The organism is Pseudomonas sp. GL_091 (assembly GCF_057837725.1).
The window spans coordinates 232,627-345,912 of record NZ_CM174451.1 but is presented as its reverse complement, the minus strand read 5'-3'; the positions used below and the strand labels follow the sequence as shown (position 1 = coordinate 345,912).

Here is a 113,286-nt window from a genome sequence, read left to right as displayed (position 1 = left end):
TCAGCGAATTCCGCACCTCGGCGATCATCGCCATGGTGATTGCCGTGGTGATCATCATCGTCCTGCTGGGCATGCTGATCAGCCTGTTGATGCAGCCACTGCTGACCATGGGTCGCGCCATGCACGACATCGCCGAAGGCGAAGGTGACCTGACCAAACGCCTGACCATTCACGGCCACGACGAATTCGGCGCGCTGGGGCTGTCGTTCAACCGCTTCGTCGAGCGCATTCACACCTCGATCATCGAAGTGTCCTCGGCCACCGGCCAGGTCAACGAGGTGGCGCTGCGTGTGGTGGCCGCCTCGAACTCGTCGATGTTCAACTCCGACCAGCAAGCCTCGCGCACCAGCAGCGTGGCGGCGGCGATCAACCAGCTCGGCGCCGCCGCCCAGGAAATCGCCCAGAACGCCGCCCTCGCCTCGCAACATTCCAGTGATGCCCGCAGCCTGGCCGAAGACGGCCAACAGGTGGTGGATAAAACCATCGCGGCGATGCAGCAGCTGTCGGCCAAGATCAGCGATTCGTGCGGCAACATCGAAACCCTCAACAGCAACACGGTCAACATCGGGCAGATTCTGGAAGTGATCACCAGCATCTCCCAGCAAACCAACCTGCTGGCCCTGAACGCCGCCATCGAAGCGGCCCGCGCTGGCGAGGCCGGCCGTGGTTTTGCCGTGGTGGCCGATGAGGTGCGCAACCTCGCTCACCGCACCCAGGACTCGGCGCAGCAAGTGCAGACGATGATCGAAGAGCTGCAAGTCGGCGCCCGGGCAGCGGTGGGCATCATGACCGACAGCCAGCGCCAGAGCGAAAGCAGCGTCGGCATCGCCAACCAGGCAGGCGAACGCTTGGGCAGCGTGACCCAGCGCATCGGCGAGATCGATGGCATGAACCAGTCGGTCGCCACCGCCACTGAAGAGCAAACGGCGGTGGTGGAGTCGATCAACGTCGACATTACCGAGATCAACACGCTGAACCAGGAAGGTGTGGAGAACCTGCAGTCGACCTTGCGTGCGTGTGCCGATCTTGAGCAGCAGGCGGCGCGGTTGAAGCAGTTGGTGGGTAGTTTCAGGATCTAAGGCGCGCTCACCGGCCTCATCGCGAGCCTGCTCGCGATGGCGGTATCAGCTACAACGAATTAGAACCGAGAGCCCGGCTTCGTCAGAAACTCGAGTTCCTCAGCCGTAGACTCCCTTCCCAACACCGCATTGCGATGCGGAAACCGCCCAAACTGCGCAATCACCCTCTGATGCCGCTCGGCATAGTCCAGGTAATCGCTGAACAGCGCCCGATCAGTCTCCGGCTGCTGCGCCACCAGTTCGATATAGCGCGAGACGCCTTCGTTCTGCACCGCGAGGTTCTCGCTGTGCTCGAACACCAGGTAGATGAACACCCGCTGAATCGGCAGCAACTGCCGATCGAAATCCGCAGCAATGCCTTGGGCCACCAGCTTTTGCGCACGAAGATCGCCTGCAAAGGCTTCGGGAGTATCGCGAAAGATCATTCGCGGGATTTGATCGAGCAACAGCACCAGCGCCAGCCAACCTTCGGGACGTTGCATCCACTCGGTCAATCCGCCGGCCAGTGCCTGCTCGGCCTGGTCCCCGAAACGCTCGCGCGCTTCGAGGTCCTGGCTGTCGCGCTTGCCAAACCATAACTTGCCCTTCTGCGCCGCCACTTCCCTCGCTGACCCGGAACTCCCGAACCACCAATCAAGCAACGACTGCCAGGGCGCGGTCATGGTTTATTCCTTGTGGTAAGCCGTGACGCGGGCAACTTCTTCTTTCGAGCCGAGGAACACCGCAACACGCTGGTGCAGGCCTTCCGGCTGGATGTCGAGGATGCGCTGGTGGCCGTTGGTGGACGCGCCGCCCGCTTGCTCCACCAGGAACGACATCGGGTTGGCTTCGTACATCAGGCGCAGTTTGCCCGGCTTCGACGGCTCGCGGCTATCGCGTGGGTACATGAACAGACCGCCGCGGGTCAGGATGCGGTGCACGTCTGCCACCATCGCGGCGACCCAGCGCATGTTGTAGTTCTTTTTCAGCGGGCCTTCATCGCCTGCCAGCAATTCGCCGACGTAGCGCTGTACCGGTGCTTCCCAGTGACGCTGGTTGGACGCGTTGATGGCGAATTCCTGGGTGGTTTCAGGAATGGTGATGTTTTCGTGGGTCAATACGAAGCTGCCCATTTCACGGTCAAGGGTGAAGCCTTTCACGCCGTCGCCCAGGGTCAGGATCAGCATGGTCTGCGGACCGTAGATCGCATAACCGGCGGCCACTTGCTGGGTACCTGGCTGCAGGAAAGCCTTTTCATTCAAGGGCTCGTTCTGGCTCAGGTATTCGTTCGGGCAACGCAGTACCGAGAAGATGGTACCGACCGGGGCATTGATGTCGATGTTCGACGAACCGTCCAGCGGGTCGAATACCAGCAGGTACGCGCCTTTCGGGTATTTGCCCGGGATCTGGTAGGCGTTGTCCATTTCTTCGGACGCCATGCCGGCCAGGTGACCGCCCCATTCGTTGGCTTCGAGCAGGATTTCGTTGGAGATCACGTCGAGCTTCTTCTGTACTTCGCCCTGGACGTTTTCAGTGCCCATGCTGCCCAGAACGCCACCCAGGGCGCCTTTGGACACGGCGTGGTTGATCTCCTTGCAGGCACGCGCCACCACTTCGATCAGGAAGCGCAGATCGGCAGGAGTGTTGTTGCTGCGGGTCTGCTCAATCAAATAGCGACTCAAGGTAACGCGGGACATGGAAGGCTCCGGTGGAATGGGGGGGCTAAAAACCCGCGCAGTTTAACGCGAGTCGGGGCGCATTTCCTCCTATCAGACGTGATCGGCTGAAGAGAGTTCATGCGCGGGGATGAGCGTAGTTGGAAATGGGCTCGATGTGAGCCTGGGAACTGCGGTCATTTCGGTATTTTCAGTGACCGAACGAACGCATTCACGGGCAAGCCCGCTCCCACAAGGACAGCGCAATTCCTGTGGGGCTTGCCCGCGAATGGCGCGCAGCGCTGGCCTTCGTCAGGATTTGGCTGGTGGTTTGCGCAACAAGCTGAACGCCATCGCCGCCAGGAACACCACGCAAAGCAACAACACTGCCCACAAACCGAATTTCTTCCAGTTGGTGTCGATCGGCGCAGACGTGGTGCCTGTCGAGGGCTTCATAGCCACCGCCCCGGCACCCACCATGGCCCGGCCCAAGGTCGCAAGCTTCGCCGGGCTGTAATCCGGAATCAGCGTCGACAGCGGCAAGTTCGCCGCCTTCGCCGTCGCATTGCCCACGACCAGCGTGTAAGGCCCTGGCCCGCGCGCCAGGAACACCAGTTGCGTGGCGCGCACGGCAAACTTCAGCGTCGGCGCCTGATCACCCAGGCCGCCGCCGCGTTCGTCCACGGTCAGCTTCAATTGCTGGACGATTTGCCCTGACAGCTGCAATTGGTTTTGCACCACGTCCTGACCGTTCTGGGTCAGGCGATAGAGCAAACCGCTGCCCAACGACTGCCATGGCAGGCTGCTGTCGCGCCGGCCGGCCAGGCTCACTGGCGCCAGGCTGTTGGGCTGGCTCAACTCGACCTGCACCCGTTCGACATTCAGCCCCATCGGCAACTGCCAGGTGTATTCACCCGCCTTCACGCTGCTGCCGGCCAACCCCTGGGACCAGACCAACGGCAGCGGCAGGCTGCGGGTACTGGCGCTCTGCAGTTGCGCCGAAGTCAGTGTCGGTGCCGAATGCGGGGTGATCCACAGTAACCGCAAGTAGCGCGCCGACTGGCCCGGCAGGTTGATTTCATGCTGTTCGACCCGCTCGTCGGAAAAAATCAGGCGCGCCACCTGCCCTTCGCCCCAGGACTGCCAATGCTGCAAATCATCGCTGGCTTCGACGGTGAAACGCTGGAAGCCGTCGCGCTCGCTGGTCCAGTCGAGAATCAACTGCTGCAACGGCGCCTTGATCGTGGAAGCGTCGAGCAACCAACCGCGCAACTCCTCCTCACCCGCCTCCAGCTGACTGGACGGCTGCACCTCGACCAAGGTGCCGTTGGCGCTCGATTGCACCCGTACGCTCGGCGCGGTTTCAGTAGCGTCCACCGAGTTGTACAACGGAAACCATTTCACCTCGGTCAAGGTGCGCGTTTCATTGCTCTGCGCCGACTCCCGGGCCAAGGCATAAGCCTGAACATCGCCCACGGCGTTGAACACCCGCAGATCGCTCAGGTCAGCCTGGCGTGCATTCAGTTGTACGTTCAGGGGCAGTTCAAGGCGATACCAGGGACCTTCGCCCGTTACCGACAAAGGCACTTGGGTGGTGAAGTCCGCTGGTTTTTCCTGAGCAACCACCGACAACACCACACCCATGGCAACAGCACCCAGCCAACCCAGGTTCAGCTTCTGACTCAAGACGACACTCCTTCGGATTCCGGGACCGGTTTCTCGATATCCGGCTCAGCTTCGGCGCGCTTGGGCGGCAGCGGGGCGAAATAGCCCACCACCAGCAGCAACACGCCGACACCGATAAACGACACGATCCGCGCCAGCCCGCCGCGATTACTCAATTCGACAAAGAACAGCTTGGCCACGACCACACCGATCAAGGCGGCACCGATCAGCCAGACTTCACGGCGGCGACGCAAATGGCCGCCGATCATCAGGCTCAGGGCCATCAAGGTCCAGACGATGGAAAGGCCGGCTTGCACCCGCATCGACTCCAGCAACAGATCCAGCTCATAGGGCACTCCGCTCCAATGGTGTGCCGTGCGCATTACCAATGCAGTAAAGAACACGAACAGCGAGGCACCTGCGACCCCTTGCGTGGCATTGGCGGCGTAATCCTTGCGGACCGCCAGTTGTGTCATGGCGCTGCGGGACCAGACATGGACGCCGAACAACGCGAACAACAGGCCCAGTTCCAACGGGTTGATCAATGGCACGTAAGGCAGTGGCTCGGCGTTGCCGTCACTGGCGACATTCGCCAGCCAGAACCAGCCGAGCATCAACAACGCCAGCGGTGCGGCGGCGTATACACGGTATTCGCGCGGATACGCCGACACCGGCCAAGGCCACGCGCGAGGTGCCGCCATCAGCACCAGATACAGACTGGGCAGAATCGCCCAGCCCAACCAGCGCCAGGCGTTGTATTGCTCGGACAACACCAGCAAGCCGTAACGCAACTCCAGTGCCAGTACACCCATCAACAGCCAACAGCCGAGCACATGGGCGACGCTCGTCACGCGCGCCGGCAGCATGGGCGCCAGGCGTCGCAGGGACATGAAATGCACCACGAACACGGCGGCCCACGCCAGCCAGCCGACGTTGGCCGCCGGGTGATAACGCGAGTGCCAGGCCGCGAGCAGCACCAATGCCGCCGCGGGAATCAACACCGTGCCGAGTACCCCCAGTGACGGCCATTTCAAGCGCAGAGCCAATACCGTCCACAGCGCCACACTCGCGGCAGCGATGCCCAACAACAAAGTCGCCCGCATCGGCAACGGCGCAAAATGCACCACTTCGATGCCCCAGGCCAACGCCCACCAGCCTGCGCCCCACACCAGCAATGCCTGGGACAATCGCAACAGGCTCAGCCCTTCGAATACTCCGAGCGATTGACCAATCTGCAAACGCCAGGCCCCGACCATCGCCGCCAGCCCCAGCACCAGCGGCGCCCAGAATCCAGCATGAGCCAGGGGACTCAGCCCTTCACTGAACAGCGGCCCCGTCGTCAGGAACAACGCGCCACCCAACAGTTGCACAGCGAGCGCGGTGAACACGAAGGTGCGCGATGGCAGGCGCAAGCCAACCAACAAGGTCAGCGCCCCGGCCAGGGCCCAACTGATCACCGTGCCGTGGCTGAAGAAAAACAACGGCGCCAGCAAATAGAGAAACGCCAGCCCGAGGCACGCCAGGACTGGCAGGCCTTTGAGCTCCCAAGGCCTGATCTGCTCCGGCAAGGCTTTACGCAACTGGTAGAAGCTGAACAGCAACGCGACGCCCAGTAACAGCGCACCTAGCGGCTCGCCGCCGAGCAGGCTGCCCTCGCTGTCGTGCAGCTCGCTGAGAAACGCCAGCGCCGAACCCAGTTGCAGGAGCAAGGCAAAAGCCCGACCCAAGGGCCTTTGCTGGCGTAGACCGAGCCAGAAGATCCCCGCGCCCTCCACCGCCCACGCGGCTGTCGTCCAGCGTGCATCGAGCCCCAGCGGAATCGCCAGGCTGGCGAAGATCACGCCCAGGGCCAGGCAGGTTTCCCCCAGCAACAGCGTGCGCCCGGCCATCAGCCAACGGGCAAGCCCCATGTACATCATGCCCAGCGCCAGGGCACTGAACGCCGTAGCGAACTCCAGATGCTGTACCAGTGCGAACTGCAAGCCGAAACCCACCAGCGGCGGGCCGAACAGCAGCGTACCGTCGACGTAGTCACCCTTGCGCGCCGACCACTGCAGCAGCGCTTCGCGACTGCCCTCTGCCGGTGCATCGCTCATTTCCAGCAGCTTGCGCCGGGCAAACAGCAGACCAATGGCCAGGTACATCAGGAAAAACAAAATCAGGAACGGCTCGGTGCTCCACAGCAGTTCCGGCGAGTAGGAGCGCAGGCCCCAGGCGAAACCGATGCCGAAGGTGCCGCTGAGCCCGATGACATTCAACAGCCGCCAGGCCTTGAACCAGGCGATAACGAAGATGCCGGCGTTGAGCAGGGCAAAGTAGCTGAACAGCGCGACGTGGCTGCCGGCACCGGTGGAGGCCAGGATAGGCGCGGCGAAGCCACCCAGTGCGGCAGCGGCGGCAAGCCCCAGGGAGTCCTGGGTAAGGGCGAGAATTGCCGAACAGACCGTCACCGCTACCAACAGGCCAAATGCCGCCGAGGGATCGAGCAGCGGATGCAGGCGCATCGCGGCAAACACCGTCAGGTACAACACGGCGATCCCGGTGCCTTGCAGGATCAACGCGTAACTGTTGTTGCGCGCTCGCAACCACCAACCCAGCCCGAGCAACCCCAAGGCTGCCGCCGCAACGCCTGCGTAACGCAACTCAACCGGCACCACCACGCCTTCGGTGGCATAGCGCAGCAGAAAGGCCAGGCCGAGGAACAGCAGCACCACGCCGACCCGCAGCACTGTATTGCCGCCGAACAACCAGGCGCGGGCGCGGCCGATGGCGCGATCGATGAGGTTCGGGCCACGCGGGGGGGCCGGTGGTTGTGTCTGGCGAGCGATCGGCTCGGCCTTCCAGGCATCGGCGGGCTGTGAACGGTTGGTTTCGGTGGCCGCTGTGGCGAACGGTTCGAGTTCGGGCGGCAGTTCCCAGATCAACTCCTGGGCTGCGGCAGGTGCTTCATCGAGGATGCTTTCAGGTGAGACCAGTGGTTCGCGGGTTTCCGGCGAATTGACGCCCGATGCTTCGAGCAGCGCCAACCGTTGCTCGACCGCTTGCAGCGCTACCTGCGCCTGTTCCAGCAGGCGCTGCTGCTCCACTGCCTTAGACCCTAAACGTGCAATGCCAATAGCCTGGCCGATACCCAGTCCGAGTAACGCGCCCAGCAGTGCATCGCTGAATGACTCGTCGAGTATCCAGCCGAGCACCAGCCCTATCAGCATGAACATCCATTGCATGGTCGATATCCCTAAGCGGCCCCATCATGAGGCAAGTCCGGGTGGTACAGCGTCTGGTTCAGTCTAGTGGCCAGACACCCGGAATCCAGTGTGAGAGCAGATTGCATCTGCACCACAAGCCTGCTCCCACAGGGGATGAAGGTGACGCTTAGTATATCGACCAAGCCCGGCAATACGGGCGTAAAACTACTCCAATGCCTTCCAGATCTCCGTGGCGTATTCGCGAATGGTCCGGTCCGACGAGAACCAGCCCATCCGCGATGTATTCAACACCGCCGAGCGCCACCACTCCTTCGAATCGTGCCAATGGGCTTCGACGCGCATCTGCGCGTGCCAGTAGGAATCGAAGTCGGCGCAGACCAGGAAGCGGTCGTAGTCCACCAGCGAATCGATCAACCCGGTGTAACGGGACGGATCATCCGGTGAGAACACCCCACCACGAATCGCTTGCAGCACATCGTTCAGACGATGGGACGCGGCAATATCCGGCACCGCGCTGAACTCATGGTTCTGCTTGCGCGCCTCCACCTGCTGCGCGCTGAGGCCGAAGATGAACATGTGCTCGGCGCCGATGCGGTCGCGCATTTCCACGTTGGCCCCGTCCAGGGTACCGATGGTCAGCGCGCCGTTCAGGCCGAACTTCATGTTGCTGGTGCCTGACGCTTCGAACCCGGCGGTGGAGATCTGCTCGGACAAATCCGCCGCCGGAATGATGCTCTCCGCCAGGCTGACGTTGTAGTTGGGCAGGAACACCACTTTGAGCAAGCTGCGTACGGTCGGGTCATTGTTCACCACCCGGGCGATGTCGTTGGTCAGCTTGATGATCAGTTTGGCCTGGTGATAACTCGCGGCCGCCTTGCCGGCGAAGATCTTCACCCGTGGCACCCAGTCGATTTCAGGTTCCGCGCGAATCGCCTGGTACAACGCCACGGTGTGCATCAGGTTGAGCAACTGGCGTTTGTATTCGTGGATCCGCTTGACCTGCACGTCGAACATCGCCGCCGGGTTGACCGCCACGCCCAACCGCTCATGAATCAGATACGCCAGGGCTTTCTTGCTATGCAGGCGTTGCTCGGCAAACGCCTTGCGGAATGCATTTTTCTCGGCGAACGGTTCGAGGGCGAGCAAACGCTCTTCCGGGTTATCCAGCACTTGCGGCCCGAGGGCATCGACCAGCATCGAGGTCAACTCGGGGTTGGCCTGATACAACCAGCGGCGGAAGGTGATGCCGTTGGTTTTATTGTTGATCCGCTCCGGGTAGAGCTTGTGCAGTTCGGAGAACACCGTTTGGCGCATCAGCTGCGTGTGCAGCCCGGAAACACCGTTGATGCTGTGGGATCCGAGAAACGCCAGGTTGCCCATGCGCACCCGACGACCGTTGTCTTCCTCGATCAGCGACACCGCGCGCAGCACGTCGAAGTCGTGAATGCCTTTGGCCCGCAAGGAGTCGATATGCTGGGCGTTGATCAGGTAAATGATCTGCATGTGCCGTGGCAGCATGCGTTCCATCAAGCCGACCGGCCAGGTTTCCAGCGCTTCCGGCAGCAACGTGTGGTTGGTGTAGGACAACGTATCGACGGTGACCTGCCACGCCGCGTCCCATGCCACGTCGTAGACGTCCACCAACTGGCGCATCAGTTCGGCGACGGCAATCGACGGGTGAGTGTCATTGAGCTGGATCGCCGCGTGATCGCCCAGGGTCAGTACCGAGGTGTGCATGTTGCGATGGCGGCGCAGCAGATCCTGCAACGAGGCGGCGACGAAGAAATACTCCTGGCGCAGGCGCAATTCCTGGCCGGCCTCGGTGCTGTCCGCCGGGTACAGCACCCGGGAGATACTTTCGGCCCGGGCCACTTCGGCCACGGCACCCAGGTGGTCGCCGGCGTTGAAACGCTCCAGATGCAGATCTTCCATGGCCCGGGCGCGCCACAAACGCAGCGTGTTGACGCTTGCCCCGCGCCAACCGACCACCGGCGTGTCATACGCAATGGCCCGTACGGTTTCCGCCGGGTGCCAGACTTGCCTGGACTTGCCGCTGTCATCGGTCACGGTCTCGACACCGCCGCCGAAGCCAATCGGGTAAACCACCTCAGGGCGCTCGAACTCCCACGGGTTGCCGAAATCCAACCAGTGTTCGGTCTGCTCCTGTTGCCAGCCATCGACGATGGCCTGACGAAACAAACCGTGCTCATAACGAATGCCGTAGCCATGACCGGCGATGCCGAGGGTCGACATGCTTTCCATGAAACACGCCGCCAGACGTCCGAGACCGCCGTTGCCCAGCGCTGCATCGGGTTCCAGCAGGCGGATGCGCTCAAGGTCGACGCCGAGTTCAGTCAGCGCCTCGCGGGCCACGTCGAGCAGGCCGAGGTTGCTCAGGCTGTCGTACAGCAGCCGGCCGATGAGGAATTCCAGGGAGAGGTAATAAACGCGCTTCTGGCCTTTGCGGTAGATCTGCCGCGTGTGGTCCATCCAGTGCTCGACCATGTGGTCCCGCGCGGCCAGGGCAATGGCTTCGAACCAGTCGTGGTCGAAGGCGTGATCCGGGTCTTTACCCACTGCATAAGTGAGTTTGGTCAAGACGGCGTCGCGGAATGCGGCCACCTCTGCTTCGCGAACAAGTGGTTCTTGAGTCATCGATAGGACCTCGAGCGAGCTTGGAATTGTCTGAGCCTAGACGGTCTGACAGGCGGTAGAGGCTCTGGTTCGGCAGTTTTTCCTTTGAATACGAGCTGGATCGACATTGCGTTGTCATGTGCCTGAATCAATGCAGGGCTCGTGCCGATTTTCCGGCTATTTGCAGCGCCTGCGAAAAAATCTGGCGAAAGGTTGTTCAAAAATCCACCAGTCCCGGTATGATCGCGCGCCCTGATGCACACGCTGGTAACAAACGATGATGAAGCCGAACCTGATCGCTGCCGCAGAGATCGACCGCCTCGATACCTGGGCCAAGTACTCTGCCCCGATGTGCGGCTCGTGCATGTCCAGCTGCTGCACCCTGCCCGTCGAGGTCAAGATCAAGGATCTGATCCGCATCGGCGTGGTCGATGAGTTCGAGCTCGGCGATCCGCCGAAGAACATCGCCAAGCGCCTGCAAAAGGAAGGTCTGGTCGAACGTTTCAACCAGAAGTCAGGAATCTTTACCCTCCAGCGCATGAGCAACAACGATTGCCTGTACCTGGATCGTAAGAGCCGTCTGTGCACTATTTATGAAAAGCGCCCGGATACCTGCCGCAACCACCCGAAAATCGGCCCGCGGCCGGGGTATTGCGCATACAAGCCCAAGGAAGTGGAGCGCGAGCGGAGTTCGCGGAGTATCGAGCGGTTCTGATCCGTATTGCATCATCTATGGCGAGGGAGCTTGCTCCCGCTGGGTTACGAAGCGACCCCAAGATTTTACGACTGCTACGCAGCCGAGCGGGACGGTGCGGCGATCCGACAAGCCCCCTCGCCACAGCAATCGAGTAAATCGCAGACAAACAAAAACGCCCCCGGCCTTGCGGTCGGGGGCGTTTTTTTGTCAGCTAACTAAATGACTTAGTTACCGGACTTCTTGGCAGCGCGGGTACGCTCGCTTTCGCCCAGGATCTTCTTGCGAAGACGGATGGACTTAGGCGTGACTTCACACAGCTCGTCTTCTTGTACGAATTCCAGAGCTTGCTCCAGAGTGAAGCGTACAGGCGGAACCAGAGCGATGGTTTCGTCTTTACCCGAAGCACGCATGTTGTCGAGCTTCTTGCCTTTGGTTGGGTTAACACCCAGGTCGTTGTCGCGGCTGTTCAGACCAACGATTTGACCTTCATAGATGTCCTGGCCGTGTTCGATGAACAGCTTGCCACGCGACTGCAGGGTTTCCAGCGAGTAGGTCAGTGCCTTACCGGTAGCAACCGATACCAGCACGCCGTTCTGACGGCCGGACATGTCACCGGACTTCATGGTGTCGTAACGGTCGAAGATCGAGGTCAGGATGCCTGCACCGGAGGTCAGGGTCAGGAACTCGTTACGGAAACCGATCAGACCACGGGCCGGGATGTTGTACTCAAGGCGCACACGGCCCTTGCCATCCGGAACCATGTTGGTCAGGTCGCCTTTACGGATACCGATCTGTTCCATGATCGCGCCCTGGGATTCTTCCGGCAGGTCGATGGTCACGTTTTCGTACGGTTCGTGCTTGACGCCATCAACCATACGGATGATCACTTCCGGACGACCAACACCCATTTCGAAGCCTTCGCGACGCATGGTTTCGATCAGTACCGAGAGATGCAGCTCACCACGGCCGGAGACTTTGAACTTGTCGGCGGTGTCGCCCTCTTCAACGCGCAGAGCAACGTTGAACAGCAGTTCCTTGTCCAGACGTTCCTTGATGTTACGGCTGGTCACGAACTTGCCTTCTTTACCGCAGAAAGGCGAGTCGTTTACCTGGAAGGTCATGGAAACGGTTGGTTCGTCAACGGTCAGCGGCTTCATCGCTTCGACGTTCAGTGGGTCGCACAGGGTGTCGGAGATGAACAGCTGGTCGAAGCCACTGATGCAGACGATGTCGCCAGCCAAAGCTTCTTCAACGTCAATGCGGTGCAGGCCGTGGTGACCCATCAGCTTCAGGATACGACCGTTGCGCTTCTTGCCGTCAGCGTCGATAGCCACGACCGGAGTGTTCGGCTTGACGCGACCGCGAGCGATACGGCCAACGCCGATCACACCCAGGAAGCTGTTGTAGTCCAGTGCGGAGATCTGCATCTGGAACGGACCGTCACGGTCGACTTTCGGCGCTGGTACGTTGTCGACGATCGACTGGTACAGCGGGGTCATGTCTTCAGCCATCTCAGTGTGGTCCAGACCGGCAATACCGTTCAGGGCCGAGGCGTAGACGACTTTGAAGTCCAGCTGTTCTTCGGTAGCACCCAGGTTGTCGAACAGGTCGAAGATCTGGTCCAGAACCCAGTCCGGACGCGCGCCTGGACGGTCAACCTTGTTGATGACCACGATTGGACGCAGGCCGGCTTCGAAAGCCTTCTTGGTCACGAAACGGGTTTGCGGCATAGGGCCGTCTTGAGCGTCAACCAGCAGCAGAACGGAGTCGACCATCGACATTACACGTTCAACTTCGCCGCCGAAGTCGGCGTGGCCCGGGGTGTCCACGATGTTGATGTGGTAGCCGTTCCAGTTGATGGCGGTGTTTTTCGCCAGAATGGTAATACCGCGCTCTTTTTCCTGGTCGTTGGAGTCCATCACGCGCTCGTCGTTGAGCTCGTTGCGCTCCAGGGTGCCGGATTGACGCAGGAGTTTGTCTACCAGGGTGGTCTTACCATGGTCAACGTGGGCAATGATGGCGATGTTGCGTAGATTTTCGATCACTTGTGTATCTCGATCAGAGGATTCGGTGTGCTGACAAGTCTTGGCAGCGATTAACAGTAGCGTCCGTGAAAGCCGTTACAGCTTGACGGTGGCATCGGGGGGCCGGTGACGCAGGCCACAGGCAAACAGCCCCGGGCACTTAGCTCGGTCGATAAACGCGCACATTGGCATGCCCCTCACTGAGCAAATGGTGGGCATGCAGGCGACTCATCACGCCTTTGTCGCAATACAGCAGGTACTGGCGAGTAGGGTCCAGTTCCTTGAAACGAGCGTTCACTGCATAAAACGGCATCGTTTGTACCTCGATGCCAGCAAGTTCCAGCGGGTCATCTTCAGCGGCATCCGGGTGACGGATGTCGATGACGATCTGACCGGCCAGCGCTTCGCTGACTTCTTCAATCTGCAAGTCCTGGCCCAGTTCATCGATCACGCGATCGATCGGCACCAGTTTGGCGTTTTCGAGCGCACGCTCGAGTACCGCCATATCGAATTCTTTCTCTTCATGCTCGACGCGATAGCGCTTGGCCGCGGTCTTCGGATTGACCGAGATGACCCCGCAGTACTCCGGCATGTGCCGGGCGAAATCGGCGGTGCCGATTTCGTTGGCCAGGTCGATGATGTCCTGCTTGTGGCTGGCGATCAGCGGACGCAAGACCAGCTTGTCGGTCACGCAATCGATCACTGACAGGTTCGGCAACGTCTGGCTCGACACCTGGGAGATCGCCTCACCGGTGACCAGCGCCTCGATGTGCAGTCGATCGGCAATTTGGGAGGAAGCGCGCAACATCATACGCTTCAATACTACGCCCATATGACTGTTATCGACTTTGCCGAGAATTTCGCCCAGCACTTCTTCGAATGGCACACTGACAAATAGCACGCGTTGGGAGCTGCCGTACTTCTTCCAGATGAAATGCGCGACTTCCATGACGCCCAGTTCGTGGGCACGTCCGCCCAGATTGAAGAAGCAGAAATGCGCCATCAGGCCGCGGCGCATGATCTGGTAGGCCGCCACGGTGGAGTCGAAACCTCCGGACATCAGCACCAGCGTCTGTTCCAGCGCGCCCAGCGGATATCCGCCGATGCCGTTGTGCTGGCTGTGGATCACGAACAACCGTTGGTCGCGAACTTCGATCCGTACTTCGATTTCAGGCTTTTTCAGGTCGATCCCGGCGGCACCACACTGACGGCGCAACTGGCTGCCGACATATTTTTCGATATCGATCGAGCTGAACGGGTGCTTACCGGCGCGTTTGCAACGCACCGAGAAAATCTTGCCAGCCAGTGCATCACCGTAGTGCTGCTTGCACTTTTCAACGATGTCGTCGAAGTCGCCCAGCGGGTATTCATCGATCTGCAGGAAATGCGCGATGCCCGGCATGCAGCTCAGGCGCTCGCCCATCTCCTTCAAGGCCTTGGGGTCGCTGACGCGGGTTTCCAGCTCGAGGTTGTCCCACACGCCGTTCACCACCACGGCCGGGTCCAGATCGCGGAGCACGGCACGGATGTTCTTGGCCAATTGACGGATGAAACGCATCCGTACCGGGCGGCTCTTGATGGTGATCTCGGGGAAGACTTTTACGATTAATTTCATGGAAACAGCGCGCGCATGGCCTGCCGAAAAAGGGGGGCGCGGATTATAGCGGAAATTGCTCAAGGTTTAACCAGTTAATGTGCAGAAGGTTTCGTGCGCACCAAAACAGGTCATTTATTGAAATGAACGCCACATTGTAGGGCGTGATTTTCCGCTTTAAGGTACTTTTCCGCCTGACAGGCGTGAAATTGGGGCAAAAAACCCATGGTGGGGCACTGGCATGCAATTTGCTCCCTTGTGAGGCAGGTTGCCTTGGCAGAGTATTCGCGCCGGCATCACCCACATTTAAGGGCATCCATTACTAGCCCGAAGCCACCCGGAGGACACTATGTCGAAGTCGGTTCAACTCATCAAAGATCATGACGTCAAGTGGATTGATCTGCGCTTCACGGACACCAAAGGCACTCAGCACCACGTGACCATGCCGGCTCGCGATGCGCTGGATGACGACTTCTTCGAAGTCGGCAAAATGTTCGACGGTTCCTCCATCGCTGGCTGGAAAGGCATCGAAGCCTCCGACATGATCCTGATGCCGGACGACTCCACCGCTGTTCTGGATCCGTTCACCGAAGAACCGACCCTGATCCTGGTCTGCGACATCATCGAGCCTTCGAGCATGCAAGGCTACGATCGCGACCCACGTGCGATCGCCAAGCGCGCCGAAGAGTACCTGAAGGCCACCGCTATCGGTGACACTGTGTACGCCGGTCCAGAGCCAGAGTTCTTCATCTTCGACCAGGTGAAGTTCAAGTCCGACATTTCCGGCTCCATGTTCAAGATCTACTCTGAACAAGGTTCGTGGATGTCCGACCAGGACATCGAAGGCGGCAACAAAGGCCACCGCCCAGGCGTCAAAGGCGGTTACTTCCCGGTTCCACCGTTCGACCACGACCACGAAATCCGTACCTCCATGTGCAACGCGCTGGAAGAAATGGGCCTGACCGTCGAAGTTCACCACCACGAAGTGGCGACTGCCGGCCAGAACGAAATCGGCGTCAAGTTCAACACCCTGGTGAAGAAAGCCGACGAAACCCAAACCCTGAAGTATGTCGTGCACAACGTAGCCGATGCCTACGGCCGCACCGCGACCTTCATGCCTAAGCCTCTGTACGGCGACAACGGCTCGGGTATGCACGTACACATGTCCATCTGGAAAGATGGCAAGAACACCTTCGCAGGCGAAGGCTATGCCGGCCTGTCCGATACCGCCCTGTACTTCATCGGCGGCATCATCAAGCACGGTAAGGCCCTGAACGGCTTCACCAACCCGGCGACCAACTCCTACAAGCGTCTGGTTCCAGGCTTCGAAGCTCCAGTGATGCTGGCCTACTCGGCTCGCAACCGTTCCGCTTCGATCCGTATTCCTTACGTGTCGAGCCCGAAAGCCCGCCGTATCGAAGCACGCTTCCCGGATCCAGCTGCCAACCCGTACCTGTGCTTCGCCGCACTGCTGATGGCTGGCCTGGACGGCATCCAGAACAAGATCCACCCTGGCGACGCAGCTGACAAAAACCTGTACGACCTGCCGCCTGAAGAGGCCAAAGAGATCCCACAAGTTTGCGGCAGCCTGAAAGAAGCCCTGGAAGAGCTGGACAAAGGTCGTGCGTTCCTGACCAAAGGCGGCGTTTTCAGCGACGACTTCATCGACGCTTACATCGCCCTGAAAAGCGAAGAAGAAATCAAGGTACGTACCTTCGTACACCCACTGGAATACGAGCTGTACTACAGCTGCTGATCCGGTAGCGCCGCAACACGCGGCGTGACAAAAAGAGGCCTCCTTCGGGAGGCCTTTTTTGTGGGCAACTTCCGACAATGAAACCCGACATCTCCTCGGGCACACACAGTATCGTCCGGCATCAACCAACTTGAATGACTCGTAGCCTGCTCACTACCTGCAATCAATGGATGGAATGATGAAAACTTTCCCACTCAAGACGCTACTGGCCGCTCTCACCGCCCTCGCCCTTCTAGGCTGCACCACAAAACCCCCATCGGCAGAAATCAAACGGGAAATCCTGCTTCAAAGCAGCAAGTCGTGGGATAGCACACCTTACATTCGCTACCCGGATGCCGCGCCCGAGCTGACAGTGCTCAAACTCACGATCCCCGCCAATAGCAAACTCCCCTGGCACACCCATCCGATTCCCAACGCGGCTTACATCCTCTCCGGCGAGCTAACCGTCGAAGACAGGAACAGCGGCCAGACCCAGCGCATCAAACAAGGCGAAGCGCTGGCCGAAATGGTCAATATCACTCATCGCGGAGTCACCGGCGATGAACCGGTAGAACTTGTTGTGTTCTATGCTGGGAGCGAGGGTATTCCATTGGCGGAGTAGTCTTTGCTTCACACAGGGAGTCCGAATGCGGCCACTGTTATTACTTCTACTGCTGTCCTTCAATTTTCCCGTGATGGCCCAAATCTACAAATACACCGATGCTGCCGGTAATACCGCCTACAGCAATCAACCGCCCGCTGGCGTTGAAGCCCGGGCGGTTGATTTGCCGCCGCTCAACAGCATCGAACGCCAACCGCCCAGCGCCCCTGCACAACCTCTGGCCGGCAATAACCCCGAGCCAATCCACGGTGCCTACGAAAAACTGGAACTCATCGGCCTGCCCACTACAGAAGCGTTACGCGCCAACAATGGCACCTTCACGATAAACGTACTGATCAAGCCGCGCCTGCAAGGCCCCCACTTGCTGCGCCTGCTGCTGGACGGTCGGCCCTACGGCCAGCCAGGCAACGTGCCGACCCTGCAACTGGTGAACATCGATCGCGGCGAACACCGCCTCGCGGTGCAAGTGATCGATGGTGAAAACGTTGTGCAGCAGAGCCCTGCGGTGACACTCACCGTACAGCGAGTGCACAAGCCTTGAAGGCGTGGCTACTGATCACCTGCCTGATCGCCCTGCCCGCCTCGGCAGAGGTCTTCATGTATGTCGACGCCCAGGGCAATCGGGTTTTCACCGACCAGCCCAAATCCGGCGACGCCAAGCGCGTACCGCTGACAACGACCAATCGAACAGCGGCCAACCTCACCAGCGCAGCGCCGTTGCATGCCCAGAGCAGCCCCGAAGTACAAGCGCTGTTCCACTATGAGGTGCTGCGCATCCTGATCCCGGAACCCGACGCAACCATCCGCAGCAATACCGGCGAAGTCATCGTCAGCGCTACCAACGAACCCGCCCTGCAACCCGGTCACCGCTACCGGTTGCTGCTCGACGGCCAGCCCACCGCCGAACCCGGCCTGAGCCCGGTGTTCCCGTTGAGCAACATCGATCGCGGCAGCCATACCCTTTCTGTGGAAATCCTCGACGAACAGGGGCGCATCGTCGAACGCACCGCCAACCAGCCCTTCCACATGCAGCGCACGTCTCTCGCCCAGAAGCGCAGGATCAAACCCTGCACTCTCGAAGACTACGGCCAGCGGCCGGAATGCCCACTCAGCGACAAACCCGGCGAAGAAAAAAATCCTTTCCTGCGACTTTTCTAACCTCGTTCAGCTTTGCGCACTATATTGGTGCAATTGCTTGCACCGTACTCACATTCCAACCCATTTTGGTTCGAAAGTACCCGCAAAAGCTGGCAGAGCGCCACGCAAACGAGCGTCAAACGCCTGTTTCAGGCGCTGAACGCTTCTTTTCGGAGCCTTGGTTTGGTTTTTGCATTTTGCCCATACCAGCGTTTTTTTTGCGCATGCTCTGCCCTAAAAGAGGTCCCGATGACCATTAGCGACGCACTCCACCGTTTGCTACTCGATAACCTCACCACCGCCACCATCCTGCTCGACGCCGAACTGCGCCTCGAGTACATGAACCCGGCGGCGGAGATGCTGCTGGCCATCAGCGGCCAGCGCAGCCATGGGCAGTTCATCAGTGAGTTGTTCACCGAGTCGACCGAGGCACTGAACTCGTTGCGCCAGGCCGTCGAGCAAGCGCATCCGTTTACCAAGCGCGAAGCCATGCTCACCGCCCTCACCGGCCAGACCCTGACCGTCGACTACGCGGTAACGCCGATTCTGAGCAACGGCGACACGATGCTGCTGCTCGAAGTCCACCCTCGTGACCGCCTGCTGCGGATCACCAAAGAAGAAGCACAGCTGTCGAAACAGGAAACCAGCAAGATGCTGGTGCGCGGCCTTGCCCATGAAATCAAGAACCCCTTGGGCGGGATTCGCGGCGCGGCACAATTGCTCGCCCGGGAGCTGCCGGAAGAAAGCCTGCGCGACTACACCAACGTCATCATTGAAGAAGCCGACCGCCTGCGGAACCTGGTCGATCGCATGCTCGGCTCCAATAAGCTGCCGTCGCTGGCCATGTGCAATGTCCATGAAGTGCTGGAGCGTGTCTGCCATCTGGTGGAGGCTGAAAGCCAGGGCTGCATCACCTTGGTGCGCGACTACGATCCAAGCATCCCCGACGTCCTGATCGATCGCGAACAAATGATTCAGGCGGTGCTGAACATCGTGCGCAACGCCATGCAGGCCATCAGCAGCCAGAACGAACTGCGCCTGGGCCGCATCAGCCTGCGCACCCGCGCCATGCGCCAGTTCACCATCGGCCACGTGCGCCATCGCCTGGTGACCAAGATCGAGATCATCGACAACGGTCCGGGCATCCCTGCTGAACTTCAGGAAACCATTTTCTTCCCCATGGTCAGCGGTCGTCCGGACGGTACCGGGCTGGGCCTGGCCATTACCCAGAACATCATCAGCCAGCACCAGGGCCTGATCGAATGTGACAGCCACCCCGGCCACACCACCTTCTCGATCTTTCTGCCACTGGAACAAGGAGCCACATCGACATGAGCCGTAGTGAAACCGTGTGGATCGTCGATGACGACCGTTCTATCCGTTGGGTCCTGGAAAAAGCCTTGCAACAGGAAGGCATGACCACGCAAAGCTTCGACAGCGCCGATGGCGTGATGAGCCGTCTGGCGCGCCAGCAGCCGGACGTGATCATCTCCGACATCCGCATGCCCGGCGCCAGCGGCCTGGAACTTCTGGCGCGGATTCGCGAACAGCACCCACGGCTGCCAGTGATCATCATGACCGCGCACTCCGATCTGGACAGCGCTGTCGCGTCCTATCAGGGCGGCGCCTTCGAGTACCTGCCCAAACCGTTCGATGTCGACGAGGCGGTTTCCCTGGTCAAGCGCGCCAACCAGCACGCTCAGGAACAACAAGGCCTGGAAGTTGCCCCGACCCTGACCCGCACCCCGGAAATCATCGGCGAAGCGCCGGCGATGCAGGAAGTGTTTCGCGCCATCGGGCGCTTGAGCCACTCCAACATCACCGTGCTGATCAATGGTGAATCGGGCACCGGTAAAGAACTGGTGGCCCACGCCTTGCACCGTCACAGTCCGCGGGCGGCTTCACCGTTCATTGCACTGAACATGGCGGCGATCCCCAAAGACCTGATGGAATCCGAACTGTTCGGCCACGAAAAAGGCGCGTTCACCGGCGCGGCCAACCTGCGACGCGGGCGCTTCGAACAGGCGGATGGCGGCACACTGTTCCTCGATGAAATCGGTGACATGCCAGCCGACACCCAGACCCGCTTGCTGCGGGTACTGGCCGATGGCGAGTTCTACCGAGTCGGCGGCCATGTGCCGGTGAAGGTCGATGTGCGCATCATCGCTGCGACTCACCAGAATCTGGAAACCCTGGTGCATGCCGGGAAATTCCGTGAGGACTTGTTCCATCGCCTCAATGTGATCCGCATCCATATCCCGCGCCTGTCGGACCGTCGCGAAGACATCCCGACCCTGGCCAAGCACTTCCTCGGCCGCGCTGCCCAGGAGCTGGCAGTCGAGCCGAAGCTGCTGAAAAGCGAAACCGAGGAATACCTGAAGAACCTGCCGTGGCCCGGCAACGTGCGTCAGCTGGAGAACACTTGCCGCTGGATCACGGTGATGGCTTCGGGTCGCGAAGTGCACATCGGCGACCTGCCGCCGGAGTTGCTGAGTCTGCCGCAGGACTCGGCACCGGTCACCAACTGGGAACAGGCCCTGCGCCAGTGGGCTGATCAGGCGCTGGCCCGCGGTCAGTCGAGCCTGCTCGACAGCGCCGTGCCGGCCTTCGAGCGGATCATGATCGAGACCGCCCTCAAACACACCGCCGGTCGCCGCCGCGATGCCGCCGTTTTGCTGGGCTGGGGGCGCAACACCCTGACCCGCAAGATCAAGGAATTGGGGATGAAGGTTGATGGCGGGGATGATGATGAGGGGGATGAGGGCTAATCAGCCTTTAGTACTTCGCTGATCGTTAGGCCCAATCGCGAGCAAGCTCGCTCCCACAGTGGATTTTCGGTGTCTTCACTATCGTGCAGGCACCATCGAACCCTGTGGGAGCGAGCTTGCTCGCGATGCTTTTTGGGTTATCAGTGCACCGCCGCAATGCACCGTGAACCGCAATCGCGCACAAAAACTGCTTCGAATCCCCGCCTGCTTTCGCAATCGAATTCCTTTCGAAAAAACACGAAAGCCCCGAATTTCGGGGCTTTCAGCGCATCAAAGCGATTTTTTGTTCCAGTCTGTTAAAACCTGGCACGCCCCCTGCAGTAACCCTTTCAAGTGAATCAGTTCACCTACCCGGTTTCGGGGACCTTGGTACAGGCAGGCCGGGGATTCCCCTCTTTACATCGGGCTCACACCGCATCCGCGACGAGCCCAGCAGTTTTGGGGCCCTTGATACAGGCAGGTCAGGGGCTCCCTCTTTACACCGGGCTCACACCGCATTCGCGACGAGCCTCCCGTTTCGGGAACCTTGGTACAGGCAGGCCGGGGATTCCCTCTTTTATTGCTCCCGGAGATGGATCTCCAGCCGCCAGCGGTCATCGACCTCGCTACCGGCCCACTCGCCCTGCAGGGGCCGGGCCGCTACCAGTGTCAGCAACAACCCCCCATCACTCAAACGCACCCGCCAGTTCACGTCCTTGCCGCCGAGCTTGAGCTGACCTTTCTGCGCCTTGCCCTCGGCGCCAAACAGCAGCGCGACACTGCCATCAACCATCTCGCCGTGGGTCTTGGGTTCGTTGTTGAACCACACCACCAGCCCGTCGTTCGTCACTTCAACCTGCTGCAGCTGACTGGGGTCTGGCGTGGTCAGGCGACCGATCATCATCCCGACCATCACCCCGACAATCGCCAGCGAGCCCATTACCCGCAGGAATAGTTTCGAACGCACGCCTTCTGGCGGCGTAGAATGCGCGTCATCTTTGCCTTCGGAGCCGTGCATGTTTCACGTCATCCTTTTCCAACCAGAAATTCCGCCGAATACCGGCAACGTTATCAGGCTGTGCGCCAACAGTGGCTGCCACCTGCATTTGATCGAGCCGCTGGGTTTCGAGATGGACGACAAGCGCCTGCGCCGGGCCGGCCTCGATTACCACGAGTATGCCACCCTGCAACGCCACGCGGACCTCGCCAGCTGCCTGGAGAGCCTCGGCCATCCACGGCTGTTCGCCTTCACCACCAAGGGCTCGCGGCCGTTCCACGATGCCAGCTTCGCCCCGGGCGACGCGTTCCTGTTCGGCCCGGAAAGCCGGGGCTTGCCCGCCGAGGTGCTGGACGCCCTGCCCGGCGAGCAACGCCTGCGCCTGCCGATGCGCGAGGGCTGCCGCAGCCTGAATCTGTCGAATACCGTGGCGGTGGCCGTTTACGAAGCCTGGCGTCAGAACGACTTCAAGTAACCCCCAAAATCATTTTCGCCTGACAGAAACAATCGCGGGCAAGCCCGCTCCCACAGGTTTCACACAATCCTGTGGGAGCGGGCTTGCCCGCGATTTTTTAGCAGCGCAGCTTACTGAACGGTCGGAGTCTCGCCAGCAGCCTGCATGCGTTGCAGCTCTTGCGCGTACAGCGCATCGAAGTTCACCGGAGCCAGCATCAGTGCCGGGAACGAACCGCGGGTCACCAGGCTGTCCAGGGTTTCGCGAGCGTACGGGAACAGGATGTTCGGGCAGAACGCACCCAGGGTGTGGCTCATCGAAGCGTCATCCAGGTTCTTGATCAGGAAGATCCCGGCCTGTTGCACTTCAGCGATGAACGCCACTTCGTCAGCGTTTTTCACGGTAACCGAAAGGGTCAGCACGACTTCGTGGAAGTCAGCTTCCAGCGTCTTCTGACGGGTGTTCAGATCCAGAGCGACACTCGGCTCCCACTGCTGGCGGAAGATCGCCGGGCTTTTCGGAGCTTCGAAGGACAGGTCACGCACATAAATGCGCTGCAAGGAGAATTGCGGTGCAGTTTCTTCTTCGTTCGCAGCAGTGTTCTGTTGGTCAGTCATCGCAGATCCTTCTTGATCCAGTGTTCATTTAGGGTTGCTTGTTTGGGGTATTGCCGTCAGGCCCTGAGCAGCGCGTCGAGCTTGCCGGCGCGGTCCAGGGCGAACAAATCATCACAACCGCCCACGTGAGTGCTGCCGATCCAGATTTGCGGCACGGACGTACGCCCGGCTTTCTGGGCCATCGCAGCACGCACCTGCGGCTTGCCATCGACCTTGATCTCTTCGAAGGCCACGCCTTTGTTCTCGAGCAGGTATTTGGCTCGTGAGCAGTAAGGGCAGTAATCGCTGGAATAGACGACGACGCTACTCATATCACTTCACCAACGGCAGATTGTCGGCTTTCCAGCTGGAGATACCGCCGGACAGCTTGGCGGCGGTGAAGCCGGATTTCATCAATTCGCGGGCGTGGGTGCCCGCGGTCTGGCCCATGGCGTCGACCAGGATGATGGTCTTGGCCTTGTGTTTTTCCAGTTCGCCAACGCGAGTGGCCAGTTTGTCCTGGGGAATGTTCACCGCACCGACAATGTGACCGGCGGCGAAATCCTTGCTCGGACGAATATCAACCACGACGCCGGCGTCCTTGTTGACCAGGCCGGTCAGTTCGCCGGTGCTCAGGCTACGGCCGCCGCCCTGCATTTGATAGGCAATCAGCAACGCCAGCAGTACGACGAAGATACCGACGAGAATGTAGTGGTTAGTGGCGAATTCAATCAGGTGAGCAACCATCGAAGGAGGTTCCAGGGCGTTAAAATGTCGGCCAGTATACACAGCCACTATGGTGGGCCAAACCCCGTCCGGCGGTGACGTGGCCGGAACTTCGCTTTAAACTGCGACTCCCTTTTCCATTACCCCTATTACCTCAGCCACGAGTGGATTCCATGACTACCACGCCTAAACCTTTGGTCCTGATGATTCTCGACGGCTTCGGTCACAGTGACAGCCCCGAATCCAACGCCATCTATGCGGCCAAAAAGCCCGTACTCGACCGTTTGTGGGCCACCGTGCCGAACGGCCTGATCTCGGGCAGCGGCATGGACGTCGGCCTGCCGGATGGCCAGATGGGCAACTCCGAAGTCGGCCACATGAACCTGGGCGCCGGCCGCGTGGTGTATCAGGACTTCACGCGCGTCACCAAATCGATCCGTGACGGCGAGTTCTTCGAGAACCCGACCATCTGCGCTGCCGTGGACAAAGCCGTCGCCGCTGGCAAAGCCGTGCATTTCATGGGCCTGCTGTCCGATGGCGGCGTGCATAGCCACCAGGATCACCTGGTCGCCATGGCCGAACTGGCCTTCAAGCGCGGCGCCCAGAACATCTACCTGCACGCCTTCCTCGACGGCCGCGATACTCCGCCGAAAAGCGCGCAGTCATCGATCGAACTGCTCGACGCGACCTTCCAGGCCCTGGGCAAAGGCCGGATCGCCAGCATCATCGGTCGCTACTACGCCATGGACCGTGACAATCGTTGGGACCGCGTGTCCCAGGCCTACAACCTGATTGTCGATGGCCAGGGCGAATTCAACGCCGCCACCGCCCAGGAAGGCCTGCAAGCGGCCTACGAGCGTGGTGAGAGTGACGAATTCGTCAAAGCCACCTCCATCGGTGAGCCGGTAAAAGTCGAAGACGGCGATGCCGTGGTGTTCATGAACTTCCGCGCCGACCGTGCCCGCGAGCTGACCCGGGTGTTCGTCGAAGACAACTTCAGTGAGTTCGAGCGTGCCCGCCAGCCGAAACTGGCCGGCTTCGTCATGCTGACCCAATACGCCGCCAGCATTCCTGCACCGTCGGCCTTCGCCGCCGGTAGCCTGGAAAACGTGCTGGGCGACTACCTGGCGAAAAACGGCAAGACCCAGCTGCGCATCGCTGAAACCGAAAAATATGCCCACGTGACCTTCTTCTTCTCCGGCGGCCGCGAAGAACCGTTCCCGGGCGAAGAACGCATCCTGATTCCGTCACCGAAAGTCGCCACCTATGACTTGCAACCGGAAATGAGTGCGCCGGAAGTCACCGACCGCATCGTCGATGCGATCGAAAACCAGCGTTACGACGTGATCGTGGTCAACTACGCCAACGGCGACATGGTTGGCCACAGCGGCGTGTTCGAAGCGGCGGTCAAGGCCGTTGAATGCCTGGACCTGTGCGTAGGTCGCATCGTCGATGCCCTGGAAAAAGTCGGCGGCGAAGCCTTGATCACCGCTGACCATGGCAATGTCGAGCAAATGTCCGATGAAACCACCGGCCAGGCGCACACCGCGCACACCACCGAGCCGGTACCGTTCATCTATGTCGGCAAGCGCGACCTGAAGGTCCGCGAAGGCGGCGTACTGGCGGACGTGGCGCCGACCATGCTGAAGCTGCTGGGCCTTGAACAACCGGCGGAAATGACCGGGACTTCGATTCTGGTGTAATCCGGCCGCTCAAGCCCCCCAATACCCTGTGGGAGCGAGCCTGCTCGCGATAGCAATCTGACAGCCAACTAACCCGTTGAATGTCAGGACGCCATCGCGAGCAGGCTCGCTCCCACAGTGGTTTTGGGGTGTTTTCAGGGGTAACTTCATTCCAGTCATCACACAGTCAGAAATGGGCATTTTTTTTGCCGCCCATGGCGGGCATACTAGGCCGTCCCTTTCCCTGGTGCCGCCCGCCCCTATGCTTCGCGTCCTGATAGCCCTAGCTCTGACATGCCTGCTCCAACCGGCCTTTGCTGACGAGCGCGCAGACACCCAACAACAGTTGGACGCCACGCGTCAGGACATTGCCGAGCTGAAGAAGCTGCTGGGCAAGCTGCAGGAAGAAAAGTCCGGTGTGCAAAAAGAGCTCAAGGGCACCGAAACCGAAATGGGCAAGCTCGAGAAGCAGGTCGAAGCCCTGCAAAAAGAGCTGAAGAAAAGCGAAGCCGAGCTGCAGCGCCTCGATGCAGAGAAAAAAAAACTCCAGAGCGCGCGCATTGAACAGCAACGACTGATCGCCATTCAGGCCCGGGCGGCCTACCAGAACGGTCGCCAGGAATACCTCAAGTTGCTGCTCAACCAGCAGAATCCGGAAAGATTCGCCCGTACCCTCACCTATTACGACTACCTGAGCCAGGCTCGCCTGGAGCAGCTGAAGAATTTCAACGAAACCCTGCGCCAACTGTCCAATGTCGAGAAAGACATCGCCATGCAGCAGGCGCAATTGCTGGTGCAGCAAAGCAGCCTCGACACCCAGCGTGACGAGCTCGAGAAAGTCCGCAAGGAGCGCCAGCAAGTCCTGGCCAAGCTCAATGACGACGTAAAGGCTCGCGATCAGAAACTGGCGACGCGCGAGCAGGATCAGGCAGACCTGTCTAAAGTCCTTAAAACCATTGAAGAAACCTTGGCACGCCAGGCTCGTGAGGCAGAAGAAGCGCGGCAAAAAGCGCTGATTGCCCAGCAGGAAGCCGAAAAAAAGCGTTTACGTGAGGCCCAGGCGCAGGCAGATGCCAGCGACGACGCCCCACGCAAACCGGTCAGATCGACACCTGGCGCACTGGTTTCCAGTTCCGGCGAGACCTTTGGCGGTCCGTTTGCGTCAACCCGCGGCAAACTTCCCTGGCCTGTCGATGGTCGACTGCTGGCGCGCTACGGTGAAAGCCGTGGCGACGATGCCCGGACCAAGTGGGATGGCGTGATGATCGGCGCGTCTGCCGGCAGTGCGGTGCGTGCCGTACACGGTGGTCGCGTGGTGTTCGCCGACTGGTTGCGCGGCGCCGGGCTGCTGGTGATTCTCGACCACGGCAATGGTTATTTGAGTCTGTACGGTCACAACCAGACGCTGCTCAAGTCTGCCGGTGACGTTGTAAAAGCCGGTGAGCCTATTTCCACTGTCGGTAACAGTGGCGGGCAGGACACACCAGCGCTGTATTTCGCAATTCGTCAGCAGGGTCACCCGAGTGACCCTGCGCAATGGTGCCACGCGCAAGGATAGGCGTTGAGTCACCAACATTAGGAGTTCGTTCGACATGCTGCATTTGTCCCGCCTTACCTCGCTGGCCCTGACGATCGCCCTGGTGATCGGCGCGCCTCTGGCGTTTGCCGCTCAACCAGCCCCGGCGGTTGCGCCTGCAGGCACTGCTGCGACCACCAAAGCGCCACTGCCGCTGGATGAGTTGCGCACCTTTGCCGAGGTGATGGACCGGATCAAGGCCGCTTATGTCGAACCGGTGGACGACAAGACCCTGCTGGAAAACGCCATCAAGGGCATGCTCAGCAACCTCGACCCGCATTCCGCCTACCTGGGCCCTGAAGATTTCGCCGAGTTGCAGGAAAGCACCAGCGGGGAATTCGGCGGCCTGGGTATCGAAGTCGGTGCCGAAGACGGCTTCATCAAGGTGGTGTCGCCCATTGACGACACTCCGGCCTCCAAGGCCGGTATTCAGGCCGGCGACTTCATCGTCAAGATCAACGGCCAGCCGACTCGCGGCCAGAGCATGACCGAAGCCGTCGACAAGATGCGCGGCAAGATCGGCCAGAAAATCACCCTGACCCTGGTACGCGACGGCGGCACGCCGTTCGACGTGACCCTGTCCCGCGCCGTCATCCAGGTGAAGAGCGTGAAGAGCCAGTTGCTGGAATCGGGCTACGGCTACATCCGTATCACCCAGTTCCAGGTCAAGACCGGCGAAGAAGTCTCCAAGGCCCTGGCCAAGCTGCGCAAGGACAACGGCAAGAAGCTCAAGGGCATCATTCTCGACCTGCGCAACAACCCGGGCGGCGTGCTGCAGGCAGCGGTGGAAGTGGTCGACCACTTCATCACCAAGGGCCTCATCGTTTACACCAAGGGCCGCATCGCCAACTCCGAGTTGCGTTTCTCTGCCACCGGCAAGGACGAAAGCGAAGCCGTGCCAATGGTCGTGCTGATCAACGGCGGCAGCGCCTCGGCTTCGGAAATTGTCGCCGGCGCCCTGCAGGACCAGAAACGCGCCGTGCTGATGGGCACCACCAGTTTCGGCAAGGGCTCGGTACAGACGGTTCTGCCGCTTAACAACGAGCGCGCATTGAAGATCACCACGGCGCTGTATTACACGCCGAACGGCCGTTCCATCCAGGCCCAGGGCATCGTGCCGGATATCGAAGTACGCAAGGCCAAGATCACCAGCGAACAGGACAGCGATTACTTCAAGGAAGCTGACTTGCAGGGTCACCTGGGCAACGGCAACGGCGGCGCCGACAAACCGACCGACTCCAGCGGCAAAGCCAAGCCGATGCCACAGGACGATGATTACCAACTGGCCCAGGCCCTGAGCCTGCTCAAAGGGCTGAGCATCACGTCCGGCCGTTGAGATGTTTCTGCGGTTGCTGATCGGTCTATTGTGTTGTCTGGCGGGTGTTGCTCACGCAGAACCCGCCGGATCGACGCCCCACAAAGCCTACCTGAGCCTGATCATCGATGACCTGGGGCAGAACCTGCCCCGGGATCGCCGCGTGCTCGCCCTGCCCGGCCCGGTGACCACGGCAATCATGCCCGACACGCCCCACGCCACCGAATTCGCCCGCGAAGCCCATCGCGCCGGCAAGATCGTCATCCTGCACATGCCCATGGATCCGGCCACCGGACCGTTCGCCTGGCATCCCGAGTTGCCCGTCGAGGAGCTGGAAAAACGCCTGAACGCCGCGTTCGAAATGGTCCCGTACACCAGCGGCATCAACAACCACATGGGCAGCCGCATGACCGCACAGCCAGCCGCCATGGCGTGGTTGATGGCGGATTTGCAGCGCCGGCATAAATTCTTCGTCGACAGCCGCACCAGCGCCCAGACCGTGGCCGCCGCCCAAGCGCAGAAGATCGGTTTGGCGAGCGTTTCGCGGGATGTGTTTCTCGACGATGAGCGTACTGAAGCGGCGATCCTGACCCAGTTGCAGACCGCGATCAGCCTCGCGCACAAGCAGGGTTCGGCGGTGATGATCGGGCATCCGTATCCGCAGACGCTGGCGGTATTGGAGCGCGAGCTGCCCAAGCTGAAAGCTCAGGGAATCGAGTGGATTGATATCCGGCAGATGATCAGTGTGCGTGGAAACCAAGCGACTGCGGCGCATGGGAAGGATGGGGTGTACCGCTAATCCGCGGGCGCCACCAAACAACTGTGGGAGCGAGCCTGCTCGCGATGGGGTCATCACATTCAACATCCCTGTTGGCTGTCAGACCGTTATCGCGAGCAGGCTCGCTCCCACATTGATATGTGCAGGGTCCTACAGATACTGCGCCATGATCTCGTCCACCCGACCTTCCTTGCGCATCTGGTCCAGCGCCGCCTGGAGCTTGGCGACCGTCTCGTCCGGCACGTCCTTGTTCAGTGCCAGGTACAGTTCGGCACTGTTGAAACGCAGTACTGTTTTCAACCCGTTAACCCCTTCCTGGCGCGCCAGATAGCGCCCGGCCGGGTCACCGGTGGCCCACAGGTCGATCTGACCGTTGACCAGTTTCCTGGCGTTGTCCTGATCGCGCAGCACAACGATCGGGTTGAGGCCTTGCTTGGCCAGCGTCTCGGCAATGGCGTCGCCCTTGTAGGCGCCGATCTTGTATTTGCGCGCGTCATTCAAGGTTTCGAGGGTGATCTTGCTGTCAGCCTTGGCCAGCATGATCCAGTCGTCCGGGCCGATAGGGCCCACCCATTTGAACAGCTTCTCGCGGTCCGGCAACCGCGCCATGACGAATACGCCGTAACCGGGTTTTTCCAGGGTGAGTTTGTAGATTCGCTCCCAAGGGAAACGCAGCGTCAGGCTGTAGGTAATGTCGGCGCGTTTGAACATCTCGCGGACGATATCGGTGGCGATGCCATTGATGTTCTCGTCCTGAGCGAAGTTCTTGCCGTTCTTCGCCATGTTGTACGGCGGGAAGTTCTCCGTCAGCAACACCAGGTCGGTATCGGGGCTTTCGGCAGCGTGCGCCCCGTTGATGAGCAACAGAGAAGCACTGGCGAGAACGAGAAGAAAGCGTTTAAGCATGTCTGGCTACCGAAATCCATGGCGTACCCAAGAGTGCCTTGGGTACGCCATGGTGTCCACTGGCCTGTATCGGTTTGTTTAACGCATCACGATTCCGCGATGGGCCATATAGGCCTTGGCTTCCTGCACCGTGTATTCGCCGAAGTGGAAAATACTCGCTGCCAGTACCGCGCTGGCGTGGCCTTCGATAATGCCGTCGGCCAGGTGTTGCAGGTTGCCGACACCGCCGGAGGCGATCACCGGAATACCCAGCGCATCGCTGATGGCGCGGGTGACGCCCAGGTCGAAACCGTTTTTCATGCCGTCCTGGTCCATGCTGGTCAGCAGAATTTCGCCGGCACCCAGGCCTTCCATTTTCTTCGCCCACTCAACGGCGTCGAGGCCGGTTGGTTTGCGACCGCCATGGGTGAAGATTTCCCAGCGCGGGGTTTCGCCAGGTCCCGAAACCTTCTTCGCGTCGATGGCCACCACGATGCATTGCGAACCGAAATGCTGCGCGGCTTCGCCGACGAACTCCGGGTTAAACACCGCTGCGGTGTTGATCGAAACCTTGTCCGCACCGGCATTGAGCAGATTGCGGATGTCCTGCACGGTGCGCACGCCACCGCCCACGGTCAGCGGGATGAACACCTGGCTGGCCATGCGCTCGACGGTATGCAACGTGGTGTCGCGGCCATCGACGCTGGCGGTGATGTCGAGAAAGGTAATCTCGTCGGCACCCTGCTCGTCGTAACGACGGGCAATTTCCACCGGGTCACCGGCGTCGCGGATGTTTTCGAATTTCACACCCTTGACCACCCGGCCGTTGTCCACGTCCAGGCAAGGGATGATGCGTTTAGCCAGCGCCATGATCAGTCCTCAGCCTTTGTACGAATCGCAGAAAGCTTGCGCTTCAGCGACGTCGAGAGTGCCTTCGTAGATCGCACGGCCTGTGATCGCACCGATGATGCCTGGCGCCTTGGCGTCGAGCAGGGTCTTGATGTCACCCAGGTTGTGGATGCCGCCGGAAGCGATCACCGGGATCTTTGTAGCAGCAGCCAGTGCGGCGGTGAACGGTACGTTGCAGCCCTGCATCATGCCGTCTTTGGCGATGTCGGTATAAACGATCGCGGAAACGCCGTCGGCTTCGAACTGCTTGGCCAGGTCGATCACCTGGATGGTGCTGATTTCCGCCCAGCCGTCGGTAGCGACGAAACCGTCCTTGGCATCCAGGCCAACGATCACCTTGCCCGGGAACGCGCGGCAGGCTTCGGCGACGAAGGCCGGATCTTTCACGGCCTTGGTGCCGATGATCACGTAGCTCACGCCCGCTTTCACGTAGTGTTCGATGGTTTCCAGGGAGCGGATACCGCCGCCGATCTGGATCGGCAGGTTCGGATAACGCTTGGCGATGGCGGTGACCACTTCGCCGTTGACTGGCTGGCCTTCGAAGGCGCCGTTCAGGTCGACCAGATGCAGACGACGGCAACCGCCCTCCACCCACTTGGCAGCCATGCTCACCGGGTCATCGGAGAACACCGTGGAATCTTCCATGCGGCCCTGGCGCAGACGAACACAGGCACCGTCTTTAAGATCGATAGCGGGAATAATCAGCATCTGGCAAACCTTCAAATTTGAATGTTCAGCTTGGCTCGGAAATCAGTTTTTCTCGAGCGCCCACAGGTCGCTTTCGATGCTTTCGAACCTCTCTTTGAGGTGCGCCTGCACATCGAAAATCGCTCTGTTGTAATAGTGCGGAGCAATCTCACGGGTAAACAGCTCAAGAATCTCCGCCGCCTCGAACGAGCCGAGGTCGAGTTCGAAGCGGTCTTCCATGAAACGCTTGATCTTGCGATAGGCCTCGCTCTCCTGCTCGGGAGTGAGGGTCAGAATCGGCGGTTTCTTCTTGATTGCCATTTACCAGCGACCGTCCCACGCAGCGAAGTTCTGCAGCAACTGCAGGCCATGGGTATGGCTTTTCTCCGGGTGGAACTGCACGGCGAAACGCGAGCCTTCGGCCAGCGCCGCGGCGAAATCGACACCGTAGTGACCGCCACCCACTACCTGCCGCGCGTTGGCGGCAGCGATGTAGTAGCTGTGCACGAAGTAGAACCGCGCCAGGTCCGGAATGTCGTGCCACAGCGGGTGACTCACCTTCTGCTTCACTTCGTTCCAGCCCATGTGCGGGACTTTCAGGTGTTCGCCGTCTTCATGCAGGTCTTTGCCGAAGAACTTCACTGCGCCCGGGAACAGGCCGATGCAGTCGACACCGTCATTCTCTTCGCTGGTGTCGAGCAAGGCTTGCATGCCCACGCAGATGCCAAGGAACGGACGGTCCTGGCTGACTTCACGTACCAGCGAATCGAAGCCGAGGCGACGGATCTCCGCCATGCAATCGCGAATCGCGCCAACGCCAGGGAAAACCACCCGGTCGGCTTCGCGAATCACGTTGGCATCGCTGGTGATCAGCACCTTGCCGGCACCGACGTGCTCGAGGGCCTTGGCCACCGAGTGCAGGTTGCCCATGCCGTAATCGATAACCGCGACTGTCTGCATTACAGGACGCCCTTGGTCGATGGCATTTGCCCGGCCATGCGGTCATCGAGCTCGACGGCCATGCGCAGGGCGCGGCCGAAAGCCTTGAACACGGTTTCGATCTGGTGGTGGGTGTTGGTGCCACGCAGGTTGTCGATGTGCAGGCTGACCAGCGCATGGTTGACGAAGCCCTGGAAGAATTCCTGGAACAGGTCAACGTCGAAGCCGCCAACGGTGGCGCGGGTGTACGGCACGTGCATCTGCAGGCCTGGGCGACCGGAGAAGTCGATCACCACGCGCGACAGCGCTTCATCGAGCGGCACGTAGGCGTGGCCGTAGCGACGGATGCCTTTCTTGTCGCCGATAGCTTTGGCAAATGCCTGGCCGAGGGTGATACCGACGTCTTCCACCGTGTGGTGGTCATCGATATGCAGGTCGCCCTTGCTGACAATATCCAGGTCGATCAGCCCGTGACGGGCGATCTGGTCCAGCATGTGCTCAAGAAAAGGAACACCGATATCAAATCGGGCCTTTCCGGTGCCATCGAGGTTGATCGAGGCTTTGATCTGGGTTTCCAGAGTGTCGCGCTCGACAGACGCCTTACGTTCGGCCATCACCAGCTCCGCAAAATCATTGGGCGAAAAAGGCAGCCATTATAGGCGGGCGGGCGCCAAACAGAAACACGCGAGGTGATATCCCTGACGGAGTGAATTCGGGGGTGTCGGCGATAGACATGTCCATACAAGCCATTTGGCACACCACAAAACAAAATGTGGGAGCGGGCTTGCTCGCGAAAGCGGTGTTTCAGGCAACTTTAATGTTGACTGGCATTCCGCCTTCGCGAGCAAGCCCGCTCCCACAAGGGGTTATGCGTTTTACTTAGTGAAACAGTACCGCTGTTTTCTGCAGGGTCACCCACACACCCCACGCCAGCGGAATGCCCACCACCAGCCACGCCGCAATCGCCAGCGGCTTGGTGCCCGGCGCGGCTTTCCACTCCAGCACAGTGCTGCTATCAGCGCCTTTGTCATGGCCCAGCGCCTGTTCGGCGGCCAGTTCGGCGTCGGTCATGAAGTACTTGTCCGCCACCGGACGCACCAGCAGGTTGCACAGGAACCCCAGCACTAGCAGGCCGGCGAGGATGTACAGGGTGATGTCGTAAGCCGCCGCACGCTCGACGCCGATGCTCAGCTGATATTCACGCAGGTAGTTCACCAGCACCGGACCGAGCACACCGGCAGCAGCCCACGCCGTCAGCAGACGACCGTGAATCGCACCGACCATTTGCGTACCGAACAGGTCCGCCAGATACGCCGGAACAGTCGCGAAACCGCCGCCATACATCGACAGAATGATGCAGAACGCCGCCACGAACAGCGCGATGCTGCCCAGGTGGCCAAGGTTCGGAATCAGTCCGTACAGGGCAAAGCCCAGGGCGAAGAACACGAAGTAAGTGTTTTTACGGCCCAGGTAATCCGAAAACGAAGCCCAGAAGAAGCGCCCGCCGATGTTGAACAGGCTCAGTAAACCGGTGAAACCGGCAGCGATGGCGGCGATTGAAGCCAGTTGCGAGGCGTCCAGCTGACCGAAGGTCAGGTCATTGCCCAGCAACTTGCCAGCGAACACTTCCTGCAACAGCGGCGACGCCATGCCGAGGATGCCGATACCAGCCGATACGTTCAGGCACAGCACCAGCCACACCAGACGGAACTGCGGCGTCTTCCAGGCCACATTCACGTGAACATGACGATGAGTGATCATCGCGTTCGAGGCTTTTTTCGCCGGGGCCGTCCAGCCTTCTGGCTTCCAGCCGGTTGGCGGAACACGGTAGGACAGCGCGCCACCGATCATGAACACGAAGTAGATCGCGGCCATCATCAGGAAGCTCTGCCAGACGCCGACGCTGGCTGGCGAAGCGAAATGCCCCATCAGCGCCGCTGCCAGGGGAGCGCCGACCATTGCGCCGCCGCCGAAGCCCATGATCGCCATGCCGGTCGCCATGCCGCGCTTGTCCGGGAACCATTTGATCAGGGTCGACACCGGCGAAATGTAGCCCAGGCCCAGACCAATACCGCCAATGACCCCGGAGCCGATCCACATCAGCCAGATCTGGTGGGTATACACCCCCAACGCCGAAATCAGCAGACCGCCACACCAGCACAGTGCCGATACAACCCCCGCCTTGCGCGGTCCGGCGTGTTCCAGCCAGCCACCCCAGATGGCGGCCGAGCAACCGAGGAAGATGAAGAACAGGGTGTAGATCCAGCCAAGCATCGAGATCGGCCAGTCACACTGGGACGAAAAGACTTGTGCGATAAAACTCATGTCGGGTGCGCAGGCCACTGGAGCGGTGATGCCCAGCGCCTTGGACAGCGGCAACCAGAACACCGAAAAGCCGTAGGCCATGCCGATGCACAAGTGGATGGCCAACGCGGCCGGTGGCACCAGCCAACGGTTGAAACCGGGCTTGGCGATGATCCGCTCCTTGGACAGGAACGCAGGCTGGCCGGCACTGAAGCCGTCCGCCGTGATGCTCGTGGTCATTGTGTATCCCCCAATTATCAGTATGGTTCGCCAGCCACAGTCCGCTCCCGGCCTTTATGCACGCAGGCATGACCGTTTTTTGGTGGAGCACCTTGTTGTGCGACAACAGGTCGCAGAAGGACGGACGAACGGGCAAAGGTTACCATCTGCAAGTGGCAGAAAAACCAAACTGACATCACGTTTTGTACGTCATCTGATCTCCATCGCTTCATGACCTCAAAGGAATCACCATGCCGATCATTGTCGAGCCACTGAACCAAGCCACTGCCCAGGATCGGCAGGATCTGCAGAAGATCTACCGCGACGCCCCGGACTGGTTGTTCGCGCCGTTTTCCGGGGAAGCGCAGTTGATCGAGGACTGTTTGCGCGACGGCACACTGATCGCCGGACGCTTCAATGATCGCCTGCTGGGCGCGGCCCGCTTGCAAAGGCACCAAGACGCCTGGCACTTGTCCCAAATATGTGTGCGAAAAATTACCCGTCGCCGTGGTGTTGCCGAGCGACTGGTTGCCGAAGCCCAGAGAATGGCCGCGCAATCGGGCATGCCCCTGCGCCTGCTGGCGCCTGCCGGGCATCTGGAGGCTCAGGCGCTGGCCGCCAAGCTGAAACTGCCGCTGGATGTATTGCCGGCGTGATCACTGACCGGTCGTCTGTTCGGGGGCGCTATACTCCTCGGCTAAATTTTGAATTCGACTAATTACAAGGACTCGCCCATGAAAGCGTTCGGCAAAATCCTGGGTCTGGTACTTCTCGGGCTGTTGCTGATCATTGTGGCGCTGGGCTTTGCCCTGACCCACCTCTTCGATCCCAACGACTACAAAGACGAGATTCGCCAGATTGCCCGCGACAAGGCCCACATCGAGCTGACGCTCAATGGCGATATCGGCTGGAGCCTGTTCCCGTGGCTGGGCCTGGAGCTGCACGACGCCAGTGTGGCGACCCTGATCAAGCCGACCGAGCCGTTTGCCGATTTGCAGATGCTCGGCCTGTCGGTGCGCGTACTGCCGCTGCTGCGCCGTGAAGTGCAGATGAGCGACGTGCGCGTCGAGGGCCTGAACCTGCGCCTGAATCGTGACAAGGACGGCCACGGCAATTGGCAAGACGTCGGCAAGCTGCCGGCAGTGGCCAGCACCGACGCGACCAGCACCCCGCCGGCCGCTGGCGAACCTGCGCCCGAAGCGAGCGTCGCGGCGGAAAAGCCGCCGCAGCCGATTCGCCTGGACATCGACAGCCTGACCGTGAACAACGCACGGGTTGAATACACCGACGAACGAACCGGCAAGAGCTTCAGCGCCGAAAGCATTCAGTTGAGCACCGGTGCGGTTCACGACTCAGTCAACATTCCGCTCAAGCTCACGGCTTTCCTGTCAGCCAACCAGCCCGCATTGCGGGTGCGTACCGAGCTCAACGGTGAGGTGCGCATCGCACGCGCACTGCAGCGCTATCAGCTCGAAGACATGAGGTTGTCCGGCGAAGTGACCGGCGACCCGCTGCAAGGCAAGACCATGACCTTCTCCGCCCAGGGCCAACTGGTGCTGGACAAGGCCGCCAATGTCGCCGAGTGGACCGGCATCAAGATCTCCGCCAACCAACTGCGGGCACTGGGCGAACTGAAGGTCAACGACCTCGACAAGACCCCACAAGTCAGCGGCGGCATCTCGATTGCCCAGTTCGACCTGGCGAAATTTGTCGACAGCATCGGCCAGAAACTCCCGGCCATGGCCGAAGGCAGCCTGAGCAAGGTCGAACTGGTCAGCCGTCTGGCAGCAACACCCACCAGCCTCGCGCTCGACGACCTCAACCTGAAAGTTGACGACAGCACCTTCAGCGGCCGCATTGCCGTCGAAGACTTCGCAAAACAATCGCTGCGCGCCGTGCTCAAGGCCGACACCTTCAACGTCGACCGTTACCTGGCGCCGAAGTCCGCCGAGGCCAATAGCGCGACACAAGTGCGTCAGGCCGAAGTCGCCAGCACCGAAGCCGATGCCATGGCCGGCGCCGGCAGTACTCCGTTGCCACCCGCGCCGACCAAGGACGCGTGGAGCAGCGAGCGCCTGTTACCCGTGGAACGCTTGAGCAAGCTCGATGTGGACGCCGACCTGACCTTCGGCCAGTTGACCCTGCAAAAACTGCCGATCCATAACGCCGCGCTCAAGGCCACCGGCCAGGGCGGCCTGCTGACGCTGGGCAACCTGCGCGGCGACCTGTACGAGGGCAACTTCGAAACCACCGGCACGCTCGATGTGCGTCAGCCGGTGCCGGCGCTGAACCTGCAGACGAAGATCAGCCGGGTACCGGCAGAAAAAATCCTCGAAAGCCAGGGCAAGAACCCGCCGGTCAAAGGCCTGGTCACGCTCAACAGCAGCCTGACCGGCAGCGGCAACAGCCAGAAAGCGTTGATCGAAACCCTCAACGGCAACACCAGTTTCGTCATCAACAATGGCGTGCTGCTCAACGCCAACCTTGAGCAACAGCTGTGCAAAGGCATCGCCACGCTCAACCGCAAAACCCTCAGCGGCGAACCCCGGGGCAAGGACACACCGTTCCAGGAGCTCAAGGGTAACCTGACTTTCCGTAACGGCGTAGCCAGCAACCCGGACCTGAAAGTGCGCATCCCGGGCATGACCGTCAACGGTGACGGTGACATCGATCTGCGAGTGCTGGGCATGGACTACCGCGTCGGCATCATCGTCGAAGGCGATACCAGTGCCATGCCGGACCCGGCCTGTCAGGTCGGCGACAAGTTTGTCGGCATCGAGTGGCCACTGCGCTGCCGCGGCCCGCTGGAGCTGGGCGCCAAGGCTTGCCGTTTGGATAACGACCGCATGAGCCAGGTCGCGGCCAAACTGGCTGGCGACAGGATCAGCGAAAAAATCGACGAGAAATGGGGCGACAAGGTCAACCCGAAACTCAAAGACGCGCTCAAGGAGCTGTTCAAGCGATGAGAGCCGAGCAGTTTTCAACGGCGGTGCTGGACTGGTTCGACCGCCACGGCCGGCACGATTTGCCCTGGCAGCAGGACATCACCCCGTATCGGGTGTGGGTCTCGGAAATCATGTTGCAGCAGACCCAGGTCAGCACCGTGCTGAACTACTTCGACCGGTTCATGGCCTCGTTGCCAACGGTCGAAGCCCTGGCGGCGGCACCGGAAGACGAAGTGCTGCACCTGTGGACGGGCCTGGGTTACTACACCCGCGCGCGCAATTTGCAGAAAACCGCGAAGATCGTCGTCGAGCAGTACGGCGGCGAGTTTCCCCGGGATGTTGAAAAACTTACTGACTTGCCGGGGATCGGCCTGTCCACCGCTGGCGCCATTGCCAGCATCAGCATGGGCCTGCGCGCGCCGATCCTCGACGGCAACGTCAAACGGGTGCTGGCGCGATTTACCGCACAAGAGGGCTACCCCGGCGAGCCGAAGGTCGCCAAACAGCTCTGGGCCAACGCTGAGCGCTTTACGCCGCAGACCCGAGTCAACGCCTACACCCAGGCGATGATGGACCTGGGCGCCACACTCTGCACCCGCAGCAAACCGAGCTGCCTGCTGTGCCCGCTGGAAAAGGGCTGTGAGGCACACATGCTCGGCCTGGAAACCCGCTACCCGATCCCCAAGCCGCGCAAAGCCATCCCGCAGAAACGCACGCTGATGCCGATGCTCGCCAACGGCGAGGGCGCGATCCTGCTTTACCGTCGCCCGTCCACGGGCCTGTGGGGCGGTTTGTGGAGCCTGCCGGAACTCGACGACCTCGACGACCTGCCGCATCTGGCATCGCAGCACTCGCTGGAGCTGGGCACACAACAGGCATTGCCAAGCCTGGTGCACACCTTCAGCCATTTTCAGTTATCCATCGAACCCTGGCTGGTTCAGGTCCAGGAGTCCGGCCATCACGTGGCCGAGGCTGACTGGCTCTGGTATAACCTCGCCACCCCGCCGCGCCTGGGCCTTGCCGCCCCGGTCAAAACCTTGCTCGAACGCGCGGCCGCCGTATTGAACGCAGGAGAGTCGTCATGACCCGCACCATCATGTGCCGCAAGTACAAAGAAGAATTGCCAGGCCTGGAACGTGCTCCGTTCCCGGGCGCCAAAGGCCAGGACATTTTTGACCACGTCTCGCAAAAGGCCTGGGCCGACTGGCAGAAGCACCAGACCCTGCTGATCAACGAAAAACGCCTGAACATGATGAACGCCGAAGATCGCAAATATCTTCAGGGCGAGATGGACAAGTACTTCTCCGGCGAGGATTACGCCAAGGCCGAAGGCTACGTGCCGCCGTCGGAATAACCCCGATTTATCGGGGGTCGGAACGTAAGCGACGGTAATAATTAAAATTTTTTTGAAAACTTGCTTGACGCCCCCCTGAAAAACCCGTTTAATGCGCCCCGTTGCCCAGATAGCTCAGTCGGTAGAGCAGGGGATTGAAAATCCCCGTGTCGGCGGTTCGATTCCGTCTCTGGGCACCAAATACCGAAAACCCTGAATCGCAAGATTCAGGGTTTTTTTATGCCTGCGGGAAAGTGAAGACACCCAAACGCCCCCCCCCAAGCCCCCTAAACTGCAAGATTCAGGGGTTGATTCCCCGCCTGGATTTGCAGCCTCCCGTTAACTCGCATCATTCCAGTGAAAAACCAGGTTACGGGCTGCACCACTGCCAACATCGGCAACGTCATGCCGTGTTTCTCCGTGATGCGTCGCAATGACGGTGTATTTACCGGCAGGCAGCTTCACGTAAACCAGCGGACCGGCGTCATTGAGCGTCAGCACGGTCTGCCCCGGGGCTTTCTGAATAACTACATTCACGTCAGGAGAGTATTCATTTCCCGTCCCGACAGAGAACGTCATGTGCAGGTTATAGCCGGTGGTCTGCTGGATGGCCTTGGACTCATCCTCGCCGATACCGCCGGACAGGTAGGTGATGCCGTTTTGCTCCTGGCTTTGCACCTGCACCCCCGAGCTGTCGATTGGCTCAAGGCTGGCGGCAGGTGACATCGCTGGAAACATCAGCACGCCTATAGCGGTGAGGGGTAACAGGAGTGTATGGAGGTATTTCATGATGACGACTCCCGGGTTCTGCAGAACCCAATCGTTACACTCTTTGGATTTCCAGTCGGAGGAAGGGGTTTAGATTGATTTGGCTTGAGTACGAAACGTACTACGCCATTTGTTCCTCAGCCCTCGCCCGGATTTAGACCTGTCCTGCCTGAGAACCCGGTATTTCCTGCCTGCTTCTCAGTAACACCCGGCATCTTCGAAGGGGGCTCACTTGTCATTCTCTTTTGCTGTTCAACTTGCTGCGGAAGACCTCATGACGGCCCTCACACCCAACGACACTCACGACCCACATCTGGCATCACTGCTTGGCAACCTTGAAAAATTGATCCATCAGGCACGTCAGAAGGTGCTTCGGGCGGTCGATACTGTTCAAGTGCAGACCTGTTGGCAGATTGGCCGGCACATCGTTGAGTTCGAACAGAACGGCGCGCGACGGGCCAGGTATGGCAAAGAGTTACTGTCGACCTTGGCCAAAGTGCTAACTGCGGAGTTCGGAAAGGGATTTGACGCTTCCAACCTTCGGTATATGCGTCTGTTCTATCAAGCCTTTCCAATTCGTGACGCACTGCGTCACGAATTGAGCTGGACCCACTACCGCCGCTTGCTTCGGGTCGACAACGACAGCGCTCGTCTCTGGTACATGAACGAATCAGTTACCCAAAACTGGTCAAGCCGAGCGCTGGAGCGCCAGATCAATACGTTGTACTACGAACGCCTGCTGGCGAGCCGCGATCGCGGCAGCGTCAAGCAGGAGGCCGCAACCCACATTCAAAACATGAAGGCCAGCCCTCGGGATTTCATCCGTGATCCGGTGGTACTGGAGTTTCTTGGCTTACCCAATGCCGGCAAGCTTCAGGAAACCGAGATCGAACAAGCGCTGATCGAACAACTGCAAGGCTTCTTTCTGGAACTGGGAAAGGGCTTCGCATTCATTGCCCGCCAGCAACGCATCAGTATCGGCAGCAAAGACTTCCGCATCGATCTGGTGTTCTACAACTACTTGCTCAAGTGCTTCGTCATCTTCTCTATCAAGCGCGGTGAACTGACCCATCAGGATCTGGAGCAGATGGACATGTACTTGAGCATGTACGACAACCTCAAACGTGGCGCGCAAGACAGTCCCACCGTCGGCATCATTCTCTGCGCGCAAAAGGATGAATCCGTGGTGCGTTACTCAGTGCTGGAAGGCAACGAGCAACTGCTCGCCAGCAAGTACAAGCTTGTCCTGCCGAGTGAAGAGGAACTGTGTAACGAACTGGATCGGCAACGGGCGGCACTTGAAGAACGATTGCTCGATCAACAACCGCGTTGAGGCGAACGGATTGTTCATCAACGGCATCAAGACTATCGTTGGCAGCTACCCGCAAAGGACTGACGCCGATGAATTTGCAGGACACGCCTCCACCGGCCCCCACTCAAATCGAGTTGCCGCTGCCGATTACCACGCCCGGCAAACCGTTCAAGGAAACCGCCTCGGACGGTTTCATCCTCGGTGGCTTCACCTGGCGACACCCTTCTCGGGACACCGCTCGTCCGGTCGTGATCATCAATGCCGCCACCTCGGTCCGTTGTCGCCATTACTCGCGCTTCGCCGACTACCTGTTCGCTCACGGCTTCGATGTCATCACCTATGACTACCGCGGCATCGGCGAATCGCGGCCGGCATCGCTCAAGGGGCTTCAAGCCTCGTGGACCGATTGGGGAGCGCTGGATTTCGAGGCGATGCTCAAGCGCGCACAGCGTGAGTTCCCTGGGCAGCCTGTCGATGTAGTCGGCCACAGCTTTGGCGGCTGTGCAGCGGGCCTGGGGGCGTCCGGGCACCTGATCCGGCGCCTGGTGACGGTCGGTGCGCAATTCGCCTACTGGCGCGACTATGCGCCGGCCCATCGCTGGCGCATGTTCGCCAAGTGGCATGTGCTGATGCCATTGGTGACGATGATCTACGGCTACTTTCCGGGCAAACGCCTCGGATGGTTGGAAGACACGCCCGCTGGCGTGGTCCGTGACTGGAGCCTCTCCACCGCCCGCTACGAGAAACGCTCCAGCAGCCGCACAATCAGCAAAACCGCCGGGCAGCTGCCCTTTGCCGGTGTCACCGCGCAAACCCTGGCCATCAGCATTAGCGACGATCCCTACGGCACGGTCCAGGCCATCGAGCGCCTGCTCGGCTACTTCACTGGCAGCACAAACTCTCACCTGCGCATCCATCCCGAAGACATCGGCGAAGAAGAAGTCGGACATTTCGCCTTTTTTCGCAGCGCATACCAAGCCACACTATGGCCCATTGCATTGGCCTGGCTGCAAAACGGCGAACTGGCCCCCGATACCCCCGGGCGGCGAGTGCCACGCAGTTAGGGGGCGTTCTCAATTAGTTTTCACGCCGCGCCGGGTCTGCTGTGGTGCAGGGCAAGGCGCGAGAAGCGTGGTTTGGTCATTCCAAATAAGCTTCGAGCAACGCAGCCCTGCACCACAGCAGGCCCGGCCCTTCGGGTTGTGCCTTAAAGCGGGCCAGGCTGCGTTGCGGGCCTTGGAAAGGGAATAACCATTCCCAGCGGCCTGCGCCTTGCCTGGCCCGCTTTAAGGCGACAACGCGACGGGAAAACTAATTGAGAACGCCCCCTAGGCCTTTTGCCCTTTCAACGAACACGGAACGACGCCCATGGCCTCCGCCAACAAGCAGCAAAAACGCGCCTCCCGCGCCAAGGCCAAGGCCAAGCAGAACCGCACCCAGCGGGCTGCCGCGCCGGTGGAACTGGACCCGAACGACGATCGCATTGACTTCGAGTCGGTGGACCTGACCGAACTGTTCAAGAAAATGATCGATGCCGAAAAGATCAGCCAGCAAGCCCTGTGCACGACCTTCCTCGAAGACCCGTTGCTGGAGTTGGTGTATGAGCAGGAAGGCGAAGAAGGCGCGATGGACTTCATCCTTGCCGCGCTGATCGAGTATCGCCAATGGGCGACCGAAACCGACGAAGCCGGCGCCCTGGCGTGGATCGAATCACCGGCCTTCCAGGCCGACTACGTGGCGGCGTCCGACGCCATTGCCGCGCAAACCCAACAGAAACCGAACTGAGTTCCCATGGCCTCCCTGAACAAGCAACAGAAACGCGCCAAGCGCGCAAAAGCCAAAGCCAAGCAGATCAATATCCACGGCCGCAAACCCGCCGCGCTGGACGATGACCTTGGCCACCTTGCCGAGCCGATCCCGGAATACACCCTGGCAATGTTCAGCAAAATGCGCGACGCGGAAGCCGCCAGCCGCAGCGAAATGCTCTCGGTGTTGCTGACGAACCTCGCCTTTATCATCATCGACCATCCAGAACTGCTGGACATGGAAAACGCCGACGACGAAGGCATGGCCGCCACCCACCTGGCCGCCGACATGCTGATCGACTACCGCATGTGGGCCGACGGCATGGATCGCGAGACCGCCCAGGTCTGGCTGAGCGAGCCGCAGTTCATCGCCGATTTCGGCGCTGCACTGGATGTCTACCGCGAGTCGCTGGAAGTACCGGAAGAAAAAGCCGAGTAAGGGTTACACCCAAACAAAAACGGCCGCTTGTCATCACTGACAGCGGCCGTTTTTGCATTACGCGGTATGGATCAGTTCAGCACTACCGCACCACGCTTTTCCAGCTTGCGGCGGCGAGCCACCAGCAAGCCGGCCGCTACCACCAGCGCACTGAGCAAGCCGGTCGCGAGGATTTCCACGCGATGGGCTTCCTGGAACAGCATGATGGTCAGGGCCGCGACGATGAAGACGATCACCGCGTAGGTCAGGCCCGGGAACAGCCACATGCTGAAGGCGATTTTCTCGCCGCGCGCTATACGCTGCTTACGCATACGCAGTTGCGAAATCGCAATTACCAGGTACACCAGCAATGCGATGGCGCCGGAGCTGGCCAGCAGGAACTCGAACACCGCAGCCGGGGCCACGTAGTTGGCGAATGTGGCCAGGAACGCTGCGCCAGTGGACAACATCACTGCCCAGTAAGGCGTGCCACTTTTGTTGGTGCGCGTGGACATCGCTGGCGCATCGCCGCGTTTGCCCAGGGAAAACATCATGCGCGACGACGTGTAGAGCGCCGAGTTCAGGCAGCTGGTCACGGCGACCAACACCACGATGTCGACGATTATCTTGGCATTCGGGATGCCCATGCGTTCAAGCACAGTCTGGTAGGAACCCAGGCTTGCCAGTACCGGGTCGTTCCAAGGCACCAGAGCCACGACGATAAAGATCGATACGAGGTAGAACAAGCCGATCCGCCAGATCACCGAGTTGGTGGCCTTGGAGATTTGCTTGCCCGGATCTTTCGATTCCGCGGCCGCGATGGTCACGATCTCAGTACCCATGAAGGAGAACATGGTGGTCAGGATGGCACCCAACACCGCGCCCATGCCGTTTGGCAGGAAGCCCTGGGTGTCGAACAGATGGGAAACGCCGCTGACCTGGCTGCCCGGCAGGAAGCCGAAGATCGCCATGAGGCCCAGAACAATGAAACCGATGATGGCCAACACTTTGATCAGGGCAAACCAGAACTCGAATTCACCATAGTTCTTCACGCTGAACAGGTTGGTCACGGTCAGCAGCATCGTGATGACCAGGGCGAAGGCCCAGATGTCCACGCCAGGGAACCAGGCATGCAGGATGGTCGCGGCGGCGTTGGCTTCCAGCGGAATCACCAGCACCCAGAACCACCAGTACAACCAGCCGATGGTGAAACCGGCCCAGTGACCGATCGCGCGGTCGGCGTAAGTCGAAAACGAACCGGTGTCCGGCGAGGCAACGGCCATTTCGCCGAGCATGCGCATCACCAGCACCACCAACATGCCGGCGGCGGCGTAAGCCAACAGAACAGCCGGACCTGCAGCGGCGATGGCGTGACCCGAGCCAACGAACAAGCCGGCGCCGATAACCCCGGCAATCGACAGCATGGTCACGTGGCGCGGTTTGAGCCCCTGTTCGAGGCCATTAGAGCTTTGGGTACTGCTCATTAAAACTACCTTTGTAAGGAGAAGCGAATGCGTGCATCCCGTTCGGCGATCCTTCTCGTAAAAAGAAGCCAACGGGGCGTTCTGGATTCTGCACGCAATAATTGCGCCAAAATATTTCAAAACCCTCTAGCCCGGCGATCTAGCTTTGACCGGACAGTCATCGCAACCCATTGAATTTACTGGCACTTTGCCAGAACGTTACCCTGCCACCCACTTTGTGGGGTGAATCAGCGCACCGGAAACACACCTGAAAAGGGCTCTTCGCACATTAAAAGTGCACTAGCGGTGCATTTGGCCGGATAGCGCTTCCAACACCCTGTCAAAGCTGGCAACATCGCGCCTTTTTTTGCGGCAGCCACCGCGCTTTTTATCGACAGGCAAGGTTCAAACAGCTGTTCGGTTGTTGATGGGGCGACAGTCTGCTGCGCCGATGCGACAACCTGCCACACGCCAGCCGTTTACCGTCCGTAGCGCTGTTGGCTGCCATTGAAACGCTATGCTAGGTTGGCCGCCTCGCCAGGAAGGCCGCCAACAGCAGGAGCGCAACATATATGAGGAACGCACATGGCTGAGGCCACGCCCGCGCTTGAAATCCGCAACTTGCACAAACGCTACGGTTCGCTGGAGGTGCTCAAAGGCATCTCGCTGACCGCCCGCGACGGCGATGTGATCTCGATCCTGGGTTCCTCCGGCTCCGGCAAGTCCACGTTCCTGCGGTGCATCAACCTGCTGGAAAACCCGCACCAGGGGCAGATCCTGGTCGCTGGCGAAGAACTCAAGCTCAAGGCCGCGAAGAACGGTGAACTGGTGGCCGCCGACGGCAAGCAGATCAATCGCCTGCGCAGCGAAATCGGTTTTGTGTTTCAAAACTTTAATCTGTGGCCGCACATGAGCGTGCTCGACAACATCATCGAAGCCCCGCGCCGTGTGCTCGGCCAGAGCAAGGCCGAAGCCATCGAAGTGGCCGAAGCCCTGCTGGCCAAGGTCGGTATCGCCGACAAGCGCCATGCCTACCCGGCGCAGTTGTCCGGCGGCCAGCAACAACGGGCGGCGATTGCCCGCACCCTGGCCATGCAGCCCAAGGTCATCCTGTTCGACGAGCCCACCTCGGCGCTTGACCCGGAAATGGTCCAGGAAGTACTTAATGTCATCCGCGCGCTAGCCGAAGAAGGCCGCACCATGCTGCTCGTGACCCACGAAATGGGCTTCGCCCGTCAGGTCTCCAGCGAAGTGGTGTTCCTCCACCAGGGCCTGGTAGAAGAGCAAGGATCGCCACAGCAGGTGTTTGAAAACCCGCTTTCGGCGCGCTGCAAACAATTCATGTCCAGCAACCGCTAACGGAGCTACCCACATGCAGAACTACAAAAAGGTCTTCCTGGCTGCCGCCGTCACCCTGGCGTTCAGCGCCGGTGCCATGGCCGAAACCCTGAAGATGGGCATCGAAGCGGCTTACCCGCCGTTCAACAATAAAGATGCCAGTGGCAATGTCGTCGGCTTCGACAAAGAGATCGGCGACGCCCTGTGCGCCAAGATGAAAGTCGAGTGCACCGTCGTGACCTCCGACTGGGACGGCATCATCCCGGCCCTGAACGCCAAGAAGTTCGACTTCCTGATCTCCTCGATGTCGATCACCGACGAGCGCAAGCAAGCGGTGGACTTCACCGACCCGTACTACTCCAACAAGCTGCAGTTCATCGCCAAGAAAGACATCGACTTCAAAACCGACAAGGCGGCGCTCAAAGGCAAGATCATCGGCGCCCAGCGCGCGACCCTGGCCGGCACCTTCCTCGAAGACCACTTTGGTGACGACATCACCATCAAGCTCTACGACACCCAGGAAAACGCCTACCTCGACCTGACTTCCGGTCGTCTGGACGGCATCCTGGCCGACAAGTACGTCAACTACGAATGGCTGAAAAGCGACGCCGGCCGTAGCTACGAGTTCAAGGGCGACCCAGTGGAAGAAAGCGACAAGATCGGTATTGCCGTGCGCAAGAAGGACCCGATCCGCGAGAAGCTGAACTCCGCGCTGAAAGAAATCGTCGCTGACGGCACCTACAAGAAGATCAACGACAAGTACTTCCCGTTCAGCATCTATTGATACTGACCTGCCTGACCGGCGCCTGATGGCGCCGGTTCTCGGCCTTGCCTGCCGCGATTTGAAAAGAAATCCATGATTATCGACCTCTACGGATTCGGCCCGGCGCTCGCCGCTGGCGCGCTGATGACTGTGAAACTGGCACTCTCGGCCCTGTGCCTGGGGCTGGTACTCGGTCTGCTCGGCGCCTTGGCCAAGACTTCCCCGTACAAGCCGCTGCAATGGCTTGGCGGCACTTATTCGACCCTGGTTCGCGGCATCCCGGAATTGCTCTGGGTGCTGTTGATCTACTTCGGCACGGTCAACTTGATGCGTGCCCTGGGCGAGTTCTTCGGCAACCCCGACCTTGAACTCAATGCCTTCGCCGCCGGTGTAATCGCGCTGGGCCTGTGCTTCGGCGCCTACGCCACGGAAGTGTTTCGCGGCGCGATCCTTGCCATTCCCAAAGGCCATCGCGAAGCCGGTGTAGCCCTGGGCCTGTCGAAATGGCGCATCTTCACCAAGTTGATCATGCCGCAGATGTGGCGCATCGCCCTGCCCGGCCTGGGCAACCTGTTCATGATCCTGATGAAAGACACCGCGCTGGTGTCGGTGATCGGCCTGGAAGAAATCATGCGTCATGCGCAAATCGGCGTGACCGTCTCCAAACAGCCGTTCACCTTCTATATGGTGGCCGCGTTCATGTATCTGAGCCTGACGGTTCTGGCGATGACCGGCATGCACTTCCTGGAAAAACGTGCCGCTCGCGGCTTCGCGAGGAGCACCCAATGAACTGGGAAGTCATCATCAAGTGGCTGCCGAAACTGGCCCAGGGCGCAACCCTGACCCTGGAACTGGTCGCCATCGCCGTGATCGCCGGTTTGCTGCTGGCCATTCCACTGGGCATCGCCCGCTCGTCGCGCCTGTGGTGGGTGCGGGCATTTCCCTACGGCTACATCTTCTTTTTCCGTGGTACGCCGTTGCTGGTTCAGCTGTTCCTGGTCTACTACGGCCTGGCGCAGTTCGACGCGATCCGTAACAGTTCGATGTGGCCGTACCTGCGCGATCCCTTCTGGTGCGCCACGGCGACCATGACCTTGCACACCGCGGCCTACATTGCGGAAATCCTGCGGGGCGCCATTCAGGCGATACCACCGGGCGAGATCGAAGCGGCACGGGCGCTGGGCATGTCCAGACCCAAAGCGCTGTTCTATATCATCCTGCCGCGCGCCGCGCGCATCGGCCTGCCGGCCTACAGCAACGAAGTGATCCTGATGCTCAAGGCCAGCGCCCTGGCCAGCACCGTGACCCTGCTGGAACTGACCGGCATGGCCCGCACCATCATTGCCCGGACCTACCTGCCGGTGGAGATCTTCTTCGCCGCGGGCATGTTCTACCTGGTGATGGCCTATGTGCTGGTGCGCGGTTTCAAGCTGCTGGAGCGCTGGTTGCGCGTCGATGCCTGCCAAGGGCGTTGATGCCGGCGTGTTGACGGGCGAGGCCTTGCTCGCCCGTTTCACCGCGCTGGATGCTTTTCTGACAGAGCATCAGGCACTGTGGAAACCTCGGCCGTTCACTCATCGGCAACTTCCCTGGGAAGCGTCCTACCCGGAGCTGGCCGCATGGCTACGCGAGCGAACGCTGGAAGACGCGGAAAACGCTCACAACCAACCAGCCCTCCTGAATGCACCGGAACCCTTTGCTTCCCTGGCAACGATGTCCGTTGCCTTGAGTGCCGTGGATGAATTGCCCGCACGCGCACTCGAAGCGGTGGGCCATCGATTGAACGTCGATGTACCGGGGCGCAAATGGCAGCAGATCGAAGCCTTCGCCAGTCGATTGCAGTTTTCCGATGCACCGAAGCATTGGCTGGACTGGTGCTCGGGCAAGGGACATCTGGGGCGCCGCCTGTTGCAACCTGGGCAACAACTGACGTGCCTGGAATACGACCCGGCACTGGTAACCAGCGGCCAGGCACTCAGCCAACGCCATCACCTGCATGCGCTACATATCGAACAGGATGTGCTCGCGGCAGACGCTACTTCTTTATTGAGTGCGAATCACACGCCTGTCGCGCTTCACGCCTGCGGTGATTTGCATGTGCGGCTGATTCAACTCGCCAGCGCCACAGGCTGCAAACAACTCGCCATTGCGCCGTGCTGCTACAACCGGATCAGTCTTGCCCAATACTCGCCGATTTCCTCGGCCGCCAAAGGCTCCGGCTTACAGCTTTCCCTCGACGACCTCGCGCTGCCCATGAGTGAAACCGTTACCGCCGGCGCCCGCGTGCGACGTCAACGCGACACCTCCATGGCCCGACGCCTGGGCTTCGACTTGCTGCAACGACAACTGCGGGGCATGGACGAGTACCTGCCAACCCCTTCCCTGCCCAGCGCCTGGCTGGACAAACCCTTCGCCGATTACTGCCATCACCTGGCCGCACTCAAAGAGTTATCCACAATCGGCCCGCAAAATTGGCCAGCCCTCGAAGCCGCCGGTTGGCAGCGACTGGCCGAAGTGCGCAACCTTGAACTACTACGCGGACTTTTCCGACGCCCACTGGAGCTTTGGCTGGTCCTTGACCGGGCACTTTTCCTCGCCGAGCAGGGCTACAGCGTCCGCGTCGGCACCTTCTGCGAAACCCCGCTCACGCCGCGTAATTTCCTGCTCCTGGCCGAACGCGCTTAAACACATCCGGACTGTGGATAACTCTGTTGATGGAATTATCGTGGATCCAATATTCATGCCAGTTTCAGGGCTAAATCCACACTGTTCATTTTTTGTACACACGGATAAAAAATCGAAAAAACAGGTATTTGCGGACAAATGAGAACGGATCCACAAATTCGGCCTAAACCCAGTGCGCTACCAATGACATTGTGCATAAACATTTAATGAAAACGACATAAATGCCTAATCCCGGACCGCAGACAGGGGAAATTGCACCCTTTCATTACTCTTGATATACACACACGCAAGGGCGCCGGCAGCGCGGCCATGAACAAGAACATTCTTCCGACAGGATGCGCCAGTGACGTTCATTTCTTACGCACAGAATTTCGAAGACATACGCCTGTGGCGCGCCCTCAAAACCGTCGAGAACGGCTTCTACATCGACGTCGGGGCAAACGATCCCACCCATGACTCAGTCACCAGGGCGTTCTACGACAACGGCTGGACCGGCATCAACGTCGAACCGATGCCCAACTACTACGAAGCCCTGTGCCAGCAACGCCCCAAAGACACCAACCTGCAATGCGCGGCCGGGGAAAGCGCTGACGACCTGACCTTCTACGGCATCGCCGGCACCGGCCTCTCGACCCTCGAGCCGGCCATGGCCAAACTGCACAAAGACGCCGGCATGGACGTGCGCAGCCAAACGATCAAGTCCCGCACCCTGACCTCCATCTGCGAAGAACACGCCCAGGGCCGCGCCATTCACTTCCTGAAAATCGATGTCGAAGGCCACGAAGAAACCGTCCTGCGCGGCATGGACTTCAGCCAATGGCGGCCATGGGTGATCCTCATCGAAACCCCCTGGGCCCGCGACCAGACCTGGGAAACCCTCGTCACCGACGCCGGCTACCACTCCATCCTGTTCGACGGCATCAACACCTATTACCTCGCCGAAGAACACCTGAACCTCAAACCCGCCTTCGACATCCCGCCGTGCAACCTGGACGAGTTCCAGTTCTGCAAAGGCCACAACTTCAGCCACCCCGTCAGCGACGCCGAACACCAACTCGCCGCCGCCCTGCAACGCGCCGAACAGGCCGAAGCACAGCTGCGCGCGATGCAAAACAGTCGAACCTGGCAAGCCATTCAGAAACTCAAGAAAACCCTGCTGCGCACCTGACCTGAAGCCAGAACAAAAATAGTCAAAATTCAGGGGTTTACAGAAGCTAACCAATCGCTATAATCGTCGCCCTGACACGCCGGTATAGCTCAGATGGTAGAGCAACTGACTTGTAATCAGTAGGTCCCGGGTTCGATTCCTGGTGCCGGCACCATACAAAACGAAGGCTCGCAGAAATGCGGGCCTTTTGTTTTTCCGCTACACGTAATAACGCACGTAATAGATTCTGCGCGACAATCTCTCGGTGTTCGGGTGGTCGGGCCTCTCGCCTGGCAAATCAACCAATACACCCATTCGGCTAGCTACTGGATTGGAGAAAAGACACATGAAGTGGATGGGAACCGACTGGAAGTTTTTCACGACTACCTTCGTAGCTATCGCCGGACTGGCCATACCCTTTTTTCTCTGGCAAGCAGAATTGAATGGTCATTCACTTGCGGTTCACCTCGTTTCCTCCTCCACACTGCAAGCGCCACCAGATTCGAAAATCCAAGATCTGCAAGTGACCGTAAACGGCACCCAAATTGAGTCGCCATATATCTCGTCGTTAATGCTGATAAACAGCGGCTCGAAACCTATATCGAGCGCAGATTTTGAAACGCCCGTGATATTGAGCACACGAAACGATTCAAAACTGATATCAGCTCAGATCACCGGGTCAGATCCAGAGGATATTCCTGCCAAAATTCTGATCGAAGACGGCAAATTGAAGATCCAACCCTTTCTTTCGAATCCAAAAGATCAGATCAAAATAACCCTCGTAAGCTCGGGTATGCCTGACTTCGCAGTGAAAGCGAGGGTCTCGGGCGTAAAAGAGGTAGGTTTTGAGGATATGACATACCAACGCCCTAATTACGGTCGAGCAATCACGTCTGCCCTGCTTCTGCTGGGCTCCATATCGATGTACGTATTTTATTTTCTTGTCGGAGTATCAACTCCAGGAATCAACATCGGCACAGGCACGCGACTGGTGACAGTGATGTGCTTAGGCGCAGGAGCAATGGTTTCTGGCGAACGGGTAATCGACTTTGTTGGCACTGGCGCCTTCGCAATAGCCGGAATCATCATTTTCTGCGTTTCGGGATTTGCTATAGGTTTTTTCCTCAACCGCAGATACTGGCACGGCGAAAGCGAAGTTGGTCGTGATGTCCGTGTTAGTGATTGCACACACAAATAGCAGATGAACCTCTACCTGCACCATCCCCCTAGATGCTTCAGGCTTTTCATGTTGACCCATCGGAAAAAGGTTAGGAAGGTTAGGAAGGTTAGTTTTTGACTGATTACCCTGAAAGTCTTGTACTGCACGGATTTGCTACGACTACCGTAGATTAGGTTTTGATTAGCACTGGGTTATTTCCTAACCTTTATAGATGTTAAAAATACAATAAATAAATTCCTTATATATCAATAACTTATAATTTACTAACCTTCAACCTAACCATAACTAACCCCTCAAAGTTAGCCAGCCCCCCCCCAGCAAATACGGGCCCTTCAGCACGCCCCTCCCCCCATTTTGAAAAACTAACCCCTTTCCCGAGCCACCTCTGAAAATCGCCACCTGAGACCGCCGTGACAAGCCTTGGCATTTACACCACTCGTGCAGGGATCCGCAGGCTTTTTCCACCCCACATTCGCGCACACAACCCCCAGCCTTGGCGGGTTTGGGCTGGGTGCAGGCTTGCAGAAAAAACGACACATTTAGCCCGCAGGCGTGGCGGGGGGACGACGGCGCGCGCCATGTGAAGACCCACCCTGCCCGACTGGTGCCGCCCCAAGCCGGTGCGCTCACGACGCTCCGGCCCCGTCCACCTTCAAGTCGTTACTCCGGAGGCCAGCTGCCGCTCGCCCGACTCATCTACTCGATCAGTCCAAACAAAGTGGCGCCCGAGTTGCAGGACAAGATCATCCAGTACCAGGAGCAGTGCGACGAGGTGCTCTGGAACTACTGGACCAAGGGTGCGGCCGTTCGTCCTGATGCCATCACCATCGCGCAACAGATCAGCCTGTCGAAGCATCGCCTGACTTTGTTGAAAGAGCTGATGCACAGCCGCAATCGTTCAATGCGGGAACGGCAATACTCTTAGCATCACCACTCCAGCAGGCGTTGAAAGTGAGTTTTTAATCGATGCCGAAACCTTAGTACTCGCCCAGTTCTTGAAGCGCGTGGGCTGGTTCGAATTTGCGAGCAACGCTGCAGACGGTGACGAAGCCCATCAGCTCAAACGTGCGGTCGACAAGCTGCAAGATCTTCTTGTCAAAGCGGGTTACATAGCGAGCTGAATTTTTCTCGTGCTCTCGTGCTTGGACTTAATAAGGGAGCCATCTAGAATCTCTTTACGTAAGTCCCCCATGGAAGACCCCATGAAAAACGACAGCGAAGAGACGACTAAATTTGATGAGCTTGGTTTTCTTTCTGATAGTGCAATGGGGCTTATACCCGAAATAAAATTCGTAAATAAAAACTTATTCGACCTTAGCGACCAAGCAAACAAATGTTTGCAGTCTCTGGCAACCACTTCGTCAAATCGTGAACATGTAACACCCCTAGACCCCCAGACGATATGGACTACGACCCTCATACGTTCAGCATCTCTTTATCAAGGATTTCTGATCTTGATTGAACGGGGAATGATTACGGAAAGCGAAGTACTCGCAAGATGCTTATGGGAAAACGCTTTTTTATCGCTGCATTGGATAAAGACCCAAGCGAGGTTATAAAATTTCTCAAAGAATCAAACTTAGACTCAAAAAAAGGAATGTCCAATACATTAATAAAAAATAATCTTATTTATAAAGCACACCCTCACTATGTGAAAATAAACGAAATAGCTACCGAGAAAAGAACCAGAGCCGAAACAGTAAAATATATCGCAGGCCTAGGACCTTTATCGGCCAGCTACTTGACCTACAGCAAGCTTTCTAATGACTCCACTCACTTTTCGGCGTCTAGCCTTAGAAAGTATCTAACTATTTCTACCGAAGACAGTAGCTGGACAGGTTTTAAGATGGGAGCAGGCGAAGATGCGGACATTAGAGAAATACTGAAAGATGGCCTTCGGTGCGTCATAGCCATTGCTATTGGTGGAAGTACCCACTTATCTGAAACAGCTATTAATCATCATCTCGTATTAATCGCGAAAAATATGGACAATTGTTGAACAATCAGCATGAGCGTGGGGCGGGTCCATCCCTGTCTACCACTTCAGCGGGTAAGCGCTGACGCTCCTCGGTCATCACCTGCTGGAGCAGATGTAAGGCAGTCAGGTTTCCGCCAAAGTGGTCGCGCCACGCCTGGTGAGTGGTTTTATACAGGCCGTCGATTTCTGCGATCACACGGCGGTAGCGCTCAACTTCGAGCACCAGCCGCCGGCTTTCGGGATGCAGGCTCCAGATGTAGCGCAGTTCGGCCTGCGTCACAGGCCGGAATGGGGGCAGATCGCGTGCCATAAAAAACGACCAGTACTGTATATTTTAACAGCAGTTTTACCTGGGAATGGCGGTTCGTATAGCGCCACTGGGCGCATTGCGCCACAGCACATTTTCATTGGTTCTAGACATCACTTTGCCCTGAAGTGACGATCAGAACGCACCAAAGTGATTGACCACTATGTCAAAGACGAATAACCTTAAGTCAACACACTCGCCACACGTCCTGCCCAACGGGTAGGGTCCTGCCTCAAAGCAGGCGTGCAAAAGGCGAGTTTTTTTTGCCTGGAATTTGAGCATGGCCAAGAAGGCGCCCGTGACGAAGCTCCCATTTGCGAAAACAGCTTTTACGCCCCAAGCCCTGCTCGCCAAGCTGAAAATTCAAGGTCTGATCGTCAACGATGACGACATGGCCCTCAAATACATCGCGTATGTAGGCCATTTCCGACTGAAAGGATATTGGTACCAGCTACAAGACTCCGCGACCAAAAACTTCCTGCCAAACACAACGTTCGAGCATATCTGCCAGCGCTATGAGTGCGATCGAGAAATCCGCGCCATTATTATGGAGTCGGCGGAAAGGCTTGAGGTCGCGGTGCGCACCGTGATCTGCAACCTACTGAGCCTCAAGTACTCCCCGCACTGGTACCTGAAGATGGAAATTTTTGCCCCGAAAGGACGTATTGGCATCGGGCAAATGCTGTCGAAAATTGAGGGCGAGGTTGAACGGGCATCATCCCGGCTTTACATAAAAGCCTATTACGACAGTTACGACGATCCCTACCTTCCGCCCAGCTGGGCCATGAGCGAGTGCGTGACACTGGGCACCTGGTCGAAAATCTTCGCAATGCTAAGAGATCCGACCGATCGGAAAGTCATCTCGTCAAAATTCGGTATTACACAGGTTGAGGTTTTTGAAAGCTGGCTGCATGCATTGACAGTGCTTCGGAACATGGCAGCCCACCACGACCGATTCATCGACGTAAAACTTGGGGTTTCCCCAACCAATCTGAAGCTCAAAGGCATCAAATTCACCGACAACAAGACGGTCTATGCCTCGTTGACAGTGATTCATGTCCTGCTGAGCTCGATAGGATTCAACGGCACCTTCAAAGCAAGGCTCGCCTCAATGGAGGAACGGTATGGTGCCGCGCACTTCCAGTGCATGGGCTTTCCTGAGCACTGGAAGACTGACGCCAAAGGCTGGTGACTCCGGACAGGGTCACCAGTTGAAGTAGACCAACTCGTTCACTTCAATACCGCCGTTCCCGCCTACGGTATGTCTCAAGGGCACCTCCTTGAGACGCAACCCCGCGAAAACCTCCTGGACTCTCAGGTGGTCACCGACCGAGATCACCATCTTGCCCCGGATTGAGCGGGCCAGGTCTGACATGGCTTCGAAGGTTTGCCATGACAGCAATTTGTGCGGAAAGAAGGTGCGAGCCAGCATGTTGCGCTTGTAGTTGAGGCCCGACTGCAGGAACACACTCGCCCTGGATGACTTGGCCAGGCCATCCAGCGACATCGGCGGCTCATACCAGCGCCCATTTAGCCAGCATTCCAAGTAGTCGAGAATACCCCCGCTCATCGAGCACTGGGGGTCGGATCACCAAAAGTGAAGGCTTCCATGCGTCCGCCAGTCGAGGGCAGCAATTCGCCCTCGACAACGGATTTGCTCGGTGCTGACAGTTGCCGGTAGTTGCCGGTAGTTGCCTCGACGTTTGCTCATCAATAAATATCCATGAACCCGGTATTGCCGGAGGTCTGCCCTTCAAGCGGTTCGTTTTGCAGTGCGTGGAGTAGCGCCCAAGCCATGTCGGTCCAGCCCGTTGTGAATCACGTCGTAGGCCTTGAGCACCACCGTTGCCCGCTGCCTGATCGATCAACGTGGTTTAAAGAGTTCGCCGATCCGCCTTAGCCAAAAAACCGCTCATCGTGCGGCGGACAGCGGATTTTATGGTATTCAGGCTGTATCGCTCACGGCAGACAGCGTGCCGATACTTCTTCCAAAGGCCCACGAACTTTCAGCAAACGGAGTTAACTACATGGACGTCATCAATCAGTTGCAGCCCGAAGAGTGTGCAGGCATGGAGGATATCCGACGCGAAATCGATGCCCTTGATCAGGTTGTTATCAAGCTGTTGGGCAAGCGTTTTCACTATGTACTGGCTGCCTCGAAGTACAAGACCTCAGCGACTTCGGTGCGTGCTCCGGAGCGTTTCAAGGCCATGTTGGTGACACGACGCGAGTGGGCCGAGGCTGAAGGCCTGAGCCCGGATGCCATCGAGAAAATGTACAGCGATCTGGTGAACCACTTTATTGCAGAAGAGATGAAACACTGGGCGGCTCATCAATCCGACACCTGACTCTAGTATCCGGATCCGGACTATCTATATTGGGTTGATTCCTGGTGCCGCACCATACAAAACAAAGCCCCTGCAGAAATGCAGGGGCTTTGTTGTTTCCGGGGTTTAAAAAAGCGCTTTCAGTGCCCCGCGCTCTGACCACCGTCCACGTGCAGGATTTCGCCAGTCACAAACTTGGCGCCGTCCAGATACACGACCGCCTGCGCAATATCATCGATCTCGCCCATGTGCCCGACCGGGTGCAGATTGCCCAGCGCGGCGTGGGTTTCTTCGCCGTGCATCAGGGTCTTGATGATGCCGGGGCTGACGGCGTTCACCCGGATCCCGCGCTTGGCGTATTCGATGGCCAGGGATTTGGTTGCCGCGTTGAGGCCGCCCTTGGTCAGTGAAGCCAACACCGATGGCACGCCGTCGATGGCGTGATCCACCAGGCTGGTGGTGATGTTGACGACGTGGCCGCTGCCTTGCTTTTCCATCTCGGCGATGGCGAGTTGGGTGATGTAGAAGAAGCCATTGACGTTCACCGACAACACATTGGCGTAGTCTTCTGCGGTGTACGCAGTGAACGGCTTGGCGATGAAGATCCCGGCGTTGTTGACCAGGGTGTCGATGCGACCGAAACGGGACATCGCTTCACGGATGACGCGCTGGGCGGTTTCCGGCTCGCCGATGTCACCGGCCACAGTGAGGATGTCCGGATCGGTGGATGGTTTGATCGAGCGCGATGTGGCGACGATCCGGTAACCGAGTTCACGAAAGGCTTTGACCATGCCATCGCCGAGCCCCTGGGATGCGCCGGTGATGACGATGACTTTTTTCGAAATGCTCATGATGAATACCTCTGACAATAAAGAATGGGGTAGAAATCTGTAATCAGGCTTCGGCCGGGGCGTTCGCCATTTGTCGCAACATCTGTTCGTAGTACTCGACCGATTGCGAACCGGACACCAGGTGGCGACTGTTCAGCACCATGGCCGGGACCGAGTTGATGCCGTGCTGGCGGTAATACATTTCAAGCTCACGCACTTCGTTGGCGAATGCGTCGGACGTCAGCACTTCTCTCGCACCTGCCGCATCCAGCCCCGCTTCAGTCGCCAAACGCACCAGCGTTGGCTGATCGCTCGGGTTCAGGCCTTCACTGAAGTAGGCCTGTAGCAGCACCTTCTTCAGCTCGACCTGCCGGCCTTCCTGCAACGCCCACAGCAACAAACGGTGCGCATCAAAGGTGTTGTAGAAGTGCGTGCGCTTCTCCAGATCGAACTTGAAGCCGATGGCCTCGCCGCGAGCGATCTGCATGGCCTTGCCAGCAGCGACGTCGTCGGCCGTTCTCCCGTACTTGCGCATCAAGTGCTCGACCGCTTGCTCACCTTCGGCCGGCATGTCCGGGTTCAACTCGAACGGCATGTAGGTCAGCTCGACCGAGACTTCCCCGGCCACGTTCTCGATCGCCTGCTCCAGCGCCGTCGCCCCCAGTGCGCACCAGGGGCACACCACATCGGAGATGAAATCGATGGTGACGGAGGACGTCATGACTGCCCCTCCGCCTCGGCCAGCTGCTTGCGGTACTGGGTGGTGGTGATGCCGGCGTAACCCCAGTTATCGGTGTCGACTTCCTCGATCACGATGTGGGTCAGGTTAGGGCGTTTATTGAGCACGCGCTCCAGTGTTTCAGTGATCTCGGCAATGACCTGAGCTTTCTGCTCAGTGGTAACGCCATCGCGGGTGATGCGTACGGTTACGAAAGGCATGAGGGAAACTCCAGTGACCTTCCCGTCGGGATGATGGGAGAGGCGTTGGAGATGAATGTATGGGGTTGGCGAGAGGGGATAAAGGTGGGGGCGGGAACTTCATTCGTTACGTGGTGTAATTTATTCGAGCAAATAAACGGAAAACACTAATCTTTTTGGTGGAGTCTCTCATTTGAGGCCATTTCAGCTCCTGTGACCTATAAATACATAACAAACGCTTAAGTACGTGCTGTGGCGTATTTTCACCAACCAAGCGCAGCATTCCTCAATACTCATTGCGAATGCCTTGCGCGTGATGGCTAAATACCACCACACGCACAGAACTCGGCTTTGGATTTCATAGGTGCTGATCTGGTGACTACGCGACGTCTAGAAGCTCAAAAAGCCCATGATCTAGGAAACACGATCTTTACTAAGCCACTCGAAAACAACAAAAACCAAATAATACCCGCTTCTCAATTCAAAAAAACTGACAAGGAATTTCTGACGTGACACAAGAAAATCGAATTGAGGAAAAGTTTGAAGAACTCGACAAACACCCGAACAACGAAACACTAAACTCATTATTTAAGGCTATATGCACTTACCTAGGACTAAACCAAGCCACACCCCAAGCATCGCTACTAGACCCAGGAAATGACAATCCAACAAAAAAAGTCGCCGCTTCTTGTCTACTTCGAATATTGAACAAACATTCAAACTTACTCTGGGACGACAGCAATCTACGACTCAAAGTAATAAACATGCTGAATGAAATTTATTCGCACCAAATCTATAAAATCATAAATATAGACAGCAAAACAAATAGCCATGAAATTTTTGCCGCGCTACAACCATTACACTCAGACACTCTAGCAGCCTTTGATAAAATAAGAAGCTCAATTGTTAGTATCGAAACCGCCACAAACATACGACGACCATATATAAAACTATTCAGCAACCCAATAACAGAAATCTTCACACTTAATCAAATTTATGATTCATCTCTAGTATCAAAAGAACGTATAAATGAAGTATTCAACGGGCTAGAACAATATAGCCAGGCAGACAAATCTCATGCATCTACAGCCTTTACAAGATTGAAGGATATATGCAACAGCTATTTGACGGACATTCAAACTCATGACCGAAATACTTATACACACACTATAATAGAAAAAATACTAACTGCCATCTTCATTACAGCACAACAAAATTTTGATCAAAGCGGGTTACACAGTCCAGTCAGTCTAGCCATTCACACGTCAGAAAGAAAATATCCACTACATACTCTGAATGAGTATTTCGCTGTAAAAATTTCTATAACAAACTCGGGCCCAGGCGTAGCCTTCGACACAAAAATTTCTATTGTAGACACCGATAGCGCTCTGGAAATCGATACCGATGAAATCAACTTAGGAAATATAGAAGCAGGAAAGCATGAATTCGTACTAAGAGCGCGAGCAATTTCTACCTGCCAATCCGCTCCGTCTATTCTTGGAATTTTGTCATGGGCAAATTACGAAAGTGAGCGGACTGAGGAAGACTTTGAAATATCGGTCATACCACAAAATGGAACAATCGATTGGAATTTAATAAAATATCAACAACCATATAGCTTGGAGTCCATTGGCAACGAAGCTGAGCTTATCGGCAGAAAGGACCTTCTCGAAAATATATCATCTAAACTTTCTTTAAAAAAAGGAGAGTCCTCGATAATACATGGGCAAAAACGGGTTGGTAAAACGTCACTCGCGAGAACCATTCAAAATAGATTCGAGGAAAAAGACAACTACACCACTATATTTTTAGAGACAGGCAGCTTAGATAAAACCTCCCCAACTAATTTTATTCGCTCACTAGCCAACAAGATAATTCGCCGCCTTAAAACAAAGTTCCCTATTGCGAACAGTGAAAGTTATGAAATCAACGCTTCATTACACCCCCTCGTGTCATGTATAGAAGATATCGTCAGTTCAAACAAAGAGGCACGCATAGTAATAATCCTCGATGAATTTGATGAAATTCCGCCACAACTCTACCCATACACTGGAGAAGGTGATTCTTTTTTTCATAACTTGCGTAGCTTAAGCGGCGAAAGTGGGGAGGGACGAGTTTCGTTAATTTTAGTCGGTGGCGAAAACATGAACGTGATCATGCAAAGCACTGATAAACTTAATAAATTCGACGCTTGGAATGTTGGCTATTTCGATAAATCAGAGTACTGGGAAGACTTCAAAGAACTATTAACTGCGCCAGTGAACGGCTTAATTGAATACACTGACGATGCCATATTGAGCCTATATGAAGTCACGGAAGGAAATCCATTTTATACAAAGTTCGTTGCTAAAAACCTATACAAAAAAATGTGCGAAAAACGTTGTGCATTTATCTCGACTGATGAGATGCAGGATGCTATCCGCGACACCGTATTGCATATGGAAGCAATCAATCTAAATCACTTTTGGAGTGATGGTATTCGAGTCGAAGACTCCGAGAGAAAAGATTTAATTGAGACACAACGAAGAAGGTTTCTAATAGCGTTTGCAGACAAGCTAAGATCAAACGGCATCGTGGAAAAAAACTCTATTCTAGAAAATAAATCTTTATCTACAATTCCATGCAAGGAAATCATCGAGAGTTACACTGCCAGAAATATTCTTGTTGAAGAAGGTGGCTTACTTCGAATCAGACCAAAACTTTTTGAGAACTGGTTAATTGAGAAAGGCGTCCACACACTTAGAGCTTCGTTTGCAGACGAGGACGCGCAAAGTGCATTTAACGAGAGGGAAAGCGCGGCGTATATCGCAGACGCTGAGATAATCGAACTTACTGAAAAGTGGGAACTTTACAAAGGAATGCAAGTCGGTCCATCTCACGTCAGAGCATGGCTAGCGCAATTTGAAAACAATATAGAGCGCCAATTAGCCTTTAAACTACTGCAACATATAGATTTTTATGGCGAGGCTAGGATAAGAGAAAAACTAGTAATTATCCACGACGCAATTAAGCGAGAGATTGTACATTCAATAAAGGTCGGTGAAAGACTACGAAAAGATATATTGATCAGTGCTTTTGGAACGCTATCAAAAAGCGGCGCGACTTACGTAAGAATGTATGCCAGCGAAAACGGAATTACAGCTCACAGTATAAAACCATACGCAGACCTACGTAAAGCAATACAAGCAGACGAGCTAATTAAAGCTGTGGTTTTCATTGATGACATGATAGCCTCAGGAAAAACACTGATTGATTTCTTGACAGCACTAAACACGGATATCGGTGACATATTAGAGCAGCGAGGAATATTAGTTGTCGTAGGTGTAATTTGTGGAATAAACGAAGGAGTAGATAACGCACACAACTTTATTTCGAGTGAAAAATTTGGATTCAAAATCACACTTAAAGTTTGTGACATCTTTGAAGATAGCAAAAAGGCCTTCGGTCCTGACTCCACTATCTTTGATGGTGATCAAAAGACCAGAGCTCAATTAATGGCCCGAAAGCATGGAGCGAAACTACAGAGCCGAAACCCTCTTGGTTATCAAGACTCGCAATTGCTAATTGTATTCAAGGACAACTGCCCTAATAACACACTTCCTATTATCTGGGCTTCGGCAAATGAGCCGAAATGGATTCCTTTATTTAAGCGGAGCTAAATATAGTTCACTACACACTCAAAAAAGGGGCACACATGTATCAAGTAAGTATCGGTTGTTTACATTACGCAGCCCCTTTTTTCTTTAAACAACTTGCAGATCACGCAATGCCTCAGGATGCTGACTCGCAACACGCAGCAGCGTCCGCGCCGCCCCCGTCGGGAGTCTCCGTCCTTGCTCCCAATCCTGCAAGGTTCGCAAACTGACTCCAATCAGCTTGGCAAACGCACTTTGAGATACACCCACTTTGGCCCGTGCTTCAGCTGCCGCAGACAGCGGCACCTCTGCCACCCGAGCAGCTTTGCCTGCTTTCATTTGACGTACAGAGTCCATCAAGTCCTGCTGGAATTGCTCCCGTTCATTGACCATTGCTGATTTCCTCCGTCTGTTGCTTAAGGAAGGCTGCGGGTAAGTCGTCAAATTTCGCCTTTGTGTAAGCAATTGTCCGTCTATACGGCTCTGCCGTACAACCAAATAATGCACACTTGTCTGATTGGAGCCAACAAATGGGGTAAATCACCGCAACTGATCCTTTAGCGAATAACACTGAAAACAGCCAAAGCCACCACCTAGCCACGATTGCTCATCCTCCCACCTCCAGCTACCTTCAACCCGTCGCTGCCAATTCAGCGACCGGGCCTGATAACCCGAGTAAGATACGGGCGCACAAGCGCCACCAATCACGATTGCGGCGCTTTTTTGTGCCTGCATCTCCGTGTAATGGCGGCTATGCGTGGGAGACCTTCGGGTCTGCCGGGTTCGTGCGCCCAGCATGGGCGCAATCTTGTGGGTGCAAGTCCCACCGTAAGTTGACCACAGCAAACGAAGTGAAGCGCAACTGCATGAGGGTGACCGAGTGTGGGGAGGAAGCGTGGAGCGAAGCCGCGAGCTGATGTACAAAAATCGAATATGAGGCGAAGTCGGCCAGGGCGAGCGGGCGAATAACCGCGAAGCTCTAGTGGTCAAAAGGGCGACGACGTAGATTCGGCAGTTGTGCGGTGAAGGATTGCGTTCTTACCTGGGGAGATCTCGCCTAGCGCCTGAAAGGGCGACGGCGCAAGCCGGAGCGAGAAGTCAGCAGAGGCCGTAGTAGTCTTTTTTTTTTTAAGACGAAGGGCCGAACGAGAGAGAGCGTAGTAGGCCACCTTGATGCGACACGACCGGAAGTCAGATGCCTGCCAAACGCGGGGCGGATGCGGAGAAAGAGCGGTGAAGCCGTGAATCTCCCTGTCAGCGACGAGGCATGTTGCCCGCAAGGTGATACCGAAAGCGCAGGGCAAGGGTTGCTGCAATGCGCCTTTGCGAGAGAAAACCTGCAACAAGCGTGGAAGCGAGTCAAAGCCAATAAAGGTGCAGCGGGTGTCGACGGTCTGGACATTGATCAGACAGCTCAACATTTGCTGACAGAGTGGGCTGGGATTCGCCAACAATTGTTGTCAGGGGCGTATCGGCCCAGCCCGGTACGCCAAGTGGTCATCCCAAAACCCGACGGCGGCGAACGCGAGCTGGGTATCCCGACGGTCACCGACCGCCTTATCCAGCAAGCACTACTGCAAGTTTTGCAGCCTCTACTTGATCCTACCTTCAGTGAACACAGCTACGGTTTTCGTCCGGGTCGTAATGCTCACAGCGCGATTCTCGCGGCACAGCACTATGTATCCTCGGGCCGGCAAATCGTGGTGGATGTGGATCTTGAAAAGTTCTTTGATCGAGTCGATCACGACATTCTGATTGATCGTTTAAGCAAACGGATTGCAGAGCAGCCGGTTATCCGGCTGATCCGGGCTTATCTGGACGCCGGAACGATGAAGGATGGCGCGGTTGAAAAGCGCCGTTGCGGGGCGCCGCAAGGCGGCCCGTTATCGCCCTTATTGGCGAACGTGCTGCTGGACGAAGTGGATCGTGAGCTCGAACGCCGAGGGCATTGCTTTGTGCGCTATGCCGACGATGCGAACGTTTATGTTTGCAGCCAAAAGGCAGGCGAGCGAGTAATGGCATTACTCCGGCGCCTGTATGAAAAGCTGCACTTGAGCGTCAACGAGAGCAAAAGTGCAGTGGCGAGTGCGTTTGGCCGCAAGTTTCTGGGCTACGAGTTCTGGTCCAGAAGAGGCGAAGTCAGGCGCGCGGTTTCATACAAAGCACAGAAGCAGTTCAAGCAGCGAATCCGCCAGCTTACCCGGCGCAACTGCGGCCGCAGTATGCAGCGGGTTGTCGATGACCTTCGCCGGTATCTGTTGGGTTGGAAAGCGTACTTCAGTCTGTCGCAAACTCCGAAAATCCTGCGTTTGCTGGAGGAATGGATACGGCACCGACTAAGGGCTATTCAACTGAAACAATGGAAACGCGGAACGACGGCTTTCACAAAGCTGCAGGCGCTGGGCGCCAATAGGGATGATGCACAAAGAGCAGTGGGAAACACCCGCCGCTGGTGGCGTACTAGCTGTCTTGGGTTGAATCGGGTGCTGAATCTGGCTTGGTTTGACCGCCTGGGATTGCCGCGTCTGTCCTGACCTCAATCTCTCGAACCGCCCGGTGCGGACCCGCATGCCGGGTGGTGTGGCAGGGGAACGGCAAGGCCGTCCCCTATGCCGATCTGTATCTCCGGTTTATCAGCCCGCGCATAGCTGCCACCCATTCGCCTGATAACGAACGTGGCAGCTCTCATTTTGATACGGGAGTTTTGCTCATGAATGCTACTGATCCGTCTGCTTCAAAAGTCATTTACCACCTCCTGGCGAATAGGAGGTGAAGCTCAATGACCAATCCCCAAGATCTCAAAACTATCGGCCTCACCCACTTCTCCTTCCACGCTAACGAACCGCTGTTTCGCGTCACTGCCGGTGTCCCGGTCATCCAGGCGCTCTACCACGCCTCCGATTTACTGCATGTTGCCAAGTTACTCGCATCTGACGCGGCCATGGTTCGCGAAACTGATCGGCACGCTTGGGCGTCGCATTTTTTGCAGGATATGAGCAAGGCGATCATCGATGATGTGGTGAAGGTGCTGGACTCACCGATGAACAATCGCAATCAATAACGTCGTCGCGTCAATCTGAAGCGCTAAGACGTGTCGCAATTTTTCACTTTTTGCGACACGTCTTCCGAACATGTCGCCGCGGACGACACGCTCGAAAGACGTGTTACCGAAATCTAGTTTTGACGACATGAGACATCCAACAAAAAAATCGCAGCCTGAGGGAGGCTGCACTTTTTTGTGACGGGGCTGAAAACACCGCAATCATTGAGCTGAAATCGACTGATTAGTGACCCAACGCTGCAAGCACATGCTCCGGGTCGTTATGAATCGCTCGCAACAGTGCACGGGCAGGCCCCTCAGGATCACGACGTCCTTGCTCCCAATTACGTAGCGTTCCCACGGGAACATCAATTCGCTTGGCAAACGCGGCCTGGGAAAGTCCCGTGGCGAGACGAATTTTTTTGACCTGTGCAGCATCGACATGGAATTCACGCGATGGCTGCCGTTCACCACGGTCGATCTCATCCATCTGCGTCATGCTTTCAACAAGACGATTGAAGAGATTTTTTTCCATTATTTCCATCCTTTATTGATGGCCCGGAAGACGTTAAAGGTCAGTGGTAAAAATCGGCATCTCGATGAAGATCATGCAGTCCCCACTATGCGCCAATGGCGTACAGCGCGAACTCTAGGTGTCAGGATAGATAAGGGCAATTAGTCTTTCGTTTCAGCGTTTTTATTCAAAAAAAGCCCCGAACCAGTCGGGGCTTCTTCTTTTGTCTCAGCCTTGCATCAGACCTCGACACCACAACCCATCATCAGAAAATATTGATCGGGTAATCCACAAACACACGCACTTCGTTGCCGCTGACGTTGTACTCGCTCGACTTCTGCGACACGCGCAAGACCGAGCTGCGCAGTTTCACGCTGAGGTCTTTGGCCGGGCCGCTTTGGACGACGTATTTGATCTGGTTGAAGATCTCGCGCTCGGTGCCGCCTTCGCTGGTGGACGTGGTGATGTTGTCGCCGCGCACATAGGCCACGTTGTAGCTCAGGCCCGGTACACCGAAGGTGCTGAAGTCCAGGCCGTAGCCCAGTTGCCAGCTGCGTTCGTCTTCGGCGTTGAAGTCGGACCAGTAGGAGTTCGCCAAGTAGATGGTGTTGCCACCGTCGCCGATGCGACCCTGGTCTTTCTGGTAGCCGCCGTAGGCGTAGCCCAGGTTGCTGTCGCCGGTGCTGCGCTGGTGCGCGAGGGTGAACGAGTGCGGGCCGGTGATGAAGGTGGCCGCCAGGCTCCAGATTTTGTTGTCGTCGCCGGTGATACCGTTTTCGCGGACGTAGGAGTCTTCCAGCTTGATGCGGTAGCCGTTGAAGTCCAGGGTCAGGGACTGATCCTTGTCGATCGGGAACACGTAGTTGGCGTTCACGTATTGTTTCTTCAGCACGTCTTCGACGTCGGAAGCGTACAGCGCAGCCTTGAATTGCTCGGTGAACTGGTAGCTACCGCCCAATACGTTGATCGACTTCAATCCGCCGCTGTCACGGCCTTCAGCGCTTTTTCGCGATTCGGCGGTGAAGCGACCGGCGTCCAGTTGCAGGCCTTTGATCTCTTTGGAGGTGATCAAGGTGCCGGTGTAGCTTTCCGGCAGCAGGCGCGAGTTGTCGTAGTTCAGCACCGGCAGGGCCGGCATCTGGTCGCCGTAGGTCAGGGTGGTGCTGGACAGGCGGAACTTGATTGCTGCGCCGCCTTTGGACAGGTCGTCCGCCGGCTGGCCGCTGTCGCCCTTTTTGAAGAAATCGATGCCTTGCGCGCCGCTACGGTCTTCGCTGCGCTCCAGGTTCAGTGCGTACAGCCCGAAAGCATCCACACCCACACCCACGGTGCCTTGGGTGAAACCGGACGAGAACGTGCCGATGGCAGCCTGGCCCCACTCGGATTTATCCGGGTTGCCGTCTTTGAAGTCACGGTTCATGTAGGCGTTGCGCAGCAGCACTTTGAGGCTGCTGTCTTCAACAAAACCCTTGGATTCGGCCTGGTCGTTCGCCATGGCCTGTGTAGCACTCAACATCCCCAGAGCGATCAGGCTGATTCGCTTGTTCAACATCGTGTTCTTTTCCTTATTTCCGGTTGATACGCGCTGTGTCGAACGGCCGAAACGGCGCTATCGCGCTCTTTTTTCATGACGAAAACAAAAAGGCCCGCCCACGATTTCTCGCGGCGGGCCTTTTTATAATTTTTGATCGTGGCGGTCGGCCACAGGCGTTGGGCCGAATCGTAGCTGCGCCCTCAACGATGTGTCAATTTCATGAATCTTCTAAAAACAGGCGAAAACCGTCTAAGAAATTGCTTTACGCGGCAGGAATATTCAATCAACGCAGCCATCGAGGCCACAGGCTGCTACGGAAATATTTGCGTCCTGATCAGGGAGCGACTGACTCAGCCACTGCGCAAATGCCTGGGGTTTGCCCAGCCATGGCCCGATATCGATCAGGGTGAACTGGTCATTGTGCTCAAGCGCCAGGGTCGGAAAGCCCTGCCCGCCAACCTTGGCCAAAAGAGCCCGGCTGTTCCTGATATGGCCTTCGGTGTCGGCCGCCCTGAAGGCCCTTTCGAAGGCTTCGCGGTCCAGCCCCATGCCGTGGGCAAGTTCAAACAGTACCGATTCGTCGGCGATGCGGCGCCCCTCCACGTAGTGAGCACTCTGCAAACGCCCCAACAACTCCAGCCCGCGACCTGCCATTTGCTCGGCAGCCAGCACCGCAGCGATGGGTGGAGCCGAGTCGAACACGGCGCTGTGATCACGCAACAGACCTTCGAAATAGGCTTCACCGAACGGCTGCCCGCTGTATTCGGCAATGCGCCGGTCGTGGGGAATGACGTAATTGCGCAGTTGTGGCGAAACCTTTTGCCGATTGGCCCCCGTCATCATGCCGCCGCCGTGGGCAATCACGGGCAGCACAGCCTGGGCGGCCTGCAACAGCGGTTTGGCGCCGTAGCACCAGCCGCACAAGGGGTCGTAGATGTAATGCAGGATCATGGGAAGGCTCCGACAGGAATTCAGGAAAATTCGATATCGGCAGGTTAGTGCCGCAGCGGCCCCGGAAAAACGCCAGATTGGCTTTCAGTCTGTTGCTTGAATCGGTCGAATGGTTGCGTCTCAAAACCCTGTGGAAGCTCGCGATAGCGGTGGGTCAGTCGACATTTATATTGATTGAACGGACGCCATCGCGAGCAAGCTCGCTCCTACAAGGGATCGTGGTGATTGCATGAATCTGCGCGCAAAAAAAAGCGCTGCCATCCCGGCAGCGCTTTTTCTTGTTCAATCCGTTGTTGTTCTTCTTATCCTTCCATCACATCCCACAACGCATCCAGTTCCGCCTCGCTGAATAAACCAGCAGGGTAACGCTCGATCATCGTCCGGCGCGGATCAGTTTCGCTGATCTGACGCATTCCATTGGACTTGAACCAGTGCGCCAGGATCTGGAGCGATTCGCTATTTACTGCCAGGGGATGCAACGCCTTGTCGCTCACTACGTTCACTTCGGCGTTCATTTCAGCGCTCTCTCCCGGTTTGTGAGCGGCTAACTTATCCAAGGTTTATGACAGAACATCGAAGTCCTCCCCACCCCGAGTTACAACAGCAGAGATACAAGAGCTGTGCCAAGGTTTCTGAAGTGTGGCCAAGCGGATACAAAAAAGCCCGCAGGCCTGTAGGGCCGCGGGCTTCGTGCAACGCTGGTGGCTGATCGACAGCCTGAGGGATTTCACAATCAACTCAAGCTGTTACGACCTCACTCACTCCTTGTGCGGCGCGGGTTGCTGCTGGGTAAGGCAGTGAATATTGCCGCCCCCCAGTAACAGTTCGCGACCAGGCACCATCACCACTTCATGCTGTGGGAACAGGTTCTGCAAGATTTCCTTTGCCGGGCCATCCTGCGGGTCGTCAAAGCTCGGCGCGATGATGCCGCCGTTGACGATCAGGAAGTTCACGTAGGAACCGGCCAGACGAACAGTAGGATTACGTTCCTGCGTACCATCGACTGGATCGACTCCGGCGCACTCTTCTTCGGTCGCAAACAGCGGACCCGGGATCGGCATCTTGTGCACCGTAAATGGGCGACCCTTGGCGTCGGTGCTGCTTTGCAGCACTTTCATCGCCGCCTGGCAGCGCGGGTAGTTCGGGTCCTGTGGATCATCGGTCCAGGCCAGCAGCACTTCACCCGGACGCACGTAGCAGCAGAAGTTATCCACATGGCCGTCGGTTTCGTCGTTGAACAAGCCATCCGGCAGCCAGATGACTTTATCCACAGCCAGGTTCGCACTCAGGACCGCTTCGATTTCCCCGCGATTCAAGTGTGGGTTGCGATTGCGGTTGAGCAGGCATTCTTCGGTGGTGATCAGGGTGCCTTCGCCGTCGACGTGAATCGAACCGCCTTCAAACACGAAGCCTTCGGTGCGGTAGCGCGGGCTGCGCTCGATCTCGAGGATCTTGCCGCCGACCTGCGTGTCACGGTTCCACGGCGAATACAGGCCACCGTCAAAACCGCCCCAGGCATTGAAGTCCCAGTTCACGCCACGGACTTCGCCACTGTTGTTGATGACGAAGGTCGGACCGGAGTCGCGAACCCAGGCGTCGTCGCTGGACATTTCCAGCACGCGAATATTCGGCACGTCCAGACGGGCACGGGCGTTTTCGTACTGGCCGGCGGAAACCGCCACGGTTACCGGCTCGAAACGGGCGATGGCCTTGGCCACTGCCACATGGGCGGCTTGTGCCGGTTTGCCCCCCAGGCGCCAGTTGTCCGGGCGCTCTGGCCAGATCATCCAGGTCTGGGTTTGGGGTGCCCATTCGGCTGGCATGTAGAAGCCGTCGGCGCGAGGGGTGCTGTTCAACGTGGTCATGGCTCAGGACTCCGGAGTGACATTGATACCTGACAGAAATGGAAGCGCATTGGTACACGCCGTGGACTGGCCACTTTATATCCGATAAATATCGGCTTTTAAAGCACCTTACATCCAGAGTTACAAAAACAACCGATAGAAAGTCGATATCAATCGAACTAAACCACCATCCCTGTGGGAGCGAGCCTGCTCGCGATGGGGTCGTGTCAGTCAACAGAAACTTCGACTATCAGACCGCTTCGCGAGCAGGCTCGCTCCCACAGGGGGATGTGTTTACAGGCCTTCTGCGAGCACCTTCGACAGCATGTCCACGAAGAAGTCCACGCTCTGGCGCGAAGTGACCATCGGCGGCTTGATCTTGAGGATGTTCAGGTAATCGCCGGTCGGCTGCATGAAGATCCCCAGCTCGCGCAAGCGGTCGCACAGTGCGGTGGTTTCTTCGGTGGCCGGCTCCAGGGTTTCGCGGTTGCGGATCAGTTCGACGCCCAGGTAGAAACCGGAACCGTGCACCGCGCCCACTAACGGATGAATATCGATCAACGCTTCGAGGCGCCTCTTGAAGTGTCCGCCAACGACCTGGGCGTTCTCCCAGAGTTTTTCCTCTTGCATCACATCCAGCACGGCCATGCCGACCTGGCAGCTGACTGGGCTGCCACCGGCGGACGAAAAGAAGTAACCCTCGGCCTCCAGTGCCTCGGCGATTTCCCGGCGGGTGATGACCGCGCCCAGTGGCTGGCCGTTACCCATGCCCTTGGCCATGGTGATGATGTCCGGCACCACGCCCTGCTCTTCGAAGCCCCAGAAGAAATTGCCCATGCGCCCGTAGCCCACCTGCACTTCGTCGGCGATGCACACGCCGCCCCTGGCCCGGACCATTGCATAGACTTGTTTCAAATAACCTGGTGGCAGCGAGATACCGCCGGCATTGCCGTACACCGGTTCGCAGATGAAACCGGCCAGTTGGCGATTCTGCTCGGCGATTTTCGCCAGGTTGTGCTCGACGCTACGCACATAATCCGGCGCGCTGTCTGGGCCACGGAATTCACCGCGATAGGTGTTTGGCGCGGTCACCGGGTGCACCCAGTCCGGGCGGCTACTCAACGCCTTGGGGTTGTCGGCGATCGAGGTCGACACCGAATCCGCGCCCACCGTCCAGCCGTGATAGGCCTCCAGCACACTGAGCATGTCGCGGCCGCCGCTGTAGGCCCACGCCAGGCGAATCGCCAGGTCGTTGGCCTCGCTACCGCTGTTGACCAGGAACACGCGGTCCATACCGTCAGGGGACAACTTCAGCAAACGTTCGGAGAACTCGGCCACAGCTGCGTAATTGAAGCGCGAGTTGGTGTTGAGCAATGACCACTGGCGACTGGCGACGGCGGCCATGCGTGGATGGCCGTGGCCCAATACCGCGACGTTGTTGAGCATGTCGAGGTAGGAGCGGCCCTGCATGTCGATCAAATGGTTGCGCCAGCCGCGTTCGATGCGCGGCGGATCAACGTAGTAGTGCTTTTGCGTGCGGGCGAAGCTGGCATCGCGCCGGGCCAGCAGGGTCGGTCCGTCGAGCTCGGCTTCGGCATCACAGGCCAGCCCGAGCAACGCAGCCGGCGATGGGCACAACGCTTGCCAGGTCGCCGCGCGCGAAGGAGTACAGAACAACGGCGCATTGATCGACGCGCTACGGCACAACTGCACGATCAAAGGCCCGCTGACCGAACCCAGTACCTGGCCTTTGACCAGGGCCGCGCCGCTGTGCAGCGACGGCGTGACGCCCCAAAGCCGCACACTCAATTGCGGACCGTCCAGTTGCAGCACGCCCGCCGATGGGTGATGCACCACCCCGGCAAACGGTGCTTCGACCGCCGTGCCCTGAGGCACACGCAACTCGACGTGCAACGGGCAAGTGTCAGGTTCAGCGGCGCTGTCCGGGCGGGTGTGGGACAGGCGGTATTGCCCGTAACGACTGGCCGCCAGGCCATGTGCCACGGCCGCTTCATCCAGCAGGCGCTGATCGACGCCCTCCTGCTCCCAGTTCCCCGCTTCGAAATGCGGACTGAGCACGCCCAGGTCGATCAAGGCGAACTCACGCCCCACTAGGCTCGGCAACAGCGGCGCGAAGCCTTCGCTGCCGATGGTGGGCAGGTTCTGGCCGACGGCGGTGAGGATCGCCGCTTCCATCAACGCCAACGGCACCGACGTGGCCACACGGAAGATTTCCCATTCATGGACCAGATTGTCGCGGCTGTAGGCATTGCCCGGATCGATGCTGACCTGCTGTTCGCCGCTGAGCACCAACACCGCCGCGCGGGCGACGATCAACGGCCACAACGCCAGTAGTTCTTCGTGCTGCAACGGGTTGACCGCGTGATACGCCTGGATTGCCGGCAAAATGCAGAACGGATCGCCCTCGCCATGATGCAGCAGCGCGGCACAGGTCACCGACAGATCGGTAATGCGCCAGGTGCGCACCAAGTCGCCGAAATCGATCACGCCTTGCAGCTGCCAATGGCGCTGCGCATCGCGCTGCCACACCACGTTGTCGTCGGTGATGTCCATGTGAATGGCCTGCACCGGCAGTTTGTCCTGCAGTGGCTGCAGATGCCGCTCGGCTTGCCCGGATGCATCGACGATCAGTTTGCGCCGGGCTTCATCCTTGATCACCGGCAACAAGTGCGCGATCAGGGCGTGAGCATGGCGGGCGTCCCATTGCAGGGTTCGCACCAGACCCGGATGGTCGAAATCCGCCAGGGCCAGGTCCATTTCACCGCACAGGCGACCGAAGCCAGACACCACCGTCGGGTTGAAATAGCCGAGGCTCGTCAGCGGCTGGCCTTCGATGTAATCGAGCAGGCGAACGTGCACCGCCTGGCCACCCACGTCCAGCGACAGCAGGTCTGCGCCGTTTTTCGCCGCGATAACACGCGGCACCTGTACATCGGGGTGCTCGCCCAGATGCTTGAGCCCGGCATGTTGTGCTTGAAGTTCCAGTACCGAGTAGTCGCCACGGCAGATTTTCAGGACGAAACGTCCCCGCTCGCTGTCGACTCGGTAGTTCAGGTCTTGCTGGCTGCCAAGGGCCTGCAACCTGCCGCTGAACCCGTAATGTTCCTCCAGCAGCCCTAGCGCTTGCTCCGCAGACACCTGCGGGCTGGGCAAACTGGCGCGATGAATCAACGTGGCGAGCGGCATACAACGACCCCTGAAATTTTATTAGGCGCCTATATCGCCACTGGTTCGGGTGATACGCAACCCCCCGGAAGCCGGTATGGGGGCATTTGTGGGAGCGGGCTTGTTCCGGTACTCGCCTCGAATGGCGCTTTGCGCAAGAATGACGGCCATCAAACGCCTGTTACTGGAGAAACACCATGAATGTAGTGACCACCGACCTGCCCGGTGTTCTGATCCTCGAACCCAAGGTCTTTGGTGACGAACGTGGTTTCTTCTACGAGAGCTTCAACGCCAGGGCTTTCAAAGAGGCCACCGGACTGGACACTGAATTCGTTCAAGACAATCACTCCCGTTCGCAGAAGGGCGTGCTGCGCGGTCTGCATTACCAACTGGAAAATACCCAGGGAAAACTGGTTCGCGTCACGGTCGGTGAAGTGCTGGACGTCGCCGTAGACATCCGTCGCAGCTCACCGCACTTCGGTAAATGGGTCGCTGTGCGCCTGTCTGCCGACAATCATCGCCAGCTCTGGGTCCCGGAAGGTTTCGCCCACGGGTTCGTGGTCTTGAGCGAGTTTGCCGAGTTCCTTTACAAAACCACTGACTACTACACGCCATCGGCCGAGCGCAGCATTCGCTGGGACGACCCGGACCTGGCCGTCGACTGGCAACTGCAAGGCACGCCGCAGCTGTCGGCGAAAGATCAGGCCGGGGTATTTTTCAAGGATGCCGACGTCTTTGCCTGATAGGCCGGCTGAAGCTCGCCGATCAAGATGCAGCTGACCCAAGGCGGGCAAGCCTAGGCATAATGCGCCTGTACCCACAGGCGCATGCTGCTCATGAAACCGACTCTCCCCTCCAGACCCCGTTGGCGCAGCCTGGCCCTGCTGGCACTGTGCCTGGCGCCGTTGCTGTGGCCGCTGGAGCATCTCGCCGAGCGTTATTATCGCAGCGAGCTGGCCAGTCAGAATCGTCAGACCCTCGACCTCTACGTCGCCAACCTCCTGGGTACCTTGCATCGCTATGAAGTGTTGCCGCAGATCCTCGGCGACCTGCCGGCCTTGCGCGCCGTGCTCGGTGCGCCGGACGATGGCGTCACCCAAGGCAACGCCAACCGCCTGCTGAAAAACATCGCCACCCAGACCGGTGCCGAAGTCATGTACCTGATGGACGTCACCGGCAAGACCCTGGCCGCCTCCAACTGGGACAAACACGACAGTTTTGTCGGGCGCAACTTTTCCTTCCGGCCGTATTTCAGCGAAGCCATGGCCGGGCGGCTCGGGCGTTTCTTTGGTTTGGGCACGACCTCCGCCAAGCGCGGTTACTTCTTCGCCGCTGGCGTGCGCGATGGCGAAAAAATCGTTGGCGTGCTGGTGGTCAAGGTCGACCTCGACCACACCGAAAGCCTGTGGGGCAAAACCCCGGAACAACTGCTGCTGACCGACCACAATGGCGTGGTCATTCTCACCTCGCGACCGGAGTGGCGATTCCGCTCGACCCGCCCGTTGAGCGAGGACGAAAACAAAGCCATCACGGCGATCCAGCCCTATCCAACCCGCGATCCACAACCGCTGAAGCTCAACCCCAACGCCTGGCTGACCCAGACCCAGCAGATCGCCGAAACCGGCTGGGACGTCAGCATCCTCGCCCCGCGCACCTTGATCGACCGTCCGGTGCGCACGGTGGTGGCCATCGGTGGCGCAGCGTTGCTGGTGTTGATGCTGCTGCTCGGCCTGATGATGCAGCGCCGTCGCCATTACCTCGAACGCATCGCTTTCGAAGCCAAGGCCCGCCGCGAGCTGGAAGGTCGGGTCGCCGAGCGCACCAGCGACCTCGAAGGCCTGAACCGGCGCCTGAAACAGGAAGTGCTGGAACGCGAACAGGCCCAGCAGGAGCTGGTACGCGCCCAGGATGACCTGGTGCAGGCCGGCAAATTGTCGGCACTGGGCACCATGTCGGCGAGCATCAGCCACGAACTCAATCAGCCGCTGGCAGCGATTCGCAGCTACGCGGAAAACGCCGAAGTATTGCTCGATCACCAGCGCACCGACGATGCCCGCGGCAACCTCAAGCTGATCAGCGAATTGACCGGTCGCATGGCCTCGATCATCGCCCACCTGCGCGCCTTTGCCCGGCGCGACCGCCACGCCCCGGAAAGCGTCGCCCTGCAACCGGCGCTGGACGATGCGCTGGCCTTGCTGGCCAAGCGCCGACGCAGCATGGAAGTCGAACTGATCCGCGACTTGCCCGCCGCCACCCTGTGGGTCGAAGCCGGGGAAACCCGCTTGCGCCAGGTACTCGGCAATCTGCTGGCCAACGCCCTGGATGCCCTGACGGAAAAAGGCCCGCCACGTAAACTCTGGCTCAGTGCCCAATCCACGGCCGATGGCGTCAACCTGTACATTCGCGACAATGGCCCCGGCTTTTGCATGGAAGCCCTTGGGCGCGCCAGCGAGCCGTTCTACACCACCAAGACCCGCACCCAGGGCCTCGGTTTGGGGCTGGCGATTTGCGAAACCCTGATGCGCGCCTTCGGCGGTGAACTGTCGTTCGCCAACCACAAGGAGGGCGGCGCCCTGATTACCCTGAAGCTGCGCGCAGGCGCACCGGGCGTGAGCCTGCAACCGTCCGAGGACCGAAGTGCATGACCATCGACAACCGCATTCAGGTCGTGTTGATCGACGACGACCCCCACTTGCGCCAGGCCTTGAGCCAGACGCTGGACCTGGCCGGCCTGAAAATCCTGCCGCTGGCCGAAGCCAAGGGCCTGGCCGCGCAACTTGAACGCGACTGGCCAGGGGTGGTGGTCAGCGACATCCGCATGCCCGGCATGGACGGTCTGGAACTGTTGACTGAACTGCACACCCAGGACCCTGAGCTGCCGGTGCTGTTGATCACTGGCCACGGCGATGTGCCGCTGGCAGTGCAGGCCATGCGTGCCGGGGCCTATGACTTTCTGGAAAAACCCTTCGCCAGCGACGCCCTGCTCGACAGCGTGCGCCGCGCATTGGCCCTGCGCCGACTGGTGCTGGACAACCGCAGCCTGCGGTTGGCCTTGAGCGACCGCAACGAGCTGAGCACGCGGCTGGTTGGCCACTCACCTTCGATGCTGCGCCTGCGCGAGCAGATCGGCGCCCTGGCGGCGACCAGGGCCGACGTGCTGATCCTCGGCGAAACCGGCGCCGGCAAAGAAGTCGTGGCCCGGGCGCTGCACGATTTATCAAGCCGTCGCAACGGTCCGTTCGTGGCGATCAACGCCGGTGCCTTGGCTGAATCAGTGGTCGAAAGCGAGTTGTTCGGCCACGAGCCCGGCGCCTTCACCGGCGCGCAGAAACGCCGCATCGGCAAGTTCGAATTCGCCAATGGCGGCACGCTGTTCCTCGATGAAATCGAAAGCATGAGCCTGGATGTGCAGGTCAAATTGCTGCGCTTGCTGCAAGAGCGGGTGGTTGAACGCCTGGGCGGCAACCAACTGATCCCGCTGGACATCCGCATCATCGCCGCGACCAAGGAAGACCTGCGTCAGGCGGCCGATCAAGGGCGTTTCCGTGCCGACTTGTATTACCGCCTGAACGTCGCACCGCTGCGGATCCCACCGCTGCGTGAACGGGGCGAAGATGCGCTGATGCTGTTCCAGCATTTTGCCGATGAAGCCAGTGCCCGCCACGGCTTGCCGCCCCATGAACTGCAACCGGGGCAACGTGCCTTGCTGCTGCGTCACTCCTGGCCCGGCAACGTGCGCGAGCTGCAAAATGCCGCCGAGCGTTTTGCCCTCGGGCTGGAACTGGCCCTCGACAACAGCACGCCGGAAGGCGGCGCTGGCAACAGGATCGAGGTCGTCAGCGGCGGTTTGAGCGAGCAAGTGGAGAACTTCGAAAAAACCCTCATCGCCGCCGAACTGGCACGCTCGCACAGCTCCGTGCGCAGCGTCGCCGAAGCCCTCGGCATTCCGCGCAAGACCCTGCACGACAAACTGCGCAAACACGGTCTGAGTTTCGCCGACAGTGGCGCCTCGGCCCACCCTGACGACCTCGACTGAGCTAACGTCCAATCATCCACTTCACGCTAGAGGCCCCTGAATGAGCCGCGACAGTCGACAACTGGAATCCGTTCTCCATCACGACATTCCCCTCACCCGGGACATGGGCCTCAAAGTGCTCGACTGGCATGACCAGCAACTGCGCCTGCACTTGCCGCTGGAAGCCAACGTCAACCACAAGAGCACCATGTTCGGCGGCAGCCTGTATTGCGGCGCGGTCCTGGCCGGTTGGGGCTGGCTGCATTTGCGTCTCAAGGAAGAAGGCATTACCGACGGGCACATCGTGATTCAGGAAGGGCAGATCAGCTATCCGCTCCCGGTGACGGGGGATGCCAACGCCATTTGCCAGGCGCCGGACCCGGTGATCTGGAAGAAATTCCTGACCACCTTCCAGCGATACAGCCGAGCGCGGTTGACGCTGCATACACGGGTCGTCAATGAAGGTCGTGATGAGGATGCGGTGAGGTTTGTCGGGCAGTACGTGTTGCACCGCTGAACTTCAGATCGGTAAGAAACCCTGTGGCGAGGGAGCTTGCTCCCTCTCCACAAAAAGGTGTGAATCTCAGGACCGTGCCAGTTCCAACAACTTCTCCCGCCAAGCCGCCTTCGCCGGCAGCGCCAGAAAGAATGCGTTCAACAGCGACTCCCGCGCCGGATAGCTGAACGGCTCACCGCTCAACTCCAGCACTTCACCACCCGCGCCTTCCAGCACACCTTGCGCTGCCGCCGTGTCCCACTGGGAAGTCGGTGCCAGGCGCGGATAACAATCCGCCGCCCCTTCGGCCAGCAGGCAAAACTTCAGCGAACTGCCGATATTGGCCAGTTGCAGCTCGCCAAGGCTGGTGCTCAACCCGGCCAGCAAACGCTCTTGCTCCGGGCTCGAATGACGACGGCTGGCCACCACGGTGAACGACTCGCCGGGCGCTAACGCATCACGCACCTTGATCGCCACGGGCGTGCCACCTTTATCGCCACGCCAGGCGCCGAGTCCCGCACCACCGACGTAAAAACGCCCGTTGGTCGGCATCGACACTACACCGAACACCACCCGACCGTTTTCGATCAGAGCGATGTTGACGGTGAACTCTTCGCTACCGTTGATGAACTCCTTGGTGCCATCCAGCGGATCGACCAGCCACCAACGCTGCCATCCGGCCCGCAGGCTTTGGGGAATGTTGGCGTCCTCTTCGGAGAGCACCGGGATGCTCGGATCGAGCGCCGTTAGCCCGGCCAGAATCAGGTGGTGCGCGGCCAGGTCGGCAGCAGTCACTGGCGAGTCATCAGCCTTCGCCGTGACGGCCGTGCCTGTGCGCCAGAACGGCAGGATCGCATCACCGGCCTGCAAGGCCAGTTCAATGACCGGCGCCATCAACGGATGCGGGAAATTCATGGCTGGAACGCTCCGCGCTGAGTCAACAGGTCTCGGGCCAGGTACAGCGCCGCCAAGGCACGGCCTTCGGTAAATTGCGGGTTTTGTGCAAGCGCCGAGAGTTCACGCAGATTGACCTTGTCCACTCGCATCGGCTCTGGCTCGTCGCCTTCCAGACGCGCTTCGTAGAGGTCGGTGGCCAGCACCACTTGAATCTTCTGGCTCATGTAACCGGGGGACAGCGACAACTCGGTCAGGTGCTCCAGTTGCCGCGCGCCAAAACCGGCCTCTTCCTTGAGTTCACGCTCGGCTGCTGCCAACACGTCTTCGCCCGGCTCGATCAAACCCTTGGGCAATGACATTTCATATGCATCCGTGCCGCCGCAATACTCCTCGACCAGCACCGCATGCTCGGCATCGAGCATCGCCACGATCATCACCGCGCCGTATCCGGCACCCTTGCCGACCAGGCGTTCATAGGTGCGCTCCACGCCGTTGGAAAAGCGCAGCTTCAGCTCTTCCACGCAGAACAATCGACTGGTGGCGACAATTTCGCGGGCGAGTATGGTGGGTTTCTGGCGCATGCAAAGCTCCTTGGCGTGAACGCGCTACTATAACGCGGCTTTCCCGATTGTTTACGCCAGAAATCTTTCTACTGCCCGAGACGCTGCCATGCCTTCATTACCCTGGTCCGACATCGATACCGTTCTGCTGGACATGGACGGCACGCTGCTGGACCTGCATTTCGACAACCACTTCTGGATGGAGCACCTGCCCCAGCGTTACGCCGAACTGCACGGGGTCAGCCGGGCCATGGCCGAGATGGAATTGCAGCCTTTGTTCGAGCGCAATGCCGGCCAGTTGCAGTGGTACTGCCTGGACTTCTGGAGCGCCGAACTGAAGCTGTCGGTGCGCGATCTGAAACTGGAAACCGCGCACCTGATCGCCCTGCGCCCGGATGCCGACACCTTTCTGGCGGCGATCAAACGGGCCGGCAAGCGCGTGGTGCTGATCACCAATGCCCATCGGGATGCGCTGTCGTTGAAGCTGGAAAAAATCGAACTGGCGCCCTACTTCGAACGCTTGATCAGTTCCCATGACTACGGCTTCCCCAAGGAAAACCCGCAGTTCTGGGATGCGCTGCAAGCCGATATCGATTTCGATCCGGCGCGCAGCCTGTTCATCGACGACACCTTGCCGATCCTGCGCAGCGCACGGGACTTTGGCGTGGCGCATTTGCTGGCCGTGCGCGAGCCAGACAGCCGCAAGGGGCCGAAGGACACGGCGGAGTTTGCCGCTGTCGGGGACTATCGGGATTTGATTGCAGGACTTTGATACCGAGGCGTCTGCTTCGCGGGCAAGCCACGCTCCCACAGGATCTGCGTCGTTCGCATCCTTTGTGAACGGCTCAGATCCTGTGGGAGCGTGGCTTGCCCGCGATGGCCATCACGCGGTTTGACGACTTACTCAGGAATCCGCAACGACTGCCCCGGATAGATCTTGTCCGGGTGCGACAGCATCGGTTTGTTGGCTTCAAAAATCTTGTTGTACTGGTTGGCACTGCCATACACAGCCAAGGATATGGCGCTGAGGGTGTCGCCCTTTTTCACGACCACGAAGCGCGCGGCAGCAACGACAGGCCCGGTCACGGCAATCTGATCATCCACGCTGCCAACCCCGGCGATGTTGCCCACCGCCAGCAGGATTTTTTCCTTCTCTTCCTGACTCGCCACTTCACCGGTCACCGTGACCTTGTCACCCTCGACCGTCGCCTGCACATTCGGGTTGCCCAAGCCGACCTTGCTGATGTGCGCCTTCAATTGCTCACTGGCATTGGCGTTGCCTGGCGTCAGCAAATCCAGCAGTTTTTCGCCTGCTTCCTTCACAAAGCTCAAAAGACTCATGGTGCACTCTCCTTGGGTTTCGGATTCCAGACGCCAAAGCCTAGACCACGGTCGTCACTTACGAATCCAACCCGACCAATGACCCCGCATGCGATAGAATCCGCACCTTCCCACCCCTTGGAGCGCAGATGGACATCAAGCAGCTGAAATTCCTCATCGCGCTCGACGAAACCCGTCATTTCGGCCAGGCCGCCGCCCGCTGCCACATCACCCAGCCGACCCTGTCCATGCGCCTGCGCAGCCTCGAAGAAGAGCTCGACCTGCCACTGGTCAATCGCGGTCAGCGCTTCGAAGGCTTCACCGCGCCGGGCGAGCGTGTGCTCGCCTGGGCGCGCACCGTGCTGGCGGCCTACGACGGCTTATACGCCGAGGCGGCCGCCTGTCGCGGCAATCTGGTCGGTACGTTGCGGCTGGGTATGGTGCCGCTGTCGAGCTTCGATCCGCTGCCGCTGCTGCAACGCCTGCACGGAGAGCATCCGAACCTGCGTTTCGAACTCTCGGCACTGAGTTCCGAACAGATCCTCGAACAACTGGCGAACAATCGCCTGGACCTCGGTGTTTCCTACCTGGAACGCCTCGACACCGAACATTTCGACTCCCTGGCCTTCAGCGAAACCCGCATGGGCCTGCTCTACGACCAACGCTTCTTCACCTTTGGCGAAGCGCCATTGAGTTGGGAATCGTTGATCGAGCTGCCACTGGGCATGCTCACCAGCGGCATGCACTTTCGCCAGTCCATCGACCATAACTTCCATAGCCGTGGCCTCACCCCACAACCGTTGTTGCAGACCGACGCCGTCCATCAACTGTTACAAGCGGTGCACGGCGGCCTGTGTTGCGCCGTGATGCCACTGGACGGTGGCCTCGAAGGGCTGACCGAACACTTGCGCCTGCAACCGATCGAAAACGCCCAGACCCTCGGCCGCCTGGGGCTGATCATGCGTCGCAGCGCGCCACGCTCGGCCTTGGCTGAGGCCTGTTTCGCGATCTATCAACAATCATTGATCGGCGCTTGATCGACGGTATCTATCGGTAGATCAGTAATAGCGATTAGACGCGACAAGTTGCCACGCCTAGTCTTAATACAGATCCAACCGTCGGTGATGCCATGAACACCAAGCGCCCTGCATGCGCGGCGCCTGCCCTCGAAACGCCCGCGCCCGCCGCAAGCCAGACGTACAGCTATAGCAATCTCGAATACTCCGAATCGGCCAGCACCGCGCTGGCCGAGGAAGTCGCGCTGGCGATTGCCTACAACGGCATCAGCCAGGCGGTCATGCTGGTAACGCCCACGGACCTGGAAGATTTCATTGTCGGCTTCAGCCTGGGCAGCGGCATCATCCAGGACGCCACGGATATCTACGACCTGCAACTTAGCGGCTCGGGGTCGGCGCAATACGCACAAGTGACCATCGCCAACCGCGCCTTCTGGAACCTCAAGCAGCAGCGTCGGCAACTGGCCGGCACCAGCGGTTGCGGGTTGTGCGGTGTGGAAGCGGTCGAGCAGGCACTGCCGGACCTTCAGGTATTGCCCGGCGCCCCGTTGCCGCCGGTCGAATGGCTTGATGGCCTGCGCGAGCGCATCGGCGCCTTCCAGCCGTTGGGCCAACATTGCGGTGCGGTGCATGCCGCAGTGTTCATGAATGACAAGGGCGAGTTACTGCTCGGCCGCGAAGACATCGGCCGGCACAACGCCCTCGACAAACTGATCGGCGGGCTGATCCGGCAAAAAATCCCGACCGCTGGCGGCCTGGCGATTGTCACCAGCCGCTGCAGCCTCGAATTGATCCAGAAAGTCTTGCGCGCCGGCATCCAGACCCTGGTCAGCCTGTCGTCGCCCACGGGCCTTGCCGTGCAATGGGCCCGTCGCCACAACCTCAATCTCATCCATCTGCCACAGAAGAATGCACCGCGGGTCTACAGCCCAACGTTGGAGAATCAAGCGTGAGTCAACACCGTCAAGCCGATCAGAAACCCGTCCCTCGCTACAAGCCCTACAAAGGCGCGGCCGGTGGCTGGGGCGCACTGATCAGCGTGGCCCAGGCCTGGTTGACCAGCGACAACGCGCTGAAAAACCTGCGCATGATGCTCAAGACCAACAAGAACGGCGGCTTCGACTGCCCTGGTTGCGCCTGGGGCGATTCCCTGGAAGGCGGCATGGTGATGTTCTGCGAGAACGGCGCCAAGGCGGTGAACTGGGAAGCGACCAAACGCCGTGTCGATGCCGGATTCTTCGCCAAACACAGCGTCACTTCGCTGCTGGAGCAAAGCGACTATTGGCTCGAATATCAGGGCCGCCTGACCGAGCCGATGAGCTATGACGCCGAGACCGATCGCTACAAGCCGATCAGTTGGGACGCCGCATTCGCCCTGATCGCCAGGCATCTGAACGGCCTGTCGAGCCCCGATCAGGCCGAGTTCTACACCTCGGGCCGGGCCAGCAACGAAGCGGCGTACCTCTATCAGCTGTTCGTGCGCGCCTACGGCACCAACAACTTCCCTGACTGCTCGAACATGTGCCACGAGGCCAGCGGTGTCGCGATGTCGCAAAGCGTCGGGGTCGGCAAAGGCACCGTGACCTTCGACGACTTCGAACACGCCGATGCGATTTTCGTCTGGGGCCAGAACCCCGGCACCAACCACCCACGGATGCTCGAACCGCTGCGCGAAGCGGTGAAACGTGGCGCGCAAGTGGTTTGCATCAACCCGCTCAAGGAGCGTGGCCTGGAGCGCTTCCAGCATCCGCAGCACGCGATCGAAATGCTCACCAACGGCGACAAGCCGACCAACACCGCGTTCTTCCGCCCGGCCCTGGGTGGCGACATGGCGATCATGCGCGGCATGGCGAAATTCCTCCTGCTGTGGGAGCGCGACGCGCAGAAAACCGGTGCCCCGGCGGTGTTCGACCACGACTTCCTCAACGAGCACAGCGTCAACGTGCTGGATTACCTGGCCGTCATCGACGACACCTCGTGGGAGCAGATCGTCGAGCAGTCCGGCCTGAGCCTGGTGGAAATCGAGCAAGCCGCGCGCATGTACGCCAAAGGCAAGAACGTGATCATGTGCTGGGCCATGGGCATTACCCAGCACCGCCATTCGGTGGCGACCATCCAGGAAATCGCCAACCTGATGCTGCTGCGCGGCAACATCGGCCGGCCGGGTGCCGGCCTGTGCCCGGTGCGTGGTCACAGCAACGTGCAGGGCGACCGCACCATGGGCATCAACGAATGCCCTCCTGTTGCATTCCTCGATGCCTTGGAGCGTCGCTTCCAGTTCAAGGTGCCACGCGACAACGGCCACAACGTGGTCGAGGCGATTCATGCGATGGCTGAAGGCCGGGCGAAAGTCTTCATCGGCTTGGGCGGCAACTTCGCCCAAGCCACGCCGGACAGCCCACGCACGTTCCAGGCACTGCGAAACTGCGACCTGACCGTGCAGATCAGCACCAAGCTCAACCGCAGCCATTTGACCCACGGCAAGGACGCGCTGATCCTGCCGTGCCTGGGCCGCACCGACATTGATATCCAGACCGAAGGCCCGCAAGCGATAACCGTCGAAGACTCGTTCAGCATGGTCCACGCCTCCAATGGCCAGCTGCAGTCGCTGTCGAACCAGATGCGCTCGGAACCGGCGATCCTGGCCGGCATCGCTGCCGCGACCCTGGGCAACCACCCGGTGGACTGGAACTGGCTGGTAGCCGACTACAGCCGCATCCGCGACCTGATCGCCGAGACCATTCCCGGCTTCAAGGACTTCAACGAGAAGATCAAGAACCCTGGCGGCTTCTACCTGGGCAACAGTGCTGGCGCACGCAAGTGGAACACCGCCTCGGGCCGGGCCAATTTCCGCCCGAACGCGCTGCCCAAAGACCTGGTGCACGAACGCACCCGCGCCACCGGTGTGCTGCCGGACCTGATCATGCAATCAATGCGTTCCCACGATCAGTACAACACCACCATCTATGGCCTCAACGACCGTTATCGCGGCGTGAAGGGTCAGCGGGACGTGTTGTTCGTCAACGAAGCCGACATCATTCGCCTGGGCTTCAAGCCGGGGCAAAAGGCGGACATCGTTTCGCTCTGGGACGATGGCGTTGAACGTCGGGTAAAAGGCTTCACGCTGCTGGCGTTTGATATCCCGGCCGGGCAAGCGGCGGCCTACTATCCGGAAGTGAACCCGTTGGTGCCGCTGGAAAGCACCGGCGATGGCAGCCATACGCCGACGTCGAAGTTCGTGGCGATCCGGTTGGACGCGGCGAGTGAGACCGGGCTGATCATGGCCAGGTCGGCGTAACGCTTCGTCTGTGCCGGCCACTTCGCGAGCAAGCCCGCGAATACGGTAGATCAAACAACAAACTTTCCGGACCCTGCACTTTCCTTTCGCCCACAAAAAGGCCGTTTCCTCATGAAAACGACCTTTGCGAATAAGTAAAAGACCGGCAAAAAAACGTTAAGTTCCACCCAAAAAACAGTAACTTGCAATATTGTATACAGGTCGTGTTATTCGTCGGATTTCGATTGTCACGCCCATTCCAGAGCCTCAGGATCGCGCCGTCATCCCCTTGAGGTTCCTCCATGAAGTTCTCCTCGATTCTCTTGTTGTCCCTTGGCCTGGTCAGCGGTATTGCGTCTGCTGGCGGCACTACCGAAGCCGGCGTAGGCGGCGCATTGGGCGGGGTTTTAGGCTCGGTCGTCGGTCAGTCGTTAGGCGGCAGTACAGGTTCCACCATCGGCGCGGCCCTGGGTGGCGCGGGTGGTAGCGCCGTCGGCGCAAACAAACACAGCCGTGGCGAAGCAGCCATTGGCGGCGCGTTGGGTGCTGCAGGCGGTAACGTGGTCGGCCGCAGCTTGGGCGGCACCACCGGCAGCCTGATCGGCGCCGCAGCAGGCGGCGGCGCCGGTGGCGCGCTGGGTAACCACATGGGCAAAGAGTACGATAATGATGATGACGGCGATCGTCGTTACTATCGCGGCGATGGTGATCGTCGTTACTACCGTGACGGCCATCCGGGCCGCGGCCATGCCTATGGCCATCGCAAGCACCACCACAGGTATTACCGCGACTAAGGCCCCGAGCGCCTCGCTGGTGAGTACATCAAAAATCGCAGCCCAAGGGCTGCGATTTTTTTGCCTTACTGAACCACCAGACGCTCCAGCGCCCCGCGCAACCCTGCAGGAATCGCCACGGGTTGATTCGCCGCTCGATCGACAAACACATGCACGAAGCGCCCGGCCGCACAGGCTTCACCTTCCCCTTGCTTGAACACGGCCAGTTCGTATTGCACCGAGCTGTTGCCCAGCTTGCCCACCCGCAGACCGATCTCGATGCGATCCGGGAAGGCAATGGAAGCAAAGTAATCACAGGCCGAGCTCACCACGAACCCCACCACCTCACCATGATGGATATCCAGGCCGCCGACTTCGATCAGGTAAGTGTTCACCGCCGTATCGAAGAAGCTGTAGTAGGTAACGTTGTTGACGTGACCGTAGGCGTCGTTGTCGTGCCAGCGGGTGGTGATGAGCTGGAAATGCGGGTAGTCGGTGCGTTGGGGCATTGGCGTTGCTTCCTGGAGTTGGTTCGCCAAGTCTAAGGCGAATACCGCGTTATCGTTCTTCGCGAGCAAGCCCGCTCCCACATTTGATCATCGCCGAACACAAATTTTACAGGCCATGAAGTAACAGTGTGGGAGCGAGCCTGCTCGCGAAGGCGCCCTTGCAGGCGCCGCATCAGTCACTTGTCAGCGAAGCCCTTGCCAGCCGCCACCAGCTCACCAATCACCCGCGCCGGTTGCCAGTGATCGCCCTGACGCGTCTCAAGGTCCATCAAGCGCCGATGAATGTCCGCCAGCCCTTGCTGATCCGCCCAGGCCATCGGGCCGCCCTTGTCTGCCGGAAAACCGTAGCCGTTGAGGTAGACCAGATCGATATCGTGAGCCGACCCGGCGATGCCTTCCTGCAGTATCTTCGCGCCTTCGTTGACCAGTGCCAGCAAGCAGCGCTCGAGAATTTCTTCCGGGCCGATCTCGCGGCGCTGGAACCCCAGGCCTTCACTGACTTCCAGCACCAGCGCATCCACCTGTGGATCATGTTCGGCCTGACGACTGCCCGGTTCATAGTGGTAAAAACCGTTACCACTCTTCTGACCGAAACGTCCCTGCTCACACAAACGGTTATCCACCTGAACTTGCGGCGCATCCTGCCCGATACCGGATAACTGGCGCGCGCGCCATTGCAGGTCGACGCCCACCACATCGAACATGCGGAACGGCCCCATGGCGAAACCGAAGCCTTGCAGCGCTGCGTCCACCTGATAGGGATAAGCGCCTTCCAGCAGCATTTTTCGCGCTTCAAGCACATAGGTGTTGAGCATGCGGTTGCCGATGAAACCGTCGCAATTGCCCGACACCACATTGACCTTGCCCATGCGCTGGCCGAGCGCCAGCGCCGCGTCGAGCACAGCGGGCGCCGTTTGTGCACCGCGGACGATTTCCAGCAACTTCATGATGTGCGCCGGGCTGAAGAAGTGCAGGCCCAGTACTTGTTGCGGCCGGCGTGTGACCGCAGCAATGGCGTCGATATCCAGCGCCGAGGTATTGCTGGCCAGAATGGCTTCGGGTTTGAGCAGGTCATCGAGCTCGCGGAAGATTTTCTGCTTGAGCTCGAGGTTTTCGTACACCGCTTCGATGACCAGGTCGACATCGCGGATGGCCGTATAACTATCTGCCGCCGTAACGCGCGCGACACGGGCATCGGCTTCGCTCTGGTCAATTCGGCCCTGGCGCACGTTGTGGGCGTAGGTGTCCGCTACGGTGGCCAGCGCTTGCTCCAGCATTTGTGGATTATTGTCGACCCACTGCACGGCCACTCCGGCGTTGGCCAGGCACATGACAATGCCACGGCCCATGGTCCCCGCGCCGATGACGGCGGCGCGCTGAATATTCGACGGTGTCTGGCTCATGTTTTGTTCTCTTGTTGGCGATCCGAAGACAGCCATCACCATAGTCAGCCACTGGGTTTTTTTGAAATTTATTCCTGTGATGAGCAACATTCAGCGGATGGATGTGCCCCTGCGAGGCCCTGAGATTCCTGCTCGCGATATCGGTGTGCCAGTCGCCATCACTGTTGAATGTGCCGGCCTCATCGCGAGCAGGCTCGCTCCCACAAGGGTTGTGGTTCAGCCTGCCAGATGCCGCTGGGCCCACTCCCGCACCCCGGCATACGGATAATCCTCCAGCGCCGCAAACCCGGGAATCGACCGCGCCTTGAGCTTGGTGAACAACGGCACGCTGATCCCGCACAGAAACCGTGTCACGCGTTCAGCCGAGGGCAAGTTGCCCGTGTGCTGCTCGTGCCTGTGGATAAAACCGCCACACAGCGCCTCGAAATTCTTATCCACAAGGGCCGGCAACTCCGGTGGTGCCGGTAGCCGCGCCACTTGCCCATGACACACCGAACAATGTCCGCATTGCTGCGGTGCATTGTGGTCACCGAAATACTCGGCCAGGCGATAACCCAGGCAGCGGTCGGTGGCGAACAGGTCCAGCATCGCGTGAATCCGCGCGACCTCGGTGCGCTCATGCCGAGTGAAACAGCCGTGCAGTTCCTCGCCCAACGCGACGCTGTCGAACCCGCTTTGCAGCACGCTGTAGACCTCGGTCATCTGCTTGCTTTCCAGCTCCACCCAGCCCTTCTCCTGGAAATAATCCAGCGCCTTGACCACCCGACTGCGCTCGGCCTGATGCTGTTCGTACAACGCCTCGAAATTCACCGTGGCCCAGGTCCGTGCGCGGCTTGAGGTCTGGATGATCGCAGCGACAAAATCCCTGCGCTCGCCTTCGAAACGCGCCAATAGCACCTCGGGCTCCTGCACATACTTGAACCGGTACTCGGCGTAGTACGCGTAGCGCGGGGCGATCAGCCCGCGCAACTCGAGTTGCACCAGCAAGGTCTTGAGCGGCAACTGGCGAATATTGCTCTGATCGGCCAATGGCCCCAACAGAAACTCCCACTGCCCTTCGGTGGCTGCGGCATGCATCTCGTCAAGCACGCAACGGATACCATCCAGCTCGGGTGTGTCGCCGTAGACGAAGTTCTCCAGCACGTTGAGGCTGTCGCGGTTGGCCAACACCAGGCAGTCCGACGGCTGCCCGTCACGCCCGGCGCGGCCGATTTCCTGGCTGTAGTTTTCGATGGATTTGGGCAGGTCGAAATGCACCACGTTGCGGATGTCACTCTTGTCGATGCCCATGCCGAAAGCGATGGTGGCGACGATGCAATTGGACTGCCCGCCCATGAAGCGACGCTGGATCGCTTCCCGTTGCTCATGGGGCAACCCGGCGTGATAAGCCTCGGCCTGAATGCCGTTGCGGTTCAGGTGTTCAGCGATGTGCTCGGCGGTTTTCTGCAAGGTCACATAGACGATGCTCGGCTGGTCCGGACGCTGGCTCATCCACTCGACCAGACGCCGGCGCTTGTCCGCTCCGCGAACCGGCTCCACCAGCAAATTGAGGTTCGGGCGATAGAAACCGGTGGTCACCACATCGGCGGCGGCGATGGCGAACTTCGCCTGCATGTCGGCGATGACCTTGGGGGTCGCCGTAGCGGTCAGCAGCAACACCTGCGGGATGTTGAACTGGCGTTGATAGTCGGGAAGCTTGAGGTAGTCCGGGCGAAAGTTATGCCCCCATTCGGAAATGCAGTGCGCCTCGTCCACCACCAGCAACGAGATCGGTACTTGCTGCAAAAAATGCCGGAAGCGCTCGTTCTTCAGGCGTTCCACGGAGATCATCAAAATCTTCAGTTCGCCGGATTTTGCCCGGGCCATGACATCGCTGGCGTCATCGCGGCTCTGGGCCGAATCGATACTGCCCGCCGAGATGCCGTGGCGTTGCAGAAACGCCAGCTGATCCTGCATCAACGCCAGCAGCGGCGAGACCACCAGCGTCAGGTGCGGCAGCAACAGCGCCGGCAATTGGTAGCAAAGGGATTTGCCGGAACCGGTGGGGAAAATCGCCGCCGCCGAGCGCCCGGCCAGCACGGCACTGACGGCCGCCTCCTGACCGGGTCGAAATTGTGGATAACCGAAAACCTGTTCCAGGGTGTTGTGCATAAGCTGTCACTCCGTTGACCGCTGCGGAATCAAAAGCCTGACCGGCGATCGCAGCGAGTCGAGAAAAGGTCGGGGGCAAAAACGATAGGGGATGATACAGCGGATGATTCAAAGGGCTTGAGGAATCGGGTAACTGGCAGATCGCTTTCGCGAGCAGGCTCGCTCCCACATTTGATCTTCAACGCACAGGGTTCTGATGCTCAAACATAGATCAGTGTGGGAGCGAGCCTGCTCGCGAAGAGGCCAGCACACCCTCCGCAAAATTCGAATTACCCGACATTGTCCGAGGCCCCCTCTACCGAGATTTACGGCGAAGCGGCTGAAAACGCTGTAAGCATTTTTACCTCTCGCCATTCCACGTTGAAAACCCAGCACCAACGTGTAGTCCCCTTCCTCAAAATATGACAAAACCCTTACAAAGCCTGTCGATCTCAGCCGTCTTGTCCCGCAACGCCATACCCTCCTATAGTTTCCAGCGCGGCTGAAAACAGTGTCTCGGCCTGCCGGGAACACTTGCCGATTTCGCACAGGACCCACTCAATGAAAAAACCCGACTCGCTGACAACCCGCTACCACCCACTCAAGACCCGCTACAGCGAAACCCCGGTGCTGGTCATCGATACCGAGGCCGACCCCTTCGAGATCCTCGACGCCGCCCGACAACGCATCCGCGCCGCCAGCGACCTGCTCGAAACCCTTTATTGCACATGTTTCAAACAGGCCGAAGCGAGCGACATCCCCAAGATCGTCGGCGCTCTGTACCTCCTGACCCAGGACGGCAACGACCTGCTCGACATCGCCCGGCAGCGCTTGCCGAAATTCACCGGCTGAAAAACACCACATCCTCCTGTGGGAGCGAGCCTGCTCGCGAAGAACGATAACGCGGTGCACTGTGGATAAGTCTGTCAGCAACGACCTATGGAAGCTTCGGCAAGGTCCTACAAAACAAGACAACTTGTCGGCTATCGCCAGCCAGTGGCTCGAACATATAGTCCGGACTGTCGCTGCCAAATCAGCGGCTTGGGCTTGGTCACCCGAATGGAATACGCATTACCCTCCGTTGTATGCTGCCGGCACCTCTAGTGTCTGCACGCTATATGGTGGCTGTGTTTGGGACGCCTTCGAGCGTGCCGGGTATGCGTATGAATCCTCACCGGTTGACCAACCCGAACACAGTCGCCTCCCATCGCTTGGTCACGATGGAGGCGGCATTAATTGATGCATTTGAGGATAAATACAATGAATTCATGGAATCCGCTTACTGATCGCTACCGCCCACTCCACACCAACCTCACCGACACCCCGGCCCTGATCATCGACACAGAGGCCAACCCGCAAGACATCCTCGAAGCCGCCCTCCAGCGCATCCGGGCCTCCAGCGACCTGCTGCAAACCCTGCACTGCCAATGCTTCAAACACGGCGACCTCGAAGACATCCCGCACATCACCCACGCGCTCTACCTGCTGACCCAGGACGGCTGCGACCTGCTCAAGGTCGCCCAGCAACGCATGCTCAACTGGAAAGCCCCAGCCTGACGCCATTCATCAGAGCGATTAAGTGGAATTATTCCGGCTGTTTTAATATAAAACAGCTGGAATAATGGCAGTTAGAACGCATTCCTTAAGGAAGTCAGCGTCACGAGAAGGGTGTCTTTTTCAATGTCCCAATCGCAGCTCACCTTTTCATTTAAGTGCTATTATTCTGGCAGTTATAGCGCATTAATGAAGGAATATTGGCACATGGCCAAGAAGACAGCTCCACTCTTGCCCGCCGCTTCCAGACTACTTTCCGAGTTCGGCGAGCGACTGAAACTCGCTCGCCTACGCCGCAAACTCACCGCTAAACAAGTCGCTGAGAGGGCGGGCATGTCCCTGACAACCTTGCGCTCCCTGGAATCAGGTGGCTCAGGGGTGACCATCGGAGCCTACCTGTCTGTCATGCAAGTTCTGGGTCTGGAAAAAGACTTGAGCAAACTCGCGGCAGCCGATGAAGTGGGCCGTCAACTGCAGGACGCACAACTGAAATCCAGGACCACTTCCACCGCAGGCTCAAGCCAGCGAGTCCGCAGAACGAGTGCAGTGAAAAAAAATGCTCCAATACCTGAAAAAGGCACTGGAGTGACTGAAAGCGCCACCACAGCAGATCTATCCGCTGACTACCCCTTCAACACCCACTCACTTTCCAATCTGTTGACCAATAAAAAAACCAAGTCCACGACAGGTGAGAAATGACGCAAATTGCGGTGTATGCCGATTGGGAATCCTTGAATGGGCCCAGACGTCTCGGTTTCCTGCATGCCCGAAAGGCCCGCTCCTCAGAAGTCTTCGAGTTTGAGTACGACACTGCTGCGCTGGCAGATCCCGAGTTGAACTTCACACCCCTGGACCCCCGAATCGGGCTCTATGAAGGTCGTCAGTTCCCGGGGCAACATCAAAGCCGATTTGGCGTGTTCGCTGATTCAAGCCCGGATCGGTGGGGCCAATTACTGATGAAGCGACGACTGGAACGCGATATCCGCGACGGCTTGGCTGCCAAAGGCAGCAAGCTCCACGAGTCAGATTTCCTGTTAGGCGTACATGACCTCTATCGGGTCGGTGCGATCCGCTACAAACTCAATGACCAAGGCAACTTTCTCGATGATCGTGATGGCGTGGCCGCCCCACCCTTCATTGAGTTGCGGGCATTGGAACAAGCAAGCCGAGCTCTGGAAAACGATCCGGACAACACCGCACTCGATGGCCGCGAGTGGTTGAGAATGCTGATCGCACCTGGAGGCTCACTGGGTGGCGCCCGCCCCAAGGCAAGCGTTGCAGACGAGCACGGTCACTTGTGGATTGCCAAGTTCCCCAGCACCCGCGATGACTATGACATTGGCGCTTGGGAACTGGTGGTGAATGCCTTGGCCAATCATTGTGGCCTGCGAGTCGCGACCGGTATCGCCCGACGCTATGCCAGTGATCATCACTGCTTCATGGTCAAGCGCTTCGATCGCACTGAACGGGGTGGCCGACTGCACTTTGCCTCAGGCATGACCATGACTGATCGCGTTGACGGTGACGATGCCTCCGTCGGCGCGAGCTACCTTGAGTTAGCCGAAGTGCTAATGGAGCACGGCTCGCAAACCAACGCTGACCTTCGAGAGTTGTGGTCTCGGATTGTGTTCAACATCCTGGTCTCCAACATCGACGATCACCTGCGTAACCATGGTTTTATCCTTGATCCGGGTCGGGGATGGCGATTGTCTGCCGCCTATGACATGAACCCGGTGGCCCACGCCGACGGCTTGAAGCTCAACATCACAGATACCGATAACGCACTGGATCTGGAACTGGCCCGAGAAGTGGCGGAGTATTTTCGGGTCGGTCGTGCGGATGCAGAAAACATCATCGACAGCTTCAAAGAAGTTGTCAGCCAATGGCCAACGCTAGCAGGGGCTTTGGGGTTATCGAAACGTGAGCAGGATAATATGGCGCCTGCATTTCGATTAGCAGAGCCTAAGCAATGAACCTCGCCCCCAACCTCCCCGACGACCACTTGATGCAGCAACTCATGCAACTGCTGCATGAAGAACTCGGCTTCCCCGAACGCAAAGCCATCAGCCTCGGCACCTCGATCAACTTCGATTTGGGCTGCAAGGGTGTAGACGCCCGGCATTTGATCGAAACCCTGGAAGACCACTTCTCCATCGATTTCGTGGATTTCGACAGCTATCGCTATTTCCAGCCCGACGGCTTTGACTTGAATCTAAAGCGCAAAGCCAAGGGTCGCGGCGACAAGGTGCCATTGACCATCGGCATGCTCTACCGGGCCATCAAGGCCCAACGCTGGGACACGGATGAGCTCGAAGGTCTGTAACGGCCCGACGCATTCTGACTTGCCCGCGAAAAACTGAATTTTGCGCACAAAAAAGCCGCCCCTAGGGGCGGCTTTTTCGTTAGCTCAATCCAACACTTACAGCTTTGGACCCGCAGCCTTGATCGCGTCGCTCACTTCGAACTTCTTGAAGTTCTCGATGAACAGGCCGGCCAGTGCTTTGGCGGCTTCGTCGTAGGATGGCTTGTCGGCCCAGGTGTTGCGTGGGTTCAGCAGGCCAGTCTCAACGCCCGGTACGGCCACTGGCACGTCGAGGTTGATGGTGTCCAGGTGCTCGGTCTCGGTACCGATCAGCGCGCCGCTCTGGATCGCTGCGATCACGGCACGAGTGGTCGGGATGTTGAAGCGTTTGCCGACGCCGTAGCCACCGCCGGTCCAGCCGGTGTTGACCAGGTAGACCTTGGAGCCGAAGCCGCGGATGCGCTTGATCAGCAGCTCAGCGTATTCGCCGGCCGGACGCGGGAAGAACGGTGCGCCGAAGCAGGTGGAGAAGGTCGACTTGATGCCGCTGCCCGAACCCATTTCGGTCGAACCGACCAGAGCCGTGTAACCGGACAGGAAGTGGTAAGCCGCTTGTTCTTCGTTGAGGATCGACACTGGCGGCAGTACGCCGGTCAGGTCGCAGGTCAGGAAGATCACAGCGTTCGGCTCGCCACCGAGGTTCTTCTCGGAGCGCTTGGCAACGTGCTCCAGCGGGTAGGCGGCGCGGCTGTTCTGGGTCAGGCTGACATCGGCGTAGTCGGCGTGCTTGGCATCGTCGATAACGACGTTTTCCAATACCGCGCCGTGCTTGATGGCTTTCCAGATAACCGGCTCGTTCTTCTCGGACAGGTCGATGCACTTGGCATAGCAACCGCCTTCGATGTTGAACACAACGCCTTCGCCCCAGCCGTGCTCGTCGTCACCGATCAGGTAACGGCTTTCGTCGGCCGACAGGGTGGTCTTGCCGGTACCGGACAGACCGAAGAACAGGGTCACGTCGCCTTCTTCGCCGATGTTGGCGGCGCAGTGCATTGGCAGTACGTCGGCAGCCGGCAGCAGGAAGTTCTGCACCGAGAACATGGCTTTCTTCATTTCACCGGCGTAACGCATGCCGGCGATCAGCACTTTCTTCTGTGCGAAGTTGAGGATCACGCAGCCGTCGGAGTTGGTGCCGTCACGCTCTGGCACGCACTCGAAGTTGGCAACGTTGAGGACCTGCCACTCGTCACGACCCGCCGGGTTGTACTGAGCCGGGTTGATGAACAGGCAACGGCCGAACAGGTTCTGCCAGGCAGTCTGGGTGGTCATCTTCACGGCCAGGTAGTGCTCGGAAGCCGCACCTACATGCACGTGGGAAACGAAATGCTCTTGCGCGTTGTTGAATGCCTCAACGCGAGCCCACAGGGCGTCGAACTTGTCGGCCGGGAACTTGCGGTTGATCGGGCCCCAGGCGATGGCGGCCTGGGTGCTTGGCTCTTCAACGATGAAACGATCGACTGGCGAACGGCCGGTACGGTGACCGGTACGAACAACCAGTGCGCCGGTATCGGCAAGCTCGCCTTCACCGCGGTTGAGGGCTTCTTTAACCAGATCATCAACACTCAGATCGGTGTACACGGCATTGTTGGCTTGCGTCATGAGGTTCCCCGTCGGCCAGTGGCCGAGTGCTCCAAACGTTTTTGTAGTAGAAAGTCGTGCACTACTACCGCGAAAAAAGTGGGCCGGATTATGCCAGAAAAGCCCAAAAAGAGTAGGCCCCTCCTGTCGTAACGGCGTTAATCCGGCGCAAGGCAGTGAATTTACCTGCGCTGAACCGTTTTAGTGACGGGTATCTGACGGCGTCTCGATACCCGCGCCGGCGAACAATTGAGTGACATCCGCGGCGTCAAACAGGTAGCGCTGATTGCAGAACTGGCAATCGATTTCGATATTGCCACCGTGCTCGACCACCAATTGCTGCGCGTCTTCCATACCCAGACTGACCAGCGCATTGGCCGAACGTTCGCGCGAGCAACTGCAACGGAAGCGCAGCTTCTGCACATCGAACAGACGCACCTGCTCGTCGTGGTACAGGCGATGCAGCACGGTTTCGTTGTCCAGGCTCAACAGTTCATCGGCGGTCAGCGTACCGCCCAGGGTGGTGATGTGCTGCCAACTGGCGGCGCGTTCGTCTTCGTCTTTCAAACGGTCAGCCGGCAGTTGTTGCAGCAACAGGCCACGGGCACGACGACCATCGGCGCAGAGCTTGATGCGGGTGCCAATCTGCTGGGACATGACGAAGTAGTTGGTGAAGCAGTCGGACAACGTTTCGCCATCCAGATCGACGACGCCCTGGTAGCGTTGGCCCCGTTTCGGGTCGACGGTCAATGTCAGCGAGCCATCCGGCATCAAGTCAGCCAGGGTAGCGTCGGGGGCAATCCGGTCCGCCTCGTAACGGGCCAGGCCACGGATGTCGCGCTCGCTGGAGCACTCGATCATCAGCAGCGGGATCGGGCCTTCGGAGCGTGCCTGCAGAATCAGCAAGCCATCGAACTTCAACGTGCCGACCAGCAACGATGCGGCCGCCATCAGCTCGCCGAGCAGTTGCGCGACCGGCTGCGGGTAGGCGTGTTTGGCCAGGACTTCGGCGTAGCTGAGCTCCAACGAGACCAGTTCGCCACGGGTGTCGCTGTCATCGAAGATGAAGCGTTGGGTGAAGTCGTTATCCGCGTGATCGGTCATAGGTCTGGGTATCTGAATTAGTGAAAAAGGTTACAGGAAACAAGAAATTTACCCTGCGCCACCCCTCGGGTGCGCAACGTTCAGCCATGAAAGGCATTTTATGAACAATCCGGGCCTGATCCAAGCAAGGTGGAACAAGCGCTGATGGGTTTTGGGTCGTTTCCCGCCCCGCACTGCTGGCAATGTGGTTATGGCCTACAGGTCAGAGACTGTGTGTGATTTTCGACGAGCGGCGATATCGTCCATGCGATGCACTGCTGGCCAAGCACAGATATGGATGCGCAACGGGTCAATTGCAAGTCTTGGCCTTAAGACGCGGTGAGGCCGGGCGAGTACGCGGCACTCGCCCGAGAAATATCTGTATTAGTCGTCGTTACTGCTGCCACGAAACTTGAACAAGTCCCGCCGCTGTTTCTTGCTCGGCTTACCGTCGGTGCTCACGCCCAGGGCTCCGGCTTTTCTTTGCGCCGCGGCCTCTTCGCGTTTAGCGATGCTGGCCAGGGTTTCGGCATACAAGGTCTGCGCTTGCGGCGCGCCGCGGCGAACGATCGACAACGCCTGGACCACCACCGTGCGCTCCTCGAAACCGGTGCGGATCACAAACTCATCGCCGACCCGCGGCTCTTTACCCGGCTTGCAACGCTCGCCCCGGCAATGCACCTTGCCGCTTTCAATCGCCGCCTTGGCCAAGGCGCGGGTTTTGTAGAATCGTGCAGCCCACAACCATTTATCGAGGCGGACTTTGTCGTCCTCTTCGTTTTTTTGTGCCATGGAATTTCCTCATTCTGAAATATTGGTGAACTGTACTACCGTTTCTGTCGTACCAAGAATTACTCCATCCCGGACTACAATGCTGACATTCCATAACCTCCTTGCGAGACTGGAAATCCGGGCTGTAGATATCTGTCGCCTTTTAACCATTATTCTGCGTGAATACCGCGAATTTGGCCGCCTGCGGCCACTGCGGTTTCTACCGGTTGAGCAATTTTGAAGACATTTGACCATTTGACCGTTGTTGGTCTGCGCGAGTGGGTGGCGCTCCCTGATTTGGGAGTCGCCGGCCTTCGGGCAAAAATCGACACCGGCGCCAGCACCTCCAGCCTGCATGCCACCGACATCGAGACATTTGACCGGGACGGTGAGCAGTGGGTGCGCTTCACGGCGCACCTGGGCACGGTGGTTCAGTTGCGTCACCGGCGCTGCGAAGCACCGCTGGTGACGAGGAAAACCATTAAAAGCTCAAACGGTCACGCGCAGGTGCGATACGTGATCAGCACCACCCTGGCCCTTGGTGATCGGGTCTGGCGGGTCGAGTTCACGCTCGCCTGCCGCAAGTCCATGCGTTATCGCCTGCTGCTCGGCTCCAAAGCCCTGATCCACGGCCAGTTGGTGGTCAATCCGGGCATCAAGTATGTACAAGACAAGCCGGTGTTCCCGGTATCTACCTCCTCCACAGGTGTTGCATGAAGATCGCTGTGCTGTCGCGGAATCCGCGTCTGTATTCCACCCGTCGTCTGGTCGAAGCCGGTACCGAGCGTGGCCATGAAATGGTGGTGGTCGACACCTTGCGCGCCTACATGAACATCGCCAGCCACAAGCCGCAGATCCACTACCGCGGCAAGCCGCTGGAAGGTTTCGATGCGGTGATTCCACGGATCGGCGCATCCGTGACCTTTTATGGCTGCGCAGTGCTGCGCCAGTTCGAAATGATGGGGGTATTTCCGCTCAACGAATCGGTGGCCATTGCCCGTTCGCGGGACAAGCTGCGTTCGCTGCAATTGCTGTCCCGTCGCGGGATCGGTTTGCCGGTGACCGGGTTTGCCCACTCCCCCGATGACATTCCCGACCTGATCGAAATGGTCAACGGTGCGCCGTTGGTGATCAAGGTGCTGGAAGGCACCCAGGGCATCGGCGTGGTGCTGTGCGAAACCGCCACGGCCGCGGAATCGGTGATCGAGGCGTTCATGGGCCTCAAGCAGAACATCATGGTTCAGGAGTACATCAAGGAAGCCGGTGGTGCGGACATTCGCTGCTTCGTCGTCGGCGACAAGGTGATTGCAGCGATGAAGCGCCAGGCCAAGCCCGGCGAGTTTCGCTCCAACCTGCATCGCGGTGGCAGCGCGAGCCTGATCAAGATCACGCCGGAAGAACGCATGACAGCGTTGCGTGCGGCGAAGGTCATGGGGCTGGCGGTGGCAGGCGTCGACATCCTGCGCTCCAATCACGGACCGTTGGTGATGGAAGTTAACTCGTCGCCGGGGCTTGAGGGGATTGAGACCACCACCGGGAAGAATGTCGCGGGGATCATCATTGAACATCTGGAGAAGAATGGTGGACCGAATATGACGCGGACCAAGGGCAAGGGCTGAGGCTCATCAACTGTGGCGAGGGAGCTTGCTCCCGCTGGAGGCCGAAGGACTCTCAAATCCCACAATCGTGTTCTTGTACTTCAGACACGGTTGTCTGGTTTTGCGGCTGCTGCGCAGCCGAACGGGAGCAAGCTCCCTCGCCACAAAGGCCTCTGTGTTTGCTAAACAGCATCCCGCGGCAACATCAACCCCAACGGCAACCGCACCCGCGCTTCCAGCCCACCGCCCGAGCGGTTACGCAGTTCAACGTTGCCGCCATGCATCGAAGCAATCCGCTTCACGATCGCCAGACCTAATCCGGTACCTTTGCCGCCCCGGGCACGATCACCGCGGGTGAACGGGTTGAAAATCGCTTCCAGTTCCGACGGATCAATACCGGCACCACGGTCCATGACACTCAGCACCACATACGGTGCGCTGGTGTCCCCGGATACATACGCCGCCACCTCCACACCGTTGCCAGCATGATGCAGCGCGTTGCCGATCAGGTTGTTCAGCAGCCGCTTCATCGACACACGACGCAATGGAAACGGCTGGATAGGTTCCAGACGCAATCGCACTTTTTCTTCGGTCTGGTTATACGGCGCGGCAACTTCACGGACCAGGTCACTCAGGTCAACCTCTTCCACCGACTCGTCACGCCCGTCGCGAATGAACGCCAGGAACTGATCGAGAATCGCGTCCATGTCTTCGATGTCACGCACCATGTCGTCAGTCAGGTCGGTGCGATCGCCCATCAGTTCCAGGGACAGGCGCAAGCGTGTCAGCGGCGTACGCAAGTCGTGGGACACCCCGGCCAGCATCAGTTCACGCTCGCGACCGGCCTGTTCGACGTCTTCGGCCATCTGGTTGAAGGCGCGGTAAACCTCGGTCATTTCACTCGGCGTATCGCTGATCGGCAGGCGCACGCTGCGGCCCTGGCCGAGTTGCCGCGCGGCATACACCAGACGCTTCAACGGTTGATTGAGCTGGCTGACGAAGATCCAGGCCGAAGCGGTGGACAGCAGGCCAATAGCGAGGAACCAGCCCAGCACGTTCCAGATTTTCTGGCCGCGCAACGGATGGGGATAAAGCGGTACTTTCAGCCAGCCATCGCCCAGGCTCGGCGCCCGGACCCACAGCGCCGGTGGCGAATGCATGCGCAGCCGGACTTCAGTGTCGGCACCCAGCTCCGCCTGCATCTGCCGCTGGTAGATCTCGCTGTAAGGCCAGTGCTGTTCACCTTCCGGCACGCCGGCACCCACCACCCGGATCAGGGTCGCGGCCTCGGCGATCTTGCCGCGGTTTTCTTCATCGGCAGCCCAATAGGCGCGCAGCGTCAGGGCGACACCGTGGCTGTACTGGCGGTCCACCAGCACGTCTTCGTTCATCAGAAGATAAACCAGGGTCAGTGCCTTGGAGAAGAGTACGACGATGAGCACCAGCCAAAGGGTGCGGGAGAAGAAGCTCTGGGGGAACCAAACGGGGGTTTTCATGGATAACCGTTAAACACTTGCAGGAGCGAGCGATGCTCGCATATTGCGGATCGCGAGTCTGCGGACAGGATCGATTGATCCGTTGTCCGCATGACCCGTTCCTACAATTCGCCAATCACTTGGTGGCGGTACCATCCGGTACAAACACGTAACCCACGCCCCAGACAGTCTGGATGTAACGCGGTTTGGACGGATCGGGCTCGATCATCCGGCGCAGACGGGAAATCTGCACATCGATGGAACGCTCCAGGGCATCCCACTCACGGCCACGGGCCAGGTTCATCAACTTGTCACGGGTCAGCGGTTGACGCGCGTTCATCACCAGGGCCTTGAGCACAGCGAATTCACCGGTGGTGAGCATGTGCACTTCTTCGCCGCGCTTGAGCTCGCGGGTAGCCAGGGACAACTCGTAGTCACCGAAGGTTACGCTTTCGTCTTCGCTGCCTGGCGCGCCCGGCACCGGAGCCGACTGGCGACGCAGGACCGCTTTGACGCGAGCCATCAGCTCATCCGGGTTGAACGGTTTGGCCAGGTAATCGTCGGCGCCCAGTTCCAGGCCCTTGATGCGGCTCAGTTCGTCGCCCTTGGCGGTGAGCATGATGATCGGAATCTGGTTGTTCGCATTGCGCAGGCGGCGGCAGGCGGTCAGGCCGTCTTCGCCGGGCAGCATCAGGTCGAGGACGACCAGGTTGAATACTTCGCGCGCCAGCAGGCGATCCATTTGTTCGGTGTTCGGTACGGCGCGGGCGCGGTAGCCCTTGCTGACGAAAAAACGCTCCAGCAGGCTGCTGAGCCCCGGATCGTCGTCAACGATAAGAATTTTTTCGCCTTCAGCAGTTTGTGCAGTGCTGCTCATTGGATGCTCCTTTGATCTCGGCACGCATTATGGCGTAGCTGCCGTTATACGCACCGTGTGCATTGTTAGCAGATTTTTCCTATACCGCCAGAAAACCGGCCATTGCACCGGCAACCCGCGATGCCCCCGAATGCCGTAACGCTGGTTATAATGCGCGGCCTTTTGTGTCAGGCAACATCAGACAGGTACTACAGACGGACACCATTTATTTTCATGGCGTCGGCAGTAATTGTTCGATTTCACGGGTCAACGGGATACCTTTTGATCCAGGTAGCGGCGCAGGCCAGGCCGCTCAACCAGACTCGCCGAGGCCCTATCTCTGCGCCTGCGAGCCTGCTTTCACAATTTGTCAGGTGGTTTTATGGACAGCATCAACAGCCGCATCGCCGAGGAACTCGGTGTACGCCCACAACAGGTCGAAGCGGCCGTCGCGCTACTCGATGAAGGCTCTACCGTCCCCTTCATCGCCCGTTACCGGAAAGAAGTGACCGGCAGCCTCGACGATACGCAATTGCGTCATCTGGAAGAGCGCCTGCGCTACCTGCGAGAACTCGACGAACGGCGTATCAGCATCCTCGCCAGCATCCAGGAGCAGGGCAAGCTGACCCCGCAACTTGAACGCGACATCAAGCTCGCCGACACCAAGACCCGCCTCGAAGACTTGTACCTGCCGTACAAGCAGAAGCGTCGCACCAAGGGCCAGATCGCCCTGGAAGCCGGCCTCGGCGAACTGGCCGACGGCCTGTTCAACGACCCGTCCCTGAGCCCGGAAACCGAAGCCGCACGCTTCATCGACGCGGAAAAAGGCGTGGCCGATGTGAAGGCGGCCCTCGAAGGCGCCAAGTACATCCTGATGGAACGCTTCGCCGAAGACGCAGGCCTGCTGGACAAGCTGCGCAACTACCTCAAGCAGGAAGCCACCCTCAGTGCCCGCGTGATCGCCGGCAAGGAAGAGGAAGGCGCCAAGTTCCGCGATTACTTCGAACACGACGAACCGCTCAAAAGCATGCCGTCGCACCGCGCGCTGGCAATTTTCCGTGGCCGCAACGAAGGCATCCTCAGCTCCGCGCTGAAAGTCGGCGACGAACTGCCGGGCACCATGCACCCGTGCGAAGGCATGATCGGCCAGCAATTCGGCATCCAGAACCAGAACCGCGCCGCCGACAAATGGCTGGGCGAAGTGGTGCGCTGGACCTGGAAGGTCAAGCTCTACACCCATCTGGAGACTGATTTGCTGGGCGAGTTGCGCGATGGCGCGGAAACCGAAGCGATCAACGTGTTCGCCCACAACCTGCACGACCTGCTGCTGTCGGCCCCGGCCGGCCCGCGCGCCACTTTGGGCCTCGACCCGGGCCTGCGCACCGGTTGCAAGGTCGCCGTGGTCGACTCCACCGGCAAGCTGCTGGATCACGCCACGGTTTACCCGCACGTGCCGCACAACAAGTGGGACCAGACCCTCGCCGTGCTCGCCGCCCTGTGCGCCAAGCACTCGGTGGACCTGATCGCCATCGGCAACGGTACCGCCAGCCGCGAGACCGACAAGCTGGCCGCGGAACTGATCAAGAAATACCCAGCCATGAAGATGACCAAGGTCATGGTGTCCGAGGCCGGTGCATCGGTTTACTCCGCATCGGAGCTGGCTTCCAAAGAGTTCCCGGACCTCGACGTGTCGATCCGTGGCGCCGTGTCGATTGCCCGTCGCCTGCAAGACCCGTTGGCCGAGTTGGTGAAAATCGATCCGAAATCCATCGGCGTCGGCCAGTACCAGCACGACGTGTCGCAGCTGAAACTGGCCCGTGGCCTTGATGCGGTGGTCGAGGACTGCGTGAACGCCGTCGGCGTGGACGTGAACACCGCGTCCGTGGCACTGCTGGCACGGATCTCCGGCCTCAACGCGACCCTGGCGCAGAACATCGTCAGCCACCGCGACGAGCACGGTGCGTTCAAAACCCGCGCTGCGCTGAAGAAAGTCGCGCGCCTGGGCGAGAAAACCTTCGAACAGGCCGCCGGATTCCTGCGTGTCATGAACGGCGAAAACCCGCTGGACTCGTCGGCGGTTCACCCGGAAGCCTATCCGCTGGTTCAGCGTATCGCCGCCGAAACCGACCGTGACATCCGCTCGCTGATTGGCGATGCCACGTTCCTCAAGCGTCTCGATCCGAAGAAGTACACCGATGAAACCTTCGGTTTGCCGACCGTGACCGACATCCTCCAGGAGCTTGAAAAGCCTGGGCGCGACCCGCGCCCCGAGTTCAAGACCGCCGAGTTCCAGGAAGGCGTCGAAGACCTCAAGGACCTGCAACTGGGCATGATCCTCGAAGGCGTGGTGACCAACGTGACCAACTTCGGCGCCTTCGTCGATATCGGCGTGCATCAGGACGGTTTGGTGCACATCTCCGCGCTTTCGGAGAAGTTCATCAAGGATCCACGGGAAGCGGTGAAGGCCGGTGACGTGGTAAAAGTGAAGGTCATGGAAATCGACATTCCGCGCAAACGCGTTGGCCTGTCGATGCGCATGAGCGACACCCCGGGCGAGAAAATCGACGGCGCTCGCGGCGCACGTCCGGGATCGGCGCCACGCCAGTCCCAAAACACCGCCCCGCGCAAGGAAACCACGGCGGCAGCACCGAGCAACAACGCCATGGCTTCGCTGTTCGCCAATGCCAAGCAGTTGAAGAAACGCTGATGGACATTCCCGCCGGGCTGACCGAAAGCGCGTTTTTCAAGCTGCTGGGCTGCCGCTTGCACAGTCTGGAAACCGGGATGGCGCAAGTCGCCCTGGCGCTGGAACCGGAGCTGCGCAATCGCGGTGGCAAGCTGCACGGCGGGGCCTTGTTCAGCCTGGTGGACATTGCCATGGGGCTGGCCTGTTCCAGCACCCACGGCTTTGACCAGCAGAGCGCGACCATCGAGTGCAAGATCAACTACATCCGCGCCGTCTCTGACGGCGAGGTAATGTGCACGGCGCGGGTGATCCACCCGGGCCGCCGCACATTGGTGGTCGAGGCCGATGTGATGCAGGGCGACAAACTGGTCGCAAAAGCACAAGGCACGTTCGCTGTCCTATAGCTAGATGTCATCGATTTGAGTTAATTTCGGCGCTAAGACCTGTAGGAGCGAGCTTGCTCGCGATGAACGTCAGGGCGCCGTTTTCATTCAGGCACCCCGCGTTATCGTTAACCTCCATCGCGAGCAAGCTCGCTCCTACAAAACCAGGCGAAAACGCCAGTTTTAACTTCACCCTTGTAGACCGTCTTGCCCACCCCCATATTGGGGCGACTGACGCGTGAAGGAATCCAACTTGAGCGAACTTCTCAACCGCCGCCTGGCCCTGCTCGGCGAGCGCGCTAACCTCTCTCTGCTCGAACAGTGCCTTCACGGCATCGAACGTGAATGCCTGCGCGTGACCGATGCAGGTCGCCTGGCGCAAACGCCGCACCCGGAAGAATTGGGTTCCGCGCTGACCAATGAACAGATCACCACCGACTATTCCGAGTCGCTGCTGGAGTTCATCACCCCGGCCCTGCCTGATCCTGCCGATACGCTGGCGAGCCTGGACAGCATTCACCGCTTTGCCTACAGCAAGCTCGGCAACGAGTATCTGTGGAGCCCATCGATGCCGTGCCCGTTGCCGGCCGAGGAAGATATCCCGATCGCCTATTACGGCACGTCCAATATCGGGCAGCTCAAGTACGTCTACCGCAAGGGCCTGGCCCTGCGTTACGGCAAGACCATGCAATGCATTGCCGGCATCCACTACAACTTTTCCCTGCCGGAAAAACTCTGGCCGTTGCTCAAGCAGGCCGAAGGCTTTGTCGGCACCGACCGCGATTTCCAGTCGTCGTCCTACATCGCGCTGATCCGCAACTTCCGCCGCTACAGCTGGCTGCTGATGTACCTGTTCGGTGCTTCACCCGCACTGGACGCCGGCTTCCTGCGCGGTCGTTCGCACCAGTTGGAACAACTGGACCCGCATACCCTGTACCTGCCGTACGCCACCAGCCTGCGCATGAGCGACCTGGGTTACCAGAGCAACGCCCAGGCCGGTCTGACGCCGTGCTACAACGATCTGAACAGCTACACCGACAGCCTGCGCAAAGCGGTGGCTACGCCGTATGCGCCGTACGTCGAAGTCGGCACCCACCAGGATGGCGAGTGGGTTCAGCTCAACACCAACATCCTGCAGATCGAAAACGAGTACTACTCCAACATCCGCCCCAAACGCGTGACCTACACCGGCGAGCGTCCTATCCAGGCGCTGATGGCCCGCGGCATCCAGTACGTCGAAGTACGCTGCCTGGACATCAACCCGTTCCTGCCAATGGGCATCGACCTTACCGAGTCGCGCTTCCTCGATGCGTTCCTGCTGTACTGCGCGCTCAATGACAGCCCGCTGCTGACCAACACCAGTTGCGGCAACGCGACCTCGAACTTCCTCAGCGTGGTCAAGGAAGGTCGTCGCCCAGGCCTGCAACTGCAACGGGATGGCCAGCCGGTTGACCTGAAGGAATGGGCCGGCGAGCTGCTGGAAAAAATCGCCCCTCTGGCGGCGATGCTCGACCAGAGCCATGGCGGCAATGCCCACAGCAAGGCGCTGGACGCCCAGATGGCCAAGGTCCGGGATCCGTCCCTGACGCCGTCGGCCCAGGTATTGGCGGCGATGGCTGAGCACAAGGAAAGTTTCGCTCAGTTCTCCCTGCGCCAGAGCCAGGCCCATGCCGAGTTCTTCCGCAGCGAGCCGTTGCCGGCTGAGGAACAGGCGAAATTTGAAGAGCGGGCGCGTTCGTCGCTGGCTGAGCAGGCTGAGCTGGAGCAGAACGAAGTCGGTGATTTCGATGTGTTTGTCGGAGCGTACCAGGCGAGCATTCTGGCAATCAGCAACTAAATACACATCTTTGTGGCGAGGGAGCTTGTCGGAACGCCGCACCGTCCCGCTCGACTGCGCAGCAGTCGCAAAATGGGAGTCCTTCGGCCTCCAGCGGGAGCAAGCTCCCTCGCCACAAAAGCGGTACGCGGTAACTCTTGCTTAATTTTTCCTCCATAAGCTAATTCGAAAAAGTTATTTATTTTCGAATTCTTAGATCATTTAGTCTCTTTCTCACGCCGACAATCGGTCGCCTGACAAGGAGCTTTCTGATGAAACTGACTTTCCCTCTTCGCTTGCTGGCGGCCGCTTCCCTGGCTACCGCGAGCTTTTTTGCCCAGGCGGCCGACTTCACCGTCGCCTACCAGACCACCGTTGACCCGGCGAAAGTCGCCCAGGCTGACGGCGCTTACGAAAAGGCCACCAAGGCCGATATCAGCTGGCGCAAATTCGACAATGGTGCCGACATCATTGCCGCCATCGCCTCCGGCGACGTGCAGATCGGCTATCTCGGCTCCAGCCCTCTGACCGCCGCCATCACCCGTAAAGTCCCGGTGGAAACCTTCCTCATTGCCACCCAGATCGGCGCCGCCGAAGCCCTGGTCGCCCGCGACGGTTCCGGGATCAAGACCCCGCAAGACCTGATCGGCAAGAAAATCGCCGTGCCGTTTGTATCCACCGGCCACTACAGCCTGCTCGCCGCGCTGAAGCACTGGAACATCGACCCGTCGAAAGTCACCGTTCTCAACCTGGCTCCACCCGCGATCATTGCCGCCTGGAAACGCGGTGACATCGACGCCACGTACGTATGGGACCCGGCCCTCGGTGTCGCCAAGGAAAACGGCAAGGTACTGATCACCTCCGGCGAGCTGACCAAGTTCGGCGCACCGACCTTCGACGCCTGGATCGTGCGCAAGGATTTCGCCGAGAAGCACCCGGAGATCGTCACCGCGTTCGCCAAAGTGACCCTCGACGCCTACGCCGATTACCGCAAAGACCCGCAAGCCTGGCTCGCCAACCAGGGCAACGTCGACAAACTGGTGAAGCTCTCCGGCGCCAAGGCCAGCGACATTCCATTGCTGTTGCAAGGCAACGTCTACCCGCTGGCGGCTGACCAGGTACTCACCCTCGGCGCGCCGACCACCAAAGCCATCACCGACACCGCGGCGTTCCTCAAGGAACAAGGCAAGGTCGAGGCCGTGCTGCCGGACTACGCGCCGTACGTCAGCGCCAAGTTCATCACCAACTGATCGGGAGTCAACGCGATGGCCTTGCTACAGCTGGAGCGCATCAGCGCACAGTACCCCGGCAACCCGGAACCGGTGTTGGCGGATATCTCCCTGAGCCTGGGGCCCCGGCAATTGCTGGTCGCCCTCGGCCCGTCCGGCAGTGGCAAGACTTCGCTATTGAACCTGATTGCCGGTTTCGTCGAACCCAGCGCCGGGCGCATCACCCTCGACGGCGTGCCAGTCAAAGGCCCGAGCGCCGAGCGCGGCGTGGTGTTCCAAGACGACGCGCTGCTGCCATGGCAAGACGTGCTGGCCAACGTCGGGTTCGGCCTGGAGCTGGCCGGGATCGCCCGTGAAAAACGCGAAGCTCGCGCCCGGGAAATGCTCGCCCTGGTCGATCTGTCCGGTTTTGAACAGCGCCGCATCTGGCAGCTTTCGGGCGGCCAGAAGCAGCGTGTTGGCCTGGCCCGCGCCCTCGCCGCCGACCCACGCGTGTTGCTGATGGACGAACCTTTCGGCGCCCTTGACGCCTTCACCCGCGAGCAGATGCAGGAGCTGTTGCTGCAAGTCTGGCAACGCACCGCCAAGCCGGTGTTCCTGATTACCCATGACATCGAAGAAGCCGTATTCCTCGCCACCGACCTGATTCTGTTAGCGCCCAACCCTGGGCAAATCGTCGAGCGCCTGCCCCTCGATTTCGGTCAGCGTTATGCCGCCGGTGAGTCGGCCCGCTCGATCAAGTCCGACCCGCGTTTTATCGAAACCCGCGAACACGTACTCGCCAAAGTGTTCTCCCAACGCAGTACCGCCCATCGGCAGGAGCGCGCATGAGCAGCTACGAAATTCCCGTCGCAGCGATAACGCCAGGCTCAGCCGTGATTCCGGCAAGTCGCCGTTTGAGCACTCGCTGGATCAGTGTGCTGACGCTGGTCGCTCTCGTTGCTATTTGGTGGGCCGTGACGACGACCGGCTTGATCGAGCCGTTGTTCCTGCCGCCGCCTTCCGCCGTGCTGCAAAAAGGCTGGCTGCTGGCGACCTCGGGTTATATGGATTCAACCCTGTGGCAGCACCTCGGCGCGAGTCTGAGTCGCATCGGCCTGGGCCTCGGCTTTGCGATTCTCACTGCCGTGCCAGTGGGAATCGCCATCGGCGCCAACCGTATCGCCCGTGGTGTGCTTGACCCGCTGATCGAGTTCTACCGGCCGATTCCACCGTTGGCTTATCTGCCGCTGATCGTGATCTGGTGCGGCATCGGTGAATTGTCGAAAGTGCTGCTGATCTACCTGGCGATCTTCGCCCCGATTGCCATCGCCACCGCCACCGGTGTGCGCACGGTCGACCCGGCCAAATTGCGTGCCGCGCAGTCGCTGGGCGCAACGCGCGTGCAGTTGATTCGCTACGTCATCCTGCCGAGTGCCTTGCCGGATATCTTGACCGGTGTGCGCATTGGTCTCGGTGTGGGTTGGTCGACGCTGGTCGCCGCCGAATTGATCGCCGCCACCAGCGGTCTGGGCTTCATGGTGCAATCGGCCGCGCAGTTTTTGGTCACCGATGTGGTGGTACTGGGGATTCTGGTGATCGCACTGATCGCCTTCGCGATGGAGTTGGGCCTGCGCGCCCTGCAGCGCAAACTGGTGCCGTGGCATGGCCAGGCCCACTGAATATTGAACAACCCTGTAGGAGCGAACCTGCTCGCGATTGCTGATTATCAGGCAACAATGCTTTGACTGATGCACCGCGATCGCGAGCAGGCTCGCTTCTACAAAAAGCACGGCCTCCGAATTGAAGAGAACCACCATGAGCCAGTTGACCATCGTCCCTTTAAGCTCCGCCCTCGGTGCACAGATCAGCGGCGTCGACATCAGCCAGCCGCTGAACCTGGAACAGCGCGATGCCATCGAACAGGCCCTGCTCAAGCATCAGGTCCTGTTCTTCCGCAACCAACCGATCACGCCACAGCAACAGGCGCGATTCGCCGCGAATTTCGGCGACCTGCACATTCACCCGATCTACCCCAACGTGCCGGAACAGCCGCAAGTGCTGATCCTCGACACCGCCGTCACCGACGTACGCGACAACGCGATCTGGCACACCGACGTCACCTTCCTGCCGACCCCGGCCATGGGCGCGGTGCTCAGCGCCAAGCTGTTGCCGGAGTTTGGCGGCGACACGTTGTGGGCCAGCGGGATTGCGGCGTATGAAGCCCTGTCGACGCCGATGAAAACCTTGCTCGAAGGTCTGACCGCCACCCATGACTTCACCCGTTCGTTCCCGCTGGAGCGCTATGGCAACACGCCCGAGGCACTGGCCCAGTGGGAAGAAGCACGACGCAAGAATCCGCCGCTGTCGCACCCGGTGATCCGCACGCACCCGGTGAGCGGGCGCCGCTCGCTGTTCGTCAACGAAGGTTTCACCTCGAAGATCAACGAGCTGTCGGAAACCGAGAGCGAGGCGATTCTGAAGTTCCTGTTCGCCCATTCAACGCGACCGGAATTCATCATTCGCTGGCGCTGGCAGCAGGACGACATCGCGTTCTGGGACAACCGCGTGACCCAGCATTACGCGGTGGACGATTACCGCCCGGCGCGGCGGGTGATGCAGCGGGCGACGGTGTTGGGGGATGCGCCGTTTTTTCGCTGAACCGCCTGTTTTTGTAGTGACGCTGATGGCCCCTTCGCGGGCTTGCCCGCGAAGGGGCCGGAACAGGCACCAGAAATCCAGTGCCGATCACTTATTGCGCAGTAGAAGGCTTCTCCCAAAGATTGATCCCGCCCTCCTGGGCAAACCGGTCAATTTCCGCCAGTTCCTGCGCACTGAAGCTCAGGTTCTTCAACGCCCCGACGTTCTCGATGATCTGCTCCGTCCGGCTCGCGCCAATCAAGGCCGAAGTGACCCGAGGATCGCGCAGGGTCCAGGCCAGTGCCAGTTGCGCCAGACTCTGGCCGCGACGCTTGGCGATTTCGTTGAGTGCCCGCACCTGGGCGATGTTGGCCTCGGACAAATGCGATGCCTGCAACGAACCACCGCCCGGACGGTTGACCCGCGCATCCGCCGGCACACCGTTGAGGTATTTGTCGGTCAGTAAACCCTGGGCCAGCGGCGTAAAGGCAATCACGCCGGTGCCCAGTTCTTCGGTGGTATCCAGCAGGTCCTTTTCCACCCAACGATTGAGCAGGTTGTAGGCCGGTTGGTGAATCAACAACGGGACTTTCCACTCCTTGAGCAGCACCGCCATTTCACGGGTCTTCACTCCGGAGTACGAAGAGATGCCGATGTACAACGCCTTGCCCTGCTGCACCGCTGTGGCGAGTGCGCTGGCGGTTTCTTCCAGCGGGGTGTCCGGATCGAAACGGTGGGAGTAGAAGATGTCGACGTAGTCCACGCCCAGGCGTTGCAGGCTCTGGTCGAGGCTGGCCAGCACGTACTTGCGCGAACCGCCGCCCTGTCCGTAAGGGCCGGGCCACATGTCCCAACCGGCCTTGCTGGAAATGATCAACTCGTCGCGGTACTGCTTGAAGTCTTCACGCAGTAAACGGCCGAAGTTGATCTCGGCGCTGCCGTACGGCGGGCCATAGTTGTTGGCCAGGTCGAAGTGGTTGATGCCCAGGTCGAATGCCGTGCGCAACAACGCGCGCTGGGTATCGATCGGCGTGCTGTCGCCGAAGTTGTGCCACAGGCCCAACGACAGCGCCGGCAGCACCAGCCCGCTGCGGCCCACGCGGCGGTAAGGGATGGAGTCGTAGCGGTTTTCGGCAGCGGTGTAAGTCATCGAATCCTCTCTTGTAGGTCTTGAATCTGGTCTCGACTGGTTCGCCAGTCGCCCAGCATACGCCCAGACAAACGCCAGAAAACCCCGGACTCGACTAATTGCTGAAACGTTTCATATATTTCCCGGCTGACAAGCTACCGTGCCCTCCGCAAACACCTCCCCCAACCAATCCACAAACACCCGGACCCTGGGCGACATGTGTCGGTTGTGCGGGTACAGCACTGAAACCGGCATTGATGGCGGCGGGGTGTCGGTGAGGATTTCCTTGATCAACCCTTGGGCAATTTGCGTTTCCATCCGGTAATGCGGGCACTGGATCAGGCCCAGCCCGGCAATCGCCGAGGCGGCGTAGATTTCTGCGCCGAACACCGAGATCGCACCGTCGATGGCCACTTCCTTGAGTTCACCGTCCACCATGAATTCAAACGGGAACAACTTGGCCGTCGTGCGCGAAACGTAGTTCACCGCCCGGTGCTGGCTCAGGTCGGCGAGGCTTTTCGGTTCGCCGTATTTGCGCAGATAGGCGGGGCTGGCGCAGGTGATCTGACGCAGGTTGGCGACACGCTTGCCGATCAGCGTGGAGTCACCCAATGTTCCTGCCCGCAACACGCAATCGATACCTTCGGTGATCAGGTCGACCTGACGGTCAGCCTCGCTGATGGACAGCTCGATGTCGGGATAACGCGCCATGAATTGCGGCAATGCCGGGATCACGAAGTGCTTGGCCAATGTCCCGTGCAAGTCCACCCGCAGCCGCCCCTTCGGTGCCACGCCGCGAAACGCCAATTCCGCTTCTTCCAGCTCTGCCAGCAGTTGCACGCAACGCAGGTAGTAGGCCTCGCCATCCAGCGTCGGACGCACTTTACGCGTGCTGCGCTCCAACAAACGCGTACCCAGCCAGGCCTCGAACTGATTCAAAGTGTGAGTCAGCGTCGCGCGAGGCAGGTTCAGGTCATCGGCCGCCTGGGTGAAGCTGCTGCGCTCGTAGATCCGCACAAAAACCTTCATCGCTTTGACTTGGTCCACAGCTCACTCCAGGCGCTCGATTGTTGGCGATTATTGAACAGTCAAGGCAACTCTCGTGCATTTATCGCCCTGAGTAAACATGTGAAATTGACTTCACACCCCATCAACAGGAACACCAACATGGCTCATCAAACTCCGAAAGTTGCCATCGTGACCGGCGCCTCCCGCGGCATCGGCGCGGTCATCGCCAAACAACTGGCCAGCGAAGGTTTCGCCGTTGCCATCAACTACGCCAGCAGCGCCACCGAAGCCTCGAAACTAGTGGTGGAACTGCGTCAGGCCGGCCACCAGGCTATAGCGATCAAGGCCGATGTGGCCAATGCCGACGACGTGCGCCGGATGTTCGACGAGGTTGAAACCCAGTTCGGCAAGGTCGATGTTTTGGTGAACAACGCCGGCATCCTCAAGGTGCTGCCACTGGCGCAACACAGCGACGAACTGTTCGAGCAGAACTTCAACATCCACGCTCGCGGTACCTTCAATACCCTGCGTGAAGCGGCAACTCGCCTGAACAGCGGTGGCCGGATCATCAACTTCTCCAGCAGCACCGTCGGCATGAATCTGCCGGGCTACGCGGTGTACATCGCCAGCAAAGCGGCAGTGGAATCCCTGACCCAGGTGTTCGCCAAGGAAATGCGCGGCCGCAACATTACCGTCAATGCGGTGGCTCCCGGGCCGGTGGCGACCGAGCTGTTTTTGCACGGCAAGAGTGAGGAGCAGATTCAGAATTTCGCGAAGATGGCGCCGCTGGAGCGTCTCGGTCAGCCAGAAGACATTGCCCGTGTCGTGTCCTTCCTCGCCGGGCCGGATTCAGCGTGGGTCAATGGGCAGATTTTGCGGGTCAATGGTGGGTTGGTTTAACTATGCTCAGTCAAATACCGCAGTGACCCTATCGCGAGCAGGCTCGCTCCCACAGGGCTCGCTGTGATCCTTGTAGGAGCGAGCCTGCTCGCGATAGCGGCCTCGATGGCAGCACACATCTGAAGGCAGAGCCCACCATGCACACCACCATCATCATCACCTTCGGCCTGATCCTCCTGGCGCTGATGCTCTACATCGGTGAGAACATCGGCTTCACCCGCCAAACCCTGGCCTACAGTTTTATCGTGCTGTGGCTGGCGCTGACGCTGATCAACGGCGCAGTCGGCATAGTGCATGCCGGCCAGCCATTGAGCACCGAACTGGTGGTCGGTAGCGCCGTGTTCGGTGTCCCGGTGGCGGCGCTGGTGTTGTTCATGGTGTTGACCACCGAGACGTGAAGGCCTGATCAGCGCACCAGATGCAGGAACTGCATGTGCCGTTCGTACTGGTCGAGGATGTCGTTGATGATCTGCTCCTTGGTGTAGCCGACCAGATCGTAGTCCTGACTGCCCTCGCTCAAATGCACTTCGGCCCGGTAATAGCGGCGGTTGTTGAGTTGCTTGGAACCCATGCCGCCACGGGCAAACGACGGCGTGAAGTAGCCACGCATCTGCACCTGATACACGAACGGATGCTGGTCGCCGTGGCCGATTTCCAGGCTGACGCTATCATTGGCCGGATCCGGGTGTGTCGCTACGTGCAAACCCTTTTCGATGAACACGGCAGACACTTCTTCAATCGCCGGGCGCACCGTCGTATCGAGGAAGCGGTAGACCTCATC

The 113,286-nt window shown here is 58.9% G+C and carries 107 protein-coding genes, 2 tRNA genes and 3 pseudogenes (2 of these 112 cut by a window edge); 65 read left to right on the top strand and 47 right to left on the bottom strand.

Translation table 11 applies throughout. From position 1 onward, the window contains the following. Both AC3ITY_RS01590 and AC3ITY_RS01585 read left to right on the top strand, forming a co-directional pair. Positions 1–221: pseudogene (locus AC3ITY_RS01590) on the top strand (HAMP domain-containing protein) (its annotated part extends 814 nt beyond the left edge of the window); the annotation flags it as partial. A 93-nt stretch (positions 222–314) separates the two neighbouring features. After that, entirely contained in the window at positions 315–1,079 is a 765-nt protein-coding gene (locus AC3ITY_RS01585; protein WP_371318464.1) for a methyl-accepting chemotaxis protein, read from the top strand. Between the two features lie 59 nt (positions 1,080–1,138). Here AC3ITY_RS01585 and AC3ITY_RS01580 read toward each other — a convergent pair whose 3' ends face one another. The 5 genes from AC3ITY_RS01580 to AC3ITY_RS01560 all read right to left on the bottom strand — a co-directional run bounded on the left by AC3ITY_RS01580 (position 1,139) and on the right by AC3ITY_RS01560 (position 10,239). After that, positions 1,139–1,741 carry a DUF924 family protein gene (locus AC3ITY_RS01580; protein WP_489307277.1) on the bottom strand — a complete coding sequence of 201 codons (603 nt, stop codon included), beginning with the start codon at positions 1,739–1,741 and terminating at the stop codon, positions 1,139–1,141. Positions 1,742–1,744: 3 nt separating this feature from the next. Then, positions 1,745–2,755 carry a class 1 fructose-bisphosphatase gene (locus AC3ITY_RS01575; protein ID WP_008058033.1) on the bottom strand — a complete coding sequence of 337 codons (1,011 nt, stop codon included), beginning with the start codon at positions 2,753–2,755 and terminating at the stop codon, positions 1,745–1,747. A 270-nt stretch (positions 2,756–3,025) separates the two neighbouring features. After that, entirely contained in the window at positions 3,026–4,399 is a 1,374-nt protein-coding gene (locus AC3ITY_RS01570) for a DUF3999 domain-containing protein (RefSeq protein ID WP_489307276.1), read from the bottom strand. Beyond that, a complete protein-coding gene (locus tag AC3ITY_RS01565) occupies positions 4,396–7,602 on the bottom strand; it encodes a DUF2339 domain-containing protein (protein WP_489307274.1) in 3,207 nt (1,068 codons plus the stop codon). Before AC3ITY_RS01565 ends, AC3ITY_RS01570 begins: the two co-directional genes overlap by 4 nt. Before the next feature lie 186 nt (positions 7,603–7,788). Continuing rightward, on the bottom strand, positions 7,789–10,239 hold the full coding sequence (locus AC3ITY_RS01560; RefSeq protein ID WP_489307272.1) for a glycogen/starch/alpha-glucan phosphorylase: 2,451 nt from the start codon (positions 10,237–10,239) through the stop codon (positions 7,789–7,791). Between the two features lie 256 nt (positions 10,240–10,495). Between AC3ITY_RS01560 and AC3ITY_RS01555 the strand changes: the two genes are divergently transcribed. Further along, positions 10,496–10,933, top strand: coding sequence for a YkgJ family cysteine cluster protein (locus tag AC3ITY_RS01555; protein WP_108216195.1), 438 nt, complete (start codon positions 10,496–10,498; stop codon positions 10,931–10,933). A 206-nt stretch (positions 10,934–11,139) separates the two neighbouring features. Here AC3ITY_RS01555 and typA read toward each other — a convergent pair whose 3' ends face one another. Then, the gene (typA, locus tag AC3ITY_RS01550) at positions 11,140–12,960 is read right to left on the bottom strand and encodes a translational GTPase TypA (protein ID WP_046041316.1); all 1,821 of its coding nucleotides are present in this window, start codon (positions 12,958–12,960) and stop codon (positions 11,140–11,142) included. 139 nt (positions 12,961–13,099) lie between these two features. Continuing rightward, on the bottom strand, positions 13,100–14,554 hold the full coding sequence (gene thiI / locus AC3ITY_RS01545; protein ID WP_150756804.1) for a tRNA uracil 4-sulfurtransferase ThiI: 1,455 nt from the start codon (positions 14,552–14,554) through the stop codon (positions 13,100–13,102). A gap of 328 nt (positions 14,555–14,882) precedes the next feature. On the opposite strand from thiI, the gene glnA reads away from it, so the two are divergent. From glnA to ntrC, 6 genes are all read left to right on the top strand, one after another. Continuing rightward, positions 14,883–16,289, top strand: coding sequence for a glutamate--ammonia ligase (glnA, locus tag AC3ITY_RS01540; protein WP_110660758.1), 1,407 nt, complete (start codon positions 14,883–14,885; stop codon positions 16,287–16,289). Positions 16,290–16,467: 178 nt separating this feature from the next. Continuing rightward, positions 16,468–16,890, top strand: a complete 423-nt coding sequence (locus AC3ITY_RS01535; protein WP_489310750.1) for a cupin domain-containing protein — start codon at positions 16,468–16,470, stop codon at positions 16,888–16,890. Positions 16,891–16,915: 25 nt separating this feature from the next. Then, positions 16,916–17,431: a DUF4124 domain-containing protein gene (locus tag AC3ITY_RS01530; RefSeq protein ID WP_489307268.1), complete on the top strand. Its 516-nt coding sequence runs from the start codon at positions 16,916–16,918 to the stop codon at positions 17,429–17,431. Continuing rightward, complete coding sequence (locus AC3ITY_RS01525; RefSeq protein WP_489307266.1) at positions 17,428–18,048, top strand: DUF4124 domain-containing protein; 621 nt, start codon at positions 17,428–17,430, stop codon at positions 18,046–18,048. The genes AC3ITY_RS01530 and AC3ITY_RS01525 overlap by 4 nt, the downstream gene beginning before the upstream one ends. Positions 18,049–18,276: 228 nt before the next feature. After that, positions 18,277–19,362, top strand: a complete 1,086-nt coding sequence (gene glnL / locus AC3ITY_RS01520) for a nitrogen regulation protein NR(II) (protein WP_057712404.1) — start codon at positions 18,277–18,279, stop codon at positions 19,360–19,362. Next, positions 19,359–20,795 (top strand): nitrogen regulation protein NR(I), encoded by a 1,437-nt coding sequence (gene ntrC / locus AC3ITY_RS01515; RefSeq protein ID WP_046040882.1) that lies wholly within the window; start codon positions 19,359–19,361, stop codon positions 20,793–20,795. Before glnL ends, ntrC begins: the two co-directional genes overlap by 4 nt. Positions 20,796–21,351: 556 nt before the next feature. Here ntrC and AC3ITY_RS01510 read toward each other — a convergent pair. Then, positions 21,352–21,792 (bottom strand): hypothetical protein, encoded by a 441-nt coding sequence (locus AC3ITY_RS01510; protein ID WP_046040880.1) that lies wholly within the window; start codon positions 21,790–21,792, stop codon positions 21,352–21,354. On the opposite strand from AC3ITY_RS01510, the gene trmL reads away from it, so the two are divergent. Further along, complete coding sequence (gene trmL, locus AC3ITY_RS01505) at positions 21,791–22,246, top strand: tRNA (uridine(34)/cytosine(34)/5-carboxymethylaminomethyluridine(34)-2'-O)-methyltransferase TrmL (RefSeq protein WP_090452600.1); 456 nt, start codon at positions 21,791–21,793, stop codon at positions 22,244–22,246. The genes AC3ITY_RS01510 and trmL overlap by 2 nt on opposite strands. Positions 22,247–22,356: 110 nt before the next feature. Here the strand turns inward: trmL and secB are convergent, their stop codons facing one another. From secB to AC3ITY_RS01490, 3 genes are read right to left on the bottom strand one after another with little or no spacing between them, the layout of a single operon-like run. Then, positions 22,357–22,842, bottom strand: a complete 486-nt coding sequence (gene secB, locus AC3ITY_RS01500) for a protein-export chaperone SecB (RefSeq protein WP_223457492.1) — start codon at positions 22,840–22,842, stop codon at positions 22,357–22,359. 56 nt (positions 22,843–22,898) lie between these two features. Beyond that, positions 22,899–23,153 carry a glutaredoxin 3 gene (grxC, locus tag AC3ITY_RS01495; RefSeq protein WP_150726523.1) on the bottom strand — a complete coding sequence of 85 codons (255 nt, stop codon included), beginning with the start codon at positions 23,151–23,153 and terminating at the stop codon, positions 22,899–22,901. A gap of 1 nt (position 23,154) precedes the next feature. Further along, a complete protein-coding gene (locus AC3ITY_RS01490; RefSeq protein ID WP_223457488.1) occupies positions 23,155–23,568 on the bottom strand; it encodes a rhodanese-like domain-containing protein in 414 nt (137 codons plus the stop codon). 152 nt (positions 23,569–23,720) lie between these two features. Between AC3ITY_RS01490 and gpmI the strand changes: the two genes are divergently transcribed. The 4 genes from gpmI to AC3ITY_RS01470 all read left to right on the top strand — a co-directional run bounded on the left by gpmI (position 23,721) and on the right by AC3ITY_RS01470 (position 28,919). Continuing rightward, positions 23,721–25,250: a 2,3-bisphosphoglycerate-independent phosphoglycerate mutase gene (gene gpmI, locus AC3ITY_RS01485; RefSeq protein WP_218429645.1), complete on the top strand. Its 1,530-nt coding sequence runs from the start codon at positions 23,721–23,723 to the stop codon at positions 25,248–25,250. Positions 25,251–25,491: 241 nt separating this feature from the next. After that, positions 25,492–26,787, top strand: a complete 1,296-nt coding sequence (locus AC3ITY_RS01480; protein ID WP_489307261.1) for a murein hydrolase activator EnvC family protein — start codon at positions 25,492–25,494, stop codon at positions 26,785–26,787. A gap of 34 nt (positions 26,788–26,821) precedes the next feature. Continuing rightward, positions 26,822–28,141 carry a S41 family peptidase gene (locus AC3ITY_RS01475; RefSeq protein WP_489307259.1) on the top strand — a complete coding sequence of 440 codons (1,320 nt, stop codon included), beginning with the start codon at positions 26,822–26,824 and terminating at the stop codon, positions 28,139–28,141. A 1-nt stretch (position 28,142) separates the two neighbouring features. Beyond that, positions 28,143–28,919 carry a divergent polysaccharide deacetylase family protein gene (locus tag AC3ITY_RS01470; protein ID WP_489307257.1) on the top strand — a complete coding sequence of 259 codons (777 nt, stop codon included), beginning with the start codon at positions 28,143–28,145 and terminating at the stop codon, positions 28,917–28,919. A gap of 129 nt (positions 28,920–29,048) precedes the next feature. On the opposite strand, the gene AC3ITY_RS01465 is transcribed toward AC3ITY_RS01470, so the two are convergent. The 7 genes from AC3ITY_RS01465 to AC3ITY_RS01435 form a co-directional block, all read right to left on the bottom strand. After that, complete coding sequence (locus tag AC3ITY_RS01465; RefSeq protein ID WP_489307256.1) at positions 29,049–29,804, bottom strand: substrate-binding periplasmic protein; 756 nt, start codon at positions 29,802–29,804, stop codon at positions 29,049–29,051. Positions 29,805–29,882: 78 nt separating this feature from the next. Next, the gene (gene hisF / locus AC3ITY_RS01460; protein ID WP_007972752.1) at positions 29,883–30,653 is read right to left on the bottom strand and encodes an imidazole glycerol phosphate synthase subunit HisF; all 771 of its coding nucleotides are present in this window, start codon (positions 30,651–30,653) and stop codon (positions 29,883–29,885) included. Positions 30,654–30,662: 9 nt separating this feature from the next. After that, a complete protein-coding gene (gene hisA / locus AC3ITY_RS01455; protein WP_007972753.1) occupies positions 30,663–31,400 on the bottom strand; it encodes a 1-(5-phosphoribosyl)-5-[(5-phosphoribosylamino)methylideneamino]imidazole-4-carboxamide isomerase in 738 nt (245 codons plus the stop codon). 42 nt (positions 31,401–31,442) lie between these two features. After that, complete coding sequence (locus tag AC3ITY_RS01450) at positions 31,443–31,700, bottom strand: DUF2164 domain-containing protein (protein WP_489307253.1); 258 nt, start codon at positions 31,698–31,700, stop codon at positions 31,443–31,445. Beyond that, positions 31,701–32,339 (bottom strand): imidazole glycerol phosphate synthase subunit HisH, encoded by a 639-nt coding sequence (hisH, locus tag AC3ITY_RS01445; protein WP_057712412.1) that lies wholly within the window; start codon positions 32,337–32,339, stop codon positions 31,701–31,703. It lies immediately after the preceding gene. Further along, complete coding sequence (gene hisB, locus AC3ITY_RS01440; protein WP_003218037.1) at positions 32,339–32,932, bottom strand: imidazoleglycerol-phosphate dehydratase HisB; 594 nt, start codon at positions 32,930–32,932, stop codon at positions 32,339–32,341. The genes hisH and hisB overlap by 1 nt, the downstream gene beginning before the upstream one ends. 265 nt (positions 32,933–33,197) lie before the next feature. Then, a complete protein-coding gene (locus AC3ITY_RS01435) occupies positions 33,198–34,862 on the bottom strand; it encodes an OFA family MFS transporter (protein ID WP_489307251.1) in 1,665 nt (554 codons plus the stop codon). 230 nt (positions 34,863–35,092) lie between these two features. Between AC3ITY_RS01435 and panM the strand changes: the two genes are divergently transcribed. The 5 genes from panM to AC3ITY_RS01410 all read left to right on the top strand — a co-directional run bounded on the left by panM (position 35,093) and on the right by AC3ITY_RS01410 (position 39,319). Further along, complete coding sequence (gene panM / locus AC3ITY_RS01430; RefSeq protein ID WP_489307249.1) at positions 35,093–35,497, top strand: aspartate 1-decarboxylase autocleavage activator PanM; 405 nt, start codon at positions 35,093–35,095, stop codon at positions 35,495–35,497. A gap of 78 nt (positions 35,498–35,575) precedes the next feature. Beyond that, positions 35,576–37,807, top strand: coding sequence for an AsmA family protein (locus AC3ITY_RS01425; RefSeq protein ID WP_489307247.1), 2,232 nt, complete (start codon positions 35,576–35,578; stop codon positions 37,805–37,807). Next, entirely contained in the window at positions 37,804–38,871 is a 1,068-nt protein-coding gene (gene mutY, locus AC3ITY_RS01420) for an A/G-specific adenine glycosylase (protein ID WP_489307245.1), read from the top strand. Before AC3ITY_RS01425 ends, mutY begins: the two co-directional genes overlap by 4 nt. Next, positions 38,868–39,140 (top strand): oxidative damage protection protein, encoded by a 273-nt coding sequence (locus AC3ITY_RS01415; protein ID WP_007989188.1) that lies wholly within the window; start codon positions 38,868–38,870, stop codon positions 39,138–39,140. The genes mutY and AC3ITY_RS01415 overlap by 4 nt, the downstream gene beginning before the upstream one ends. Positions 39,141–39,243: 103 nt before the next feature. Further along, positions 39,244–39,319: transfer RNA gene (locus AC3ITY_RS01410), tRNA-Phe, on the top strand. A gap of 139 nt (positions 39,320–39,458) precedes the next feature. Here AC3ITY_RS01410 and AC3ITY_RS01405 read toward each other — a convergent pair. Continuing rightward, a complete protein-coding gene (locus tag AC3ITY_RS01405) occupies positions 39,459–39,908 on the bottom strand; it encodes a carboxypeptidase regulatory-like domain-containing protein (protein ID WP_489307243.1) in 450 nt (149 codons plus the stop codon). Positions 39,909–40,161: 253 nt separating this feature from the next. On the opposite strand from AC3ITY_RS01405, the gene AC3ITY_RS01400 reads away from it, so the two are divergent. The 4 genes from AC3ITY_RS01400 to AC3ITY_RS01385 all read left to right on the top strand — a co-directional run bounded on the left by AC3ITY_RS01400 (position 40,162) and on the right by AC3ITY_RS01385 (position 43,443). After that, complete coding sequence (locus AC3ITY_RS01400) at positions 40,162–41,220, top strand: PDDEXK nuclease domain-containing protein (RefSeq protein ID WP_489307241.1); 1,059 nt, start codon at positions 40,162–40,164, stop codon at positions 41,218–41,220. A gap of 68 nt (positions 41,221–41,288) precedes the next feature. Further along, positions 41,289–42,263 (top strand): alpha/beta hydrolase family protein, encoded by a 975-nt coding sequence (locus AC3ITY_RS01395; protein ID WP_489307239.1) that lies wholly within the window; start codon positions 41,289–41,291, stop codon positions 42,261–42,263. Positions 42,264–42,567: 304 nt separating this feature from the next. Further along, a complete protein-coding gene (locus AC3ITY_RS01390) occupies positions 42,568–42,984 on the top strand; it encodes a hypothetical protein (protein WP_489307237.1) in 417 nt (138 codons plus the stop codon). 6 nt (positions 42,985–42,990) lie between these two features. Next, a complete protein-coding gene (locus AC3ITY_RS01385; RefSeq protein WP_489307235.1) occupies positions 42,991–43,443 on the top strand; it encodes a hypothetical protein in 453 nt (150 codons plus the stop codon). A gap of 71 nt (positions 43,444–43,514) precedes the next feature. Here the strand turns inward: AC3ITY_RS01385 and gabP are convergent, their stop codons facing one another. Beyond that, complete coding sequence (gene gabP, locus AC3ITY_RS01380; RefSeq protein WP_489307233.1) at positions 43,515–44,906, bottom strand: GABA permease; 1,392 nt, start codon at positions 44,904–44,906, stop codon at positions 43,515–43,517. 564 nt (positions 44,907–45,470) lie between these two features. On the opposite strand from gabP, the gene AC3ITY_RS01375 reads away from it, so the two are divergent. The 12 genes from AC3ITY_RS01375 (at position 45,471) to AC3ITY_RS01320 (ending at position 53,997) form a co-directional block, all read left to right on the top strand. Then, positions 45,471–46,244, top strand: a complete 774-nt coding sequence (locus AC3ITY_RS01375) for an ABC transporter ATP-binding protein (protein WP_007972784.1) — start codon at positions 45,471–45,473, stop codon at positions 46,242–46,244. Positions 46,245–46,257: 13 nt separating this feature from the next. Next, complete coding sequence (locus AC3ITY_RS01370) at positions 46,258–47,007, top strand: ABC transporter substrate-binding protein (protein ID WP_489307231.1); 750 nt, start codon at positions 46,258–46,260, stop codon at positions 47,005–47,007. Positions 47,008–47,079: 72 nt separating this feature from the next. After that, positions 47,080–47,775, top strand: coding sequence for an ABC transporter permease (locus AC3ITY_RS01365; RefSeq protein WP_057712425.1), 696 nt, complete (start codon positions 47,080–47,082; stop codon positions 47,773–47,775). Next, the gene (locus AC3ITY_RS01360; protein ID WP_008046525.1) at positions 47,772–48,461 is read left to right on the top strand and encodes an ABC transporter permease; all 690 of its coding nucleotides are present in this window, start codon (positions 47,772–47,774) and stop codon (positions 48,459–48,461) included. The genes AC3ITY_RS01365 and AC3ITY_RS01360 overlap by 4 nt, the downstream gene beginning before the upstream one ends. Then, the gene (locus AC3ITY_RS01355; RefSeq protein ID WP_489307228.1) at positions 48,442–49,671 is read left to right on the top strand and encodes a methyltransferase; all 1,230 of its coding nucleotides are present in this window, start codon (positions 48,442–48,444) and stop codon (positions 49,669–49,671) included. Before AC3ITY_RS01360 ends, AC3ITY_RS01355 begins: the two co-directional genes overlap by 20 nt. A 343-nt stretch (positions 49,672–50,014) precedes the next feature. Next, positions 50,015–50,839, top strand: coding sequence for an FkbM family methyltransferase (locus tag AC3ITY_RS01350; RefSeq protein ID WP_223534675.1), 825 nt, complete (start codon positions 50,015–50,017; stop codon positions 50,837–50,839). A 78-nt stretch (positions 50,840–50,917) separates the two neighbouring features. Further along, positions 50,918–50,993: transfer RNA gene (locus AC3ITY_RS01345), tRNA-Thr, on the top strand. 171 nt (positions 50,994–51,164) lie between these two features. After that, the gene (locus AC3ITY_RS01340; protein WP_489307226.1) at positions 51,165–52,016 is read left to right on the top strand and encodes a hypothetical protein; all 852 of its coding nucleotides are present in this window, start codon (positions 51,165–51,167) and stop codon (positions 52,014–52,016) included. 562 nt (positions 52,017–52,578) lie between these two features. Further along, positions 52,579–52,923 (top strand): phage antirepressor N-terminal domain-containing protein, encoded by a 345-nt coding sequence (locus tag AC3ITY_RS01335; protein ID WP_489307224.1) that lies wholly within the window; start codon positions 52,579–52,581, stop codon positions 52,921–52,923. Beyond that, entirely contained in the window at positions 52,892–53,119 is a 228-nt protein-coding gene (locus AC3ITY_RS01330; protein WP_489310748.1) for a DUF7706 family protein, read from the top strand. Before AC3ITY_RS01335 ends, AC3ITY_RS01330 begins: the two co-directional genes overlap by 32 nt. A gap of 81 nt (positions 53,120–53,200) precedes the next feature. Next, positions 53,201–53,557, top strand: a complete 357-nt coding sequence (locus AC3ITY_RS01325; RefSeq protein WP_489307222.1) for a hypothetical protein — start codon at positions 53,201–53,203, stop codon at positions 53,555–53,557. Further along, a complete protein-coding gene (locus tag AC3ITY_RS01320; RefSeq protein WP_489307220.1) occupies positions 53,503–53,997 on the top strand; it encodes a hypothetical protein in 495 nt (164 codons plus the stop codon). The genes AC3ITY_RS01325 and AC3ITY_RS01320 overlap by 55 nt, the downstream gene beginning before the upstream one ends. A gap of 4 nt (positions 53,998–54,001) precedes the next feature. Here AC3ITY_RS01320 and AC3ITY_RS01315 read toward each other — a convergent pair whose 3' ends face one another. Further along, the gene (locus tag AC3ITY_RS01315; protein WP_489307218.1) at positions 54,002–54,286 is read right to left on the bottom strand and encodes a hypothetical protein; all 285 of its coding nucleotides are present in this window, start codon (positions 54,284–54,286) and stop codon (positions 54,002–54,004) included. A gap of 277 nt (positions 54,287–54,563) precedes the next feature. Between AC3ITY_RS01315 and AC3ITY_RS01310 the strand changes: the two genes are divergently transcribed. Further along, positions 54,564–55,475, top strand: coding sequence for an Abi family protein (locus tag AC3ITY_RS01310; RefSeq protein ID WP_489307217.1), 912 nt, complete (start codon positions 54,564–54,566; stop codon positions 55,473–55,475). A 186-nt stretch (positions 55,476–55,661) separates the two neighbouring features. Here AC3ITY_RS01310 and AC3ITY_RS01305 read toward each other — a convergent pair. Beyond that, positions 55,662–55,994: pseudogene (locus AC3ITY_RS01305) on the bottom strand (phage portal protein); the annotation flags it as partial. Positions 55,995–56,310: 316 nt separating this feature from the next. On the opposite strand from AC3ITY_RS01305, the gene AC3ITY_RS01300 reads away from it, so the two are divergent. Continuing rightward, the gene (locus AC3ITY_RS01300) at positions 56,311–56,631 is read left to right on the top strand and encodes an isochorismate lyase (RefSeq protein ID WP_489310746.1); all 321 of its coding nucleotides are present in this window, start codon (positions 56,311–56,313) and stop codon (positions 56,629–56,631) included. Between the two features lie 119 nt (positions 56,632–56,750). Here the strand turns inward: AC3ITY_RS01300 and AC3ITY_RS01295 are convergent, their stop codons facing one another. The 3 genes from AC3ITY_RS01295 to AC3ITY_RS01285 are packed head-to-tail and all read right to left on the bottom strand — an operon-like array spanning position 56,751 to position 58,379. Then, positions 56,751–57,461 carry an SDR family NAD(P)-dependent oxidoreductase gene (locus AC3ITY_RS01295; RefSeq protein ID WP_489307215.1) on the bottom strand — a complete coding sequence of 237 codons (711 nt, stop codon included), beginning with the start codon at positions 57,459–57,461 and terminating at the stop codon, positions 56,751–56,753. Between the two features lie 43 nt (positions 57,462–57,504). Beyond that, positions 57,505–58,161 carry a DsbA family oxidoreductase gene (locus AC3ITY_RS01290; protein WP_489307213.1) on the bottom strand — a complete coding sequence of 219 codons (657 nt, stop codon included), beginning with the start codon at positions 58,159–58,161 and terminating at the stop codon, positions 57,505–57,507. Beyond that, positions 58,158–58,379 (bottom strand): tautomerase family protein, encoded by a 222-nt coding sequence (locus AC3ITY_RS01285; RefSeq protein ID WP_489307211.1) that lies wholly within the window; start codon positions 58,377–58,379, stop codon positions 58,158–58,160. The genes AC3ITY_RS01290 and AC3ITY_RS01285 overlap by 4 nt, the downstream gene beginning before the upstream one ends. Positions 58,380–58,867: 488 nt before the next feature. Here AC3ITY_RS01285 and AC3ITY_RS01280 point away from each other — a divergent pair, with 488 nt between their 5' ends. Next, positions 58,868–62,017, top strand: coding sequence for a phosphoribosyltransferase-like protein (locus AC3ITY_RS01280; RefSeq protein WP_489307210.1), 3,150 nt, complete (start codon positions 58,868–58,870; stop codon positions 62,015–62,017). 84 nt (positions 62,018–62,101) lie between these two features. On the opposite strand, the gene AC3ITY_RS01275 is transcribed toward AC3ITY_RS01280, so the two are convergent. Both AC3ITY_RS01275 and AC3ITY_RS01270 read right to left on the bottom strand, forming a co-directional pair. Further along, a complete protein-coding gene (locus tag AC3ITY_RS01275; RefSeq protein WP_489307209.1) occupies positions 62,102–62,386 on the bottom strand; it encodes a helix-turn-helix domain-containing protein in 285 nt (94 codons plus the stop codon). Next, positions 62,376–62,459: pseudogene (locus tag AC3ITY_RS01270) on the bottom strand (transcriptional regulator); the annotation flags it as partial. The gene AC3ITY_RS01275 and the pseudogene AC3ITY_RS01270, both read right to left, overlap by 11 nt. A 751-nt stretch (positions 62,460–63,210) precedes the next feature. Here AC3ITY_RS01270 and ltrA point away from each other — a divergent pair. Together ltrA and AC3ITY_RS01260 are read left to right on the top strand one after the other, a co-directional pair. Next, positions 63,211–64,527 carry a group II intron reverse transcriptase/maturase gene (ltrA, locus tag AC3ITY_RS01265; RefSeq protein WP_489306487.1) on the top strand — a complete coding sequence of 439 codons (1,317 nt, stop codon included), beginning with the start codon at positions 63,211–63,213 and terminating at the stop codon, positions 64,525–64,527. 245 nt (positions 64,528–64,772) lie between these two features. Next, entirely contained in the window at positions 64,773–65,054 is a 282-nt protein-coding gene (locus AC3ITY_RS01260; RefSeq protein WP_489307208.1) for a DUF3077 domain-containing protein, read from the top strand. 223 nt (positions 65,055–65,277) lie between these two features. On the opposite strand, the gene AC3ITY_RS01255 is transcribed toward AC3ITY_RS01260, so the two are convergent. The 6 genes from AC3ITY_RS01255 to AC3ITY_RS01230 all read right to left on the bottom strand — a co-directional run bounded on the left by AC3ITY_RS01255 (position 65,278) and on the right by AC3ITY_RS01230 (position 73,083). Beyond that, positions 65,278–65,568 carry a helix-turn-helix domain-containing protein gene (locus tag AC3ITY_RS01255; protein ID WP_489307207.1) on the bottom strand — a complete coding sequence of 97 codons (291 nt, stop codon included), beginning with the start codon at positions 65,566–65,568 and terminating at the stop codon, positions 65,278–65,280. 244 nt (positions 65,569–65,812) lie between these two features. Beyond that, positions 65,813–67,099, bottom strand: a complete 1,287-nt coding sequence (locus AC3ITY_RS01250; protein ID WP_489307205.1) for an OprD family porin — start codon at positions 67,097–67,099, stop codon at positions 65,813–65,815. A 261-nt stretch (positions 67,100–67,360) separates the two neighbouring features. Further along, the gene (locus AC3ITY_RS01245; RefSeq protein ID WP_489307204.1) at positions 67,361–68,032 is read right to left on the bottom strand and encodes a DsbA family protein; all 672 of its coding nucleotides are present in this window, start codon (positions 68,030–68,032) and stop codon (positions 67,361–67,363) included. 302 nt (positions 68,033–68,334) lie between these two features. Next, positions 68,335–68,547, bottom strand: a complete 213-nt coding sequence (locus tag AC3ITY_RS01240; RefSeq protein ID WP_007972820.1) for a hypothetical protein — start codon at positions 68,545–68,547, stop codon at positions 68,335–68,337. A gap of 243 nt (positions 68,548–68,790) precedes the next feature. Next, the gene (aguA, locus tag AC3ITY_RS01235) at positions 68,791–69,897 is read right to left on the bottom strand and encodes an agmatine deiminase (RefSeq protein ID WP_489307202.1); all 1,107 of its coding nucleotides are present in this window, start codon (positions 69,895–69,897) and stop codon (positions 68,791–68,793) included. A 273-nt stretch (positions 69,898–70,170) separates the two neighbouring features. After that, complete coding sequence (locus AC3ITY_RS01230) at positions 70,171–73,083, bottom strand: aminotransferase (protein ID WP_489307201.1); 2,913 nt, start codon at positions 73,081–73,083, stop codon at positions 70,171–70,173. A gap of 176 nt (positions 73,084–73,259) precedes the next feature. On the opposite strand from AC3ITY_RS01230, the gene rfbC reads away from it, so the two are divergent. The 4 genes from rfbC (at position 73,260) to AC3ITY_RS01210 (ending at position 77,594) form a co-directional block, all read left to right on the top strand. Beyond that, positions 73,260–73,805 (top strand): dTDP-4-dehydrorhamnose 3,5-epimerase, encoded by a 546-nt coding sequence (gene rfbC / locus AC3ITY_RS01225; protein ID WP_223457431.1) that lies wholly within the window; start codon positions 73,260–73,262, stop codon positions 73,803–73,805. Positions 73,806–73,898: 93 nt separating this feature from the next. Beyond that, positions 73,899–75,707 carry a sensor histidine kinase gene (locus tag AC3ITY_RS01220; RefSeq protein ID WP_489307199.1) on the top strand — a complete coding sequence of 603 codons (1,809 nt, stop codon included), beginning with the start codon at positions 73,899–73,901 and terminating at the stop codon, positions 75,705–75,707. Then, entirely contained in the window at positions 75,704–77,098 is a 1,395-nt protein-coding gene (locus AC3ITY_RS01215) for a sigma-54-dependent transcriptional regulator (RefSeq protein WP_489307198.1), read from the top strand. Before AC3ITY_RS01220 ends, AC3ITY_RS01215 begins: the two co-directional genes overlap by 4 nt. 40 nt (positions 77,099–77,138) lie before the next feature. Further along, a complete protein-coding gene (locus AC3ITY_RS01210) occupies positions 77,139–77,594 on the top strand; it encodes a YiiD C-terminal domain-containing protein (RefSeq protein ID WP_008003181.1) in 456 nt (151 codons plus the stop codon). A 66-nt stretch (positions 77,595–77,660) separates the two neighbouring features. Here the strand turns inward: AC3ITY_RS01210 and cysQ are convergent, their stop codons facing one another. Together cysQ and nudE are read right to left on the bottom strand one after the other, a co-directional pair. After that, positions 77,661–78,488, bottom strand: a complete 828-nt coding sequence (cysQ, locus tag AC3ITY_RS01205) for a 3'(2'),5'-bisphosphate nucleotidase CysQ (RefSeq protein WP_489307196.1) — start codon at positions 78,486–78,488, stop codon at positions 77,661–77,663. Then, a complete protein-coding gene (gene nudE, locus AC3ITY_RS01200; protein WP_489307194.1) occupies positions 78,485–79,051 on the bottom strand; it encodes an ADP compounds hydrolase NudE in 567 nt (188 codons plus the stop codon). Before nudE ends, cysQ begins: the two co-directional genes overlap by 4 nt. 88 nt (positions 79,052–79,139) lie before the next feature. Here nudE and yrfG point away from each other — a divergent pair, with 88 nt between their 5' ends. Continuing rightward, a complete protein-coding gene (yrfG, locus tag AC3ITY_RS01195) occupies positions 79,140–79,802 on the top strand; it encodes a GMP/IMP nucleotidase (protein WP_150755608.1) in 663 nt (220 codons plus the stop codon). Between the two features lie 128 nt (positions 79,803–79,930). Here the strand turns inward: yrfG and lysM are convergent, their stop codons facing one another. Further along, positions 79,931–80,371 (bottom strand): peptidoglycan-binding protein LysM, encoded by a 441-nt coding sequence (gene lysM, locus AC3ITY_RS01190; RefSeq protein WP_223457418.1) that lies wholly within the window; start codon positions 80,369–80,371, stop codon positions 79,931–79,933. Between the two features lie 128 nt (positions 80,372–80,499). Between lysM and AC3ITY_RS01185 the strand changes: the two genes are divergently transcribed. The 4 genes from AC3ITY_RS01185 (at position 80,500) to AC3ITY_RS01170 (ending at position 85,437) form a co-directional block, all read left to right on the top strand. Further along, entirely contained in the window at positions 80,500–81,387 is an 888-nt protein-coding gene (locus AC3ITY_RS01185; RefSeq protein ID WP_489307193.1) for a LysR family transcriptional regulator, read from the top strand. Between the two features lie 92 nt (positions 81,388–81,479). Then, on the top strand, positions 81,480–82,319 hold the full coding sequence (fdhD, locus tag AC3ITY_RS01180) for a formate dehydrogenase accessory sulfurtransferase FdhD (protein WP_489307192.1): 840 nt from the start codon (positions 81,480–81,482) through the stop codon (positions 82,317–82,319). Continuing rightward, on the top strand, positions 82,316–84,664 hold the full coding sequence (locus AC3ITY_RS01175) for an FdhF/YdeP family oxidoreductase (protein WP_489307191.1): 2,349 nt from the start codon (positions 82,316–82,318) through the stop codon (positions 84,662–84,664). Before fdhD ends, AC3ITY_RS01175 begins: the two co-directional genes overlap by 4 nt. Before the next feature lie 281 nt (positions 84,665–84,945). Further along, positions 84,946–85,437: a glycine zipper domain-containing protein gene (locus AC3ITY_RS01170; RefSeq protein ID WP_489307189.1), complete on the top strand. Its 492-nt coding sequence runs from the start codon at positions 84,946–84,948 to the stop codon at positions 85,435–85,437. A gap of 65 nt (positions 85,438–85,502) precedes the next feature. Here AC3ITY_RS01170 and AC3ITY_RS01165 read toward each other — a convergent pair whose 3' ends face one another. From AC3ITY_RS01165 to AC3ITY_RS01155, 3 genes are all read right to left on the bottom strand, one after another. Beyond that, the gene (locus AC3ITY_RS01165; RefSeq protein ID WP_489307187.1) at positions 85,503–85,925 is read right to left on the bottom strand and encodes an acyl-CoA thioesterase; all 423 of its coding nucleotides are present in this window, start codon (positions 85,923–85,925) and stop codon (positions 85,503–85,505) included. A 176-nt stretch (positions 85,926–86,101) separates the two neighbouring features. Further along, the gene (locus AC3ITY_RS01160; RefSeq protein ID WP_489307186.1) at positions 86,102–87,328 is read right to left on the bottom strand and encodes a 3-hydroxyacyl-CoA dehydrogenase; all 1,227 of its coding nucleotides are present in this window, start codon (positions 87,326–87,328) and stop codon (positions 86,102–86,104) included. Positions 87,329–87,544: 216 nt separating this feature from the next. Beyond that, positions 87,545–89,479 carry a RecQ family ATP-dependent DNA helicase gene (locus AC3ITY_RS01155; RefSeq protein ID WP_489307184.1) on the bottom strand — a complete coding sequence of 645 codons (1,935 nt, stop codon included), beginning with the start codon at positions 89,477–89,479 and terminating at the stop codon, positions 87,545–87,547. Positions 89,480–90,019: 540 nt separating this feature from the next. On the opposite strand from AC3ITY_RS01155, the gene AC3ITY_RS01150 reads away from it, so the two are divergent. The 5 genes from AC3ITY_RS01150 to AC3ITY_RS01130 all read left to right on the top strand — a co-directional run bounded on the left by AC3ITY_RS01150 (position 90,020) and on the right by AC3ITY_RS01130 (position 93,335). Next, positions 90,020–90,310 (top strand): hypothetical protein, encoded by a 291-nt coding sequence (locus tag AC3ITY_RS01150; RefSeq protein ID WP_489307182.1) that lies wholly within the window; start codon positions 90,020–90,022, stop codon positions 90,308–90,310. A gap of 408 nt (positions 90,311–90,718) precedes the next feature. After that, entirely contained in the window at positions 90,719–91,015 is a 297-nt protein-coding gene (locus tag AC3ITY_RS01145; RefSeq protein ID WP_489307180.1) for a hypothetical protein, read from the top strand. A 204-nt stretch (positions 91,016–91,219) separates the two neighbouring features. Further along, a complete protein-coding gene (locus tag AC3ITY_RS01140) occupies positions 91,220–91,711 on the top strand; it encodes a helix-turn-helix domain-containing protein (protein ID WP_489310744.1) in 492 nt (163 codons plus the stop codon). Next, positions 91,708–92,985 carry a type II toxin-antitoxin system HipA family toxin gene (locus AC3ITY_RS01135; RefSeq protein WP_489307179.1) on the top strand — a complete coding sequence of 426 codons (1,278 nt, stop codon included), beginning with the start codon at positions 91,708–91,710 and terminating at the stop codon, positions 92,983–92,985. Before AC3ITY_RS01140 ends, AC3ITY_RS01135 begins: the two co-directional genes overlap by 4 nt. Beyond that, positions 92,982–93,335: a DUF1493 family protein gene (locus AC3ITY_RS01130; RefSeq protein WP_489307177.1), complete on the top strand. Its 354-nt coding sequence runs from the start codon at positions 92,982–92,984 to the stop codon at positions 93,333–93,335. The genes AC3ITY_RS01135 and AC3ITY_RS01130 overlap by 4 nt, the downstream gene beginning before the upstream one ends. 96 nt (positions 93,336–93,431) lie before the next feature. Here the strand turns inward: AC3ITY_RS01130 and AC3ITY_RS01125 are convergent, their stop codons facing one another. The 3 genes from AC3ITY_RS01125 to AC3ITY_RS01115 form a co-directional block, all read right to left on the bottom strand. Further along, a complete protein-coding gene (locus tag AC3ITY_RS01125) occupies positions 93,432–94,973 on the bottom strand; it encodes a phosphoenolpyruvate carboxykinase (protein WP_150726442.1) in 1,542 nt (513 codons plus the stop codon). Between the two features lie 180 nt (positions 94,974–95,153). Then, positions 95,154–96,056, bottom strand: a complete 903-nt coding sequence (hslO, locus tag AC3ITY_RS01120; protein WP_095942248.1) for an Hsp33 family molecular chaperone HslO — start codon at positions 96,054–96,056, stop codon at positions 95,154–95,156. Positions 96,057–96,419: 363 nt separating this feature from the next. Further along, entirely contained in the window at positions 96,420–96,827 is a 408-nt protein-coding gene (locus tag AC3ITY_RS01115) for an RNA-binding S4 domain-containing protein (RefSeq protein ID WP_223457368.1), read from the bottom strand. 216 nt (positions 96,828–97,043) lie between these two features. Between AC3ITY_RS01115 and rimB the strand changes: the two genes are divergently transcribed. Both rimB and rimK read left to right on the top strand, forming a co-directional pair. Beyond that, positions 97,044–97,523, top strand: coding sequence for a retropepsin-like aspartic endopeptidase RimB (rimB, locus tag AC3ITY_RS01110; protein ID WP_150726445.1), 480 nt, complete (start codon positions 97,044–97,046; stop codon positions 97,521–97,523). Continuing rightward, a complete protein-coding gene (gene rimK, locus AC3ITY_RS01105; protein ID WP_007972871.1) occupies positions 97,520–98,425 on the top strand; it encodes a 30S ribosomal protein S6--L-glutamate ligase in 906 nt (301 codons plus the stop codon). The genes rimB and rimK overlap by 4 nt, the downstream gene beginning before the upstream one ends. Before the next feature lie 161 nt (positions 98,426–98,586). Here rimK and AC3ITY_RS01100 read toward each other — a convergent pair whose 3' ends face one another. Both AC3ITY_RS01100 and ompR read right to left on the bottom strand, forming a co-directional pair. After that, entirely contained in the window at positions 98,587–99,900 is a 1,314-nt protein-coding gene (locus AC3ITY_RS01100; RefSeq protein WP_223457366.1) for an ATP-binding protein, read from the bottom strand. Positions 99,901–100,015: 115 nt separating this feature from the next. After that, on the bottom strand, positions 100,016–100,756 hold the full coding sequence (gene ompR / locus AC3ITY_RS01095) for an osmolarity response regulator transcription factor OmpR (protein WP_007972873.1): 741 nt from the start codon (positions 100,754–100,756) through the stop codon (positions 100,016–100,018). Positions 100,757–101,117: 361 nt separating this feature from the next. Here ompR and AC3ITY_RS01090 point away from each other — a divergent pair, with 361 nt between their 5' ends. The 7 genes from AC3ITY_RS01090 (at position 101,118) to tauD (ending at position 109,489) form a co-directional block, all read left to right on the top strand. Continuing rightward, positions 101,118–103,442 carry a Tex family protein gene (locus AC3ITY_RS01090; RefSeq protein WP_489307173.1) on the top strand — a complete coding sequence of 775 codons (2,325 nt, stop codon included), beginning with the start codon at positions 101,118–101,120 and terminating at the stop codon, positions 103,440–103,442. Next, on the top strand, positions 103,442–103,825 hold the full coding sequence (locus AC3ITY_RS01085) for a PaaI family thioesterase (RefSeq protein ID WP_489307172.1): 384 nt from the start codon (positions 103,442–103,444) through the stop codon (positions 103,823–103,825). Before AC3ITY_RS01090 ends, AC3ITY_RS01085 begins: the two co-directional genes overlap by 1 nt. A gap of 232 nt (positions 103,826–104,057) precedes the next feature. Then, on the top strand, positions 104,058–105,641 hold the full coding sequence (gshA, locus tag AC3ITY_RS01080; protein ID WP_489307170.1) for a glutamate--cysteine ligase: 1,584 nt from the start codon (positions 104,058–104,060) through the stop codon (positions 105,639–105,641). A 251-nt stretch (positions 105,642–105,892) separates the two neighbouring features. Then, entirely contained in the window at positions 105,893–106,870 is a 978-nt protein-coding gene (gene tauA, locus AC3ITY_RS01075; protein WP_489307168.1) for a taurine ABC transporter substrate-binding protein, read from the top strand. Positions 106,871–106,885: 15 nt separating this feature from the next. Beyond that, a complete protein-coding gene (tauB, locus tag AC3ITY_RS01070; RefSeq protein ID WP_489307167.1) occupies positions 106,886–107,680 on the top strand; it encodes a taurine ABC transporter ATP-binding subunit in 795 nt (264 codons plus the stop codon). Next, positions 107,677–108,510, top strand: a complete 834-nt coding sequence (gene tauC / locus AC3ITY_RS01065; RefSeq protein WP_489307165.1) for a taurine ABC transporter permease TauC — start codon at positions 107,677–107,679, stop codon at positions 108,508–108,510. The genes tauB and tauC overlap by 4 nt, the downstream gene beginning before the upstream one ends. A gap of 136 nt (positions 108,511–108,646) precedes the next feature. After that, positions 108,647–109,489, top strand: coding sequence for a taurine dioxygenase (tauD, locus tag AC3ITY_RS01060; protein ID WP_489307163.1), 843 nt, complete (start codon positions 108,647–108,649; stop codon positions 109,487–109,489). A 91-nt stretch (positions 109,490–109,580) separates the two neighbouring features. On the opposite strand, the gene mgrA is transcribed toward tauD, so the two are convergent. Both mgrA and AC3ITY_RS01050 read right to left on the bottom strand, forming a co-directional pair. Next, complete coding sequence (gene mgrA / locus AC3ITY_RS01055) at positions 109,581–110,618, bottom strand: L-glyceraldehyde 3-phosphate reductase (RefSeq protein WP_489307162.1); 1,038 nt, start codon at positions 110,616–110,618, stop codon at positions 109,581–109,583. A gap of 111 nt (positions 110,619–110,729) precedes the next feature. Next, positions 110,730–111,644, bottom strand: a complete 915-nt coding sequence (locus AC3ITY_RS01050; RefSeq protein ID WP_489307160.1) for a LysR family transcriptional regulator — start codon at positions 111,642–111,644, stop codon at positions 110,730–110,732. Positions 111,645–111,764: 120 nt separating this feature from the next. On the opposite strand from AC3ITY_RS01050, the gene AC3ITY_RS01045 reads away from it, so the two are divergent. Both AC3ITY_RS01045 and AC3ITY_RS01040 read left to right on the top strand, forming a co-directional pair. Further along, positions 111,765–112,505 carry an SDR family oxidoreductase gene (locus AC3ITY_RS01045; protein WP_489307159.1) on the top strand — a complete coding sequence of 247 codons (741 nt, stop codon included), beginning with the start codon at positions 111,765–111,767 and terminating at the stop codon, positions 112,503–112,505. Between the two features lie 137 nt (positions 112,506–112,642). After that, positions 112,643–112,903: a hypothetical protein gene (locus tag AC3ITY_RS01040; RefSeq protein ID WP_095946417.1), complete on the top strand. Its 261-nt coding sequence runs from the start codon at positions 112,643–112,645 to the stop codon at positions 112,901–112,903. Between the two features lie 8 nt (positions 112,904–112,911). On the opposite strand, the gene betT is transcribed toward AC3ITY_RS01040, so the two are convergent. Beyond that, positions 112,912–113,286, bottom strand: the end of a protein-coding gene (betT, locus tag AC3ITY_RS01035) for a choline transporter BetT (RefSeq protein ID WP_223532864.1). Its footprint extends 1,581 nt past the window's final position; the window shows 375 of its 1,956 coding nt (coding positions 1,582–1,956); its start codon lies beyond the right edge, outside the window — the gene reads right to left on this strand; the stop codon is at positions 112,912–112,914.

Excerpts from the sequence above, each read along its gene's own strand:
- AC3ITY_RS01585 (WP_371318464.1), top strand. The coding sequence starts at position 315 with ATGTTCAACTCCGACCAGCAAGCCTCGCGCACCAGCAGCGTGGCGGCG.
- AC3ITY_RS01580 (WP_489307277.1), bottom strand. The coding sequence starts at position 1,741 with ATGACCGCGCCCTGGCAGTCGTTGCTTGATTGGTGGTTCGGGAGTTCC.
- AC3ITY_RS01575 (WP_008058033.1), bottom strand. The coding sequence starts at position 2,755 with ATGTCCCGCGTTACCTTGAGTCGCTATTTGATTGAGCAGACCCGCAGC.
- AC3ITY_RS01565 (WP_489307274.1), bottom strand. The coding sequence starts at position 7,602 with ATGCAATGGATGTTCATGCTGATAGGGCTGGTGCTCGGCTGGATACTC.
- AC3ITY_RS01560 (WP_489307272.1), bottom strand. The coding sequence starts at position 10,239 with ATGACTCAAGAACCACTTGTTCGCGAAGCAGAGGTGGCCGCATTCCGC.
- AC3ITY_RS01555 (WP_108216195.1), top strand. The coding sequence starts at position 10,496 with ATGATGAAGCCGAACCTGATCGCTGCCGCAGAGATCGACCGCCTCGAT.
- thiI (WP_150756804.1), bottom strand. The coding sequence starts at position 14,554 with ATGAAATTAATCGTAAAAGTCTTCCCCGAGATCACCATCAAGAGCCGC.
- glnA (WP_110660758.1), top strand. The coding sequence starts at position 14,883 with ATGTCGAAGTCGGTTCAACTCATCAAAGATCATGACGTCAAGTGGATT.
- AC3ITY_RS01535 (WP_489310750.1), top strand. The coding sequence starts at position 16,468 with ATGAAAACTTTCCCACTCAAGACGCTACTGGCCGCTCTCACCGCCCTC.
- AC3ITY_RS01530 (WP_489307268.1), top strand. The coding sequence starts at position 16,916 with ATGCGGCCACTGTTATTACTTCTACTGCTGTCCTTCAATTTTCCCGTG.
- glnL (WP_057712404.1), top strand. The coding sequence starts at position 18,277 with ATGACCATTAGCGACGCACTCCACCGTTTGCTACTCGATAACCTCACC.
- ntrC (WP_046040882.1), top strand. The coding sequence starts at position 19,359 with ATGAGCCGTAGTGAAACCGTGTGGATCGTCGATGACGACCGTTCTATC.
- trmL (WP_090452600.1), top strand. The coding sequence starts at position 21,791 with ATGTTTCACGTCATCCTTTTCCAACCAGAAATTCCGCCGAATACCGGC.
- AC3ITY_RS01510 (WP_046040880.1), bottom strand. The coding sequence starts at position 21,792 with ATGCACGGCTCCGAAGGCAAAGATGACGCGCATTCTACGCCGCCAGAA.
- secB (WP_223457492.1), bottom strand. The coding sequence starts at position 22,842 with ATGACTGACCAACAGAACACTGCTGCGAACGAAGAAGAAACTGCACCG.
- grxC (WP_150726523.1), bottom strand. The coding sequence starts at position 23,153 with ATGAGTAGCGTCGTCGTCTATTCCAGCGATTACTGCCCTTACTGCTCA.
- AC3ITY_RS01490 (WP_223457488.1), bottom strand. The coding sequence starts at position 23,568 with ATGGTTGCTCACCTGATTGAATTCGCCACTAACCACTACATTCTCGTC.
- gpmI (WP_218429645.1), top strand. The coding sequence starts at position 23,721 with ATGACTACCACGCCTAAACCTTTGGTCCTGATGATTCTCGACGGCTTC.
- AC3ITY_RS01480 (WP_489307261.1), top strand. The coding sequence starts at position 25,492 with ATGCTTCGCGTCCTGATAGCCCTAGCTCTGACATGCCTGCTCCAACCG.
- AC3ITY_RS01475 (WP_489307259.1), top strand. The coding sequence starts at position 26,822 with ATGCTGCATTTGTCCCGCCTTACCTCGCTGGCCCTGACGATCGCCCTG.
- AC3ITY_RS01470 (WP_489307257.1), top strand. The coding sequence starts at position 28,143 with ATGTTTCTGCGGTTGCTGATCGGTCTATTGTGTTGTCTGGCGGGTGTT.
- AC3ITY_RS01465 (WP_489307256.1), bottom strand. The coding sequence starts at position 29,804 with ATGCTTAAACGCTTTCTTCTCGTTCTCGCCAGTGCTTCTCTGTTGCTC.
- hisF (WP_007972752.1), bottom strand. The coding sequence starts at position 30,653 with ATGGCGCTGGCTAAACGCATCATCCCTTGCCTGGACGTGGACAACGGC.
- hisA (WP_007972753.1), bottom strand. The coding sequence starts at position 31,400 with ATGCTGATTATTCCCGCTATCGATCTTAAAGACGGTGCCTGTGTTCGT.
- AC3ITY_RS01450 (WP_489307253.1), bottom strand. The coding sequence starts at position 31,700 with ATGGCAATCAAGAAGAAACCGCCGATTCTGACCCTCACTCCCGAGCAG.
- hisH (WP_057712412.1), bottom strand. The coding sequence starts at position 32,339 with ATGCAGACAGTCGCGGTTATCGATTACGGCATGGGCAACCTGCACTCG.
- hisB (WP_003218037.1), bottom strand. The coding sequence starts at position 32,932 with ATGGCCGAACGTAAGGCGTCTGTCGAGCGCGACACTCTGGAAACCCAG.
- AC3ITY_RS01435 (WP_489307251.1), bottom strand. The coding sequence starts at position 34,862 with ATGACCACGAGCATCACGGCGGACGGCTTCAGTGCCGGCCAGCCTGCG.
- panM (WP_489307249.1), top strand. The coding sequence starts at position 35,093 with ATGCCGATCATTGTCGAGCCACTGAACCAAGCCACTGCCCAGGATCGG.
- AC3ITY_RS01425 (WP_489307247.1), top strand. The coding sequence starts at position 35,576 with ATGAAAGCGTTCGGCAAAATCCTGGGTCTGGTACTTCTCGGGCTGTTG.
- mutY (WP_489307245.1), top strand. The coding sequence starts at position 37,804 with ATGAGAGCCGAGCAGTTTTCAACGGCGGTGCTGGACTGGTTCGACCGC.
- AC3ITY_RS01415 (WP_007989188.1), top strand. The coding sequence starts at position 38,868 with ATGACCCGCACCATCATGTGCCGCAAGTACAAAGAAGAATTGCCAGGC.
- AC3ITY_RS01405 (WP_489307243.1), bottom strand. The coding sequence starts at position 39,908 with ATGAAATACCTCCATACACTCCTGTTACCCCTCACCGCTATAGGCGTG.
- AC3ITY_RS01400 (WP_489307241.1), top strand. The coding sequence starts at position 40,162 with ATGACGGCCCTCACACCCAACGACACTCACGACCCACATCTGGCATCA.
- AC3ITY_RS01395 (WP_489307239.1), top strand. The coding sequence starts at position 41,289 with ATGAATTTGCAGGACACGCCTCCACCGGCCCCCACTCAAATCGAGTTG.
- AC3ITY_RS01390 (WP_489307237.1), top strand. The coding sequence starts at position 42,568 with ATGGCCTCCGCCAACAAGCAGCAAAAACGCGCCTCCCGCGCCAAGGCC.
- AC3ITY_RS01385 (WP_489307235.1), top strand. The coding sequence starts at position 42,991 with ATGGCCTCCCTGAACAAGCAACAGAAACGCGCCAAGCGCGCAAAAGCC.
- gabP (WP_489307233.1), bottom strand. The coding sequence starts at position 44,906 with ATGAGCAGTACCCAAAGCTCTAATGGCCTCGAACAGGGGCTCAAACCG.
- AC3ITY_RS01375 (WP_007972784.1), top strand. The coding sequence starts at position 45,471 with ATGGCTGAGGCCACGCCCGCGCTTGAAATCCGCAACTTGCACAAACGC.
- AC3ITY_RS01370 (WP_489307231.1), top strand. The coding sequence starts at position 46,258 with ATGCAGAACTACAAAAAGGTCTTCCTGGCTGCCGCCGTCACCCTGGCG.
- AC3ITY_RS01365 (WP_057712425.1), top strand. The coding sequence starts at position 47,080 with ATGATTATCGACCTCTACGGATTCGGCCCGGCGCTCGCCGCTGGCGCG.
- AC3ITY_RS01360 (WP_008046525.1), top strand. The coding sequence starts at position 47,772 with ATGAACTGGGAAGTCATCATCAAGTGGCTGCCGAAACTGGCCCAGGGC.
- AC3ITY_RS01355 (WP_489307228.1), top strand. The coding sequence starts at position 48,442 with ATGCCTGCCAAGGGCGTTGATGCCGGCGTGTTGACGGGCGAGGCCTTG.
- AC3ITY_RS01340 (WP_489307226.1), top strand. The coding sequence starts at position 51,165 with ATGAAGTGGATGGGAACCGACTGGAAGTTTTTCACGACTACCTTCGTA.
- AC3ITY_RS01325 (WP_489307222.1), top strand. The coding sequence starts at position 53,201 with ATGAAAAACGACAGCGAAGAGACGACTAAATTTGATGAGCTTGGTTTT.
- AC3ITY_RS01320 (WP_489307220.1), top strand. The coding sequence starts at position 53,503 with ATGGGAAAACGCTTTTTTATCGCTGCATTGGATAAAGACCCAAGCGAG.
- AC3ITY_RS01315 (WP_489307218.1), bottom strand. The coding sequence starts at position 54,286 with ATGGCACGCGATCTGCCCCCATTCCGGCCTGTGACGCAGGCCGAACTG.
- AC3ITY_RS01310 (WP_489307217.1), top strand. The coding sequence starts at position 54,564 with ATGGCCAAGAAGGCGCCCGTGACGAAGCTCCCATTTGCGAAAACAGCT.
- AC3ITY_RS01300 (WP_489310746.1), top strand. The coding sequence starts at position 56,311 with ATGGACGTCATCAATCAGTTGCAGCCCGAAGAGTGTGCAGGCATGGAG.
- AC3ITY_RS01295 (WP_489307215.1), bottom strand. The coding sequence starts at position 57,461 with ATGAGCATTTCGAAAAAAGTCATCGTCATCACCGGCGCATCCCAGGGG.
- AC3ITY_RS01290 (WP_489307213.1), bottom strand. The coding sequence starts at position 58,161 with ATGACGTCCTCCGTCACCATCGATTTCATCTCCGATGTGGTGTGCCCC.
- AC3ITY_RS01285 (WP_489307211.1), bottom strand. The coding sequence starts at position 58,379 with ATGCCTTTCGTAACCGTACGCATCACCCGCGATGGCGTTACCACTGAG.
- AC3ITY_RS01275 (WP_489307209.1), bottom strand. The coding sequence starts at position 62,386 with ATGGTCAATGAACGGGAGCAATTCCAGCAGGACTTGATGGACTCTGTA.
- ltrA (WP_489306487.1), top strand. The coding sequence starts at position 63,211 with ATGCGGAGAAAGAGCGGTGAAGCCGTGAATCTCCCTGTCAGCGACGAG.
- AC3ITY_RS01260 (WP_489307208.1), top strand. The coding sequence starts at position 64,773 with ATGACCAATCCCCAAGATCTCAAAACTATCGGCCTCACCCACTTCTCC.
- AC3ITY_RS01255 (WP_489307207.1), bottom strand. The coding sequence starts at position 65,568 with ATGGAAAAAAATCTCTTCAATCGTCTTGTTGAAAGCATGACGCAGATG.
- AC3ITY_RS01250 (WP_489307205.1), bottom strand. The coding sequence starts at position 67,099 with ATGTTGAACAAGCGAATCAGCCTGATCGCTCTGGGGATGTTGAGTGCT.
- AC3ITY_RS01245 (WP_489307204.1), bottom strand. The coding sequence starts at position 68,032 with ATGATCCTGCATTACATCTACGACCCCTTGTGCGGCTGGTGCTACGGC.
- AC3ITY_RS01240 (WP_007972820.1), bottom strand. The coding sequence starts at position 68,547 with ATGAACGCCGAAGTGAACGTAGTGAGCGACAAGGCGTTGCATCCCCTG.
- aguA (WP_489307202.1), bottom strand. The coding sequence starts at position 69,897 with ATGACCACGTTGAACAGCACCCCTCGCGCCGACGGCTTCTACATGCCA.
- AC3ITY_RS01230 (WP_489307201.1), bottom strand. The coding sequence starts at position 73,083 with ATGCCGCTCGCCACGTTGATTCATCGCGCCAGTTTGCCCAGCCCGCAG.
- rfbC (WP_223457431.1), top strand. The coding sequence starts at position 73,260 with ATGAATGTAGTGACCACCGACCTGCCCGGTGTTCTGATCCTCGAACCC.
- AC3ITY_RS01220 (WP_489307199.1), top strand. The coding sequence starts at position 73,899 with ATGAAACCGACTCTCCCCTCCAGACCCCGTTGGCGCAGCCTGGCCCTG.
- AC3ITY_RS01215 (WP_489307198.1), top strand. The coding sequence starts at position 75,704 with ATGACCATCGACAACCGCATTCAGGTCGTGTTGATCGACGACGACCCC.
- AC3ITY_RS01210 (WP_008003181.1), top strand. The coding sequence starts at position 77,139 with ATGAGCCGCGACAGTCGACAACTGGAATCCGTTCTCCATCACGACATT.
- cysQ (WP_489307196.1), bottom strand. The coding sequence starts at position 78,488 with ATGAATTTCCCGCATCCGTTGATGGCGCCGGTCATTGAACTGGCCTTG.
- nudE (WP_489307194.1), bottom strand. The coding sequence starts at position 79,051 with ATGCGCCAGAAACCCACCATACTCGCCCGCGAAATTGTCGCCACCAGT.
- yrfG (WP_150755608.1), top strand. The coding sequence starts at position 79,140 with ATGCCTTCATTACCCTGGTCCGACATCGATACCGTTCTGCTGGACATG.
- lysM (WP_223457418.1), bottom strand. The coding sequence starts at position 80,371 with ATGAGTCTTTTGAGCTTTGTGAAGGAAGCAGGCGAAAAACTGCTGGAT.
- AC3ITY_RS01185 (WP_489307193.1), top strand. The coding sequence starts at position 80,500 with ATGGACATCAAGCAGCTGAAATTCCTCATCGCGCTCGACGAAACCCGT.
- fdhD (WP_489307192.1), top strand. The coding sequence starts at position 81,480 with ATGAACACCAAGCGCCCTGCATGCGCGGCGCCTGCCCTCGAAACGCCC.
- AC3ITY_RS01170 (WP_489307189.1), top strand. The coding sequence starts at position 84,946 with ATGAAGTTCTCCTCGATTCTCTTGTTGTCCCTTGGCCTGGTCAGCGGT.
- AC3ITY_RS01165 (WP_489307187.1), bottom strand. The coding sequence starts at position 85,925 with ATGCCCCAACGCACCGACTACCCGCATTTCCAGCTCATCACCACCCGC.
- AC3ITY_RS01160 (WP_489307186.1), bottom strand. The coding sequence starts at position 87,328 with ATGAGCCAGACACCGTCGAATATTCAGCGCGCCGCCGTCATCGGCGCG.
- AC3ITY_RS01155 (WP_489307184.1), bottom strand. The coding sequence starts at position 89,479 with ATGCACAACACCCTGGAACAGGTTTTCGGTTATCCACAATTTCGACCC.
- AC3ITY_RS01150 (WP_489307182.1), top strand. The coding sequence starts at position 90,020 with ATGAAAAAACCCGACTCGCTGACAACCCGCTACCACCCACTCAAGACC.
- AC3ITY_RS01145 (WP_489307180.1), top strand. The coding sequence starts at position 90,719 with ATGAATTCATGGAATCCGCTTACTGATCGCTACCGCCCACTCCACACC.
- AC3ITY_RS01140 (WP_489310744.1), top strand. The coding sequence starts at position 91,220 with ATGGCCAAGAAGACAGCTCCACTCTTGCCCGCCGCTTCCAGACTACTT.
- AC3ITY_RS01135 (WP_489307179.1), top strand. The coding sequence starts at position 91,708 with ATGACGCAAATTGCGGTGTATGCCGATTGGGAATCCTTGAATGGGCCC.
- AC3ITY_RS01130 (WP_489307177.1), top strand. The coding sequence starts at position 92,982 with ATGAACCTCGCCCCCAACCTCCCCGACGACCACTTGATGCAGCAACTC.
- AC3ITY_RS01125 (WP_150726442.1), bottom strand. The coding sequence starts at position 94,973 with ATGACGCAAGCCAACAATGCCGTGTACACCGATCTGAGTGTTGATGAT.
- hslO (WP_095942248.1), bottom strand. The coding sequence starts at position 96,056 with ATGACCGATCACGCGGATAACGACTTCACCCAACGCTTCATCTTCGAT.
- AC3ITY_RS01115 (WP_223457368.1), bottom strand. The coding sequence starts at position 96,827 with ATGGCACAAAAAAACGAAGAGGACGACAAAGTCCGCCTCGATAAATGG.
- rimK (WP_007972871.1), top strand. The coding sequence starts at position 97,520 with ATGAAGATCGCTGTGCTGTCGCGGAATCCGCGTCTGTATTCCACCCGT.
- AC3ITY_RS01100 (WP_223457366.1), bottom strand. The coding sequence starts at position 99,900 with ATGAAAACCCCCGTTTGGTTCCCCCAGAGCTTCTTCTCCCGCACCCTT.
- ompR (WP_007972873.1), bottom strand. The coding sequence starts at position 100,756 with ATGAGCAGCACTGCACAAACTGCTGAAGGCGAAAAAATTCTTATCGTT.
- AC3ITY_RS01090 (WP_489307173.1), top strand. The coding sequence starts at position 101,118 with ATGGACAGCATCAACAGCCGCATCGCCGAGGAACTCGGTGTACGCCCA.
- AC3ITY_RS01085 (WP_489307172.1), top strand. The coding sequence starts at position 103,442 with ATGGACATTCCCGCCGGGCTGACCGAAAGCGCGTTTTTCAAGCTGCTG.
- tauA (WP_489307168.1), top strand. The coding sequence starts at position 105,893 with ATGAAACTGACTTTCCCTCTTCGCTTGCTGGCGGCCGCTTCCCTGGCT.
- tauB (WP_489307167.1), top strand. The coding sequence starts at position 106,886 with ATGGCCTTGCTACAGCTGGAGCGCATCAGCGCACAGTACCCCGGCAAC.
- tauC (WP_489307165.1), top strand. The coding sequence starts at position 107,677 with ATGAGCAGCTACGAAATTCCCGTCGCAGCGATAACGCCAGGCTCAGCC.
- tauD (WP_489307163.1), top strand. The coding sequence starts at position 108,647 with ATGAGCCAGTTGACCATCGTCCCTTTAAGCTCCGCCCTCGGTGCACAG.
- mgrA (WP_489307162.1), bottom strand. The coding sequence starts at position 110,618 with ATGACTTACACCGCTGCCGAAAACCGCTACGACTCCATCCCTTACCGC.
- AC3ITY_RS01045 (WP_489307159.1), top strand. The coding sequence starts at position 111,765 with ATGGCTCATCAAACTCCGAAAGTTGCCATCGTGACCGGCGCCTCCCGC.
- AC3ITY_RS01040 (WP_095946417.1), top strand. The coding sequence starts at position 112,643 with ATGCACACCACCATCATCATCACCTTCGGCCTGATCCTCCTGGCGCTG.